This window comes from Streptomyces sp. SAS_270, from assembly GCF_052543295.1.
This window is the reverse complement of sequence record NZ_JBMNDS010000026.1, coordinates 1-107,979: the sequence shown is the minus strand read 5'-3', so window position 1 is coordinate 107,979 and position 107,979 is coordinate 1. Positions and strand designations below refer to the sequence as shown.

The following is a 107,979-nucleotide window of genomic DNA, read 5'->3' as shown; positions in this document are numbered from 1 at the left end:
GCACTCCGGCAAGTGCCGGAGTGCGAAACGCGGTTGTCGTAGGGCCCGTGGATCAACTGCTGCCGGGGGACTGGTAAGAAGGTTTCCTATTCGCTAGCATCCCCGGCGGTGGCTTGGCGCGGTGCCCGACGCACATGGGCATGACGCGCTCAGCGAGAGCTCTGACCCGGCCGCCGTGACGCCCCCCTGCCCGCACACCGGCCGGGGCGGGCGGTCACGCACCGGTGTCCAGCTCTCGCCACTCCAAGGCCAGGGAGTTTCAGGGATGCGCCTGAACGCCTCAGCTCCGCCCCTCACGCCCGCGCGGCGCCGTACGGTGGGCGTGATCGTCGCCGCCGTACTCCTCCTCGTCGGCGGCCTGTTGCTCGCTTATCCCGACCGGGCGGGCGCCGCCGCCGATCCCCTCATCTCACGCGGCAGCCCCACCAGCGCCTCCTCCGCCGAGAGCTCCGGCCTCGGTCCGCAGAACGCCGTCGACGGCGACCCGGCCAGCCGCTGGGCGAGCGCCGAGGGCAAGGACCCCCAGTGGATACGCGTCGACCTCGGCGCCACCGCCGACGTCACACGGGTGGCGCTGCGTTGGGAGGCCGCGTACGCCAAGGCCTACCGGATCGAGGTCTCCGCGGACGGCACCACCTGGACCCGCCTCGCGAGCGAGACGGCCGGCAACGGCGGCACCGACGACTGGTCCGGCCTCTCCGGCCAGGGCCGCTACCTGCGCGTGTACGGCACCGCACGTGGCACCTCGTACGGCTACTCGCTGTACGAGGTCGAGGTGTACGGCACCTTCGACGACGGGCCCCCGCCCACCGGGGCCTTCACCGTGGTCGCCGCCGGTGACATCGCCGCCCAGTGCACCGCCTCCGACAGCGGCTGCGCCCACCCCAAGACCGCGGCACTGGCGCAGCGGATCAACCCGAAGTTCTATCTGACGATGGGCGACAACCAGTACGACGACGCCCGGATCGCCGACTACCGCGCCTACTACGACAAGACCTGGGGCGCCTTCAAGGGCAAGACGCACCCGGTGCCGGGCAACCACGAGACGTACGACCCGGCAGGCTCGCTGGTCGGCTACAAGGCGTACTTCGGGGCGATCGCCTACCCTCAGGGCAAGAGCTACTACAGCTTCGACGAAGGCAACTGGCACTTCATCGCCCTCGACTCCAACTCCTTCGACCAGAGCGCCCAGATCGACTGGCTCAAGGCCGACCTCACCCACAACAGCAAGACGTGCATCGCCGCCTACTGGCACCACCCGCTGTACTCCTCGGGCGGACACGGCAACGACCCGGTCAGCAAGCCGGTCTGGAAGATCCTGTACGGCGCCCGGGCCGACCTCGTGCTCAACGGCCACGACCACCACTACGAGCGCTTCGCCCCGCAGGACCCCGACGGGCGGGCCACGGCCGACGGAATCACCGAGATCGTCGGTGGGATGGGCGGTGCCGAGCCCTACCCGATCGAGAACGTCCAGCCCAACAGCCAGAAGCGGATCAGCGGTCAATACGGCGTCCTGAAACTGGACTTCACCGACTCCGGCTACGGCTGGACCTACGTCGGCACCGACGGACAGACCAAGGACACGAGCCCGAAGTACACCTGCCACTGATGTACCTGGCGACCACAGGCCGCCGGGACGCGTCGGCCCCGCCCGCCACCGGCGGAACGGGCCGACGCGTCCCCGGCACCGTCCTGGCACTCGGCGCGGTCAGCCTCGTCACCGACATCTCCTCGGAGATGGTCACCGCGGTGCTACCGCTCTACCTCGTCCTCGGACTGGGTCTCTCACCCCTCCAATTCGGCTTCCTGGACGGCCTGTTCAACGGCGGCTCCGCGATCGTACGGCTGCTCGCCGGACACGCCGCCGACCGCGGCCACCGGCACAAACGGGTCGCCGGAATCGGCTACGCCCTCTCCGCCTGCTCCCGGCTCGGCCTGCTGCTCGCGGGCGGCGCCGCCACCGGCATCGCGGCTGCCCTGGCCACCGACCGGATCGGCAAAGGCATCCGCACCGCGCCCCGCGACGCCCTGATCACCCTCAACAGCCCGCCCGACGCACTCGGCCGCTCCTTCGGTGTGCACCGGGCCATGGACACCACGGGCGCCCTGCTCGGGCCGCTCGCAGCGTTCGCCCTGCTCGGCGCGACCGCCGACGCCTACGACGCGGTGTTCGTCGTCAGCTTCTGCGTCGGCCTGCTCGGCGTGCTGCTCCTCGTCCTGTACGTTCCCGGACACCGACCCGCATCACCGCTCCCGGCCCCGACTCCACGTAGGGCAAAGCCATTCGGTGCCCTGCGAGATCCGGCCTTCCGGCGCATACTGGGGGCCGCCGCACTGCTGGGCGCCGCCACGATCGGTGACGCCTTCGTCTACCTCCTGCTGCAGCACCGACTCCACCTCCCTGTCGGCTGGTTCCCGCTGCTGCCGCTCGGCGCGGCCGCGTGCTACCTGCTGCTCGCCGTACCGGCCGGCCGTGTCGCGGACCGGATCGGGCGACGCATCCCGTTCCTGTCCGGCCACCTCGCGCTGCTCGGCGTGTACGCCACGCTCCTCGCCCCCGTCGCCGGCCCACCTCTGCTCGTCCTCGCACCGGTCCTCGTACTGCTCGGCGTCTTCTACGCCACCACCGACGGGGTGCTGATGGCCCTCGCCGGATCCGTGCTGCCCACGGACGGCCGCGCGAGCGGGCTCGCCCTGCTCCAGACCGGTCAGGTGCTGTCGCGCATGCTCGCCGCGGCGGGCTTCGGCGCCGCGTGGACGGTGTGGGGGCCGAGCCCCGCCCTCTGGGCGGCGACAGCGATCCTGCTCGCCGCCCTCGCGGGCGGCTGGGCACTGCTGCCGCGCACCCCGGCCTCTGCAGGGCCACCAGTGGATCAGACACCTGAGAGGCGGACCGTATGACTGCCGGACTCCCCGGACCCCCGAGCCCCCTCGGACCCCGGGCACGTATCGCCGTCCTGGTGGCCGCGGTACTGCTCCTCGCGGCCGGTTCCGTGGGGTACGCACTGCACGCCGAGACCCGCGCGGGCGGCCAACAGGCCGGCGCCGACGCCTCGTTCACCCTCGGCGGGCCCGCACTGTACTTCCGGGACACGGCCACCGGACGCGTCGCGCACCAGCCTCGCGCCGCAACTCCCGGTGCCGGCACCACCGTTGCCCGCACCACCGGCGGCCCCGCCTGCGACCGGTTCCACGCGGCAGGGGGCACCGCGCTCTGCCTGCGTGCCAAGCCCGGGGTGCTGCCGAGGACGTACGCGATCGTGCTCGACCGGCGGCTGCGCGAGGTGCGGCGGATCACTGTGCCGGGCATTCCGACCCGGGCCCGTGTCTCCGCCTCCGGGCGGATGCTGGCCTGGACCGTGTTCGCCACCGGCGACTCCTACGCCACCACCGCCTTCTCCACCCGCACCGCCGTCCTCGACCTGCGCACCGGCTACCTCATCAAGTCCATGGAGGAGATCCCTCTCACCATCGACGGCGTCCGCTATCACGCCCCCGACCTCAACTACTGGGGGATGACCTTCGCCCGGGACGACAACCGCTTCTACGCGACGGTCTCCACCAAGGGCCGCACCTACCTCGTGGCGGGCGACATGAAGCACTGGTCGGCGAAGGCGCTGCGGCCGAACGCCGAGTGTCCGTCCCTGTCGCCCGACAACACCCGGATCGCCTTCAAGAAGAAGGTGTCCGACGACCCGTCCGCGCCGTGGCGGCTGTACGTCCTCGATCTGCGGACCATGCGGGAGACCGCGCTCGCCGAGACCCGCAGCGTCGACGACCAGGCGGCCTGGCTGGACGACAGCACCGTCGCGTACGCCCTGCCGGGTGCGGGCGGCGGTCGTAGGAGCGACATCTGGAGCGTCCCCGCGGACGGCACCGGCGCAGCCCGCAAGGTCGTGGCGGGCGGGTCGTCGCCGGTGGCGGTGGGCTGAGAGGAGGGTGTCCGTCCGCGGTGGGGCCGACCGGTCGGCCCTCTCTCCGCCTGTGATATCTCTGCCCCTAGGCAGGGTTTGCCACCTCATAAGCCGGCCTTATGGGGGCATAGATCGGACCCGGGTGCTAACTAAGGCTTGCCTTAGTCTACGGTTGCGGACGAGTCAGTTATCGCCGCTCGAAGGGAACCTGATCATGCCCCGCCCCCTGCGGGTAGCCATCGTCGGTGCCGGACCCGCTGGGATCTACGCCGCCGACGCGCTGCTGAAGTCCCCGATGGCCGCCACCGAGCCCGGTGTCTCCATCGACCTCTTCGAGCGCATGCCGGCCCCGTTCGGTCTGATCCGTTACGGTGTCGCCCCCGACCACCCGCGCATCAAGGGCATCATCACGGCCCTCCACCAGGTGCTCGACAAGCCGCAGATCCGCCTCTTCGGCAACGTCGACTACCCCGGCGACATCAGCCTGGACGACCTGCGTGCCTTCTACGACGCGGTGATCTTCTCGACGGGTGCCACCGCCGACCGGGCCCTGGACATACCCGGCCTCGGCCTCGACGGCTCCTACGGCGCCGCGGACTTCGTCTCCTGGTACGACGGCCACCCGGACGTACCGCGGACCTGGCCGCTGGAGGACGAGAAGGTCGCCGTCCTCGGTGTCGGCAACGTCGCCCTGGACGTGGCACGCATCCTGGCCAAGACGGCCGACGAACTGCTGCCCACCGAGATCCCGCCGAACGTCCACGAGGGGCTGCAGGCCAACAAGGCCCGCGAGATCCACGTCTTCGGCCGACGCGGCCCGGCCCAGGCGAAGTTCAGCCCGATGGAACTGCGCGAACTGGACCACTCGCCCAACATCGAGGTCATCGTCGACCCCGAGGACATCGACTACGACGAAGGCTCGATCGCGACCCGGCGCGGCAACAAGCAGGCCGACATGGTCGCCAAGACGCTGGAGAACTGGGCGATCCGCGACGTCGGCGAGCGGCCGCACAAGCTGTTCCTGCACTTCTTCGAGTCGCCGACCGAGATCCTCGGCGAGGACGGCAAGGTCGTCGGCCTGCGCACCGAACGTACGGCCCTGGACGGCACCGGCAACGTCAAGGGCACCGGTGAGTTCAAGGACTGGGACGTCACCGGGATCTACCGCGCCGTGGGCTATCTCTCCGACCCGCTGGCCAAGCTGCCCTGGGACGTCGAGTCGGGCACGGTGCCTGACAAGGGCGGCCGGGTGCTCGAGGACACCGGCGAGCACCTGCAGTCGACGTACGTCACCGGCTGGATCCGCCGTGGCCCGGTCGGCCTGATCGGCCACACCAAGGGTGACGCGAACGAGACGGTCGCCAGCCTGCTGGACGACCACGAGAACGGCCGTCTGCACGAGCCGACTTCGCCCGCACCGGAGGCCGTGGACGCGTTCCTCGCCGAGCGGAACGTGCGCTTCACGACATGGGAGGGCTGGTACCGGCTCGACGCCGCGGAGAAGGCGCTCGGCACGCCGCAGGGCCGCGAGCGCGTGAAGATCGTTGAGCGTAAGGACATGCTCAAGGCGAGCGAGGCGTAGGCGGATCGCCTTCAGGTACGACGGATCTGGCCCGGAGGCGTGCGTCGCCTCCGGGCCGGACCTGTCCCCGCGCCGGCGGCAAGGCGCTGACCGGGTGCGTCAGCCTTCCGGCCGGTCCGGGTGTATCCGTGCCGCCAGGATCGCGAAGTCGTCCTCCGCGGCGGGCGGGGCGACGTCGTCGAGCAGGCGGTCGAGGAGTTCTTCCGTCGACTCCCGACCGCTCAGCCGGAGGCTTGTGAGGCGGGCGAGGGAGGCGTCGATGTCCTCGGAGCGGCGCTCGACCAGACCGTCCGTGTAGAGCAGCAGGGTGTGGCCGGGGCGGCACGGGGCGGCCATGGTCGCGTAGCCGCCGAAGCCCATGCCGAGGGGCGGGCCGGGTGGCACCGGGACCAGAACGACCGTGCCGTCGGGAGCGACGGCGGCGGGCGGGAGATGCCCGGCACTGGCGTACAGACATGAACCTTCGGAAGGGTCGACGACGGCGATCACGCACGTCGCCGGGCGCTGCACTCCGACCTGAGCCAGCAGAACGTCCATCCGCTCCAGGATCCGGTCCGGCCGCAGGTCCTCGCTCGCCGCCACCCGCAGCATCGCCTGGTAGCGGCTCATCTCCACCGCCGCCTCCAGACCATGGCCCATCACGTCACCGACCGCCATCAGGGTCCGGCCGCCCGGCAGCGCGACGATCTCGAACCAGTCGCCGCCGACGAGCACGCGCCGCCCGGCGGGCCGGTACCGGTGCGCGATCTCCACGTCCGGATGCGGCAGACCCGGCTCGGCGAGCATCGCCCGCTGCAACTCGACGACCGCGTTGTGCTCGGCCGTGTAGCGCCGCGCGTTGTCCAGGCTGATCGCGGCCCGGCCCGCCAGGTCCAGCGCGACCACCGCGTCCTCTGCCCCGAACGCGGGTGAGTCGCCGGCCCGGATCAGGGTGACGGTGCCGACGTCGTGGTTGCGAGCCGTGAGCGGGACGACGAGCGCCGAGTGGATGCCCAGTTTCCGGTAGGCGGCGACCCGGTCGGGCTGCGGGGCGGAGCGGCCCAACTCCGCGTCCGCGAGCAGGTTCTCGATGATCGGCAGCCTCGCGTCCAGACAGCGCGGGATCGTCGACCCCGGCTGGTAGTCGACGTACGAACCCGGCGGGCCGAAGCGTCGTACCGCCTCGCGCAACTCCGGTACGGAAGCCATCGCGGCCCGGCGCAGCCGCAGTACTCCGCCGCCGGGCCTGCGGGCGGACCCCGTCTGCGGGAACACCTCCACCGTTGCCACGTCAGCGATACGGGACACCAGGAAGTCGGCCAGCTCGCCGCAGGTGGTGTCCATGTCGAGGGTGGTGCCGATCCGGGTGGCGGCCGCGTCCAGCAGGGCCAGCCGTTCGCGGGCCTGCTCCAGCGCGCGCTGCTGCTCCCGCGCCGCCGAGATCTCCAGGATGATCCCCACGACGCCGAGAACGGCGCCGTCCGGTGCCTCCAGACGGTGGTAGGCGCCATGCCAGTAGCGGCGCTCCAGCGGCGATTCGGCGCGGGTGTGCCCACTGGAGACGATCTCGCGCGGCCGGCCGTCCTTGAGGACCCGGCGCATCACGTCCTCGCCCGCATCGATGTCCGGGACGATCTCGGCGATGGAACGGCCGAGGTGCTCGGCGGCCGCGACACCGTTCATCCGGGCGAGCGTGGGATTGACGTACCGGTAGCGCAGCTCCGTGTCGAGGACGCCGACGGCGGCCTCGGTGTCATCGAGAATCCGGCGCAGCAGCATGGCGACGCGCGGCGACGAGGGTTCGTCGAACAACCCGGTCAGCCTCCTCGATGTGCTCGTGCCGGGAAGGCCGGATCGAAGGCGGGAAGCAGTTCGGCGAAGCCCCGCAGAGCTTGTCCGTCGCCTTCCAGTGTCGTCGCTTCTCGCCGCGTCGGCTGACCGGCAGCGAAACGAGTAGCCCAATCAGGTGACCGCTGCCGGGCCGTGGGTGGTGTCGGGACAGGGAGTGTGCGGGCCTTCTCCTTCTGCCCGGCTCTCAGTGGGCTGAGCGGCTCCGGGCTGCCCCGGCGGCGGCGCTGCGCCACTCGCCCGGTGACATTCCGTAGGCGCTGCGAAAGACGTGGCTGAAGTGGGCGGGGCTGGAGAATCCCCAGCGTGCGGCGACGGTGCCGATCACCCTGTCCGTTCCGTCGTGCCGGGCCAGCTCCTCCTTGCAGGCCTCCAGCCGGCGCTGTCGCACCCAGCGGCCCACGGTGGTGCCCTGTTCGTGGAACAGCTTGTGCAGGTAGCGCAGCGAGATGTTGTGCTCGTCGGCGAGCAGCCGAGGGGACAGCTCCGGCTCGCCGAGGCGGCGCTCGACGGATGCCTTCACCTGATCGAGCAGCGTCGGACCTGCCCCGGCCGGAGAGAAACCGGGCGTGGTCAAGTGGCCCGCGGCCAAGGTGGCGAGGAGATCCGCGATGGTACGGGCGAGCTTCTCCCGCAGGGGCGGCGCCGTCGCGGGGACCTCCGCCACCAGACCGGACAGCAGCGGCAGGAGGAGCGCGGCGGGCCCGCCGGGGGCGTCGCCGACGGGCGTGGCGGTGAGCTGTCGTACCTGCGTGTCGTCCAGCCGCAGCAACTGGCGGGGCATCATCAGGACACAGGAGCGGTAGCGCTCGGACATGACGAGTTTGAACGGGCGGCCGGCGTCGTAGAAGGCGAGGAGTCCAGGACGCAGTTCTGTCGAGCGGCCGTCCTGGAACAGTGCCACCGTGCCGTGCAGTTGGAGGCGGGCGAAGATGTACGCCTGGTTGTCCGAGGCTATCTCCTCGGGCGTGCGCATGAACTTGACCGGATCGGACTCCTCCGTCGCGATCTGCAGGGGACCGATCCGGTCGGCGTACACCGACGCCCGCCACGCCCCCGGATCGTCGACGAGCACCTCCAGGCTGACGAAAGCCCTGGACAGGGCCTGCTTCCAGGAGGTCATCCGGTCTGTGGGCGGGCTCGTTTCCGTGGAGAGGGACAAGTGCAGTGCCGGGCTCAGCGGCTGGGGACGGGGCACCGGTCCTCCTCACGGGAGCCTTGGGTACGTTCACGCAGCAGCCATTCCGTCGGAGGCATGCCGTACCGGCTCCGGAACACCCGGCTGAAGTGGGTCGCGCTGGTGAATCCCCAGCGACGGGCGACCGCGCCGATGCCCGCGCTCGCCACCCCAGGGCTCGCCAGCTCCCTGCGGCACTCCTCGAACCGGAGTTCCCGGATCCAACGGCAGACCGTGGTGCCCTCGTTCTCGAACAGGCGGTGCAGATAACGCACGGAGATCTGATGAGCTCGGGCAATGACCGCGGGCGTCAGGTCGGGATCGCTCAGATGCCAGCGGATGAACGTCTGTACGCGCAGGAGAAGAACCTGATCGGTTCCGGGGCCGTCGGCCGAGCTCTTGCCGAGTTGTTCCTGGGCGACGGCGGCCAGGAGGTTCACAGCGCTGCTGCCCAGCCCATGGGCGATCGCATCGGAGTAGGAGGCGCAGGTGTCGGCCAGCCGTGCCATGAACGGCGAGAGCACCGCCGCAAGCCCCGCCGTCGGGCGCAGGGCCCTGGCCGTGATCCGTTGCAGATCCGCCTCCGACTGGCCGAGCAGGCGCCGCGGCACGGCGAAGACCCGCATCCGGAAGCGCTGCGGATAGCGCGTGCGGAAGGGGCGGATGGTTTCGTAGAAGGAGACGTCCCCCGGATGCAGTTCTGTGGAGCGGCCGTCCTGCTCGACCTGGGCGATACCAGTGTCCTGCTGAGCGACGAATATCTGTTCGCCGTCGCCGCGGGCGATGAAGCGCGGCGCTCGGTAGACCTCTCCCGGATCGCAGTCGACCGTGATGATCTGCAAGTCTCCGAGCTGGTCCGTGCGCATCGTCGCGTTGTAGGTGCTGCCCTCGGCGAAGATGTCCATGCCGACGAGCGTCGCGAGGACCGCGTCGTGCCAGTAGGCCAGGCTCTCTCGGCGCGGCACCGAATGCGTGGACAGCACCTGGCTACGTTGCGTCGCAGTGACGTCGAGGCCGGTGCCGCCGCCCCATCGAGGGGAGACAGTGATCGCAGGCATGGGGCCAGCGTGCCGTCAGCAGGGGGCGAACGCATCAGTCGGCTGACTGGTCCGTGCGTCGGACTTCGCAGTCTCCCGGGCGTGCTCAGTCGAGCAGCCGGCGCAGGAACGCGCAGCCCTGGCCCACCGCGGCCTGCGTCGTGGGGCTCTCGCGCAACGAGGTCAGCGACACGAAGTCGTGCACCGTGCCCAGGAAGCGGACAGCGGTCACCTCGACACCCGCACGGCGCAGCTGGTCGGCGTACTGCTCGCCCTCGTCCCGGGCCACGTCGGCCTCCGCCGTGACGACGAGCGCCGGTGGCAGACCCGCGAGCTCGGCGGGACTCGCGCGCAGTGGGGAGGCGGTCGGCTCGGCCTGTTCCTCGGGATCGTCGGTGTACTGCTCCCAGTACCAGTGCAGCGCCTCCTGGGTCAGCAGGTACCCGCGGGCGAACTGCCGCTGCGAGGGGCTGTCGCAGCGTGCGTCCGTGATCGGGTAGTACAGGAGCTGGGCTTGGATGCGCGGGCCACCGCGCTGCTTCGCCATCATCGTGAGCGCTGTGGCGATCGTGGCGCCCGCGCAGTCCCCGGCAACCGCCAGCCGACTCGTGTCCAGGCCGAGCTCACCGGACTGCCCGACGGCCCAGATCAGCAGTGCATAGCACTCCTCGACAGCCACGGGATAGCGGGCCTCGGGCGTCCGGCTGTATTCCGGGACGAGGGCCGCCGCACCTGTGCCCAGCACGATTTCGCTGATCAGACGGGCGTGGGTCTGCGCGTCTCCCAGCATCCACCGGCCGCCGTGGACGTAGAACACGGTCGGCAGCGGTCCCTTCGCCCGGGCCGGCCGGAAGATCCAGAAGCCCACCAGGCCGGACGGTCCCACGGGCGCTGCCTGGAAGGTGACATCCACCTTGAAGTCGTCGATCTCATGACCCTGGGACTCCAGCAGTGCCTGTCGGCCGTCGACGGGTCCCAGCTCATGCAGGAAGGGCGGTGCGGACGACGCCTCGACGAGCCTTCGTGCCAACGGTTCGAGGGCGATGACGGACGGGCTGTTCGCGTCGGTGCCCCGCTCGGGGTCCGGCCGCATCCCACTCATCTCTCAACCGTCCCTTCAGTCACTTTCGAGTATGTCGCGCAGTTGATGACGGCTGCTGATGCCGAGCTTGGGATAGACGTTGTACAGGTGCGAACCCACGGTGCGCGGGGACAGCAGGAGCTGGGCCCCGATCTCACGGTTGGACAGTCCGTTCGCCGCGAGCCGGACGATCTGCCGTTGCTGGGCGGTCAGTTCCGCCAGTGGATCAGCGGATGCCGGAGCAGAGGCTACGCCGCTGGCGCGCAGTTCGCCATGGGCCTGCTCCGTCAGGGACTTGGCGCCGAGCCGGGTCGCGGCCTCCAGGACGCTCGCGAGTTGGGTGCGGGCTTCCAGCGGCCGTCTGCGTCTGCGCAGCCAGATCGCGTAGTTCAGGCGCGCCTGGGCACGTTCCATCGGCCACTGGTCCGCCACCGGGTTGACGACGGCCAGCCGGAAGTGGTGCTCGGTGTCGGCCTCCTCGTCGACGAGGGCCGCCGCATGGTGCATGAGCAGCTTCATCCTGGTCGTCGGCCGGGCTCCCTCGTGTGCGCGAACCGCCGCGAGGATGCGCGCCGCTTCCTCCTGCCGGCCGATCCGCTGAGCGGCGGCGGCGAGGACGGCGATGGACCGGCTGGAGAGGAAGTAGTGGAGGGGCGCACCGTCGTCGGCGAACAGGGAACGGAAGTGGCGGAAGGCGTTCTCACAGTCACCGAGGTCCATCGCGGTGACACCGCGGGCCCGCAGCATCCGGGCGTGCGTGGCCCGGTTCTCGTCGAGGCTGACGGAGTGCCAGTGGGAGCCGGTGAGTACGATCCCCGGTTCGCTCTCCCCGCGCAGAGCACGCAGGGTGACCCGCAGGGCTTCGAGATCCATTTCGACGTACGTCATCCTGCGGACCACGGCGAAGGCATGCGCCTCCTCGATCAGCTCCGCTGCCTCGGCCCATCGTCCGGTGCTCAGCAGGGAGTCCACCTGCAGAGCGAAGTAGCTCGTTGCCGGGCCCATGGCGCCGTGCGCCTGGAGAGGCGCGAACGTCTGCCGGAAGAGATCCACACACTGGTCCGACTCGTCGGCGAAGTAGGCGAGTGAGGCGATCTGGTTCAAGTAGGTCAACGTCGCCAGACCATGGGCAGCTGAGACGCGTGGTGAGGCGGTCAGACTGCTCAGCAGGCCACGGGCGTGCGCGGCAGGGTCGCTCAAGGTCAGAACGACCGCTTTGAGGGAGGTGACCACCTCGTCCGGAACGAGATAGTGGTGGTGGGGTTCCGCCTCGTCGAGCTCGTGCCGTTCGGTCTGCTCGATCCGTGCGATCTGTTCGAGCATCCCCGGCAGCACCTGCCGGTGTGCCATGAGTCCGGACTGATGGGCGATCCCGGCGGCGATCGCGGTCAGGGTGAGGGCCACCCTGCTGCCGCGCGGGGGATGGCGCTCCCACACGTCCAGCACGAGGTCGAAGGCCTCTCTTTGGAACGAGGAGAGCGACAGAGCCCAGCTCGTGGCGGAGGTGGCGATGCGCAGCAGGTCGGCGTCGCGATTGACCGCAGCGAAACGCGCGTACAGCTCGCGAACCCAGGCAGGGTCTCCGAAGTCGTTCGCGGCCGTCAGGGCCTTGGCGAGGCGGCGGGCACGGTCGTCGTCGGAGGGGCTGAAACGTGCGGCCAGCTCGAACGCCTTGGCGGTGGCGAAGAGGCCTCCCCTTCGTTGGGCGAGCAGGGCGGTGTTCTCCAGGGCCGTGGCCACCGACTCGTCCGGGCCGATGGCCGCTCCTGCCAGGTGCCAGGCCTGACGGGACGGGTGCTCGCCGAGGACGGCTGCCAGGTCCTGGTGGGCCTGCTGCCGCTGCTGAGCGTGCTCGCGCTGCAAGGCCGCGGTCCGGATCAGCGGGTGGCGGAAGGCGACACGTCCGTCGGTGACGCTGACCAGGCCCGCTTCCTCCGCCGGCTCCCACACCGCGAGGTCCTGGCCGGCCCCCAACGCGGCCATGACGGTCGTCAGCTCCTCCTGCTCCGAAGCGGCCGCCGCATACAGCACGGCGCGCTGCGTCGCCGCGGGCAGCCCCGTCAGCTGGGCGGCGAACATCTGCTGGATGCGCGAGGTCCGTGGCCTGCCGTCGCTGGACAGCGCGGAAGCGCCACCGGTGCGCAGGGCCTGGCACAGCTCGATGATCGCCAGCGGATTGCCCTCCGCCTGCCGGAGCAGGTCCAGCCTGGCGCCCCCGGTGGGCGCACCGGGCAGTGAATCCAGGAGCTGGGCCGCCGACTGATCCGACAGCGGGCCGAGCGAGAGCACCGTGAGACCAGGGGCCACACCCGGCGGGGGCACCTCGCCGCGTGCGGCGAGCAGTACGGCCACGGGCTCGGTCGTCAGGCGTCGCGTCACGAAGGAGAGGACTTCCAGCGAGTCCCGGTCGCAGTGCTGGATGTCGTCGACCACCAGCAGCACCGGGCCCGTCCGCGCGACCTGCCCCAGCAGCGTCAGGACCGCTACGCGAAACAGCAGGGGTTCCACCGGGCCGGTGGCCGGGGCGAGCCCGAAGGCCGTGCGCAGAGCGTCGCGAAGATGTTCCGGGAGCGGGTCGAGGTCGCCCAGCACCGGGAGGAGCAACTGGTGCAGCGAAGCGAACGAGTGCTGTGCCTCGGCTTCGCAGCCCTGGGCGGGCAGCACACGTGTGTGCCGCAGCCTCGCCTGCTCCGTCGCGAAACGGAGCAACTCGGTCTTGCCCGCACCGGCGTCGCCCAGCAGGAGAAGGGACTGAGGCCGGCTGCGACCCAGCTCCACACAGTCCAGAATCAGGCCGAGCTCCACCTCTCGACCGACCGGGAGCACACCGTCCGACCTCCGGCCGCCGGGCCTGGCATCGTCCCTGCCAACAGTGGTCCTGTCCATCGTGTGGATCCCAACTGTTGCGGTCCGAGAGGTCGGCGCACCCACCGCGGCACGGCATCCCACCTGACCGGGACCATGCTACGTGGCCGAGCCGTCCGGTCGGTGACGGACGAGGGCGACCCCGAAGGTGAGGCCTGACACCGGGGCGGAGGTCGGCATCGCCGCGACCGTTGTCCGACCCGCCTGGCAGAGTGTTCGCCATGGAGCAGCAGGAACAGCGCATGTCGGTTCGCCTCGTCGTCGTGGACCCGGACCTCTCCGCCCAATGCGACCGGGTGGAGAAGCACTTGCTGGCGCCGTTGGCCGGATCCCCCCGAGTGACGGATGATCATGGGCTGTTCGCGGACAGTCTCGACGCCTTCCTGCGCATCCGGGAAACGCTGGCCGCCGCGGTGGCGAGAGGACCGCGGGTGTGGACGCCGAACGGCCGCTGGGAACACGAGGGCCTGCGCATCCTCACCCTGCCCACCGCGGAGACGGACGTGCTGTACGCGCTGCTCCGCGAGCTGTCCGGTGCCCTGGTGGCGCCGCGGGACCTTCCCGACCCGTCAGGCCTCGCCGCCGCACTCCACGGCGGCGTCCTTTCGGCGGCGGAGCCCGCGGTGGGCCTCGTCGGGGCGTTGGCGCGCGTCCTGTCGATGGTTGACCTCACGCCCGACGCCGACGCCGACACCCTCTTCGCGGCAGTGGAAGCGGCCGACGGCGAGGACGTGAGGCTGACCTACGCACAGGAGGAGGCGTGGCAGCGTCTCGCCCACCGGGTCACCATGCTGCTGACCGAGTCCGCTCCGCTGCACCGCTTCCTGTAGTCGACGACCCGGGACGGGATCACGCCCTACCGGATTCAGGCGTACGACTCGGGGGCCGGCGGTGCTCGCCCAGGCGCACCTGCTCCTCGTGGCCGTCGGGAAAGCGCACCTCAACGGTGTTCCCGGCTGTCACCGCGGCGTGCGTGCCCGTGCGCAGAGCGTGCGGGTCGCGGTGGACGGACGGGTCGGCGGTGAGGACCACGAGGGTCACCAGCAGCAGGGTGCCGCCGGGATGCGTCGAGGTGAGCAGGGGAGTGGCGGCGTAGCGGCCGTAGGCGTTGTGGCCGCGGGTGTGCGCGACGGTGCCGTGGTGCGGAGCGTGCGCGGCCGGATCGCCGAGCAGGTTCACCAACGCGGTGGTCAGACCGTCCTGGCGACGGGCCAGCGCCCACCCCGGGCCCGTGTCGCCGGCGGGCGGGGCGGTGTCGCAGGCCACGGCCCAGCCGCCTTCGCGCACCGTGGTGCCGGCCGGCGCCTCGACCTGGTGCACGCGCACCTCCCACGCGCGGTGGACCACGCTCATTGTGGTGATGCGCGAAGGCGTCTCCCTCTTTGGCCCCAGCGGCGCATGCCACGACGCCGCCTGGCGGCCGTCGGCGTACAGCGGATGGATGCGCCCGCGACGGGAGGCACCCGAGGTGCCCAGCAGCGCGAGATGGTTGTCCGGGCCGGGCGGCTCCTCGGCGGGCGGCGTCTGCGGGGCGGTGGCGCTGGAGTAGGCGAACCGCGTGTAGTGCGCGTTGTCCTCGGACTCGGCCGGGTCCGGCGGCAGCCGGTCGCTGCCGTGATTGACCAGCCGTACGATCCCGTCGGCGGACGTGGAGTGCAGCAGCCACCCGGGAGCGGGCAGGGCCACCTGGCGGTCCGCCGTCTCGACGGGGCCCGGCTCCTCGGGGGCCGTCCACACCGGGTGGTCGGCGGGCAGCAGCAGTCCGAGGAACGCCTTGCTCGCCCAGTACGGGGAGGCGGGACCCGAGTAGCGCTGGGTGACGGGGCGGAAGGGCCGGTACCACCCCAGGCTCAACAGGCCCTGCTCGTCCGGGACTCCGCGCTCGGCGAAGTGCTTCAGGGCGCCGGAGGCCAGCCGGCGGGTGAGGCCCGGCGGAAGGGGCGTGGCGTCGGCGAGGGCGCCGGCCCACAGCGGTGCGGCGGTGGCGAAACGGTAGGTGAGAGACCGGCCCTGGTGCACGGGCGCGCCGTCGGAGCCGAAGAAGTACTGGTGCACGGCGAGGAACTCGCGCAGCCGCTCGCGGTGCCGGGCCACTGCGCCGGGGTCGGCGCGCGGCCCTGCGATGCGTGCCCACAGTGCTGGATACAGGTGCAGCGCCCAGGCGTTGTAGTAGTCGAACTTCCGCCCGTCGCCGTCGGTGTACCAGCCGCCGCCCCGGTACCAGTCCTCCAGGCGCCCGAGCCCCGCGTCGATCTCGGCACGGCTGTGCGGGGCGCCGACGGAGGCGAGGAACTCCTCCGTGATGACCTGGAACAGCCGCCAGTTGGAGTCGTTGACCCGCGCGCCGACGAACCCGCCGAGCCAGGCAACGACCCGCTGCCGTACGCCGTCGTCGAGCCGGTCCCAGAGCCACGGCCGCGTCTCGTGCAGGGCGATCGCGACGGACGCGGCCTCCACCATCGGCTGGGCTCGGTCGCGGATGGGCGGCCAGCGCTCGGCGCCGTACGGATCGGTGCCGGCGGCGAGCCCGGCCGCGTACCGCTCGATCAGGGCGGGGCCGGCCTGCCCGCCGGAGCCGGCGATACGGAAGGCGGCGAGCAGGAAGGAGCGGGCGAAGCCCTCCAGGCCGTCCGACCACGGGCCGGAGTGGCTCGCCGGGCCGGGCAGCCGGTACTGGGCCAACTCCGGTGAGGCGTACGGCAGAAGGCCGTCCAGGAGGCGGTCGGCCGTCGCCTCCCAGTGGAGGCGGGTCCAGCCGGTGAGCGGGGAAAGTGCGGGGTCGGAGGGCGGCAGGCGGCCGGCGTCGGCCGAGAGGTGCGGCGCGGTCATGCGGGGGTGGGTCCTCCGTCTGTCACAGGCCGCGCCCCGGCGGGGGTGCAGCGACGCTGTCGCGTACGACGATGTGGGTGCCGAGCAAGTGGTGGGCGCCCGCCGCCTGTTCGGGGTCGCGCAGGGCGAGGCGAACGGCGGCCCGGCCCAGTTCCTGGGACGGTGTGCGGACCGTGGTGAGCGGCGGGTTGAAGTCCTCCGCGAGCGGGATGTCGTTGTATCCGACGATCGAGATGTCGTCCGGCACCCGCAGGCCGGCCTCGCTGATGGCGCGGATGGCGCCGGCGGCGACCATGTCGTCACCGGCGACCACGGCGGTGAACTCCCGCTTGTCCTTGAGCAGTTCGGCCATCGCCCGGTGCCCGGCGCCGCGACCGAGGCCGCAGTCGACGACGTGCCCGGCCTCGGCCGGCAGGCCGTGTTCGGCGAGTGCGGCCCGGTAGCCGGCGACGCGGGCGTCCAGGGTGGTGTTGCCGGGCAGGCCGCCGAGGAAGACGATCCTGCGGTGTCCCGCCGACAGCAGGTGGCCGGTGACGGCGCGGGCCCCGGCCTCGTTGTCGAACTCGACGACCAGCGCGGGGATGTCGGCGTCCGGCGCGGGCCGCCCGCACAGCACAAGGCGGGCCCCGGCGGCGTCGAGGGCCTGCGCGTAGTGCGCGACCCGCTCCCGGTAGGCGTCGTCCTCGACGACACCGCCCACCAGGATCACCAGGCGGGCGCCCTCCTCCCGCATCAACTGGACGAACTCCAGCTCCCGTTGCGGATCCCCGCCGGTGGCGCCGACCAGGCAGAGCCAGCCGCGTTCGGCCGCCTCCGCCTCCACGCCCTCGGCGACCTGGGCGTAGAAAGGGCTGGTGACCTGCCGCAGGACGACGGCGACCATCTTGCGACCGCCGCCGACCAGGGCGCGGGCGTGGGCGTTGGCGACGTAGTCGAGCGCCTGTGCCGCCCGCAGCACCCTGGTGCGGGTGGCAGGGGGGACCGGGTAGTTGCCGCTGAGCACGCGCGAGACCGTGGCCACGGACACACCCGCCCGCTCCGCCACCTCGCGGATCGTGACCCGCCCCTTTGTCGCCATGTCGTTCCCCGTTCCTGTTCGCCGTGATCTGTCCGCCGGTGCCGCCTCACGCGTTGGCGGCGTACTCCTTGGCGTATTCCTGGGCCATTCTGTCGCCGCCGCGCGAACGCCATTTCTTGACGGCGGCGTCGTATTCGGACAGCGGGCTGCGTCCGGCGATCACGGCGGTGATCGTGTCCTCCATCAGGGCCTTGAGAGTGGTGCCCTGCGCGGTGTTGGCGCGGGACTGCAGCCCGTACGAAGCGTTGCGGATGGCGACCGGAACCACCTTCTGCTGCCAGGCGTGCAGGGCGCGGACCGCCTCGGGCCGCTCCGGAACGAACAGCACCTGCGGTCCCTCGGCGAGGTATTTGAAAGGCAGGTTGGTGATGTTCTCGACCTCGCCGAGCTTGGTGGGCTGCGGTGCGCCGTCCTTGCCCCGGGTGAAGTGGGGGCCCTCCAGGCCGTAGTGCGTGAGTTCCCACTCCTTCGTGCCGAACGGGGCGGCCAGGTAGTCGAGGATGCGCAGCAGGAGTTCGACGCGCTCCTTCTTCGCCTTCTTCAGCACGGTGTAGCCGAAGGAGCGGCGGGCGGCGACGACGCCGCCGGCCGTCCCGTCCACGCCGTACGGCAGCGCGGGCGCCGGCGTCAGCAGACCCTCGGAGTCGGGGTACAGCGCCTGGTATGCGCCGAAGCCGTTCTGCATGGAGCCGGCCGTCCCGTTGAGGAACAGCGTGCTCAGGTCGGCCGACGACAGCGAGGTGGCGTCGGGGTGGTAGGAGCCGTTCTTGCGCAGCTGTGCCTGGTAGACGACGGACGCCTTGAAGCGTTCGTCCTCGAAGCCGGAGTGGAAGACGCCCTTGGCGTCGACCGACCAGCCCTGCGGCGCGTTGTGGGCCGCCGAGTGGACGGCGTTGCCGAACAGCGAGCCGGTCGCGGCGCCCAGCGCGTATGTCTTCCCGTGCGTGGCCTTCTTGGCGACGGCGGCGAAGTCCGCCGAGGTCCAGCCCTCCTTCATGCCCGCGCCGGTGAACATGCCCTGGTTGACCCACAGGGTGGACCCGGGCAAGGGCCGTTCGAGCGGGATGCCGTAGATCTTGCCGCCGATGCGGCCCATGTCGCGCCAGGCATGGGTGGGGATGCCCGCCAGGTTGGGGTAGTCCTTTACGGACGCGCCGGACAGGAACGGGGTCAGGTCCTCGGCCCGCTTCTGCACGAACTGCGCCTCGCGGGGCAGGACGAAGCCCGAGAAGATGTTGATGATGTCGGGCAGGTCGTCGGCGTCACCGGCCATCACCGTGGCCATCTTCTTCTGGTAATCGGCCTGCGAGATGACGGTGAACTCGATCTTGACGCCCAGGGCCTTCTCGACGGCCCGCCAGTACTGGTTCTGCGCCCTTCCCTTCGGGGGTACGCCGAAGGTGACGGCCATGACCTTGACCGTGGAGCCGTCTCCCGGGGTGCGGGCGACCGAGGTGGTCAGGTCGGCGGGGTAGGAGGTGTAGCCGGGCTGGACGCCGGCGTCGGTGGGGGCGAGGTCGGGCTTGGGTCCGGTGGCAGCGGCGTAGGCGGGCCACGGGGCCAGCTTCTTGCCCGCGTTGGAGACGTCGCCGTCGTCGGATCCGGTGGAGCAGGCGGTCAGCAGACCGGGGACGGAGACTGCGGCGCCGCCCGCGGCCATGGAACGCAGCAGGGTGCGTCGGGACATTCTGGGCATGGGCGAATGACCTTTCTGGATGCGGCTCTTGAGGGCAGGACCAGATGTTTGATGTGGCGTCAGCTCTTGATGGCGCCGGTGAGCACGCCCTTGGTGAAGTACTTCTGCAGGAAGGGGTAGACCAGCAGGATCGGCACGGTGGCGATCACGAGGACGGCCATCTGGATGGTCTGCGGTGCGTTGACCGTGGCTTCGCCGGTGGTGGTGTCCGTGAGCCCGGAGCCGGCCACCACGTAGGTGCGCAGCACCTGTTGGAGCGGCCAGTGGTCGCTCTCCAGGTAGAGCGAGGCATAGAACCAGGAGTTCCAGTACGCCACCGCGTAGAAGAGGCCGACGACCGCGAGCGCCGCCTTCGACAGGGGGATCACGATCGTCCACAGCACACGCCAGTCCCCGGCGCCGTCCAGCCGCGCGGCCTCGTACAGCTCCTCGGGGATCCCCTGGAAGAAGCCGCGCAGAACAACGAGGTTGAAGACGTTGACCAGTACGGGCAGGACCAGGGAGGCGTAGCTGTCGAGCAGTCCGAGTTCCTTGACCACCAGGAAGCTCGGGATCATGCCGGGCGGGAAGAGGAAGGTGAACAGCACCAGCAGGAGCACCGGCTTGCCGCCGAAGACTCCGGGGCGGGACAGGGCGTAGGCGAGTGTCACGGTGCAGACGAGGCTGAGCAGCGTGCCGACGATCGTGACACCCGCGCTGACGCCGAGAGCGTGGGTGACGATGCCGCCGTCGAGGATGTCCCGGTACGCCTTCAGGGTCGGGTCCTTGGGCCACAGCACCCAGCCGCCGTTGGCCACCACCTCGCGCTGCGAGGCGAGCGAGGTCGACAGGATCACCAGGAATGGCACGCAGACCAGCAGGACGACCACAGTGAGGGCCACCGCCTTGGCGGCCTGGGTGGCGGGCCGCGGCTTCTCCATCCAGCCGGGCCGGGCATGAGCGCTCACTTGTAGACCCCCTGTTCGCCGAGGCGGTGGGCGACCTTGTTGGCCGCGTACACGAGGAGCGCGCCGACCAGGCCTTTGAACAGGCCCGCTGCCGCGGCGAATCCGTAGTCACCGCCGACGATGCCCTGGTAGTAGACGAAGGTGTCGATGATCTCGGCGGCCTGCGGGCCGACCGCGTCGCGCTGGAGCAGCATCTGCTCGAAGCCGACGGAGAGGATGTCACCGAGCCGCATGATGAGCAGCAGCACGACCACCGGACGGATGGCGGGCAGAGTGATGTGCCAGAAGCGCCGCCAGGGACCGGCCCCGTCGATCGCGGCGGCCTCGTACTGCTGCTCGTCGACCTGGGAGAGTGCGGCGAGGAAGATGATCGTGCCCCAGCCGGCGTCCTTCCAGATCACCTGCGCGACGACGAGCGGTTTGAAGGCGTCCGGGTTGCCGATGATATCGACGGTGTGCAGACCCGCGTCGCCGAGATAGCTGTTCACCATGCCCGTGTCACCCAGGACCTGCTGGAACAGCGCGACCACGATCACCCATGAGATGAAGTGCGGAAGATACGCCACCGACTGCACGAAGCGGCTCACCGAGCTCCAGGTCAGGCTGTGCAGCAGCACGGCGAGCGCGAGCGGGACCGGGAAGTAGAACACGATCTGGAGGAACGCGATCCAGAGGGTGTTGAGCACCGCGTCCCAGAACTCGGCGTCCTGGAACATCCGTTGGAAGTTGTCGAGGCCGACCCAGGGGCTGCCCCAGATGCCGTCGAAGGGGACGTAGTCCTTGAAGGCGATGACGTTGCCGGCGAGCGCTCCGTAGTGGAACACCAGGAAGTACGCGAGAGCGGGCACCATCAGCAGGGACAGCGTCCTGCTCCGGTGTTTGTGAAAACCTTTTCGCTTCATTGGAGCGCCTGTCGGGTGACGGGATGAGGGGCTCGCCGTCGATTTTCCAGGGCGCTCGCGCAGCAACGCTGCCACGGAGCCTCCTCGGCTGCGGGTAGGGAGTGAAGGGAAGTTAAAACGTTTTCAGAGGCGGGTCAACACCTCTGGCGCAGATCCGTGGCCGGCTTCCGGCCTTGGGGGGAGCGGATGTGCAGTTTCGGACGAGAGGACTTGATGTGGCGTCAACCGGTCGGCGGAGCAACGCACTTCCGCGAAGATTGGCGCGCGGGCGGCTGACCGGGGCGAGGCTGTCAGGCGGAGGCGGGCGGCGCCTGGGCGCACCGCTCGTCACGGGTGCCCTTCACGGGAGGGTCCACGTGGCGTGCCAGCTTGCGGCCAAGTGCCTGACTTGGCGCTTCGATACAACGGTGGGTCAGCACGCACAGTGGCAACAGCACGGCGAAGAACGCCACTTCGAGCACAACCTCGTCTCGGCGCCAACGGCCGAACAGGCCGTCGATCACGGCGAGCAGCACCGGATGCACCAGATACACCGAGTAGCTGATCGTTCCCAGCCCGGTCAGCCAACGCGGTATCCGCCGATGACGCCACGCCAGGCCGGCACCGAAGGTGAGCACGGCCAGCAGGAAGGCCACGATCCAGCCGCGTCGCGTGTACTCGGTGCCGCGACTGTGCGCGTACGCACTCCCCACGGCGCAGGAGACCACCACGGCGGCTGTCGACGCCGCACACCACCAGCTGCTCCGGCCCGTGTCGGCCCGGTAGACGACGGTGCCCAGGAACATCACGGCGAGGATCACCAGGCCCTCCCACATGGGGACGGTGCCATTGAAAAGCACGAGAACGAGCGCCAGCACGCCGCCCAGTACGCCCCCGAACACGCGCAGCGCGGGCGAGCCTGAGCTTGCGCAGCAGATGGCGACCACCAGGATGATCGAGGCGAACACGATCAACGGACCGGTACCGATCGCGCCGGAGAGGGCGGAGGACGCAACCATGCCCCCTGCCGTGCAGCTCACGGCGGCGAACACGCCCAACGTGACGGCGACGGCCGCCGACCGCTGGTGCAGACGGACCGTGAAGAGCGCAACGACCAGCAGGTAGAAGGCCATTTCGTAGGAGAGCGTCCACAGCACGAGAAGGAGATCGCGCGTCCCGAGCACCTCTTGGAGCAGGGTGACGTGGGCGAGGACCACGGTGGCTGCGCTCTGGCGGCCGAAGTCGTCGCGGATCTGGGCGACGCCCGCCAGGTGAAGTGCGAGGACCGCGGTGACGGCAGCCGCGCAGAGCGGGTAGATGCGGAAGATCCGTCCGATCCAGAAGGTCCGGATGCGGCCCCGGCGTTCGAGCGACGCAGGGATGATGTAGCCGCTGACGAGGAAGAACACCATGATGGCGTACCGACTGGTGTTGAACTGAGGCATCAGCTCCCGCCGGAACTCCGCCATGAAGGTGTACGACGAGTGGTCAAAGGCCACGACGAGTGCCGCGATGCCGCGCAGGGCATCCAGCCACGCCAACCGCGAGGGAGCGGTCGGCGTATCGGATACGGATAATCGGGGCGGCGCTGAGGGCAGCCGCTTCGGCGGCTGAGAGACGGAGAGTGGGGGTTCCATACCCATTGTCACGTGTCGGCTTGCGCCGATATTCAGCTCCACGCCGATCAATTTCCGGCATGTCGGTTCCCTCCCCGGACAAGGACGGTGCCGAAGCCTGCGCCGTGGCGATCAGTTGATCAACGAACCGACGGGCCCCGGCTCCAGGTCCGCAGGACGACCTCCCGCCCCTTCGAGATACGGATGACCGGCTCGTCGCCCGTCAACACGAACCCGGTCGCCCCGGCCACCGCCTCGCTCGCGGCGTTGCCCGCCTCGATGCGCAGCAAGGTGCGCCGCGCCCCGGTGGTGCGCTCGGCGTATCCGGCGAGGAGCCGCACCGCGTTGGAGGCCAGGCCGCGCCCTCGGTGTGCGGCCCCGACGCCGTAGGCCAGTTCGACGTCCCTCGGGTCGGAGGCGCTGAGGAACAGCAGGACCTCACCCAGTGGTCGGACGCCGTCCGTGGTGATGGCGAGTTGCACGGACTGCCCCTGGGCGCGCTTGTCGTGAGCCGCGGCGAGATACGCCCTTGCCGCTTCGACGTCGAACGGGGAGGCCACCGGCGTCCATCGGTCGATCTCGGAATCGTCGTACAAGGCGACCAGGTCCGCCACGTCGTCGTCGGACCACTCCCGCAGCCGTATGCCGAATCCTTCGAGTCGTAGTACGTCGGGCAGGATGAACGTCGGTCGGCTGTCCATGGGTTGATCCTCCCGCGAGTGTGTCGCCGCGGCCAAGGGGGCATCCCCGGTTCGCTGTGATCTCCTCGGCGACCGGGCCGTCGAGGGGGTCGCGGACGCAGTCGTGGTCAAGCGTGAGTGCGGGATGCGGCAGGTGACACGGTCGGGAGCGCGGCACTCTGCAGAGCGGTGATGCGCTGGATGACGCACAGCACGAGGCCCGCCGCGGCGAGGTTGAACGCTTCCGACACCACGAGGAGGGGCAGCGAGGTTCCCTTGCTGAACTGGGACCCCGCCGCGAGCAGCCCGTGTCCAACCCATGCGACCCACCAGGCGTTCACCAGGGCGTCCTTGCTTCCCTTCTCCGCCGCCTCGGTGCTGCTTGCCCGCTGCACATCAAGGAGGAGTCCTCGCGGGACCCACAGGTTGACCACGGGTATGAGCCAGGCGACGACGGCCCAGACCGCGGACCCGTCGCCGGCGACATGTGCGTTCCGTCGGCAGCGGCTGAACCACACCAGGAAGAGCACGACGGCCGCCGTCATGACGTACACGAACACCATCGACGCGAATCCCGACCTGCTCGGCGACGCGTCCGTGGGGTGCAGTCGGTGATCCCTGACAGCCACCACCCGGAACACATCCGCGACAGCTCCCACGCCTATCGCGGCCTGCGCGAAGCGTGCGAGGAGCCAAGGTGCCTTGTCGACAGAACCGGTCACGGTGGGAGACCTACTCTTCACGGGAGCCTGCGCTGTGGCCGCGCGGCGGGGGATATCGGCGCCTCGGATCATAGGCTTCCCCCATCCTGGGTTGACATGCAAGTAAATGCCTGCATAACTTTGAGTGTGCGATCAGAGGACGACCTTGCGATGGACCAGGTCTTCAAGGCGCTGGCCGACCAGACCCGGAGGCGGCTGCTGGACCGGCTGCACGAGCACGCCGGGCAGACGCTCGGTGAGCTGTGCGAGCACATCGACATGACGCGCCAGTCGGTGACCCAGCACCTGGGTGTCCTGGAGGCCGCCAACCTGGTCAGCACGGTGCGGCGGGGACGCGAAAAGCTGCACTACCTCAACCCGGTGCCGCTCCACGAGGTCCAGGAGCGGTGGATCGACAAGTTCGAGCGCCCGCGCCTGCGCGCGCTGAGCGCTCTGAGGCAACGAGCCGAGGAAGCCATGACGGACAAGCCGAACTTCGTCTACGTCATCTACATCCGGAGCACGCCCGAGAAGGTCTGGGACGCGCTCACCGACGCCGACCTCACCGCCGCCTACTGGGGCCACAGCAACGTGTCGGACTGGCGGCCCGGCTCCCGGTGGGAACACCGGCGCACCGACGGTTCGGGCATCGCCGACGTCATCGGCACCGTAGTGGAGAGCGACCGCCCCGCACGCCTCGTGACCACCTGGGCCGCACCCGAGGACGAGGGTCAGGAGGACAAGTGCACCCGGGTCACCTACGACATCCAGCCGCACGCCGACATCGTCCGGCTCACCGTGACCCACGAGGACCTGCCCGACGAGGCGGCGCTGAGCGACGCGGCCTCCGGCTGGTCGGCGGTGCTGTCCAACCTGAAGTCCCTCATCGAGACCGGTAGTCCGCTGCCGCAGGAGCCGTGGCTCATGCCGGGCCGCTGAGCCCGTACGGCGAGACCGGCCCGCTCGTGACAGGCCGGCCCGCGGTTTCCTTCCGTGCTGCCGGGGCTACGCCCGGGTGTTGCTGCCCCTCGCCGTGAGCGCGCACAGCATCCCCAGCACCACGGCCAGTGCGCCGATGATGATGCTGTTGAGCGCGACACCGGTGTCCGGGCTGTCGCCGACGACCCATGGAGAGATGATCATCCATGTGCCCATCGCGCAGATCGCCCAGCTCAGGCCGTACATCCTCTCCGGTGTGACGGTGAACCCGAGAGCCAGCAACGCGATCGCAATACCCATGATCAGGTTGTGGGTCACGAGGGCGGGCTGACTTGTCGTGTAGTGGAGTATCCACGGGGATACGGCGCAGTACAGACCGAGAAGGAACACCGGTCCGTCCACGAGCGCCACATCGCGACCACCGAGCATGCGGTCGTACCGAGCGCGCATTTCGGAGGCATCAGGGTGGCTGGTGATGTCACCTCTGGTGTGCGAGACGTTGGCCATGACTCGTCTCCTTCGATCTCTGCAGGCCTGACCGCGTCTGGTGAGCTGTGCGGTTAGCGCCGCTTATGCATATTCTGCACTTATTTTCTCTTTATGTGTAGAGGTGGGCGGGTCCAAGGGGGCGTGAGGGGCGAGATCCGCCGCCCTGCTCCAGGGTGCGATCGCCGCGGGAGTCGTCAGTGCTGCTCCGGCTTGTTCCGCCATCTCCAGCGCCACAGGCCGTCCGCCCGGTCGTCGTACTCGAAGCCGGGACCGAGTGGCCCCACACGTTCGTACGCCTCCTCGGTCCGCGGATCGTCCTGCCTGGCGAGACCGTAGGCGCCCGCCAGGCGCAGCAGTCGGTCGTCCTCGTCGAGCAGTGCCATGAACGCGTCGGCGACGGCCGGCGTGCGGTCGTCCGACCTGGACAGGGTGGCCGCGGCGCAGGCCCGTACGTCAGGGTCCGTGTCCCGGATCAGCGCCAGCAGCGCCTGCCGGGCTTCGGAGAAGGGAGCGATGGGATCGACGGCCGGGCCGATCGCCTCGCACACGGCGCAGCGCACCGCGGCATCGGGGTCACGCGCCAGGGTGAGCAGCGTGGTCGTGGCGGCGTCGGTGAGGACGGCGTCGTTCGTGATGAAGCAGTCGGGCACCTCGCGACGTACGCGGGGATCCGGGTGGTCGGCGTAGCGCAGGCCGAAAGCCTCCTGGTCCGGGTGTTCGTAGGTGTTGTACGTACTGAGGACCTGGGCGAGCACGGGGCTGTCCGTCTCCTCGGCTGCCCAGGCGGCCAGGAGTTGACTCTCCGCCTTCGCGTACGAGTGACGGTTGGAGCTCTCGAACAGCAGCCTGATCCGCAGGTAGGAGAGCACGAACAGCCGGTGGTCCGGCGACGGGTGGTGACGGAAGGCCACCACGGCCGACCAGGTCTCCTTGCTGCGACGAAGAGCGAGGACGAAGCGGGACGCGGACCAGTTCACGTGGTTCTCGTCGGGCGGGCGAACGGCGCGGGCCACCAGTTCGTCGACCGGGGCCAGGATGCGGAAGGCCCACTCCAACTCGGTGAGGACGGCGCCGTGCCCCGCCCGGACCGTGAGTCCGCCGAGGGACACCTGATCGACGTGGTTGTTCTCGTGGTCCTGAACCAGCAGGGTTTCCGCTGGGCCGAAGGCTCCGGTCCTGCGACGCAACTCCTCGGCCGCGCCCGTCTCGTACCAGTTCCGGGCGGCGGCGAGGAGCCCTTCCCGTTCCGCCGGCGAGAGCCGAAGCAGTGGCTGGGGGCCCAGGACCGCCGTGACCATCGCCGGAGAGCCGAGATCGACGGCCCGCAGCAGCGGCGTCGTACCGTCCGGCAGCGCTTGGTCGGGGTCCGCGCCGCCCTCCACCAGGGCCTCGGCGACCTCGGTGTCGTACGCCGCCACGGCCGAGCACAACACCGGCAGCCCGTCCCTACCCACGGCGTTGGGATCCGAGCCCTCTTCCAGTAGCGCACGCACCGCGTCCGCGTCCCCTGCCTGCGCCGCCGATACGAGTCTGTCGTCCAGGCTCTCCACGTGACTGCCGTGTCCCGGCGATTTCATCCGTCCCCCTGGTTGTGCGGCGAGTTGCTACGCGGTGAGCAGCCGGGCAATGGCGCGGCGCGCCCGCGCGGGTGTCCGCGGATCGCGATGAAGCTGGATGGACTGGTTGGCCGCCAACACCACGCCGTCGAGTTCGAAGGCCACCTGGTCCACGTCGGTGTCGGGCGGTAGTTCCCCGGCCTCGACTGCGGTGCGCAGCTCCGCCCTCACGTAGGCCGACCAGGCGGCGAGCGCTTCGAGGACCGCATCGCGGATCGGGCCGGGGCGACCGTCGAACTCGGTCGCGACGGAGGTGAGGAAGCAGCCTCCGTGGCCCTCGGCCTCGGCCATGTAGTCGACCCACTCGTCAAAGGCGCGCGTCAGCCGCCGGGTGCCCGGTTCCGCGCCGACGGCGCGCGCGGGCACGCGCAGCCGGAAGCGTTCGACCGCCGAGGCCAGCACGGCGAGTTGCAGTGCCTCCTTGCTGCCGAAGTGGCCGATCACTCCTGCCTTGCTCATCCCCAGGTCGGTCGCCAGGCGGCCGATGGTGAGACCTTCCAGTCCCTCGGAGGTGGCCAGGGCGAGGGCACTGGTGATGATCCGGTCGCGGGTGGCGGCGGTTTCGGCAACGGACTTGCGCGGGCTCATGAACTCACCTTAACCTAACGACCGTTCGCTATTAGCTCACGAACGTTCGTTATCTATATGGCGCCCGCCCTGCGGCACACCTGTCGGCGCGTGAAGGAGATTCACCATGAAGATCCACCACCTCAACTGCGGTTCTCTGCGGACGATCGACACAGCGGAGGGCAGCCTTCCCGCGATCTGCCACTGCCTCCTGGTCGAGACCGACCGCGACGGTCTCGTCCTGGTCGAAAGCGGTATCGGTACGGCCGATGTGGCACGGCCCGAGGAGAGCCTGGGGGCGGAATTCGTCGGGCGGGCCCAACCGGTTCTCGACCTGGAGGAGACCGCCGTGCACCAGGTCGTCCGCCTGGGCTTCAGCCCGCAGGACGTCCGGCACATCGTCCTGAGCCATCTCGACCTCGACCACGCCGGCGGACTGCCCGACTTCCCCTGGGCCAAGGTCCACCTGAGCGAGGCCGAGCACCGCGCGGCGATGGCGGCACCCGGGGCCCACCCCGAGGACCGCCTGCGCTACCGCCCCGCCCAGTGGGCCCACCGGCCGCACTGGGTGACCTACCCGGAACCCCGAGGAGACGCCTGGTTCGGCTTCGACGCGGTCCGCCCCTTGGAGGGAATGGACGCGGAGATCCTGCTCGTCCCCCTCGGCGGCCACACCCGGGGGCACAGCGCGATAGCCGTCGAGGACGCCGACCGGTGGCTGCTGCACTGCGGGGACGCCTACTACTTCCACCGCGAGATCGACCCCGACCGCCCGCAGGGGCACTCCGGCATGGACATACTCCAGCAGATCACCGAGGTGGACAGGCCGCTGCGGCTCGGCAACCATGCCCGTCTGCGGGAACTGGTGCGGCTGCACGGCGACGAAGTGGACGTCTTCAGCGCACACGACCCGTGGGAACTGGCGCGGTACACGGCGGACGGGGGACTGGGTGCGGACGTCGAGTGAGGAAGAGCCGACGGCGAGGCCGTCTCCGGAGACAACAGCACGGTCGTCTCCGGAGACGCGGTGGGAGCGATGGCCCCCGGAGGCGCTGATGTCGAGGCTGCCCCCGGAGCTCTGGGCAACGCCGTACGTCGGCAGGCGCTTTCCGGGGTCACCGGCCGTGGCCGAGAAGCCGGGCCTCACCGAAGGGGCCAACTGTCAGCTCTTCGCCTACGAAGTACTCCGCCACTTCGCTCTGCACGTCCCCGCATGGCGGTCGAGCGACCTGTGGGCGGACACAGGACGCACCGAGCGGGTGCGCGTCTCCCGGCCACTGGACCTGGCCCTCTTCAACGCCGGTGACGACGCCTGGGGCGCGCATGTGGGCGTGGTGGTGGGGGAGGACCAAGTCCTGCATCTCTGCGCCGAGTTGGGCCGGCCCGCCGTCTGGCGCCTGGAGGAGTTCACCCGGCGGGAACGCTACCGCACGCTGCTCGGTTTCAAGCGAGTGCTGCCCGAGGACGGGTCACGAAGCGGTGATGAGCGTACGGAGTCGTAGGCGCCGAGGTCAGCCGGGCGCTCGCTGCCCACGCACACTTCGCGAAGGCGTCGTTGGTCGGGGCCGACACGGTGATGTTCTGCGCGTTGTTCAGGGTGTCGACAAGACCGGCCTTCTTCACCGCCGTGACCGGCGTGGACAGGGCGGGGTTGTTCGAGGCCGCCGTGGCCACCGGGTCCTTGGGCATACCGACAAAGGAGCCCGCGCCACCCTTCGGCACGGAGGAACATGCCGGGCCGAAGGGCTCGTCCGTGGTCATCCGGTCGCTCTGTCGGACGACTGTTGGCGGACGGCATCGCGTCGGCCGCCTTGGTGTCCGTGCCCCGCCGTCCGAACACGCGGTCAGTGCCAGCAGTGCTGCGATGGCGAGCGCAAGAAGCGTCACCGGCGTTGGCCGGCGAGGGAGAGTGACGACCAGGTCCTGGCTGAGCCCAGGGGGCGGTTGCCAGGGCATCTCGTGGGACCGGGCGGCGCAGTGAGTCCATTGAAGGGAAGCCGACTCGGTGTGTGGCGCCTCCGGAACAGTCCTGTCCCCTGGGGACGGTGACTGCGCCTTATACCGTCACGAAAGTCGTCAGGCTCTGAGCGGGTAGCTGGCCGGTGAAAGAGCCGTTCGACACGGTGATCCTGCTCTGGGACGCGAGGTTCCTGCTTGCGTCCGTCAGCCAGGAGGACACGCCGGACGAGGCATTGTTCTGCAGGGTGAACTGCTGACTCACCTGAGAGGTCCCCTTGTTGACGGCGACGATGACCACCCGGGAACCGCTCCCCTTGTAAGCCGAGAGGTAGACGTTCGGCTGCGGGTTCGGGGTCACTGCGATCCGCACGTGCCCTGGGCGGACGTACTTGGAGAAGTGCGCCATGGCGGCACCGCGCTTGCTGATCCGCCCGTCCTCCCGCATCGGCCCGTAGCCGCGCCTGATGTACCACCACACGTACGCCTGGAACTCGGCATCCACCATCGCACGGTGGACGTGTTCTCCCACGTCCAGCGCTTGTGGCCACAGGTCGGCCGAATCGCTGCTGTTGGGGTAGTAGACCTCGGTCATCCATAGCTCCTTGCCTGCGCCCTTCTGCTTGAAGAGGGGGTAGGGGAAGTTCTGGAACGAGGTGCCGTAGAGGTGCGCCCCGAGTATGTCCAGGTTGGCGAGGGCTCCGGGGTCGTTGAGGATCGGGTCCGAGAAGCTCTTGACGTACTGGAAGGACTCCGGAGCGATGACCTTGGTACTGATCGACCCGGCGTTCTCCCGCAGGAACCTGGTCATCTCGGTCGGGGTCCACCAGGTCCAGTCGTGGGCGTAGTCGGGCTCGTTCTGCACGGAGATGGCATACAGGTTCACGCCGTTGGTCCGCATGAACGCGACGAAGTCGTTCAGGTGCTGCGCATAGGCGCCGTACATGGTGTACCGGAGCCGCTTCGCGTCGGTCTGTTGGCCGTGGACGAAGGTCTCGACCATCTGGGCGGGGGGATTCCAGGGCGATGCGAAGACCGTGGCCCCGAGCTCGATTGCCCGCTTGGCCGTAGCGACCTCACGGCTCCAGTTCGCCCTGTCCTCGGAGACGAAGATTCTCAGCACGGAGAATCCGAGCTGTCCTTCGCCGTTGCCAAACGCCGTGTCTCGCTGGGCAGACGTAAGGTCGCCGATCCAGAGCGGGTGGTTCATGCCGCCGAACCCCCGAATCGTCTGCCGGGTCGCCGACGGGTCGACCGTCACGGCGGCCGTCGCCAAGGATGGTGCTCGGGACGCTGCCACCGCTGGCGCCGCGGCCGCGAGGACCGGCAGGGCACTCATGGTCGCCAGTACGGCTCGACGACTTGGAAACTCCGTACCCGTGGTGCCGGTGACACTCCGGTGTAACGACATTGCTCCTCCTCTGGACGTGGCGCTGATGTGTGCTTCGCGTCCGCGACTCGCTGATTCGACGTCGTTCCCCTTGTGTGGCCACCTGCTTCGGCATCGCAGGCACGCGCCACCACCTGGTCATCTGCCGACCCACTGCGGCCCCGCAGGGGGGCGAAAGTTTCGTGACGTGGCCCTGGCAAGGCATCACGCGAGAGGACGGCGCACGGCTCTTCGCGCGGACGGGGACGATGCGGACAGTCCATGGAACCGACGTGCCGGATCGGGGGTGTGGGAGCGCTCCCTCCTCATCGAATGTTTCGGGGGCTGACCGATCGTGTGGCGGTGTAGGGACCGTAGGATCACCCCCCTCCGGCGTCAAGGGCTTGGGGAGTCCGCCTCCACCGGGGGCATACTCCGCCCGCCGCGTGCGGGACGCCGTCGCCGCTCTTGCGGACAGGTACGGCGCCGTCGTACCGGGAAGCCTGGAACTGAGCGTTGTACGGCCGCGGTTGCAGGGCCGACGTGGCCCTGCGCCCTCGGTGACCTCGGTGGCTTCCCCTCAGTCGCGACCGCGGGCCCGCCTGAAGCGGGCCAGCCCCTCGGACAGTTCGACGACGGGATCGGGATAGTCGAAGGCGGCACGGTCGAGACCGGCCAGCCGCCACGGCTCGTGCACGGCGGCTCCCGGGATGCCCGCGAGTTCGGGCACCCAGCGCCGCACATACGCTCCGTCCGGGTCGTGCCGCTTGGCCTGTGCAACGGGGTTGAGGACACGGTTGGGCCGGGTGTCCGTGCCGGTGCCCGCCATCCACTGCCAATTGAGTTGGTTGTCGGCCACGTCACCGTCCACCAGCAGCTCCAGGAAGTGCCGGGCTCCGACGCGCCAGTCCACGTACAGCGTCTTGGTGAGGAAGCTCGCGGTCAGCAGGCGTCCGCGGTTGTGCATCCAGCCCTCATGTCGCAGTTGGCGCATCGCGGCGTCGACGACGGGATAGCCGGTGCGGCCCTCCTTCCACGCGTCGACGTCCTCCCGGGCCGTGACCGGTGACCGCCATGTGTCGTGCTGTGTGCGGTAGTCCGCGGTGGCCGCGTCCGGGCGGGCGGCCAGCACCTGATGGTGGAAGTCACGCCAGGCGAGCTGCCGTACGAAGGCGTCGGCGCCGGGGCCGCCCACTGCGCGGGCGCGGTGCACGAGTTCCACGGGAGAGAGCGTTCCGAAGTGCAGATGCGGGGACAGCCGTGACGTGGCATCGCCGGGCAGGTCGTCGTGGTGCTCCTCGTACGATGCGATACCGCCCCGCAGCCAGTCCGTCAGCCGTCTGCGGCCCTCCGTCTCGCCCCCCTTGGCCAGCCCCGCCGACACGCCTGACACAGCCTCACGGGAGGGGATCTCCTGCGAACCGACACCCTCCGGCACCCGTACGCTCGCAGGGGCGCCGAGACCGGCCCGCAGTTGCCGCTGCGACCAGTGCCGGAAGTACGGCGTGAACACGGCGAAGTGGTCCGAGGACACCGGGGTGACGGCACCCGGAGCGAGCGCGGTGACCACCGTCTCGTGGACGAGCAGCCGGCAACCCGCAGCCTCCAGAGTGGTACGCAGCCGCTCCTCGCGGTGCTGGGCGTACATGCTCACCCCGGCCGCCATGTGCACCTCGTCGGCGTCCGCCTCGGCGACCACCTGGCCGACCTGGGTGACGAGGTCCCCGGAGCGCACCACCAGGCGTCCGCCGCGCTCGCGGAGTCCCCGGTCGAGATCGGCGAGGCAGTCGGCGAGGAACGCCAGCCGGTTCGGGGCGCCGAACCCGGACGCGGCGATGGCGTCGTCCCGTACGAAGAGGGGCACGACCTGCTCGGCACCGTCGAGAGCCGCACGCAGCGGTGGATGGTCGTGCAGGCGCAGGTCGGAGGTGAACAGGACGACGGAGGCGGTCATGGGTGACTCCGGGCGGCAGGGACGAACAGGGTGCGGCGACATGGTTGTTCGGGTCGTGGGGCGCCCGCGGATGCCGACGTCGGTGAGTCGGTTGCGGGTCACCTCGTCCGCCGCGACGCGGCCCGCGCGATATTACGGGCAATGCCGCCGAAAACCACGGCATGGAACGGTGCGACGCTCCGCCAGTACATGTGGCCCAGCAGCCCGTGCGGGTGGACAGGGCACGCTGCCGGTAACGGTTCTTGCCGCCGTCGCCGTGCTCCGCGTACATCTCCAGCCAGGCGAGTCCCGGCACCCGCATCTCCGCGCGCAACCGCAGCAGAAGACCGGGTTCGATCTCCTCGACCCGCCAGAAGTCGAGGGAGTCGCCCACCCGCAGCCGCGCGGCGTCCGCGCCGCAGGCCGACCCCGTCCGCCGGACGGTCCAGCCATCCGCGTACCCAGGCCGGCTGGAAGGAGTACCAACCGTTGTCGCCGCCGATTCCCTCGACGACCTGCCACAGCACCTCGGGTGATGCGTCAACGGTCAGTTCGCGGTTGTCGGTGCAGAGGCTGCCGCCCGCCCAGTCCGGGTCGGTGGGCAGCGGATCGCCGGGCGCATCGGGTACCGATGTATCCGGTCGCACCGGTGACCGGGCAGCGCAGCCGCGTTCCGGCGTCGTCACCGCTCATGAGCCCTTGGTGGGCGCTACGGATGCACCTGCCGCAAAGACATCGGGACGACTGATACATGTCCCGGCGGATGAGGGGCAGCCGCAAGGTATGGGCGTCGGCGATCGGAGTCGACGGAGAAGGCTGGAGGTGTCGGCCGCTATGGGCGCGAAGGTGTTGGAGCGGTTTCCTGCGGGAGCTCCGCGCGGATCGTGGCCGGCGGAGGAGTTCGCGGCGCGACGTCGCGCCGAGGGTGAGCCCGCGACGGTCGTGATGGATCTGAAGTCGGATGCGTTCCTCGTGGTGGTGCCGTCCCCCGACGAGGACTGAGAACGGGCACGGAACGGACGGAGGAGGGGGCCGAGGGGCCGAAGGAGAGGGTCAACGCGCCCCGGCCGGACGGAAGTTCGGCGCCCGACCCCGCACGGGACCGAATGCGCCCACGCACCCTAGGGGAGGGCGGCTGCTCCGACCGCCGTCCAAAGGCTTTCCTGTCGCGCCGCCGTGGAATCCGTGGTCCGCGATACGAGACCGGACGGGCTTTCCTTGACGCCTCGGACCGGCGGCTGCGACGATCTACATCATGAAGATGCGAATGGACCTCACGCGACGACGCCATGTCGATCTCGCGCGTGTCTCCAGCGCCTCCTGTTGCTTCGTGGCCTGACTCTCCGCAGCCGCCGCACCCCTTTTCCGCTCCACCGCTGCTCCCATCGGGCAGTCGTGCGTCGCGTTCTCCCACCCGAGTTCAGCGTTTGTCGCATCCGTGAATTCGGCGTACTCGCATGGCCGCAACAGGAGTTCCGCATGCCCGAGGACTCCGGGAAATGCGCCTAGTGGGTTCCCAATGCGAGTGACGGCTCACGTCTGACGCCGGAGTCGGTCCAGTCCCGCGCACGCCCGACACCTGCTCGCTCCGCCCCTCGCTCCCTTCCGCTCCGTTCGTGAAATCCGTTCCGAAAGAGGGCCCATGGCCACCGTCCTGTCCGTTTCCGGCAGCCCCTCCGTCTCCTCCCGCACCGCCAAACTGCTGCGCCACCTCGACGCTCGTCTGATAGCCCAGGGACACGAGGTGATCCCCCTCGACATCCGGACGATCCCGGCCGAGGCCCTGCTCGGCGCCGACTTCAGGCACCCCGCGATCGTCGAGGCCACCGAGCTCGTAGCCCGCGCCGACGGCGTGGTCATCGCCACGCCCGTCTACAAGGCCGCCTACTCCGGCGCGCTCAAAGCGCTGCTCGACCTTCTCCCGCAATACGCCCTCACCGGCAAGACCGTGCTGCCGCTGGCCACCGGCGGCTCGGTCGCCCATGTGCTGGCCATCGACTACGCGCTGCGCCCGGTGCTGTCCTCGATGGGCGCCGGCCACATCGTGCAGGGCTGGTTCACCCTCGACAAGGACATCACCGCGGAGGAGGACGGCAGCCTGACCGTCGCACCGGCCGCCGCCGAGGCCCTGACCCAGGTGGTCGACCATTTCTCGGCAGCCCTGGGCCGCAGGCCTGTGCTGGCCGCGGCGGTCTGACACCGTGACCGACACCGGGTTCGCCGGAATCGCCCGGTGTCCCTCGGCCTCCTGAGGGACCCATCAGCCCGTGCTCACCGCGACAGCGACCTGAGGTGCGCCGCGCGGACCTCGGCCGTCTGGCCCTGCACCAGCAGGAACATGCCCTCGCGGGACAGCCGTTGCGCCCGGCTGCCCAGATCCATGGACCGCCCGCCACCGGCCACCACGGCCGCCGTCGTCGCCGCGCGCATCACGTCGTAGGCCCGCGTCCTGCACGCCAGCCGCTCGGCGATGCGCTCGGACGGCACCGGATGGTCGGCCAGGGCGTACGCCTGCTGCCTGACCTCGTCCAGCCGTGCGCGCAGCGCGCGGGCGGTCTCCTCGGAGTCCGGGTCGCCGTCCAGCAGGTCGAGTGCCGCCGCGGCGACCCCGAACACCGCCGGTGAGGCATTGGTGCTCTTGGGCCGGTCCCCGGCCGCCCAGACGTCGTACGGGGCACGGAGGGCCACCGAGTCGTCGCTCAGCCGCAACCCGTCCAGCTCCAGCGAGACCGTCCGGGCGGCGGTCAGGGCCGCCAGCCGCATCGGCGGCGACGGGCGCAGACCGGGCTGCTGACGCGCCTCGGTGAAGGCGAACAGCACCTCGTCCGCGTCCGTCACTCCGGCGAGCAGCATCACGTCGTTCAGCCCCCAGCCGGTGTACCAGGGAACCGTCCCGTCGAAGCGCCAGCCATCGCGCTCCCGTGTGACCCGGACCGGGCGGCGCGGGTACGCCCGCAACTGCGCGTACGCCACCCCGGACAGCAACTCCCCGCGTGCCAGTGGCCCCAACAGCCGCTCCCGCACCGGCAGTTCACACGTGGCCAGAGTCGCCACCGGAGTATGGTGCTGGGTCTGCACGAACCAGGTGGAGCAGCACGCGCCGGCCAGGATCTCCGCGGTCTCCCGGGCCACCGCCGCGGGCGCCGCAGACCCGCCGTACTCCACCGGAGCGCTCACGCCCAGCAGCCCCGACCGCTTGACCGCCTCGATGCTGCTCGCGGGGATGCCCTCCTGGTCGACCTCCTCGGCGCGCGGCGCCAGCACCTCGTGCGCGAGCCTGCGCGCACGGACGACAAGAGGGTGGGGAGGGGGAAACGCGGTCCTCGCCGTGGTCATGGAAAAGAAACTCCCGGTGTCGTGGTGTCCGGTGTCGATCCGGCCGCCGCCCGTTCGTGTAGGGAATGAGAAGCGGTACGACTTCGAGGAGGACACGTCATGAAGCACTACTTGCTGAGCGTGATGCAGCCGGTCGGAGAGCCGCCTGCGCCCGAGGCCCTGGAAGAGATCATGCACAACCTCGACGTCTTCCACGCGGAGCTGCGTGCAGCGGATGCCTGGGTGTTCGCCGGAGGACTGCACGGGCCGGAGACGGCCACCGTGCTGCGCGCGCACGACGGCGACGTGCTGATCACCGACGGCCCGTACACCGAGAGCAAGGAGTACCTCGGCGGCATCTGCCTGATCAAGGCCCCCGACCTCGACGCCGCCCTCGCATGGGGCCGCAAGGCGACACTGGCGACCACGCTGCCGATCGAGGTGCGCCCGTTCATGGGCGAAGCCGAGGACGGATGACCGCGCACACCGGCAGCAGGGAAGGCATCGGCGACAACGGCGACGCTGCCATCGAGACGGCCTTCCGCGCGGAGTACGGCCGCGCGGTGGCTGTCCTCGTCCGCTTCCTCGGGGATATCGACCTCGCCGAGGAAGCGGTGCAGGACGCCTTCGCCACGGCGCTGCAGAAGTGGCCGGAGACCGGCGTGCCCCCGAGTCCGGCCGGCTGGATCATCACCACTGCACGCAACCGGGCCATCGACCGGTTGCGCCGTGAGTCCTCCCGCGAGGACCGGCACTCCGAGGCCGCCCTGCTGTACGCCCCCGATCCGTCCGCCGAGGAGGGACCCGTGCGCGACGACCGGCTCCGCCTGATCTTCACCTGCTGCCACCCCGCGCTCGCCCCTCAGGCCCAGGTCGCGCTCACCCTCCGCCTCCTCGGCGGGCTGACCACTGCGCAGATCGCGCGTGCCTTTCTGGTGCCCGAGCCCACCATGGCCCAGCGTCTGGTCAGAGCCAAGGCGAAGATCCGCGACGCCCGTATCCCCTACCGCATCCCACGCGACTCCGACCTCCCCGACCGCGTCAAAGGCGTGCTCGCCGTCGTCTACCTCATCTTCAACGAGGGCTACGGCGGCCGCGAGGACCTGTGCGCGGAGGCCGTACGCCTCGGTCGTGTCCTCGTCGAGCTCATGCCGGACGAGCCGGAGGCCCTCGGCCTGCTCGCCCTCATGCTCCTCATCGAGTCGCGACGCCCCGCCCGTGAGACCCCGGACGGTGCGCTGGTCCTCCTCACCGACCAGGACCGCGCCCGGTGGGACCGCGAACTGGTGGCCGAGGGCCAAGCCCTGGTACGGCGATGCCTGCGCCGCAACAGGCCCGGGCCCTACCAGATCCAGGCCGCGATCAACGCCGTCCACAGCGACGCACCCGACGCGGCAGCGACCGACTGGGGCCAGATCCTGACGCTCTACGACCAGCTGATGTACTGCGCCCCGAGCCCGGTGGTCGCCCTCAACCGAGCGGTGGCCGTTGCCGAGACCGACGGCCCGGAACCGGCCCTGTTGCTCGTCGAGGCGCTCGACCTGGACGGCTACCAGGCCTTTCACGCAGTACGGGCGGACCTGCTGCGGCGGCTGGGGCGCGGCACCGAAGCCGTACGGGCCTACGAATCAGCCCTCGCACTCACCGAGAGCGCGGCCGAGCGCGCGTATCTGGAGCGCCGCCGGGCGGAACTGGCCCCGGAGTGAGCCCCTCCCCGGTGCGGGAGGCCGGTGGAACCTGGGGGAGACTGCGGATCGATTCGCTGGGTACGAGCAGCAGTGCGACACCGTGCGCAGCGACGCGTACGACACACGACGCACAGCAAGCGCACGGATCGGCTTCCGAGAGAGACCCGCATGATCGAACCCTTGGACGGAGCGGTGATACCTACTGACTTCGACATGTCCGTGGAACCGCTGCGGCAGGCGGCCCACTACACCGGAGAGCCCGGGTCCATCGCCGAGGCCCGGGACTTCGCCGCGCTGTTCCTGGAGCGGCTGCGGTCCGAGTGGTGCGCGTCCGTCGACGCCCGCGCGGAAGGGGACCTGCTGTTGGTGGTGAGTGAACTGGTCACCAACGCCGACCGCCACAGCCACGGCCCCTACATCCTTGAACTGGAGGGTACCGACGCCGCGGTGGGCGTCACGGTCTGCGACAGCAGCGCCGCCCTGCCCAGACGCTATCCCCAGGATCCCGGACGCGTCGGCGGGCACGGACTGGAGATAGTCCACGTCCTGGCGACCACGGTGACCGCGTGGCGCGTGCCGGTCGGCAAGTGCGTCCGGGCCGTCGTCGACCTGCCGAAACAACGGGTGGATCCTTGAACGTGTGAATGCCGGGCACCAGGGAGAAGGACGGCACGGGTCCCGCCGACCGGGGGACCGGCGTCGATACGGAGGGGTGGGCGCGGTGACCGCGGAACACACGGCTTGGCTGCGACGAGGCGGGCACCCCGGCAGACGGGTCGCCGGTGCGCTGGGGGAGGGACGGGCCGGGGCGCCCGGATGGCGTCGGACCGTCACGGGCGGCCTCGTGTGGGGTGTCGCCGCAGCCCTGCTCGGCGCGACCGGGCAGCGGACCGCCCGCAGGGCGGCGCTGCGCGGCATCGGCGCCGTGGCCATCGCATCGGCGGTGACCCGCACCCTCACGAGCCCCACCGCGAGCCGGGCACAGCCCGTGCGCCCCGCCGGGTACGCCGCGTCGGCCGCCGCCTTCGCCGCCGGCGTCCTCCTGGAGGCGCCCCGGTACGGCCTTGCGGTGGCCCCGGCCGCCGCGGCACTGACTGCGGCCCGCATACGATCCGGTGTCCGTCCTCCCGGCGACGTGGCGGTCGGAACCGCGATCGGCATCGGCGCCGCCGCGCTGACCGCTCGGTGGTGGCCGGTCAAACCGGAGACGGCGGCCGCCGCGGCGCCGCCCCGACGGCCCGCGCCCGCACTGCCCGACGGCGACGGCCTCCATGTCGTCGTCAACCCGTCGTCCGGCGTCTCGTGGAGCGCCGACGCGGACGACCCCGCGGCCCGGTTGCGCGCCCTGCTCCCCAAAGCGGAGGTCGAGGTGCCGGACGAGGGCCAGGACCTGCCGGAACTGCTCGAACGGGCCGCGCGGCAGGCCAAGAAGGAGGGCGGCGCGCTCGGCGCGTGCGGCGGCGACGGCACGATCAACGCCGCGACGGACATGGCCGCACGGTACGGCGTGCCGCTCGCGGTGTTTCCCGGCGGCACCTTCAACCACTTCGCAGTGGACCTCGGAAACCAGACTCCGGAGGACGTCGCGCGAGCCGTCCGGGACGGAGACGCGATCGTCGCCGACGTCGGCCGGGCACGCTCTCCGGACGGCTCCGAGCAGCTGTTCCTCAACACGTTCAGCCTGGGCGTCTACTCCGAACTGGTCCGCGCCCGGGGACAGTTGGAGAAGCGGATCGGCAAGTGGCCCGCCCTCGTGGTCGGACTGGTGCGGGTGCTCGCAAAGGGCAGCCCCGTCAGCGTCCGAGTGAACGGCCGGTCCAGGCGCCTTTGGCTGCTGTTCGCGGGCAACGGCATCTACCACCCGGCCGGCTTCGCCCCCACGTACCGTACCCAGCTCGACGACGGTCTGCTCGACGTGCGTGCCGTCGACGGCGGCACCCCACTGGCCCGGACACGTCTGCTGCTCGCGGTGCTCACCGGCACGCTGCACAACTCGCGCGTTCTGACCACCGCACAGGTCCGCAGCCTCCGCCTCGACGTCCTGGACGGCGACCCACGGTTCGCCTACGACGGCGAGGTGACCGCGACGCCCGCACCCCGGCTCGTCCTCGACAAGCGGACCCGGGCGGTGACGCTGTACCGCCCCTCGGAGGAGGACCAGTGGCTGCGCTGAGGAGGCAGACCCGACCGAGGGGTGTGGATCTTACGAGGTTCTGAAGTTGCCCGGAATCACGTGCGCCTCGCACGCCTCTCAGGGCACTCTGGTTGCGTCGGCCGGTCGATGCGGCCGGCGGATGTTGCCACGGTGCAAGGGAAAGCGGCCGCCGCGGCCTGACGCCCCGGACGAGGAGTCCGGGGCGTCACGCGTGGCCGCGATCCGGAGGGCGCTCAGGCGCTTTCGACCCGTTGCATGTCGGCGAGCATGCCGTCACGAAGCTGTTCGATGATCCGCTTGATCAGCCGCGAGACATGCATCTGGGAGCACCCCAGCCGTTCACCGATGTCCGCCTGCGTGGCTTCCTCGACGAACCGCAGGTGGATGATCCGCCGGTCGCGTTCGCCCAGCTCCGCGACCAGGGGAGCGAGGGTGTGGAAGTCCTCGACCAGGCGCATGCCGTCGTCCTCCTCGCCGATGAAGTCCGCGAGTGCGGCCTCCCCCTCCTGGTCCGCGGACAGCGTGGCGTCCAGGGAGGCGGAGGTGTAGCCGTTGGCGGCGATCTGCGCCTCCGTCACCTCGTCCTCGGACAGGTTCATCAGGGTGGCGAGTTCGGCGGTGCTGGGCTCGCGGTCCAGACGGCTGGACAACTCCTCGCGGGCCTTGGCCAGTTCGACGCGGAGTTCCTGGAGGCGGCGCGGTACGTGGACCGCCCAGGTGGTGTCACGGAAGAAGCGCTTGATCTCGCCGACGATGTACGGCACCGCGAAGGAGGTGAACTCGACCTCGCGTGAGATCTCGAACCGGTCGATGGCCTTGATGAGGCCGATCATGCCGACCTGGACGATGTCCTCCATGTCGTCCCCGCGATTGCGGAAGCGGCCCGCGGCGAACCGCACCAGCGACATGTTCATCTCGATGAGGGTGTTGCGGGCGTACTGGAACTCCTCGGTTCCTTCTTCGAGTTCGCTCAGCCGCTGGAAGAACCGGCGGGACAGCTCCCGCGCGTCACGAGGTGCCACCGCTCGGGGATTCACTACATCGGGGAGCGGGTCCTTGCCTGTCACGGTCCGGGTCTCCTCGTCGTTGACCATTGACCAGCTCATGGCGGTGTCCACTCCCTTTCCGACGGAACTCTCAGTTCGGGTTGTTGGGCGTCGTGCAGGCATCGTGGTTCGGCGGATACCCGGAAATCGCTCACTCATGTGCATCCGCGCGCGGAACTCACGTACACGCGAGCTCTGTTGAGTGCGTCACGGCCAGGTCAGCACCTCCGCCGCCGCTCCGCAGATGTGGAAGCGGAGAAGGAGTCGAGCGATCGGTGGTCATACTGCGGGAGTCGGCGGGTAGCCGGAAGGTATAGCGATCTACGCAGAAAGCACCCAAATCTTCCGAGTTAGGCATATCGCGCCATGAGCATCCCACTCAGGCAGTACGGAGCCGATGACCGGGCGCCGGACGGGCGCACTCCGCGGCGTTGCCGCGTCCTGTGGGACCGCGGTGCCGCATCCCCGGCGGAGGGGCGCAGGGCGGCGTCGGGTTTCCTGTCCGAGCTCCAGAAGTCAGGCCACGCGGCCCTGCCGGACCGGGTCGTCGGCGACGTCCGGCTGGTGGTCAGCGAACTCGTCACCAACGCGCTGCGGCACGCACCGGGCGCCTGCGCCCTCCAGGTCGACCTGTCCCGGGACGGCCGGGCGGTGCGCGTCGCCGTCCAGGATCCGTCCTCCCGCGCGCCCAGGATCCAGCCGCCGGACGCGCGCCGGATCGGCGGCCACGGACTGGAGCTCGTCCGCGCCGTCAGCCGGTCCGTCACTGTGCGACCCTCTCCGTACGGCAAGCAGGTCACCGCCGAGATCGCCCTCTCGCAGCCCACCGACACCGATGCCGCGCCCGGCTAGGGACGGGTGTGCGGACGCCGATTCGGGATATGTGGGGGACAACCGCGAAGGAGTCCGCGGCGAAGGCACGTGACGGACGGGAGAGCACGTCGTGAGTATCGACAGACCATGGTCCTTCGCCCCGCAGAGCGGTCACACGGAGGGCCAGTCCCTCACCGGGTTCACGGTCGAGGCGACCGACGGGACGATCGGCCAGGTGGACCGGCACGCCGACGAGGCGGGAATGCGGCACCTGGTCGTCGACACGGGGATCTGGGTCTTCGGCAAGAGCGTGCTGATTCCGGCGGGCATCGTCACGGGGATCGACGCACAGGCGCGCAGGATCACCCTCTCGTGCACCAAAGAGGCAGTGAAGAAGGCTCCCCCTTTCCGGACGGACAGCGAGACGCGGGACCCCGCGTACCTGGGCCGAGTCGCCGCTTACTACCGAGGGCTGCCACGGGACCGGGCCGTGTGAGTCGCATGATCGCCGCGGCTCTTCTCGTGTCGCCCGCCTCACCAGGGCAGGAAGGCGTGTACGTCCTTGCCGTCCGGGCGGACGACCACGCTCACCTGGGTGCACAGCGCGTGGACGAGGTGCCAGCCGATGCCACCGCCGCCCTTGCCCGGGCGGAAGGGCCGCGGCGCGGGACGCGTCGTGCTGGTGTCGTGCAGCGTCACGTGGACGCCGTCGAAAGTGGGACGCATGTGCAGGGTGAAGGGGCCCGGGGCGTACTGGACGGCGTTGGCGGCCAGCTCGTTGACGACCAGCAGGACGTCGTACCAGGAATCCGGGCTCGTGGGCGGCGAGGCGCGCGCCATCGCACCCAGGAACCCCTCCGCGGCCAGGCGCGCCTGCGTCACGTGCCGTAGCGCGCCGTCGAAGGCTGCACTGAGGCTTCCTACTTCCTCCTCGGCCGACAACGCGTCCTCCGGACGCGGATCGGTGGTCATCTGGCCGTTCCTCCGCTCTCGTACGGATGGATCCTCGTCGCTTGCCCCGAGCGTGCTGCTTGGTCGTCGAGTGCCCGATGTGCCGCAGGCGATACACGGGAAGCCGGGAGAGAAGCGCGACGATTCCGTGAAAAGGCGGCCGTGGGTGGCGTGCGGTCCCCCTCTTCGGGTAGGGCGCGGACCAGATCCACCCCGCCTGCACGTTTCACAAGGAGGAGAGCTGTCTGTGAGCTGCCGCTGTGGCCCCGAGCCCGCGCCCGAGTCGGACCAGGCACCTGAGGGCGTGCGCACGGACCGGGGAAGCGCATGGTGAGCCGTGCGCGGTGAGGAGAACGGGAGCGGCGCGGCCGCTTCGGGGGTCTGCCCCGAGGAGGTGGCCCGGCAGGTGGCGGACGCGGTGGAACGTCTTGTGACGTTGTGGACCGCGGCGGCCGAGGCCGTAAGCCCACGCTTGTCCCCCCACCAGTTGAAGGCCCTCAAGGCCGTGTGGCACCGGTCGGAACTCAATCTCACGGCGCTGGCGGAGATCCTCGGGATCGCGCTGCCCGCGGCCAGCCGGCTGTGCGACCGGCTGGAGGCCGCGGGCCTGCTGCAACGGATGTCGCATCCCGGCAACCGGCGGGAACTGCAGTTGCGGGTCACACCGTGCGGACGGCGTGTGCTGCTGGAGGTCGCGGAGCGCAGATCGGTGAGCCTCGCGGACGTCCTCGCCGCGATGGCCCCGGCGCAGCGCACCTCGCTCGAGGACGGGCTGCACGCCTTCCACCGGGCCCACCGGACAGCGGAAGCCCAGGCCGGCACCGCTCAGTGAGCCGGCGGCTCCGCTGCGCTGTCGATGTGGCAGAGCAGCAGGCACACGTCGTCGTCGCGCTCCGAATCACGCAGCATCGGTTCGAGGATGCGGTCCGCGGAGCCGTTCAAATCCTCGTTGAGGTCCTTGGAGCGCAGGGCTGCGAGGGCCGAGCCGAGGCGTGAGATACCCGGGTCGATGCCGAGGGCGCGCCTTTCGACCAGTCCGTCCGTGTACAGAGCGAGCGTGGAGCCGGCCGGCATCCGCACGGTGTGGTCGCCGATGTCCTGTTGCAGCGGGATCCCGAGCATGGCACCCGGCTTGGCGTTCAGCGGGCGTACCCGCCCGTCGGGTGTGCGCAGCACCGGCGGGGGATGCCCGGCGGCGGCCCAGGTCACGGTCGGCTCGCCCGGCCGGAAGCGGGCGATCACCGCTGTCGCGTACAGGTCCGGGTGGAGTTGGTGGAGGAACAGGTGCAGCCGGGTCAGCAACTGGCCGGGGCTGCCGCCGTCGACGGCGTAGGCACGCAGTGCCGTGCGCAGCTGGCTCATCATCACGGCCGCGTGCAGACCGTGCCCCGTGACGTCGCCGATGACGGTGATCAGGCTTCCGTCGGGCTGGCGGAAGGCGTCGTACCAGTCTCCGCCGATGTTGAGACCGTGTGTGGCCGGGAGGTAGCGGGCCGCCAGCTGCAGCCCGGGTGTGGTCGGCAGTTCGGTGAGCAGGGCGCGCTGCAGCGTCTCGGCGATGTAGCTGCTGTGTTCGAAACGCTGGGCGTTGTCGATCGCGATACCGGCCCGGCGGGCCAGTTCGATCAGCATCACGGCGTCGTCGGGATCCCACCGCTCGCCCGGTGGCATGAGCGTCATCACGCCCACGGCAGGGCGGCCGACGGGCAGCGGGATGCAGAGCAGCGGCCGGGTCGGCTGCAGGGCCGAGGGCGGTGCGTCGTCCACGCCGGGCAGGCCGCCGGGGTGGTCGGCGGCGTACTGCGGGCGGCCCGTGCGGGCGGCGACAACAGCCGCGGCGGGCCGGGGCGTGGGCCGGGGATGGGTGTCCTCGTCGGTGAAAAGCCATACGTCGACGCTCCGGGCGTATCCCGGAGTGAGCAGTTGCGGCAGCCGGCGCAGGATCTCCGCGTGGTTGAGGGACGAGGTGAGGATCGCGCTGGCGTCGGCCAGGAAGGTCAGCCTGCGCCGCGCGTTCTCCGCCTCCCTGCGGGTCTCCCGCTCGGCGGCGTACAGCGCGCGCTGGGCCTCTCCGGCCGCATCCAGCTCCGCGTGCAGCGCGAGGACGCCCTGGTTCGTCTGGTGGAGTTCCTCGCGGTGGAAGGCGACGAGCGCCTCCTGTTCGGAGAGTTTCTCCATGACGCGGGCGGTGTCGTCGTCGGCGCCGAAGAGAGCCTCGGCCAGGGTCGGCGCGTCGGACGCCACCTGGGCGGCGGCGTCGCGGTCGCCGGGTTCGGTGAGGTCGACGGCGGCCCGCCAGGCCGGCTGGTCGGCGGGTGCGTTGTCGGGGCCCGGAAGCACGGTGATCTCCAGCCGGCCGTGTTCCGTCCCGCTCGGCGGGGCGCTGGTCTCCAGGGTCAGCTGCCAGGTGCCGCCCTTGGTCAGGCACTGCCGCAACTGCGTGGTCAGGGCGGTGACCAGGCGGGTGCGGTCGAGCACGGGCACGCCGTGGGCGGCGGCGATCCGCGCGACGGCGATCCGCACCCGAGCGGCGTCGGTGATGGTGCTCAGGCACCAGGTCCGGGTCATGGTCGTCGGTCCGGCAGGGTGGGGGACAGCACCACCACCGTGGTGTCGTCGCGTACGGGAAGGGCGGAACTGCTGGAGTCGCGCACGATGGCGGCGGCCGTCACCGCGGGGTCCGGCGAGCCGTGCGGCACGGCGTCAGGCGGGACCCAGCGACCGGGCAGGCCGTCGCTGTGCAGGACGAGGAGGCTGTCGGGTGCCCACGGCACCTGCAGGTGGGGCACCCGCGCCGGACGATGGGCGCCGACTATCCCCGGGTGGGACAGCAGTGCCCGCCAACTGTCGCCGGTGCGCAGCCGGGCACCGATGTTCCCGATGCCGCTGAAGGAGAGGCTCCGCTCGGCGAGGTCGAGTTGAGCTACGGCGACGGCGGCACCGCGGGTGTCCCGCAGCGCGGTGTGCAGCTGTGCGAGCAGCTCCGGAGGTGAAAGGTGCGCGGAGCGGTGCAGCTCGCGTACGGCGGCGTCCGAGGCGAGGGCGGCGGCGGGACCGTGGCCCAGACCGTCGGCGACGAGCAGGGTGAGGCGATCGGCGCCGGGTACCCACGCCCAGGCGTCGCCCGACACCTCGGCCCCGGCGAAGGGGATGTTGACGCCGCCGGCCCGGAGCGGGAGGCCGGTGTGCGCTTCGTGGCGGGGGGCCTTGATGCTGCGCGCCCCGTGGACGCGGGCCAGCGCGACGGTGCCCCGGCCGGGCGAGCTGTGCAGTTCGAACTCGTCGGCGATCCGCCGGCACGTGCCGAGTCCCGCCCCCAGCGAGGAGGCGGTCGAGTAGCCGTCCCCCAGCGCGGCCGCCGGATCGACGATCCCTGGACCGTGGTCGAGAGCCACGATCTGGACGACGGAAATCCGGCCGGACGGCGCCGGCCCGAGGTACGCGTCGACGACGTCGATGAGTATCTGGCCGCCGCCCGCGTGCTTGAGCAGGTTGGTGGCGAGCTCGGTGGCGACCAGCGCCGCGTCGGCCGTGCGCTCCTCGTCGAGTCCGATGTGCCCTGCGGCGGACTCCACGGCCACTCGCACGTCCCGTACGCGGGTCGAGTCGTGCACCGGTACGTCCCAGACGTGGGTCATCGCCTCTCCTCTCGTGCGTGCGGCAGGCCGCCGACCCAACAGATGACGGTGACCGACGTGCCCGCCCGTGGCCTGCTGTCGATGGAGAACTCGTGCACCAGCCGCCGCGCACCGCCCAGTCCCAGCCCGAGCCCACCGCCCGAGGTGTAGCCGTCGCGCAGCGCCTGCTCGATGTCGGCGATCCCCGGCCCTTCGTCGCTGAACGTGAGACGAAGCCCCCGGGAGCGACCGATTTCCAGGGGAGTGCACTCGACCTGACCTCCCCCGCCATGGACCAGGGTATTGCGCGCGAGCTCGCTGGCGGCGGTGACCAGTTTGGTCTGGTCCACCAGCCCGAAACCGAGCTCGGCGGCCGCCTGCCGCACGTGTTGCCATACCCATGCCAGATCCATGTCCGACCGGATCGGCAGGCATACGGCGACGCGCCCCGATGTCTCCGTCACAGGCTCTCCCGGCGTCCGGGAGCGTGCGGCCGGTGCGAGGTCGGCTCCGCCAGCAGCCCCAGGGCATGGTCGGTGTCGAGCGCCGTGCGCAGCCCCGGCAGGGTGAGACCCAGTTCGACCAGGGTGAGGGCTACAGCGGGCCGCATTCCGGCCACGACCGTCCGCGCGGCCAGCAGCCCGGCGGTCGCGGCGATCTCCGCGAAGACCCGGCCGAGGAAGGAGTCGACGATCGCCACGCCGGACACGTCGATGACGACGCCCGTGACATGGCTGCGCGTGATGGCCTCGCCGATGTCCTGCTGAAGCTGTTCGGCGGCATGGTCGTGCAGTTCGCCCTGAAGCGTGACGAGCAGGACGTCGCCGAGCTTGAGCACGGGCACATGCGCGCCGGACGGGCCGGGGACATCGCCGATCACCGCTGGATCCCGCCGGCGGTCTGATCGACGATCACGGCGCCCTGCCGGTGCAGGGCGTGGCCGAGCGCGTCGGCGAGACTCGCGCGGGTGACGACCGAGCCCAGGTCGATCCCGAGATGGACGATGGTCTGGGCGATCGCGGGACGTATCCCCGACACGATGCACTCGGCCCCCATGAGGCGCGCCGCCGCGACCGTCTTCATCAGATGCTGCGCCACCAGGGAGTCGACGGTCGGTACGCCGGTGATGTCCAGGATGACGAAACGGGCCTGCTGGGCGACCACGGCGTCCAGCAGGCTCTCCATCACCACCTGACTGCGGGCGCTGTCGAGCGTGCCGATCAGCGGGACGGCGACGATCCCCGTCCACAACTTGATGACGGGTGTGGTCACTTCGAGCAGTTGCAGCCGCTGCCGTTCGATGAGCTGCTCGTCGGAGCTGAGCGTTGTCTCCAGCACGACCAGCCGCAGCGTACCGAGGAGAACGGTGAGGGAGACCAGCGATGCGCACAGGTCCTCGCGCCGCGTGTCGGCGAGGTCGGCGCTCAGGAGTTCCGTGATCGAGGGCCGCAGCGCCGCCACTTCGTGGGCGATCCGCTCGGACGTGGCGCCCGCGCGACTCCGCGCGGCCGCCGTGCGCGCCAACTGCTCCCGTACCGTGGCGAAGCCGGGCGCGCCCGGATCCTCGACGCGGTCGGACATCGCCACCGCGGCGAGCGCCTCCACCACGGCGCGGGCCGCTTCCAGCGCCTCGTCGCGCGACACCGTGAAGACCGTGCGGAACAGCGCCTCGTCCGCCCATCGTTGGGCGATCTGCTCACAGCGGCGCCGCAGGAACGCGCCGACCGCCTGTGCGGACGTCCCGTGATGTGCCAAGGCCGCCTGATCCGTCACGTGCTCTTCTCCTTCGTGCATAGCCTTTTCGTCCGCAGCCTTCTCCGACTTCTCGTCGAGCCCGTCAGGAGCGCGCGTGTGCGTTGCGCCGGCATCGCGCCCTGCGGTTTCGTCGCCCTGCCCGACCTCGGCCCTGTCGAAGCGGTCGCCGAAGATCGTGCAGGCGGGCTCCAGTTGGGCGCTCAGCGGGTACGTGGGCCGGGATCAGGAGCGGCCCGTGCATCGGGCGTCCATCACTTTGTTGTCCCACGACCACAGTTGTCAAACGGCAAGTGTTCGCCCCCAGGAGACCCGTTCCCCGCGTGCAAAAAGCCGCCCCGGATCCCTACTGCCGGCCCGGCACCTTCTCCGTTGCGCCCTCCTGCGGCTCTCGCTCCGGCGCCTGACCGGTCGCGATGAGCGCGTCCTCGGAGGTCTCCGAGGACGGCACGGTGAGGGTTACTCCGGTGAGGTCGAGAATGCGCTGCACGGCCGGTGCGGGGCTGATCAGGCGGACGCTGCCGCCGACCCTGCGGGCCTCCTGGTAGGCCTTGAGGATGATGTTGATGCCGGACGAGTCCATGAAGGGGACCTCGGACAGATCCAGCAGAAGGTGGCGACGGCCGTGCACCATCTGGTTGGCGAGGTGGTGGTGGAGTTCCGTAGCCGTGTCGACGTCCAGGAATCCCTTGACACCGACCAATACGACGTCCTCCCGGGGAACCGTCACATCGATGGCCAGGGGAGCTTTTTCCGTCGACACAATGTCCTCCACTAAAGGCTGCTGATGAAGTTCGACTACCCGTCGGCAGGCGCCCGATGCCCGCGGACGTGCGTCCCGCGTGAGCAACCTCTCGCGGTCCCGGGGCGCCGACCGGCAGCGAGCACGGCCCGATTACCCGCCGAACGGCCGGTCACACGTAGGAAGAGCCGTCACGGCAGACGTCACACTCCGGTGGTCGAAGGACCGCGTCGAACCGGCCGGGCGAGCGAGAAGGGAAAAGGTCATCGAATATCGCGTTTGTGTGGGGCTTGGGAGGTCACCCGACGCAGGAGAACGCATAGTCGATGACAGCTGGGAGTGTGAATAGCTGTGGCTGGCGACCAGAAGGCCAAGGCAATGAAGGAACAGGCCGAGGGCAAGGCCAAGGAAGCAGCGGGCCGGACCGTGGGCAACGAGCGGATGACCGCCGAGGGTCACGCGAAGCAGAAGAAGGGCGACCTGCGTCAGGCGAAGGAGAAGGGCAAGGACGCCCTGCGCGACTGACCGACACCACTGACGATCCGAAGGGTGTGACCTGACCCGTCGCCGTCGGGACAGTCCGGTCAACGGATGTGGGGGCCGCGGTCCCCCGGACCGCGCCCCCCACCGCGTGCGTCGTCGGCCTCGCGTCCCGCGTCCTCGAACGCCCCCGCCTCACTCCGGACTCGGGGAAGCGGAGGGCCCGGCCGGACTCTCAGGGAAACAGGGCGATACCGACCAGGATCAGCAGAATGATGGCGGCGATGAGCGCGGCCATGGCCCACGGGCCGCGGTGCTTCATCGGGCTCTTGGCCTTCCCGCCGCGTGGCCGGTCCTCCGGCAGAGTGGGGTGGGCGGGGCGGTCTCGTGCGTAGAAGTCGTCGTCGCGCAGGTCGCTCATGGCTCTTCCTCCGTTCCGCTCCGGGGAACATGGGGCCGGGCCGTCCGATCACCCCGGGCGCCCGGGGCTCGTGCGCCGGTCGCCTCTTCACGTGTACGCGAGTTCCCGTCCTGAGCTGCGGCAATCACCCCCGGTCGACGGGCCGGACTCCGTAACCCGGCACGTCTGCCGTACGGCTCCACGGGTACCCGGGATACATCCGTCCGGGCCCGGCTTCTGCCCCCGGTACGCACGCAGGTGAAAGGAGCGGACCGCCATGAGGGCTGTGACCTGGCAGGGCAAACGGAACGTGAGCGTGGAGGCCGTCCCGGATCCGACGATCAAGGAGCCCACGGACGCCGTCGTCCGGATCACCTCCACCGGAGTGTGCGGCTCCGACCTCCACCTCTACGAGGTGTTCACGCCCTTCATGACGCCGGGCGACATCCTGGGTCACGAACCCATGGGCATCGTCGAGGAGACCGGCGCGGACGTCACCGGACTCAGGCCCGCAGACCGGGTCGTGGTGCCCTTCCAGATCGCCTGCGGACACTGCTGGATGTGCGACTCGGGTCTGCCGACCCAGTGCGAGACCACCCAGGTCGCCGACCAGGGCATGGGTGCAACACTCTTCGGCTACACCAAGCTGTACGGCGCGGTGCCCGGGGGACAGGCCGAGTATCTGCGGGTGCCGCAGGCCCAGTTCGGACCCGTCAAGGTCCCCGAAGGACCGGCCGACGACCGCTTCGTGTACCTCTCCGACGTCCTGCCCACCGCCTGGCAGGCCGTGCGCTACGCCGACATCCCGCCCGGCGGTTCCGTCGCCGTGCTCGGCCTCGGCCCGATCGGCGACATGTGCTGCCGGATCGCGCTGCACCAGGGCGCGGGCAAGGTCTTCGGCGTCGACCTCGTCCCCGAGCGCCTGCGCCGGGTACGTGAACGCGGCGTCGACACCTTCGACCTCTCGGAGTTCGACGGCGGCAGCGGCCTGGTCGAGGCCATCCGCGACCGTACGGACGGACGCGGGCCCGACTGCGTGATCGACGCCGTCGGCGCGGAGGCCCACGGCAGCCCGCTGGGCCGTATGGCGCAACAGGCCACCGGCGTACTGCCGCGCGCCTGGGCGTCCCGGCTCGCGGAGAAGGCGGGCACGGACCGGCTGGCCGCGCTGCGGACCGCCATCGACCTGGTGCGGCGCGGCGGGACCATCTCCCTGAGCGGCGTCTACGGCGGCGCGGCCGACCCGCTGCCGATGCTGACCATGTTCGACAAGCAGATCCAGCTGCGGATGGGCCAGGCCAACGTTCGCCGCTGGGTCGACGACCTGCTGCCGCTGCTCACCGACGACGACCCGCTCGGCGTGGACGACTTCGCCACCCACCATCTGCCGCTGAACGACGCGCCCCACGCGTACGAGATCTTCCAGCACAAGGAGGACGACGCCGTGAAGATCCTCACGCACCCGTGAGCGCGGAGCACCGGCTGGATCCCCTCGCTCGGCTTGCCGCGTCGCCGCCTCTCCGAAACCATTCAATAGCGGAAAGTAATGTTCGTGTAGCCGGAATTTATCCCGGCGGATGAAAGGTTGGCATTTACATCGAGCTACGGCTCCCTGTGACGAGACGAGCTCCGGCTCCCGACGACCGCAAGCGGATCACCAGGTCCGCGATCCAGCAGCGAGGCACCGTGAACCAGCACACCCCCGAGCAGCCCGCCGACACCGTCGCCCGACTGCGCGCCACCTTCCGCTCCGGCCGCACCAAGCCCGTCGAATGGCGCACGGCTCAGCTGCGCCGCCTGCGGGAGATGCTCACCACGGACGGCGCCGACCTCGCCGCCGCCCTCCACGCCGACCTGGGCAAGAGCTCCACCGAGGCCTTCCGCACGGAGATCGACTTCACCGTCCGGGAGATCGACCACACCCTGGAGCACCTCGAGGGCTGGCTGCATCCCGAGTCCGCCCCGGTTCCGACGCACCTCGGCGCCGACGCGACAGCCTGGACGCAGTACGACCCGCTCGGCGTCGTCCTCGTCATCGCGCCGTGGAACTATCCGGCGCAGCTGCTGCTCACCCCGCTGCTCGGCGCCCTGGCAGCGGGCAACGCGGTCGTCGTCAAGCCCAGCGAGATGGCCCCCGCCACCTCCACCGCCCTGGCCCGGATGCTGCCCCAGTACCTCGACACCGACGCGGTCGCCGTCGTCGAGGGCGGCATCCCCGAGACCACCGCCCTGCTGGCGGAGCGGTTCGACCACATCTTCTACACCGGTAACGGCGCGGTCGGCCGCATCGTGATGCGCGCCGCCGCCGAGCACCTCACCCCGGTCACCCTCGAACTGGGCGGCAAGTCCCCGGCGTTCGTCGACGGCGACGCCGACCTGAGCGTGGTCGCCGACCGCCTCGTCCGCGGCAAGTTCCTCAACGCCGGACAGACCTGCGTCGCCCCCGACTACGTCCTCACCGACCCGGCGACCGCCCGCGCCCTGGAGCCCCTGTTCGCCAAGGCCGTCGAGGCGCTCTACGGGTCCGAGCCGCAGACGTCCGCCGAGTACGGGCGCATCGTCAACGAGCGGCACTTCGACCGTCTCGTGGGCCTGCTCGACTCCGGGCGCGTCGTCACCGGCGGCGACAGCGACCGGGCCGCCAAGTACATCGCGCCGACCGTGCTGGCCGACGTCGACCCCAAGGCGCCCGTCATGCGGGAGGAGATCTTCGGCCCCGTCCTCCCCATCGTCACCGTCTCCGGCCTCGACGAAGCCATCGAGTTCATCAACGACCGCGACAAGCCCCTGGCTTTCTACGTCTTCACCGACTCGGACACCACCCGTCGGCGCCTGGCGGCCGAGACCTCCTCCGGCGGCCTCGGCTTCGGCCTGCCGCTCGCCCATCTCACCGTCTCCGACCTGCCGTTCGGCGGCGTCGGCGAGAGCGGCATGGGCAACTACCACGGCCGCTACTCCATCGAGACGTTCAGCCACCGCAAGGCGATCCTGGCCAAGCCGCTGGCGTGACGATCCACTGACGTGCCATGGCCTCCTCCTGAGACCGGGGGGAGGCCATGGCACCTTGGCCGATCCGTAGCCGAAATGGGCCGGGCCCGACCCCGGTTCACCCGAACGTGCGGCAGCCGCGACGGCACGACCTGGTGACCTGAATACCTGGATACCTTGTCGTGGTGCGGCGGATCGGCGAGTTCACCGTGGAACGGCGGCTCGGCGCCGGTGGCATGGGACTGGTGTACCTGGCGCGGAGTGCCGCCGGGCGGCAGGTGGCGGTAAAGGTGATCCGCCCCGAGTACGCCGACGACCCGCACTTCCGAGCCCGGTTCCGGTACGAGGTGGCGGCGGCGCGCAAGGTGAGCGGCGCCTTCACGGCCTCAGTGGTGGACGCAGACCCGGACGGCGACCCGCCCTGGCTTGCCACACAGTACGTACTCGGAGAATCGCTGGCCGCGCGCGTCCAGTCCGGTGGCCCGCTGCCCGTCACCGATATCGCCCGACTGGCGGGCCAGCTGGCGGAGGCGCTCCGCGACATCCACCGACAGGGCATCGTGCACCGGGACTTGAAGCCGGCCAACGTCCTGCTCGCCGACGACGGTGTGCGGGTGATCGACTTCGGCATCGCCCGATCCGTCGCGCAGAGCCGGGCGTTGACACGCAGCGGCTCCATGGTGGGCACCCCCGCCTTCATGGCACCCGAGCAGCTCAACGGGCCGCAGCGCATCGCCCCGGCCACGGACGTGTTCGCGCTGGGCTGCGTACTGGCCTTCGCGGCCCTTGGCCGCAGTCCCTTCGAGGACCCCGAGTCGGCGGGACTGGAGCCGATCGCGGTCGCCTTCGCCGTGGTGCACAAGGAACCGGACCTGGCCGGAGTACCCGGTCCGTTGCGCGCACTGGTGGCCCGCTGTCTGGCCAAGGACCCCGGCCGACGACCCGGCGTGGACGAAGTGCTGCACCTGGCGGCCCGGGTCGAAGAGGGCAGGAGCGACACCGAGACGCAGCGTCCGACACCGCGCCTCCGAGCGGGGCGAACCTTCACGGTCGCTTTGGCCGTGCTCGCGGCCCTGCTGCTCCCTGGCGACGCATCACGGTCGTCCTCCGGCGGCACGCCCTGCGCCGCCGGCCTGCGCGGCATCGGGGACGGCCGGATGCGCAGCTGCGTCGGGCTGCTGGATGACGCAGCCCCGCCGGCGGGACTCCTGCGGACCTCGAGCAGGCCCCTGACGCCCGCGCTGAAGCGCATCGCCGCGGAGAACCGTCGCGTGATGGCAGCCGCCGCCAAGCCGGGCGGACGGCCGTTCGTGTCCGTCGTGTACCTGACGCCGATCACAGCGGAGTACGACGGCACCGCCCTGATGGAGTCCGTCGAGCACGATCTGGAGGGCGCCTACCTCGCCCAGCGCAGCGCGAACCAGGAGTCCGGGGACGGCAGCGGCGCCCGCATCAGGGTGCTGTTCGCCCAGACCGGCGGCACCGCCGAGCAGCGGGAGTACACGGTCGGGCAGGTACTCGGCCACCGGCGCGCCCAGCGCATCGTGGCAGCGGTCGGCCTGGGCGGCAGCACCGCCTCCAGCCAGGACATGGTCGGAGAGCTGACGGCCGGCGGCCTGCCCGCCTTCGCGTCGGTGCTCACCGCGGACTCCTGGGCGGGCACGCCGGGCCTTGTCCGGGTCGCGCCCGCCAACGCCGACCAGGCGGCCGCCGCCGTACGGTTCCTGTCGACAGGCACCCGCGACCGCGCCCGGATCCTCATCGTCCAGGACGCCGCCACGGGCGACCAGTACACCAGCACCCTGGCCACGCAGTTCCGCAGCCGCGTGCCGGCCGGTCGGCTCGTCGACCCGGAACCGATCCTGTTCGACTCCTCGCGCTCCGGTCTGACCGACGACTTCCGCGTCCGGCTCCGTGAGGTGTGCAGAGCGCGCCCGGACGTCATCTACTTCGCGGGCCGCGGCACCTCGCTGCCACCCTTCCTGACCGCGCTCGCCGACCGCCCGTGCCACGGCGGCCGGCTGACCGTGTTCTCCGGCGACGACGCCATGATGGTCACGCACACCGAGGGCTTCGGCTCCCGCCAGTTGGCCGCGACCCTGGGCGCGAGCGGCATCGACCTCATCTACACCGGTCTCGCCCACCCCGGCGCCTGGGACGTGGCGCCCCGCGCGTTCGACGAAGGTGCCGTCGCCCCGTTCCGCGACGGCACCTTCGTCGCCGCGTTCGCGCACAGCAGCCTGGAGGACGGGCGGGCGATCATGATGTACGACGCCCTGCTGACCGCCGCCCGGGCCGTCCGGAAGGCTCCGGTGGTGCCCAACCCGACGGCAACGGACGTCTACCGGACACTGACCGAGCTGCGCAGGAAGCGGGACGCGCCCGGCGCGAGCGGCTGGATCACCATCGGCCGCGACGGCGGCCCCCTCGACAAGACCATCCCGATCCTCCGGATCGATCCCGCGGGCCGGACCACCACCATCGAGGTCACCTCGGCAGAGCCGGTCGGGCAGCCGTGATCAAAGGAAAGGCGTGGCTGCTTGCGGGCACGGTACGGTCCTGCCATGCCTCGAACAGCCGAGACCGGCCCTTCCCCGTCCGCCGTCACCGCAGACGACCTCGACCGCGCCGTACAGCTCGCTGTGGCAGTGCTTCGCAAGGCGCCGCCGGCCGCGTGGGACGCCAAGGCCGGTTCGCTGGAATGGTACTGCTGGGAGACCGTCGAGCACCTCAGTGACGACCTGTTCGCCTACGCCGCACAACTGGGCCCCAAGGCGCCACCCTTGGACGGCGAGGTGCCCTTCGTGTGGGAGAGCCGGCGGCCCGGTGGCCCGGCGAACGTCATTCACGCGGACCGTGGGTCCGGCCCCGCCGGCCTGTTGCAGGTGCTGGAGGCGAGCGGCGGGCTGCTGATCGCCATGGTGCGTACGACGCCGCCGCAGGTCCGCGCCCACCACGGCTTCGGCATCTCCGATCCCGAGGGCTTCGCCGCGATGGGAATCGTGGAGACCCTGGTGCACACATACGACCTGTGCCAAGGGCTCGGCCTCGCCTGGAGTCCACCCGCGGATCTGTGCGCGCGCGTGCTCGCCCGGCTGTTCCCGAACGCCCCCGAATCCACGGACCCCTGGCCCACCCTGCTCTGGGCCACCGGACGCGCTGAACTGCCCGGACACCCACGCCTGACGACATGGCGCTGGGACGGCACGGTCCGGGCGTAGGGCGCGCCGGGCCTCCCGCGATGATGCCGACAGCTGTAGGCAGGCGGCGAACGGCCCCCGAAAGCTAGTCGTAGAAGAAGAGCTGGAGATCCTCGACGGACCCGGGCCCGACGAGGAAGCCCTCGGCCCTGGCGATCTCACCCTCCGGCGGCGTCCCACCGCCGCTCAGAAACTGCTTCATCCACCGCTCGCCCTGCTCACCGACCGCGTAGATGCCGGACAGTAACTCGGCCATGCCCGCAGGGTGCGCGGGGCTGCGTCCGGCGACGGGCCGCAGCTCCCACCCGCCTGCCCGTGCCGCCAGCCGCAGCACCCCGGCCCAGTTGGCGATCCGGCCGATGCGCACGTGCCACGAGTCCTCGGTCAACGGGGCAGTTCTTCCACCGTGCAGGGCGTTGGTGGCGGCCGTAATGTCCGCCAACACCTGCCGTTCCAGGGCGTTTCGGACCCAGCGCCCTTCCTGGGCTTCCTCGACGGCGGCGGACCACCACTCCCATGCGCCGTCGAACCGGCCCGCGAACGTATCCATGCCGTCAGGTTCGCACGCGCTGTGCCGGCTGTCTTCGGCAGCCGGAGATCAGTGGGGGCCGACCCGCCGAGATCCTTCCCGCCAGGGCGTTGTCAGTGGTGGGAGGCAGGATGTCTGTCATGACGACACACGCAGCAGTGATCGTGGATGCCGCCGCCTACGCGCAGGCCGTTCAGGATGCCGTGAACGCGGCAGCGGCCTACTACGCGAGCGGCACCTCGCCGATGGACGACGACGCCTACGACCGGCTGGTGCGCGGGATCGCCGGGTGGGAGGCCGACCACCCCGATCAGATACTGCCCGATTCGCCGACGGGGAAGGTGGCCGGCGGCGCGATCGAGGGCGATGTCCCGCACACGGTGGCGATGCTCAGCCTGGACAACGTGTTCTCTCCTGAGGAGTTCACCGCATGGACGGTGTCCCTGGCCCGGCGCGTCGGCCATGACGTCACCGCGTTCAGCGTGGAGCCCAAGCTCGACGGACTGGCGATCGCCGCCCGCTACAGCCGTGGCCGCCTCACCCGGCTGATCACCCGCGGCGACGGGACAGCAGGCGAGGACGTGTCGCACGCGATCGGCACCATCGAGGGCCTGCCCGAGACGCTGGCCGAACCGGTCACCGTAGAGGTGCGGGGCGAAGTCCTCATGACGGCCGCCCAGTTCGAGAACGCCAACGAGGTGCGCACCGCACACGGCGGACAGCCGTTCGCCAACCCGCGCAACGCGGCCGCGGGCACACTGAGGGCGAGAGAACGCGCCTACACGGTGGAGATGACCTTCTTCGGCTACGGCCTGCTGCCCCTGCCGGACACGGACGCGGTACTCGCGGCGCGGCTGGGAGGACTCCCGCACAGTGACTTGATGGCCCAGGCCGCCAAGTACGGGGTGCACACCACCGCGTCGACCGCCGTCCCGGGCGTGGTCGCCGATACGGCGGAGGGGGTGCTGGCCAGGATGGAGGAGATCGCCGCGCTGCGGGCGGAGCTGCCCTTCGGCATCGACGGCATCGTCATCAAGGCCGACCTCGCCGCCGACCAGCAGGCGGCCGGATCCGGGTCCCGGGCGCCGCGCTGGGCGATCGCCTACAAGCTGCCCGCCGTGGAGAAGATCACCCGGCTGCTGGCGGTGGAGTGGAATGTCGGCCGAACCGGGATCATCGCCCCACGCGCGGTCCTCGAGCCGGTCCAGATCGACGGGTCCACCATCACGTACGCCACGCTGCACAACCCGGGCGACATCACCCGCCGCGATCTGCGCCTGGGCGACCATGTGATGGTCCACCGGGCAGGCGACGTCATCCCCCGTATCGAGGCCCCGGTCGCCCACCTGCGCACCGGCGACGAACAGCCCATCGTCTTCCCCGAGGTGTGCCCGCGCTGCGGGTCGGGCATCGACACCAGCGAACAGCGCTGGCGCTGCGTCAACGGCCGCAACTGCCACCTGGTCGCCTCCCTCGCCTACGCCGCCGGCCGAGACCAGCTCGACATCGAAGGCCTCGGCGGCACGCGTGTCGTCCAACTCGTCGAGGCGGGACTGGTCGCCGACCTCGCCGATCTGTTCACCCTCACCCGCGAGCAACTGCTCGGGCTGGAGCGGATGGGGGAGACCAGCACCGACAACCTGCTCGCCGCCATCGCCGCGGCCAAGGGCCAGCCCCTGTCCCGCGTGCTGTGCGCGCTCGGCGTCCGCGGCACGGGCCGGTCGATGTCGCGCCGCATCGCCCGCCACTTCGCCACGATGGAGCACCTCCGTGCCGCCGACGCCGGGGCCATCCAACAGGTCGAGGGCATCGGCACCGAGAAGGCCCCGTCCATCGTCGCCGAGCTCGCCGAGCTCGCCCCCCTCATCGACAAGCTCGCCGCGGCCGGGGTGAACATGACCGAGCCGGGAGCCACGCCACCCGCCGCCGAGGACAGCGACAGTGCCGAAGACGAAAAGGGGGAGGGCGGGCCGCTCGCCGGGATGACGGTCGTGGTCACCGGCGCGATGACGGGCCCTCTGGAAAAGCTCAGCCGCAACCAGATGAACGAGCTCATCGAGCGAGCAGGCGGGCGCTCCTCCTCCAGTGTCTCGAAGAAGACCAGCCTCGTGGTCGCCGGAGAGGGAGCCGGATCGAAGCGTGCCAAGGCCGAAACCCTCGGCATCCGACTGGCCACCCCCGACGAGTTCGCCACCCTCGTCACCGACCACCTCGAGTGACCCCGCCTGAACGCCACTTCCGGGTGTTGCTTGCCCACTCATCGGCTTGCACGTGAGTGTGCCGCTTCGGTGATGGCGTCAAGCGGCGGCGGTGTTCAGGGCGCCATGTTGCGGGCGACGCGGAATCCCACGTCGTCGATCCGGAGGGTCGGATGGCTCCGGCGCCGCACCGACGCCCGGCAGCTCCAGTGCTCGTCGAACCATCCGCCGCCGCGCAGCACCCGGTAACTGCCGTACACCTCGGCGTCGTAGACGTCCCAGCACCACTCCCACACGTTGCCGAGCATGTCGTGCAGCCCCCATGTGTTGGGCAGTTTGCCGCCCACGGTGTGCAGCCGTTCGTCCGAGTTGCCGCGATGCCAGGCGATGTCGTCGAGCTTCCCGTATCGGGCCTCGGTCGTGCCTGCGCGGCAGGCGTGTTCCCATTCGGCCTCGGTCGGCAGCCGGTAGCCGTCGGCGGACGCGTCCCACTCGATGCGTTCGTCGCCTGCACGGCCCTCGAAGCCGTCACGGGACTGGTAGACGGGGGTCAACCCCTCTTGTGCGGACAGGGCGTTGCAGAACCGGACCGCGTCCCACCAGGAAGCGCCCTCGACGGGCAGCAGATCGCCCTGCACACCGCTCGGGCGCTCGCCGGTGACCTGCATGTACTGCGACTGGGTGACCGGGTACGCCGCGAGGTGGTAAGCCGCCAGCTCGGTCGACCAACTGCGCTGGGTTCGCCGGTCCGAGAGGGTCGCCTGTCCCGCCGGGACGCTGATCATCATGCTGTCCGTGTTCACGTCCATGAGGATGAGATCGTACGGGAGCAACGGTCCCGAGGCCCTGGAACCGGCCGCCGGGTCAGGCGGTTCACAGTGGTCTCGTGCGGTCCGGGTGCACCGATCGGCAGTTCCACGGCCTCCCGCTGGGCCCGCACGCCGAAACGGCAATCTCTCCTGGTGACCCCCGTTCCCTTGATGTCAGGGCCATGCCATCATGACGCGCCATCCTGTGTTCGCCCGTTCGTCCCGCCGTTCACCGGCGCCCCACGGAAGGACCTCGTGATCCAGATGCCGACCTCTCGCCCCTTGCTCGTCGCCACCGCCGCGGGTGCGGCCCTGGCCGGCGTGCTCATCGCCCCGGCCCCGGCGCGGTCCGCCGACAGCCCACCGGCCGGCGCCTACTACGTGCAGAGCGCGACCACCGGTCTCAACGCCGCGGACAACGGGGGAGCGGTGGAACAGCACAGCCCCAAGGGCAACGAGGACCACCAGCAGTGGACGCTGCGCGCCAGTGGGTCCTCGTACGTCCTGGAGAGCACCGACACGGCGGGCAGTTGCCTCGGCCGCTCCGGTGACCAGGCCAGAACCGTGGCCTGCTCCGGAGGCGACGCGGCCTGGGAGCTGGCGCCGACCGCTCCCGACCAGTACACGCTCAAGGCCCCCGGCACGGACCGCTACTTGACGGTGGGAGCCAAACCGTCCGGCTCGAACTACCCCGCCCCACTCGCCATCGGGTCGGCCGGCAACCTGGCCTCCTGGTACCTCACCCCCGTCACCCCCGCGACCAACGCCATGCCCGCCCCGGACCAACGCACCCTGGACCAGGTCACGTTCCTCACCGCTCACAACGCCTACGCGAACGGAGTCGACGGCGGCTTCGCCCCGCCCTTCGTGAACCTGGTGCCGAACCAGACACGCGGCGTCAACCAGCAACTGGCCGACGGCGTACGAGGATTCATGCTGGACATCCACCAGACGCCGGACGGCGCCATCCTCTGCCACAACAGCTGCACCCTGGTCAGCAAGCCGGTCGCACTGTGGGTGGACCTCCAGCGCATGGTGGACTTCCTCAAGCAGCACCCGGACCAGTTCGTCACCGTCTTCCTGGAGGACTACGTCGATCCCGGCGTCCTGCGCGCGGAGCTCGCCCGAGTCAGCGGTCTGTCCGACGTGCTCTACCGCCCCGACAAGACGGGTGTACGGCAGAACGGCTGGCCCAAGCTGGCCGACCTGATCGCGGCCGACCACCGCCTGCTCCTCTTCACGGATCACAGTCGTTCCTCCGACGAGTCCGCCGGCCTCACCCGGGACAGCTTCGGCGTGATGTACCAACGCGAGTGGACGGTGGAGAACTACTGGTCCATGGGTTCGGGCCTCGGCTCCTCCGACTGGGCCTGCTACAGCCGCTGGTACGACGCCAACACCACCCTCCCGCTCACCCGCACCGAACCCGCCTTCCGCCCGCTGTTCGTCATGAACCACTTCCGCGACGTGACGATCAGCTCCACCGCCACGACGGACAACTCCAAACTCGCCGACCGGGCCCGCCGGTTCTGCCAGCCGGCCGCCCGCAAGAAGCCGAACTTCCTCGCGGTGGACCGCTACGACCTCGGTGACCCGGCAGCGGCCGTCAACACCTTGAACACCTACACCTATCCGTAGACCGGGGGCAGGGCTTGGCAAGAGTTCGGAAAGCGCCGGGGAAGTGAGGGCGTGAGGACGCCCGTGAGGTGCCTCCGGTCAGGCACGATAGGCGTGTGACTTATGCGGTGACCGTGGAAGTGGGCCTTCCCGTTGATGCCCCGGAACTCGACGCGCTTCAACGGGAAGGCGTGGTCCTTCTCCTGCGCAGGGGCCTTGATTCGATCGAAGGCATCGAGGGGCCCGACGGGATGGAAGTCGACCTGCTGGACGATGTGGTCGCCGTCCATCCCGGCGGTGCTCTGCTGAAGCTCTTCGTCGACGCTCCGGCACTGGAGTTCGCCGAGGACGCCGCTCGTGAGGTCATCGCGGTGCTCCTGGAGCGAACCGAACTGCTCGACGACTGGGAGATCACCCGGTGCGAGGTGGAACTGCACCCCGATCTCCTGCAGGAGAGCCTCGACGCGGCCGACGGCCCGGACGCGCCACCGGCTGATCCGGCGGAGCGCGCACGACGTCACGCGGACGCCAAGGCGTCCTCTGGGGCGAGCGGCCTCGATGACGGCGAAGTCGAGGACATGCGACGCCGGTTGAGATCCCTCGCGGCGCGCCTGGAAGCCTTCCCCCTGGAGTCCTTCGGCTACTCGGACGACGAGGAGAAGCGCGTCGTCGACAGGCAGACGGCGGAGGTCGCAGCCGGCGCCCTCGTCTACGCGATCGATCTCCTGGTGGACGAACTGTTCGGGGATCTGGCCGGCCTGGAGGAGGACGGACCGACTCTCGCCGAGAGCGACGGGGCGTTCATGGTCCTGGAGGACCTGCCCCCGCAGTTCGCCCTCCACTACACGGTGCTCTTCGTCCGACGCCTGATCGTCACAGCCGTAGCGCTGACCGGGCGCCTCACCCAGCCGCACTTCGGCCGGTTGAACTGCGTGGCCGAAGAGGTCCTGCTGCGTCTCCTTCTCACCGACGCGGAGGTGACGGCCGATACCTACGGGCTGTTGACCGATGAGCTCCGCACGGCCTGGGAGGTGTTCGCCGACGAGGTGTACGACGACATGGACCATGCGTGGCTGTACGAGGCCGCCGCCGAAGGCATCGACAACGACCCGGCCCTCGCGCAGTTGGGCATCGCCCCCATGGGAGTCGAGAACTGGTTCACTCCCTTCAGCGAGGAGCGACACGTCCATCCGTATGCCGCGAACGCCGACGAGGGGCCATGGGACGACCCCGAGTGAACCGACCGATCCAGGCGTTAATCGGTCGCGGCCGGGGCCAAGCGCTGTTAGCTTGCCGCAGTGGATCTCTTCTCGCACTCTTGGACGGCGCTGCGCACCACGGTCGCCGCACTCACGGACCAGGACTTCGAGCGGCCGTCCGGCTGCACCGGTTGGCTGGTGCGGGACCTGGTGTGCCACCTCGTCATCGACGCGCAGGACGTCCTGATCACCCTCGTGACCCCCGCGGACACGGAACCGACCAGGGACGCGGTGACCTACTGGGACATCGTCGACACCCCCACCGGCGACGACCCGCTCGACGCGCTGACCGTCCGGCTGGCCGCCGCCTACGGTGACCCGGCGCTGCTCAAGTTCCACCTCGACGACGTGGGGTCGGCCGCCGGACGCGCCGCTGAACTCGCGGATCCGGGCGCCCGGGTGAGCACCCGCGATCAGGTACTCACCGCGGGCGACTACCTCTCCGCGTACGTCATGGAGTGGACGCTGCACCATCTCGACCTGATCGCTCACCTTCCCGACGCGGCCGAGCCGCCCGCCGAGGGCCTGGTCGCAGCGCGCGCGATGCTGGAGAAGATCGCCGGCGCCGCGTTCCCCACGTCGTTCTCCGACAAGGACGCGCTGCTGATCGGCACCGGTCGCCGGGTTCCGACCGACGCGGAGAACAGCGAACTCGCTCGAGGTGAGTGGGCCGAGAGGCTGCCACTCGTCCTCGGCTGAGGTGGTCAGTGAGCTCTTTCGGCTTCGCGCAGGGCATATGGCGCACGCTGGTGCGACGGGAGCTTGCGCGGTCAGCGTTCGGTCGCCGTGCCCGGTTCGCCGATTGCGTGCGGTATCTGCCTGCGGGAAGTGATACCGAGCTTGCGGAACACCTTGTTCATATGGAACTCGACGGTTGAGGTGGTGATGAACAGCCGCGTCGCGATCTCGGCGTTGGTCAGCCCCGAGGCTGCCATGGAGGCCACCTGCCGTTCGCGCGGCGTGAGGTCGAACCTGGTCTCCTCCGACCGCCTGCGGGCCGTCTCGCCGGTGGCCAGCAGCTCGAGCCGGGCCCGCTCGGCGTACGGCACCGCACCGAAGGCGTCGAAGCTCTCGTACGCGGCGCGCAGCTGCGTCCTGGCCTCGGAACGCCGCTTGCGGCGGCGCAGCCACTCGCCGAACAGCAGCCGGGACCGGGCCTGCTCCAGGGCCATCGGAACCTGGCCCAGCAGTTCGACCGCCTCCTGGTAGAACTTCTCGGCTTCGTCGCCGTCGGCGACCAGCGCCCGGCCGAGGGCCAGGGTGCCCAGGGCCCAGGGTGTACCGGCGCGGGGGCCGCGTTCCTCCAGCCGGGCCAGGGCCTCGTCGGCGCCGGCTCGGTCGCCGGTGCGCACAGCGGCCTCCACGAGCAGCGGGAGAACGAGGTTGCCGCAGGCCAAGGGGTCGTCCTCGAAGACCGCCCGCGCGTGCTTTATCGCCTGCCGGTAGCGGCCCTGGCCCAGCTCGAACAGGGTCAGAGCGTGCTGTGCCAGTAGCTGGAGCAGGCCATGGCCGATGCCCTTCATCCCCGCGGTCCGGCGCACCGCCGCCCGCAACTCCGCCTCCCTGCCGGTCAGGGCGAAGAGGTGGAGCCGGTTGATGTCTCCGCCCCCGGGAAAGCCGGTGTCGGCCGCGATGTCGTCGAACTCGGCGTAGCGGACCTCCGCCTCCGTGAACCGGCCGTCCCAGAGTTCGCAGCGTGCCTGGACGAGCAGCGTCATGCTCAGCGAGTACAGCGCGCCGGCGTCACGGTCCGCCGCCGCGATGCGATCGGTGAGTTCGCGTGCGGCCCGGATGTCCCACAGATCGTCGCAGGCCATGGACAGCATCACCGCGAAAGGACTGTTCGCGTCCCCGATCTCGCCACCGTTCCGCAGCCGGTCAAGGGCAGTACGCAGTACGGGCGCGCCGTGCTCGTAGCCCTCGGCCACGCGCCGGGCCAACCCCTCCATCAGCAGGTCACGGCCGTACGCGGCGGCGTCCGAGTGGCGCCCGGCCGCGGCGACGGTCGCCGCGACCTCGGTCAACGACGTGCCCTGCGTACAGCCGTGGGCGACCAGTGCGGCGTGCAGTGCTTCGCAGAGCAGTTCCCAGGTAAGCCGTGGGTCCTGTGGACCGAGCCTGTTCGCGGCATCCATCAGCATCGCGGGAACGTCGGCGACGACAATCTTGAACATCTGCGCGGTCGCCCGTATCCGCAGTTCGCGCGTGCGCATGACCGGGCCACGCATGTCGGCGTCGGCGAGGTCCAGAGCGGTCTGTGCCGCCGACGCGTCGCCCGACATCAGATGGGCCTGCGCCGCGTCGAGCAGGCGTTCGGCCCGTTTGCCCGGGGCACCGGTGAAGTCGGCGGCACGGGACAGGAACAGCGCCTGCTGGGAGTAGCCGCCGCGGGAGCGGGCTCGCTCGGAAGCGGCCTCCAGGTCGTCGGCGACCTGGTCGTCCACGCCCTCGGAGGCGGCCTCGGCCCGGTGCCAGGCACGGCGGTCGGCGTCCCGCACGGCGTCGCAGGCGGCGGCCAGTGCCGCGTGCATCCGCCGCCGCTCACCGGGTTCGGCTCCGGCGTACACCGCGGAGCGGATCAGCGGATGACGGAAGGCCGTCGGCACGCCCCGGCCGACGATGCCCGCGGCGACCGCGGGCTCGACGGCGCGAGCCGACAGGCCCAACCTCCCGGCGGCCCGCCACATCGTCCCCATGTCTCCCGAGGGAGCCGCCGCGAGCAGCAGCAACAGGATCTCGGTCTCCGATGGCAGGGCTTGGACCAGGCGCTGGAAATGGCCTTCCAGCAGACGGCCCACCGGCAGTGGCTCGGGCAACGGGGCGATACCGGAGAGCTGCTCGGCGGTAAGGGCATCAGCCAGTTCCAGCAGCGCGAGCGGATTGCCGCCGGTGCCGGCGACGATCCGGTCGGCCACGGCCGGGTCCACCCGCCGGGTGCCGAAGGAGAGCAGAATCCTGGCCTCCGACTCCGGCAGACCGGTCACGGCGTGCGCACTGAGCGCGTCGAACAGGCCCGCCCCGCCGAGCACTTCGCGGACGGCGAAGATCAGGCCCAGGGAGTCGGCATGCAGCCGGCGGGCGGCGAACGCGAGCGCCTCGGCCGACTCCCGGTCCAGCCACTGCGCGTCGTCCACGAGGAAGAGCAATGGCTGATCGGCGGCGACCTCGGACAGTAGCGTCAGTGTCGCCAGGCCGACCAGGTAGCGGTCCGCGGGCAGCCCTTTCACCAGGCCCAGGGCCGCGTTCAGTGCGGCCTGCTGCGGCTCGGGCAGCCGGGCCACCCGGTTCAGGAACGGCCGCAGCAGCCGGTGCAGCGCGCCGAAGCCAAGACCGGTCTCCTGCTCGACCGCGGTCAGCCGGACCACCCTCAGTTCTGCGGCCTGGGCCGCGGCGTGGTCCAGCAGCCGGGTCTTGCCGATTCCGGGTTCGCCGGTCAGGACCAGGGCTCCGCTCAGACCGTCGCGCACCGTGTCGAGGAGCCGTCCTATGGCTTCCCGTTCGGTGTGACGACCGATCATGGTCAGGGGCCTCGCGGATGCCTGCTGGACGCCGTTCCACACCATGGGACCGCTCCCCGCAACTCGTCGAGACCCGTGCAGGGGAAGGCTAGGAGCGCTGCGCGGTCGGCAGCGAGCGTCATGTGACGGTGGTCAGCACAGTGCGCTGACCACCGTCCGCAGTTCGGCGCGCGAGACCACGCCCAGCTTGGGGAAGATCCGGTGGAGATGCGAGCTGACCGTGCGGTGCGACAGGTAGAGCCGCTGGCCGATCTCACGGTTGGTCAGTCCCTCGGCGGCGAGCTGGACGATCTGCAACTCATGGGCGGTCAGCTGGTCCCGGGCGTCCGGGGCCCGACGGCGGCTGGTCTCACCCGCAGCCCGCAGTTCCCGGCGGGCCTTGTCCCCCCAGGGGATCGCGCCGAGCGCATCGAACATGTCACGGGCCGCCCGGAGGTGGTCGCGGGACTCGACACTGCGCCGTCGACGTCGGAGCCATTCGCCGTAGGCCAGGTGGGTACGGGCCCTGATCAGCGGCCAGGCGCTCAGGTCGGCGCCCAACGCGGCCGCGAAGAGCGGGTCGGCGTCCTCATCGGCGGCCAGTAGGGCCCGGACCAGACGCAGGTCGGCGTGGAGCGCCGGCGCGGGGGTCACCGTGGCGACCTCTTCCAGCTCCGTCACGATCGGGCGTACGGCTCCCAGCCGCCCGCAGTGCGTCGCCGCGTCGACGAGGTCGCCCACGGCGGTCAGCCGCAGGGCCACCTGGAAGGCGGGATCCGCCGGATCGTGCAGCCGGCGGAAATGACCGAAAGCCTCCTCGAACCGCCCTGCCCCCAATGCGGCCAGACCTCGTGCCATCGACGCGGTGGCCAGCACCGGACGCGCCCCGGCCGGAAGCCCGATCTCCTCCGCCTCCTCGGCCAGCCGCAGGGCGGAATCCACCTCACCGCGCAACGCGGCGAGCTTGGCGGCCGTGGCGGTCATCAACGCGTACATCATCGTCTGGTCGGTCTCGCGCGCCAGCCTTCGTGACTCCTCGGCCGTGGCGATCGCCGCACCGAGATCGCCGACCACGAGGGCGCTCCACGCGTCCGCGCCGACCGTACGGGCCAACAGACCCAGGCGCCCCTGGGCACGCAGAGGTTCGCCGCCGGCCGCGGAGAACGCCCGGGCCAGGTCGAAGCCGCCGACGAGCAGCGAGGCGGTGCTGAGCATGCGGTAGGCGCGGCCGTCGTCGCCCTCCTTCAGCGTGACGTGCCGGGCACGGTCCAGGACGAAGGCGCCGCGATCGACGGGCGCGGCGTAGGCACAGATGGCCAGGCGCCACGGATCGAGCTCGTCCAGCTCCATCCGCTCCACGGCCTCCAGGACCCTGCTGCGTCCCTCCGCCCCCGGTTCGGACCAGAAGCACAACTGTGCGGCGCTCCACAGGATTCGCAGCGCCAGCGCACGGTCCTGCGAGGCCATCTCCTCGGCGAGTGCCGTCAGGGAGATGGCACCGGACGAGTGGCTGTGCAGTCCCTCGTCGAAGCGACCGCGAAGCCAGACGACCGTGGCGTGCTGCCGCCGTGACAGCGACTCGGTGAGCGCCTGGTCCAGCAGCCGGGTCACGGTCTCGGGCCGGCCGAGTTCGACGGCGAAGTCGGCCGCACGCAACAGCCGTTCCGCTCGGTGGCCGGAGTCCTCGCTGAGCGCGGCTGCTTGTTCGAGGGCCGCGACGGCCGCCGCGATGCCGCCCCGACGAACGGCTCGGCGAGCGGCGTCCTCCAGCGCGGCGGCGACCGATTCCTCGGGGGCGTCGGCTGCGGCGGCCCGGTGACGCACCTGCCGGTCCGGGTCTTCGTCCAGTACGGCCGCGAGCGCGGCGTGTGCGGCGCGGCGGACGCCGGTGGGCATGGTCTGCTGGATCGCCGACCGCATCAGCGGATGCCCGAAACGCAGTTCGGTGCCGACGACTTGGACGAGCCGGGCGTGCACGGCCGGGTCGAGATCCGCGGCTGTGGCCGCCGCGCCGGTGAACCGCCGGGTCGCGCGGTAGATCTCGGGAAGCGACGGGCTGTCGTCGATGGCCGCGATGCGCAGCAGACTGCGGGTGGTTTCGGGCAGGGTCTCCAGGCGGTCGGTGAAGGCACGCTCAAGCCGCTCGGTGAGGGGCAGTTGGGAGAGATGCGGATCGACTGACGTGCCGAGAGTGCGGGAGAGTTCGGTCAGAGCCAGGGGGTTGCCGGCCGCCTCGGCCAGCAGGCGGCGATGCGCGGTCGGGCGCAGATCCGGCGCTCGGTCCGCCAGGAGCTCCGTGGCCTGGCCGTCCGTGAGCGGGCCCAGGACCACGGAGCTGAGTTCATCGGAGTTCAGACGCGATCGGTAGCCGTCGCGTGCGGCTCCCACCATGATCACCGGCTCCGTGCCGACTCTGCGCGCCACGAAGGTGAGGACGCTGGCGGTGGCGTCGTCGAGCCACTGAGCGTCGTCGACCAGGACGAGCACCGGGGCGACCGCGGCAGCGTCGGCCAGGAGGTTGAGTACCGCCAGACCGACCAGGAAGACGTCGGGGACACCGGCCTCGGCGTGCCCGAGGGCGGTGTCCAGAGCCTGCCGGTGCGGCGCGGCGAGCTCGGCGGCTCCCGCGGACAACGGGCGCAGGACGAGCTGCAGACCGGCATAGGGGACGTCGCTCTCGGCCTCGACACCGCTGGTGCGCAGGACCCGGTAGCCGAGCCTCTCGGCGAGAGCGGCGGTCTCGGCGAGCAACGCCGTCTTCCCGATGCCGGGCGCCCCGTGGATCAGCACCGCGCTTGCGTGGCCCCGCGGATCGTCGAGCAGTCGGCGCAACAGATCCAGCTGATCGTTCCGACCGATGAGCTCCACGTTCCCCCCATCAGCCGGGTCCCCGGACTCGGTCTGTCTGGAAGGTCAGGGTACTGCGCCGCGGCCGACGATCTGAGAGGGAAACCGGGATGCGATGAACTGCCGCTGCACCTCAGCGCAGCCGGGGCCGCCGTCGACGACGTGCCACCCGCCGGGCGTCACCGGCACGAACTGCCCCAGTCGCAGGGCGAGTTCGATCGTGAGGTGGCCGCCCGGCGTCCGGGACCCGGTAACAGAAGGTGTCCGTCAGAGGGCGTCCCTCAGAGGGCGTCGATCATGCCACCGTCGATCATGAAGTCCGCGCCGGTGATGTTCCCCGAGCGCCGACTTGCCAGATAGAGCACGAGGTCGGCGACCTCGCCCGGGGTGCTGAACCGGCCGGTGGCCGCCGCCCCGGCAGCGTTGCGGGCCACCTCGCCCGGATCGACGCCCAGCGACTGCCCGACGGTGTCGGCGACACCGCCGGCGCCCTTCCACAGCGCGGTCTCGACCGGCCCGGGGCTCACCGTGTTGACGCGCACGCCCTCCGGCCCGACCTGCTTGGACAGGGCCTTGCAGAAGTTCGTCAGCGCTGCTTTGGCGGCGCTGTAGTCGAGGACCAGCGGATCGGGCAGACGGGCGTTGACGGAGGAGACGGTGACGATCCGTCCGTCGCCGCTTGCGATCAGATGGGGCAGTGCGGCGCGGGTGGCACGCACGGCGGCCATGAAGTTGATCGTGAAGGCCCAGTCCCAGTCCGCGTCGGACACGGCCTGGAAGCCGTCCACGCGCGGGCGCACCGCGCCGACGTTGTTCACCAGCACGTCGACGCCGCCGTACCCGGCGACCGCCTCTGCCACCAGCGCGGCCGGAGCGTCGGGATCGGTCAGGTCCAGCTCCACGACGGTGAGTTCGGCGCCGCCCTTGATCAGAGCGTCTAGGGCATCGGTACGTCGTCTCGAACCCGCGACGACGTGGGCACCGGCTCCGAGAAGTGCCTCGACGACCGCCAGGCCGATTCCGCGCCCGGCCCCGGTGACCACGGCGCTCTGCCCGGCCAGAGCGAGGTCGAAGGCGCTGGGCCCGGGGATGCTCGACGTCATCGCGAGGCCTCCGGGTTCTGTCGGCCCAGCCAGGTCAGGACCGTTTCGGCGACCTCGCGCCAGCCGCTGTCGATGGTCAGGGAGTGCCCACGATCGGGGAAGCCGATGATGTCGGTGACGGCGTCGGAGTGTCGGTACTGCTTGAGGGTGGCGCGGGTGACGGTCTCGGGAACGGTGTGGTCCTTGCCGCCCGAGATCAGCAGCAGCGGGCCCCGTCCGGAGTTGTCGGTGGCGACCTTCGCCGGCGAGTGCGGGTTGAAGTTGGCGGAAGCCGCCTCGTAAAGCGGCTTGCCGGGGGCGGGAATGGTCCAGCGTTCGTACAGCGCCGCCGACTCCTCCTCGGAGACCGCGTTGCCGAAGGCGAACCGGAACTGCTCGGCGGTCAGGGACACCGCACGGCGCTTGTTGGCGGGGTTGCGGAACACCGGCAGCGTGGCCTTGAGCGCCGACAGCGGCAGCGGCAGGACTCCCTTGATCTGCGCGGCGTCGATCGCGACGGCTGCGGCGGCGCGGTCCTGGCCGAGCAGCTTCTGGGCGATCATGCCGCCGAACGAGTGGCCGATGAGGATGGGCGGCACGGGCAGTTGGGCGATCAGTTTCGCGTAGTGCTCCACGACGTCGTCGATGCCGTGGTCGGCGATGCTCTCCGGGTTCGCGCGGGCCTCCACGACCGTGTCGGGGTCACCCGGCCAGCCCGGGGCGGACGGGTCGTAGCCCTGCTCGCGGAACAGGTCGATCCACGGCTGCCATGAGGCACTGTGCAGCCACAGCCCGTGGATGAAGTAGACGGGGATCGGTGTGGTCATGGCTCAGCCTCCTGCGTGGCGACATGCCGTTCCGGCAACGGCTGACACAACCCTGTTCCCGGCTCGCTCGAACCGTGGTGACACCCCAGTCCTTCACGACCGGACGCCGAACGGCCCCCAGGACCCCGGTGTACTCCGCGGTTGCCCGTGCCGCACCTCAGGACAGCGGAGCGGTCTCTGCCAGACTGGCCCCCGAGGGGCTTCGCTTCTCCCCTGAGCCGTTGCCGATCATCGCGGTGAAGGGGGATGCCCGCGGGCGAGTCAGCGGTTCAGGCGGGAGCAGGGTGTGGCTGACGCGGCGGTGATCGGGAACGGACTGCACGAGGTCGACGACACGTCGGTGACGTCCGGGTCGACCGGCGTCCTCGTGTCGGGCCAGGCCAGCTGCCCGTGCGTCGGCGCACGAGCGCTTCGAAGTGAGGTCGTGGCATGAAGGCGATCGTCGTGGGCGCGGGCATCGGGGGGCTGACCGCGACGTTGAGCCTGCGCCGCGCGGGCTGCGACGTCACGCTTGTCGAGCAGCTGCCGCGGTTCACGGAGATCGGGGCAGGGATCCAACTCGCGCCCAACGCCACGCGGGTGCTACGCCGACTGGACCTGCTCGACATGGTTGCCGCACAGTCCACCCGCCCCTCCCACCTGAGCTTCCGCACCTGGTCGGACGGGGCCGAGATCGTCCGCTACACACTGGGGCGCGAGGCCGAGGACGGGTTCGGGGCGCCCTACCTGCAAGTCCACCGAGCCGATCTGCAACAGGTCCTGGCCGCGGCGGTGCTGCCCCACTCGGTGCACCTGAACACCGCTGTCGTAGGGATCGACCAGGACGACGAGTGCGCCTACGTGACGACGGCGAGTGGAGAGCGCCTCGGGGCGGACCTGGTCGTGGCGGCGGACGGAGTGAGGTCCGCGGCCCGGCAGTGGCTCTTCGGCGCGGACGAAGCGGTCTTCTCGCACACCGCTGCCTACCGGGCGCTGCTGCCGGCCGACGAGGTGACCGATCTGGACCTGTCGGACTACGCACTCTGGCTCGGCCCGGACCGACACTTCGTCCACTACTGGGTGCGCCGCGGGGAGCTGCTCAACGTCGTGGCCGTGGTCCGGGCGGAGGCGGCGCAGGAGTCGTGGACCGCGCAGGCGGAGCCGGGGGAGCAGCTGCGCGAGTTCGACGGGTGGGACTCCCGGGTCCTCAGCGTCCTCGACCGTGCGGGGCAGGTGTTCCGCTACGGCATCCACACGCGCTCACCGCTCGCGCGGTGGAACATCGGGCGGATAACCCTGCTGGGCGACAGTGCCCATGCGATGGTGCCGTTCCAGGCCCAGGGTGCGGCGCAGGCGATCGTGGACGCGGCCGTGCTCGGCGACGCTCTCGCGGGTACGAAGCCGGCCGAGGTGCCGGCCGCGCTCGACCGGTACGCGCTCCGGCGGATCTCGGCTGCGACGAGTGTGCAGGCGAGTTCCGCGCGGGCGGGCCACGACTACCACCTTCCGGACGGGCCCGAGGCGCAGGCGCGCAATGCCCGACTGGTGGCATACGCGGCCGAGAACAGGTTCGGTCCCCACTCGGCCTCGTGGGCGGTCGACGCCGGCCTCTGAGGCTCAGTACCAGAGGTACAGCAGCCACTGGCCGAATGGACCGGCGCCGCACTGGTAGGTGTCGCCGGAAGCATCGCCGTCGGAAATACAGTTGGACTTGTTCCAGTAGGCGCCGTAGAAGTGCCAGCCGGCCGGATCCGCGTTCGTCTCGTGGGCCGAAGCCTTGATTGATCGGTTGGGTTCGGATGCCTGGGCCGTGGCAGCTGTCCCGCCGAGGGTGAGCGCACTCCCCACGACCAGGCCGACCAGTGCGCGTCGCATACGCATGATGTGCCCTCCTCTTGATCGAATTGGACCTCGAGCAGATCGAGCACACGTTACGTTCCCGCCAACGTGCGGGAATGGTGGGCGAGTTGAAGCGCGCTGGAGCGACGTCAAGATGGCGCTGCAGCCCCCCCGGCAGTGCGTGGCCGAATGTTCTCGGCGTCCTATCGAGCGGGCCGTTCGGGGATCGTCGGGAGAACCTTCTCAGTGATGTCGAGGAGGGCGGTGTCGTCCGGGAGGGCTCCGGACTTGCTCCATACGGTGATCTCGTAGTAGCCGCCCCGGTCCTTGCGGTCGAGGGCCACGGACAGCGTCCTGGCCAGGGGGCCCTGTTCGACCGGTCCGCCGGACCCGCTGCTCCCGAGATTGAGCTCGATCTGCATGGTGTGATCCGAGGAGTAGACCGCGGGCCGACCGAGAACCTTGAGGATCTTGACGTCCCTCTCGTTCCCGTACTTCATCAGCTTCACGTACTGGTCGATCGACAGGTCGTTGTAAGTGGCCGAGACATTCACGGTGTATGTGTCGAACGAGATCTCGGCCTCCGGCAGGGCGACCTTCCCGTCAGTCAGGGGAGCGGTGTTGTTGTTGCCGGAAGCAGTGGTCGCGGTCTCTGCGGGCGTTCCGAGGAGCTTGGCCAGGTCTGGCCGGTTGAGCGCCTTGCACAGCTCTTCACCGGTCACTGGCCGGGGCGTCTTCTTGTAGACCTTCGGCAGCGCCTCGTGTTCTCCGTCCGAACACGAGGCGGGCTGCGGGGTGCTGTCGTCGGACGGCATCATGCGGGGGACCACCCACACCGAAGCCGCGAGTGCCCCGAACACGGCCACGGCTGCGAAGGCCTGGCCCCAGGCGTTGTGCTCCTTCTCCGGAGCGGCTGGGCGGGGGCGCGGTCCAGCTCCGGCGTGGGCTGGGGCCTGGAGTTGGGCTTGGGCTTGGGCCTGGGCCTGGGCAGGGGCGGCAGCATCGACCGTCGCCTCGTCTGCGGAGGCCGCGGGACTCGGGTTCCGGCGGGCGCGCAGAGCCCGCACCACGGTGTGGACGCGTATCGCGGTGAACACGAGGAACACCACGCCGAGACCTGCCGCGACCCGATCGTGATCGCTAACGGCGAGATACGAGATGCGTACGCCGAGAACGGATCCGATCACGATGAGCAGGGGCTCGCGGACCCAGAAGGGCAGGAGACGGATGAGGAAACCGAGCATCCGGTGATCTCACCAGGTCAAGACCATATTTCGCTGTGATGGAAGCCACAGTTCCGGGTGCGGGTAGACCGTGAAGGAAAAGCCGCCGAGCCGACGGTCCCGAGATCGCCGGCTGGACGGCAGCGCGGGTGCGGGCGCCTGGGGCCGGGTCCTCGCCTGCGGCGCCCTCGTTGTCCTGCCCGCGCTGATCGTTTTTATGCCCTACCGGCGGGCGTTTCGTCCACGGCGTCCCAAGCTCCACCGTCGACACGCTCGGCAGCGGAGGGCCCGAGGCCCCCGTCAGTCGTGGGCAACGGACGTCGGTGAACCCTGCCCATGGCCTCGGTTCACTTCATCACCGCCGCCCGCCGAACTCCCAGTCATGGACCTCGATGTCGGCATACCGGTCCGGAGTCAGGACGGTGCGGGCCGCGTCCGGGTCCGGCGCCCTGACCAACGCCGCCGTGCCCAGCCAGGTCGTACCGTCATCGGACTGCAGCGGCCCGTACGCGACCAGGTCGTCACAGTCGGGTGGCAGATCGAGGTCGGCCGACTGCCCCGAACCGAGGCCGAGCACCAGGTATCGGTTGCCGTCGCTCCGGCCACCGGGGAAGTCCCACATCGAGCGCCCCAGCGTGTTGTGCCACCGGCGCAGCAGCACGTCCCGGTACACGCCGGCCTGGTAGTTGGGCTCGTCGAAGGCGAACGCGCGGGCGGCAGCGGCATCCGGCAGGTCGACGATGTGCACGCTGCCGGTGGGCGTGTCCCCGTCGGCGGCGAAGGTCGGGCCGCGGGCGATCAACTTCTTCTCGAACCGGTCCATGTAGGACCAGTGCTCTTCAATCAGCTTGCTGCGCAGTGCCATTGAGCCGGGCCGATCGCGGTGGTAGCAGAAGAACTCCATCCCTTGATCTTCGCAGGGAATCCCGGTCTTCAGGCCGGGCGGGAATGCGATCCTCGGCCCGCAGGCGCGCAGCGCCGGAGTTCACTGCGTTGTCAGTGGCCTCCGCTAGGTTGATCACACTGCGAACTCAGCTGGAGGGGGTGGGCCGGATGATCCGTGCGTACAAGTTCCTCCTGCGGCCCACGGTTCGCCAGCAGGCCGCGTTCGGCGAGATGCTGGCCGATCACTGCTCGCTCTACAACGGAGCCTTGCAGGAACGCCGCGACGCCTACCGGCACGCCTCGAAGACGAGCGTCACATACGGCCAGCAGTCCGCGCAGTTGAAGGAGATCCGGGCGTTCGATGTGGAACGTCAGGGCCGCTGGTCGTTCTCCAGCCAGCAGGCCACGCTGCGCCGTCTGGACAAGGCGTTTGCCGCGTTCTTCCGCCGGGTCAAATCCGGGGACAAGCCGGGGTATCCGCGCTTTCGGGGTGCGATGTGGTTCGACACGGTGGACTTTCCCAAGGACGGCGACGGCTGCCGGTGGGACTCCACCTCGCATGACCCCGTGACCCGTGTCCGTTTCCAGGGCGTCGGGCACGTCAAGGTCCACCAGCACCGGCCCGTGGCCGGCAGGGTCAAGACCGTGTCCGTCAAGCGTGAGGGCAAGCGCTGGTACGTCGTGCTGACCGTTGATCAGCAACAGCCGCAGCCGCTGCCGGCGACCGGCAGCATGGTCGGCATCGACCTGGGCATCGCCCACTTCCTCGCCGACTCCCACGGCGAGTTCGTGCCCAACCCGCGTCACGGGCGGAAGGCCGCCGCCAAGCTCGAAGCCGCGCAGCGGGCACTGTCCCGCTTTCCCCGGGTGCGCCGCGACCAGCGCACCAAGAACCATCAGCGGGCCGTCGAGAAGGTCGCCGGCCTGCACCGCAAGGTCCGCCGTCAGCGGCTCGACCACGCACACAAAACCGCCCTCGGCCTGGTCCGTGCGCACGACGTCATCGCGCACGAAGACCTCAAGATCCGCAACATGGTCAAGACCCCCGCCCCGAAGCCGGACCCCGACCAGCCGGGCGGCTTCCTGCCCAACGGGGCCGCCTCCAAGGCCGGACTCAACCGTTCGATCTCGGATGCCGGTTGGGGGGTGTTCCTGACGATCCTGCAGGCCAAGGCTGAGAGCGCCGGACGGGAAGTGATCGCCGTGGACCCCCGCAACACCTCCCGGACCTGCCCCCAATGCGGGCACGTCGCAGCGGAGAACCGGCCCACGCAGGAGAAGTTCCACTGCGTCTCGTGCGGCCACAGCGCGCACGCGGACATCGTGGGCGCCCTGAACGTGTTACGGGCCGGGCTGGTCCGTCGCGACGCCCAACCGGCACAGCGAGAAGCCCCGGCGTTCACGCCGGGGAGGAGTCACCTCGACAGTCTTCACCACCAGGCGTAGTACCGACTCACCCGCCTCGAAAGACGCGGATCAGCGGTGCGGTCGGACGAACCCTTGGCCGACCCGAAGCCACGGGCGCTGGAAGGTCGTCCGGAGCGCCTACAGCCCCCCGGCATACATGTGCGAAACTCCCCCGATGACCTCGGAGACCATCACCGCGGATGCCGCGGGCACCTGGAAACTCGGCGATCTGAACGTCAACCGGATCGGATTCGGGGCGATGCGGCTGACCGGCAGTGCCGCCTTCCATCTCGGTACACCCAGCGATCGTGAGCGGTCGATCACCGTGCTGCGACGTGCGGTTGAACTCGGTGTCAACCACATCGACACCGCCGCGTTCTACTTCTCGTCGCTGCGCTCCGCGAACGAGCTGATCAACAGGGCGCTGGCGCCGTACCGGGACGACCTGGTCATCGCCGCGAAGGTCGGCCCCTTCCGTGACTACTCGGGGGAGTGGGGCACAGCCGCGCGGCCCGAAGACCTGCGCGGCCATGTCGAGGAGAACCTGCGCCAACTCGGCCGCGACCACCTGGACGTCGTATACCTGCGCCGTATGGGCCAGGAGTCGATTGCCGAACACTTCGGAGCCCTGGCGGAGTTGCGTGAGGCCGGGCTGATCCGGCACCTCGGCATCTCCGACGTCAGGCCTGAGCACATTGCTGAGGCGCAGGCCATCGCTCCCGTGGTCTCCGTGCAGAACAAGTACGGCCTCGGCTCCACGAATTCCGACGGCGACGCAGTCCTGCGAACCTGCGGAGAACAGGACATCGCGTTTGTGCCGTTCTTCGCCATCGCGGGTGAGGGCGGCGCGCGGGGCCCGGCCGACCGGGACGACGAGGCGGTGTCCGACATCGCCCGGGCCCACGGCGTTACGCCCGCTCAGGTGCGACTGGCCTGGACGCTGCACCAGGGCCCTCATGTGCTCGCGATTCCGGGCACGGGCAATCCCGACCACCTCGTGGAGAACGTGGCGGCGGGGGCGCTGCGCCTCGCCGACGAGGACGTCGCCCGCCTCAACGCCCTTCACCGGCAGGGGAAGTGAGAGCAGAGGTGTGCCTGTGAAGGTCAGGCTGCCGGAAGCGGAAACAGCATGCACGTACTCGTGGCGTGGGCCAGAAGGCGATCGTCGGAGTCGAGGAGCTGAGCCTCGGCGAGGGCGGTACGGCGACCGCTGCTGACCACCCTGCCGACGGCGCGGACCCTGCCCGTGTCGAGGGTGATCCGGCGCAGGAACTTCACCGTCAGGTCGAGGGATGTGTACCCCATGCCCTGCGGGAGGGTGGACTGAACCGCGCACCCTGCGGCCGAGTCGAGCAGCGTCGCGTAGATACCGCCGTGCACGCTGCCGATGGGGTTGTAGTGCTCCTCGCCCGGGACCAGGGAGAACACCGCCCGACCGTGCTCCACCTCGTCGAGGGAGAAGTCCACGGTGGCGCCGATGGGCGGGCTGGGCAGGCGACCGGCGACCATCTCGCGCAGGAAGTCCAGCCCCGTGCCCTTTCCTACGGCGGCTGCCGAGAGCGCCGGATCTTCCCACTCGTACGTACGTGACCGGCCCATACGGCTCTGCCTCCAGATCTGGCTTCGTCCATCGAAGCTAGCCAGTGGTTCAGCTGACTGTCAATGATGAAGCCAGGCGCTACGATGACTGCCATGAAATGGCTCGAGGTGAGCACTGAGAACTGCACGGTCCAGCGCACCCTTGACCTGGTCGGTGAGAAGTGGACGCTTCTGGTCCTGCGGGACGCGTTCAACGGGGTGCGCCGCTTCGACGACTTCCACCGCCATGTCGGGCTTTCGGAAGCGGTGCTGGCGGGCAGGCTCCGCAAGCTGGTCGAGGCCGGAATCCTTGCGATGGTCCCGTATCAGGAGCGGGGCAGCCGGACCCGGCACGAGTATCGCCTGACCAGTAAGGGCCGCGATCTGTGGCCCGTTCTTGTGGCGCTCAGGCAGTGGGGCGAGGCCCATGTCGCCAATCCCGAGGGTCCCGTCCTGGATCTCCGACACACCGCCTGCGACGCGCCGGTGAACGTCGTGGTCGAGTGCTCCCGTGACCACGTCGCGCTCACCCCGTCCGAGGTCACGGCCAGGCCCGGCCCTGCCGCCCGGCCTCGTGCCTGAGCAAGGACTCGTTTCCGAGCAAGCGGAAGCAGGCGCGGGCGTGCACGGGCGCACGTGAACGTGCGGGGCCGTGACGCTGCCGATGGCCGCCCGCGACGGCACGATTCACCGTGACGGGAACGGCGCTCGGCGAGGCGCAAGCCTCCGCCGAGCCCCGAGCGCCGAGCAGCAGCCTGTCGGATCCCTCCGGGGCAACCGACCCAAAGGCCTTCAGCCCAGCTGTGCGTGCAGGAATGCCACCGTGCTCTGCCAGGCCTGCGCGGCCGACTCGGGGTCGTACACCTCGGGGCGGCCGTCGTTGAAGAAGGCGTGATGGGCGGGGTAGAGGCGCAGGTCCGCGGTGATGCCGGACTGCTGCTGGATCGCCTGGCTCAGCTTCTCCAGCTGCTCCACCGGAATGGTCGTGTCGAGTTCGCCGTAGTGGCCCTGGATCTGTGCCTTGAGGCCGGAGAAGTCGGGCAGCTCGCCCTGGATCACGCCGTAGAACGGCGCCGCGGCCGTCACGCGGGCGTCTGCGGCGGCCAGGTAGATCACGAAGCCGCCACCCATGCAGAAGCCGACGGAGCCCACCGTCTCGGAGGTGACCTCGGGCAGCCCGAGGAGGTGGTCGACCGCACCGGAGAGGAGTTCGACGCCGCGTGCGACCGGCAGCTCTCCCATCATGCGCAGGGCCTCGGCACTGTCGTGGGCGACGTTGCCGCCGTAGAGGTCCGGCGCCAACGCCACGAAGCCCTCCTGGGCCAGACGGTCGGCGACATCGGCGATGTGGTCGGTCAGGCCCCACCACTCCTGGATGACGATCACGCCGGGTCCCTGTCCGGAGGGCGGCAGCGCCAGATAGCCGTGCGCGGTGGCCCCGGCGCTGGGGAAGGTCACGTTCTGGTGCGCGGGGGCGCCCGTCGACTTCGGCTTCTCTGACATGGCACTCAACTCCTGTAGGGGAAGCGCGTGATGAGGTCTGCCGAAGCGGGGCCCCGGCATGATCCCCACGATGCCATGCGTGTGCGCGGCGCCTGCGGGCGGCTCGCAGGAGGCCGATGCGGGGCGCCCGCGGACCACGCATCCGGGGCGCCCGTGCGGTCGAGTACGCCCTCGGATCATGACCTGGTCCGAAGATGCCGTACCCTACGTGTTACGTATAACCCTCCGAGAGGCCCTGATGAGTCGCATCGCCCTGGTCACCCTCGTCGTCGACGACTACGACGAGGCGATCCGCTTCTACACCGAGGCCCTCGGTTTCCGGCTCGCCGAGGACGAACCCAGGCCGGACGGCTCCCGCTGGGTGGTCGTCGAACCCGGCGCGGCGGGCCACGGCACCGGCCTCCTGCTGGCCCGGGCGAAGAACGAGGCCCAGCGCGGCAGGGTCGGCGACCAGACCGGCGGCCGCGTGGGGTTCTTCCTGCACACCGACGACTTCGCCCGCGACCACGCCCGGATGCGCGACGCGGGCGTGGCGTTCCTGGAGGAGCCGCGCCACGAGCCGTACGGCTCGGTCGCCGTCTTCCAGGACCTGTACGGAAACCGCTGGGACCTGCTCCAGCCCGCCCAGTAACCAGACCTCCCCAAGACGACCTGCCGAGGAAAGACACGCATGACCGCGCCCCGCATCGACATCGACACCCTCCGCCGCCTCCCCAAGGCCGTACTGCACGACCACCTCGACGGCGGTCTGCGCCCGGCCACCCTGGTGGAACTCGCCGAGACGGTCGGCCACACGCTGCCCACCACCGACCCTCAGGAACTGGCCGCCTGGTTCTACGACGCCGCCAACTCCGGTGACCTGGTGCGCTACATAGCCACCTTCGAGCACACCCTCGCCGTGATGCAGACCCGCGAGGGCCTGCTGCGCACCGCCGAGGAGTACGTGCTCGACCTCGCCGAGGACGGTGTCGTCTACGGCGAGGTCCGCTACGCGCCCGAGCTGAACACCAACGGCGGGCTGACCCTCGCCGAGGTCGTCGAAACGGTCCAGGAGGGCCTCGCCGCCGGTATGGCGAAGGCCGCGGCCGCGGGCACCCCCGTCCGCGTCGGCACCCTGCTGTGCGGAATGCGGATGTTCGACCGTGTGCGTGAGGCCGCCGACCTGGCGGTGGCTTTCCGGGACGCGGGCGTCGTCGGCTTCGACATCGCCGGCGCCGAGGACGGCTTCCCGCCCGCCGACCACCTGGGCGCCTTCGAGCACCTGCGCCGGGAGAACGTCCCCTTCACCATCCACGCCGGTGAGGCCCACGGCCTGCCCAGCATCCACCAGGCACTCCAGGTCTGCGGTGCCCAGCGCATCGGCCACGGCGTCCGTATCACCGAGGACATCGTGGACGGCAAGCTCGGCCGCGTCGCGGGCTGGGTGCGCGACCGCCGGGTCGCCCTGGAGATGTGCCCCACCTCCAACCTGCAGACCGGCGCCGCCACCTCGATCGCCGAGCACCCCATCACCGCCCTGAAGGACCTGGGCTTCCGGGTCACCCTCAACACCGACAACCGTCTGGTGTCGGGCACGACGATGACCCGCGAGATGTCCCTGCTGGTCGAGGAGGCCGGCTGGGGCGTCGAGGACCTCCGTACGGTCACGGTGAACGCCCTCAAGAGCGCGTTCATCCCGTTCGACGAGCGCAACGCCCTGATCGAGGACGTCGTCCTGCCGGGCTACGCGGCCGCGCTCTGAACCAGCCCGCGTAGGTAGGCGGCCTGTCCGACGTGCTGCAGATCGTCGGACAGGACGCTCACCAGCCGGACGCCGAGGGTGACCGGCGGGTCCCAGCGCTCGTCCACGACACGCTCGAAGTCCTTGGCGGCGAGCCCGCGCACGAACTCTAGGGTCTGTTCGTGGACGGCGTCGTAGTAACCGGTCAGCAGGTCGCCCGACTCGACCCGCACCTTGGTGACCTGCGTGGAGCTGTGGCCGTAGCCCGTGTCCCTGCGTGGCAGGTCTAGCCCGAAGCGTTTCTCCCAGCCCTGAGACAGCCACACCTGGTCGAGTCCGGCGGCGTCGGCGACATGGTCGTCCTGGACGCGGGTGAGGTGCCAGACGAGCCAGGCAAGGGAGTTGGCGTCGACGGCCGGACGGCTGTGCAGCTCGTCCGTCGAGAGACCGTCGACCGCGGCGTGGACTTCTTCCTGGATGCGGCCGTACGCGTCGATGAGGATGTCCTTTGCATGCATGCTTCCACCATCGCGCATCACGGCGCGTCATGCGTCGGGAATCCAGCTCCCGTGGAATCCCAGCGGCACCCGGCCCGGCAGATGGATCCGGGCGACCGGTTCGCCAGTGAAGTCCTGTGCCGCGAGAATCACCAGGTCGGCGGCCCCGCGGTCGGGATTGTGCACATATGCGATCGCATAGCCGTCGTCCTCGGCAGCCTTCGGGTCGGTGGGGTCGCACGGCACGAACACGGCCTCGCCCGCCGCCGCGCCGCGCGGCAGCCGGTGCACCTGGGAAGTGCCGCGCAGCAGGTCGTGCTTGATCAGCGCGTTGCTGAAGGCGCGGTCGGGCGGATTGCCGTCGGGCGTCAGGTACGCCAGCGTCATCTCGGCGGATGCCGCCGAGTAGCCGTAGCGGTGGCGGCGGGAGACCAGCGCCTCGTTCACGCGCGGGAACTCCTGCGGGCGGTCGTCGATCGTCCTCTGCCGGACACGCCCGTGGCGCAGGTCGACCGTCCAGCGTTCGAGCTTCGCCGTGCCCACCGCGGTGGGGCCGTCCGAGCCGCGGCCGGCGGTGTAGAAGGGCGCCGGATAGGTCGTGAGGTCGATGACCACCGAGTCGCCGTCGTCGTATGCGTTGAGGGTGTGCGAGTAGAAGACCGGATCGACGGTGAACCAGCGGACGGTGCCGCCCGACCGGGGCATGACGCCGACACGGAAGGGGTGTTCGGTGTTCCAGATGTACGGCACCAGGTCGCCGCGTTCGGCCGCCGCGGGGTCGAAGGTGACCGGCATGTCGAAGACGACCACATGCTTCTCGGTGAGCGCGAAGTCGTGCATCATCGGCCCCTCGGTCACCGGGATCCGCGTGGTGCGCGAGATGCGGCCCGTCGGGCCCACGACCAGGTGTCGGATGTGGTCCCAGGTCGGGTAGTAGGTGATCGCGTGCAGTTCACCGGCCTGCGCGTCGAACTTGGTGTGCGCGGTGAACGCCCCCTCCAGAGTGCCGCGGAAGTCGTAGGTGCCCACCGTGTTGAGCTCGTGGTCGAGTTCGTAGGGCAGCGGACCGCTCTCCTGGAGCGCGAGGATCCGCCCCCGGTAGGGGATGACATGGGTGTTGCAGGGGAAGTCGTCCGGCGGCACGGGACCGGGGTAGGGCTCGCCGAGCTTCTTCGTCACCTGCGACGAGCGCACCCAGCGGTTGCGGTACCACTCGGCGCGGCCGTCGCGCAGCCGGACGCCGTGCACCATGCCGTCGCCGAGCATCCAGTGGTGGGCGCGCGGGTCCTCGAGGCCGAGGACGTTGGGGCCGTTGCGCAGATAGCGGCCGTTCAACTCGCGCGGGATGCGCCCGGTGACCGGCAGGTCGAACGCCGTCAGTTCCTCGGTGACCGGCTTGAACGCCCCTTCGAGGAAGGGGTAGTGGCGGCTCGCGGTCTCCTGGGGCACCGCGGACGCCGGCCGGGCGCTCGCGGCGACTCCCGTACCGGCCAGCCCGCCGGCCGCCGCGATCGCCGCCGCACCGCGCAGCACACCTCGTCGTGTGTGTTCCGTCATTTCCCTTGCTCCTGACCGATGTTGTCGTGAAGAACGCTCACGAGTCTGGGTCAGGAGAAGGGCCGGGTCAGGAGGGGTGGGCCCCGTCCGGGGGTGTTGCCAGGCCCCCTGTTTCGAGCAGATCCATCAGTGCCCGGGCGGCCGGACTGGTGGCCTCCGGCGGTGGCAGCAGCGCCACGGTCTCGTACACCGTCTCGCCGGTGCCTTTCAGGGGCAGCGCGGTCAGCGCCCGGCGCTTGTGCCGGAAATGCCGGGGTACGACGGCGATGCCGAGGTTCTCGTCGACCAGGTCGAGGAGGCTGTGCACATCGTTGACCTCCAGTGCGACCGTCCGCCGGACACCCGCGGCGGCGAATGCCGTGTCGGTGGTGCGGCGCGGCCCCCAGTCCGGATGGAAGTCGACGAACGCCTCGCCGCCCAGCTCCTCCGGTGTGAGCGCCGCGCCGGCGGCCGCGAGGCGGTGCGTGGGATGGCACAGCACGGTCATCGGCTCGCTGGTCAGCGACACCGACCGCAGTTGCTCGGTGTCCGCCTGCGTCCGCACCGCGAACGCCAGGTCCAGGCGCCCCGCCGCGACCTCCTCCGCCAGCGCACCGGAACCGGCCTGCCGCAGCCGGATCTCCACGTCCGGATGGCGCCGCCGGAACGCGGCGAGCAGCCCGGCCACATGCACCCCGGCGATGCACTGCTCGGTGCCCAGCGCGAGCGTGCCGCGCAGCACGCCCTGCACCGCGGCCACCGCCTCGTGCGCGGCCCGCACCTGTGCGAGGATCCGCTCGGCCTCACCCAGCAGCGCGCGCCCGGCCTCCGTGAGCGTCACCCGGCGGGTCGTCCGTACGAACAGCGCGCTGCCCAGCTCCCGTTCCAGCGCCCGGATCGACGCCGACAGGCCCGACTGGGACACCATCAGCCGCTCGGCGGCCCGGGTGAAGTGCTGGTCCTCGGCGACCGCGACGAAGTGCTGGAGATGGCGGAGTTCCATGATTGAGAAGCGTAGCCGCTGAATACCATCGGATTCTTCTGTTGGACCGCTGCCCGCACCTCGCGAAAGAGTGGATACCGGTTCTTCCGCACCGGTCCGTGCTTCCCCGGCGCCGGTGTTTCCGTGCCAACCCCTCTGGAGTCGCGTTGTACACCGCACACCCCGACCGTTACGCGGACATGCCCTACCGGCGCACCGGACGCAGCGGCCTGAAGCTCCCCGCGCTGTCGCTCGGGCTGTGGCACAACTTCGGCCCCGACCGGCCGGTCGACACCCAGCGCCAGATCCTGCGCCGCGCCTTCGACCTCGGCGTCACCCACTTCGACCTGGCGAACAACTACGGCCCGCCGCCCGGCGCCGCCGAGTCCGCCCTCGGCGCCGCGCTGAAGGCCGACTTCGGGTCCTACCGCGACGAGCTGATCATCTCCACCAAGGCCGGCTACCTGATGTGGCCGGGCCCGTACGGCGAATGGGGATCGCGGAAGTACCTGCTGTCCTCGCTCGACCAGAGCCTTGGCCGCATGGGCCTCGACCACGTCGACATCTTCTACTCCCACCGCCCCGACCCGGAGACTCCGCTGGAGGAGACGATGGGCGCCCTGCACTCGGCGGTGCAGCAGGGCAAGGCGCTGTACGTCGGTGTCTCCAACTACTCGCCGGAGCAGACCCGCGAGGCCGCCCGCATCCTGGGCGAGCTGGGCACCCCGCTGCTCATCCACCAGCCGCGCTACTCGATGCTCGACCGCCGCCCCGAAGAGGGCCTCCTGGACGCCCTCGACGAGCTCCAGGTCGGCTCGATCGCCTACTCGCCGCTGGAGCAGGGGCTGCTGACCAGCCGCTACCTCGACGGCATCCCGGAGGACTCGCGGGCGGCGAGCGACAGCCCCTTCCTGAACTCCGACGCGGTCACCGAGGACCTCGTCCAGCAGCTGCGCGCACTCGACGACCTCGCGAAGTCCCGCGGCCAGTCGCTGGCCCAGCTGGCGCTGGCCTGGGTGCTGCGCGGCGGCCGGGTGACCTCCGCGCTCATCGGCGCGAGCAGCGTCCAGCAGCTGGAGGACAGCGTGGCGGCCACGCACGCCCTGGACTTCGACTCGGACGAGCTGGCCCGGATCGACGCGATCGTGGGCGCCGCCGGATAGCGCTCGGCGCACACCCGGAGCGGCCCCCGTGCGACCCGCGTCGCACGGGGGCCGGCCGCCGTTGCCGACGCGTGCCTCCAGCCGGACCGTCACCGTGTCCCCCTCCTCCTTCCCGATCGCCTTGCGCAGGTCGGACTTCTCACGGGCAGTCGGTGCCCCCGGAGGGCTCTCAGGCGGCCGCAGCGGGCACCCGGTCCAGGAAACCGAGCACGGTCCGGATACGGCCGTCCTCGTCCAGGGTGATCACGTCGAATCCGGCGACGGGCGCGGATCCGTCGGCGTCGCTGACCAGCTCCCAGCCGAAGCGAGCCGTGTCGTGGTGGCCGTCGACAGTACCCGCGAGCTTGAAGGAGAAGCCCGGGAACTGCTCGTGCGCCGCCGTCATCACGGCAGCGATCTGCTTGTGCCCTCGGACGTCCACCAGCGGGTCGGTGTAGCTGCCGTCCGCGGTCCAGGCGGCAGCGACCGCCTTGGCGAGCGCCTCCGGCTCGCCCGCGTTCCAGGCCTCCAGGTAGCGGGCGGCGGCGGTCTCGTAGCGGTCGTGGTTTCCGGACATGGTCGATCATCCTCCGTCTAGGTCATACCTGCTGGTCAGGGGCCGGATTCCGACTCTTGGTGTCCCGTCGGGATCCGGTAGGAACACCATGCCGGGCTGCGCGGAGGGCGTCGATTACCCCTCGGGTAATGCGCCGGCAGGAGATGCGAAGAGATCAGCGAACTGACGGGTTCCGCGGATCCGCGTACGCGCGCCGGACGGGCGGGGTGGGGTCACGCGTGCCGTTTCGGCCAACGGTGGCCATGAATATGCCAGGAGACTGGCTGGAATGGCGTGGTGACAGAGTGTCAGGAGTGGCGATACTCGAAGACAAGGGAAATCCAGCCACACCCACGCAACACCATCGCGCACAACAGAGTCGCAGGAACAGCACGGAGCCGCAGGGAAAGCGAGGCCGGGCCGGCAGCGAACGACGCAATGGGGGTGCGATCGTGCACGACGAATTCCTGTGCCATGTCACCGCGTACGGCATATGCGACGGCAGGCGTGTCGGCGTACCGCTGGGAACCTATCGCGCGCCCACGCTGGCGCTCGCCCTGTGGTGGATGCGGGATCGCGCCGCCTGGATGGCCGACCGGCTGGACCCCCAGCCCGACGACCCGCACATCCCGCCCAACGCGATCGCGCCGATGGCCGACAGTGCTCCGGACGTGCCGGGTGTCCTGCGGTCGTGGTGCGGCGACACTGCTCAACAGCAGCTGGTGGCCGAGGAGTTGGCGGCCGGGAAACTCGTCCGGATCGCCACCAGCGACGACACCACCGAGTACGAGCTGATGGCGGAATCCGTGGACGCGCTGCGCATGCAGCGGACCCTCCCCGCGCTCGCCACGCCCGCGGCCTGATGCGCTGCTCTGGCCGGTGGTGCCGGGGTCGCGCACCACCGGCCAGGCACAAATAGGGCTGAATGGCTAGAATTCTGGCATGGCAGAGCGGCTGGGTACGCCGACTGCGCCCGAACTCGTCATCGAGACGGAGACGGGCTCCACGGTGATGAGTCCGAGCCACGACTATCACGTCGGGCGCGACCCGTTGAGCGACATCGTCCTGGACGACGTCCGGGTCTCGTGGCATCACGCGGTGCTGCGGCCCGAGGCCGACCACTGGACCCTTGAGGACGAGAACAGCACGAACGGTACCTACGCCGACGGCCGCCGCGTCCACGAGTGGGGCGTCGGAGCCGGCAGTGTCATCCGCTTCGGCAGCGCTGCCGACGGCCCGCGCGCCGTCCTCGTCGAACGCCCGCCACCGGCTCCCGAACGGCCCTCCGCCGTCTCCGTGCCCGCCGCCACGGGCACCTTCCGACAGCCGACCACCGTACGGCCGCTGCCCGCCCGCACGGTCCGCATCGGCCGCGGCGGCGACAACGACCTCGTGGTCGACGACCTGGTCGTCTCCCGCCACCACGCCGAGCTGCGGGCGCTGCCGGACGCGACGTACGAGATCGTCGACCTCGGCAGCCACAACGGCACCTTCCTCAACGGCCGGCCCGTGGCCCGGGCCCCGATCACGCCCGGTGACATCGTCGGCATCGGCCACTCCGCGTTCTGCCTGGTCGGCGACCAGCTTCAGGAGTACGTCGACACGGGCGAGGTGTCGCTCGACGTCCAGGGCCTCACGGTCGCCGTCGACCACGGCCGCAAAACCCTCCTCGACCAGGTGTCCTTCCCGGTGGGGGAGAAGTGCCTGCTCGCCGTCGTGGGGCCGAGCGGCGCGGGAAAGTCGACCCTGCTGAACGCCCTGACCGGGCAGCGCCCCGCCGACCGCGGCACCGTCCTGTACGACGGCCGCGACCTCTACCGCGACTACGCCGAGCTGCGCCAGCGCATCGGCCTCGTACCGCAGGACGACATCCTGCACGCCCAGCTCACCGTGCACAGGGCCCTGTCCTACGCCGCAGAACTGCGCTTCCCCCAGGACACCGCGAAAACGGAGCGCCAGGCGCGCGTCGAGGAGGTGGTCCGCGAGCTGGGCCTGGAACAGCGCGCGGGCCAGCCCATCCACAGCCTCTCCGGCGGCCAGCGCAAACGCGTGAGCGTGGCCCTGGAACTGTTGACCAAACCGTCACTGCTGTTCCTCGACGAACCGACCTCCGGCCTCGACCCGGGCATGGACCGCTCAGTGATGCACATGCTGCGCGGCCTCGCCGACGACGGCCGCACGGTCATAGTCGTCACCCACAGCGTGCTCAGCCTCGACGTCTGCGACCGCCTCCTGGTACTCGCACCCGGCGGCAAAGTCGCCTACTACGGACCGCCCGACGAGACGCTTGCCTACTTCGGTTACGAGCAGTGGCCGGAAGCCTTCGAAGCCTTCGAACGCGACCACGACCGCGACTGGGCGGGCCAGTACCGCAGCTCACCGCTGCACAAGCAGTACGTCGACAACTCGACGGCGCAGCCCCATCTGCCGCAGCCCGCCCGCGCCGCCGCCGTGGGGCCGCCCCACAAGGCGCAGAGCTGGGGCTCCCAGCTCGGCACGCTGGTCCGCCGGTACGCGGCAGCGCTCAGCGCCGACAGGACCTTCCTCGCCATCATGATCGCGCTGCCGTTCGTGATGGGCGCGATGGCCCGGGCCCTGGCAGGAAGCCGGCTGACCCAGGAAACGGCGATGAACGCGCTGCTCATCCTGTGCGTCGGCGGCGTCCTGACGGGAGCCGCGAACGCCGTACGCGAACTCGTGAAGGAACGGGTGATCTACCAGCGTGAACGGGCGGTGGGGCTGTCCAGATCGGCGTACCTGATGTCCAAGGTCGTCGTCCTCGGGAGCGTCACCGTGCTCCAGGCCGTCGTCCTGAGCCTCGTCGCCCTGCTCGGCGTCGACCTCAACGCGCCCGGCGGCAAAGGGGTGCTCTTGCCGCCGCTCGTGGAGATCACCGCGGCCGTCGCCCTGCTCGCCTTCACCGCGATGATGCTGGGCCTCCTCGTCTCCGCCCTGGTGCGCAAGGAGGAGGTCACGATGCCGCTGCTGGTGCTGCTCGCCATCGTCCAAGTGGTCTTCTGCGGCGCCCTGTTGAAACTGGACGGAGTGCCCGGCATCGAGCAGCTGTCCTGGCTGGTGCCCTCGCGCTGGGCGCTGGGCGCGATGGCGGGCACCATCGGGCTGGCCCGGATCGTGCCGGGAGACCTGACCGGCGACCCGCTGTTCCGGCACTCCGCGGGAGTCTGGCTGCTGAACATGGGCATGCTGGTCGTGCTCTGCGTCGTCTTCGGCTACGCGGTGGCACGCCTGCTGCGGCGGCACGAGCCCGCGGTCATGCGGAAGTAGGCGCGATGACGACTCCCGGCTTCCGCCCCACGCACGTCGTGCCCCAGGACGGCATGGCCGCCTGGGAGAGCCCGGACCCCTCGCGGCCCACGGTGCCGCTCGACGCGCTGCTGCCCGTGCGGCTGCTCGACCGGCTCGGCGACTGGGCCCGGATCGCCTGTGCCAACGGCTGGTCGGCCTGGGTCGACGGCCGCCTGCTGGTCGCCGTACCGCAGGCGCCGCCCGCCGCGGGCAGCCCGCTCGCCCGCACCGCGGACCCGCGCCCGCTGCTGGCCCGCGTGGAGCAGGCACTCACCGGCTACCGAGGCGCGGCCGAGGACCTCGCCGCCGGACGGCTCGACGGGGAGTCCTTCCGGGCCCGCACCCGCGGGCAGCGGGTCGGGGTGATCGTCGACGGGGAGTCGCTCTGGCTGTACGACGCCGACCACGAGCGCTGGGTGTACTGCGACGGCACCCGGCTGAGCACGTACGCCTCCACCGGGGACCCGGCGGCGGATACGCCGGAACCGGGCGGCGACGAGCCCGAGCCCCCACCCGAACGTCACGAACCCCAGCACTTCGCGGAGGAGCCCGCGCCGGGCGGTCACGACCCGACACGTGTCGTGCAGGAGGCGGAGGTCGCCCCCGGTGGTCATGGCCCGGAGCGCCTCGTGCAGGAAGCGGCTCCCGGTGATCATGAGGCGACGCAGCTCGTCCAAGAGGCCGACCCGGACGGTCAGGATCCGACGCGGCTCGTCCCGCGCGTGCCGGACGAGCCGGGAGACCGGTGATGGACGGCGGGGAGCGGCACGACACGAGCCTGTACTCGGGACGCCCCTCCGACCTCGTCGGCCGGCAGATCGCGAGTTACCGGATCGAGCGCGAGATCGGCCGCGGCGGGATGGCGGTCGTCTACCGGGCCAGGGACCTGCGTCTGGACCGGGCCGTCGCGCTCAAGCTGCTCGCCCCGGAACTCGCCCGCAACGACACCTTCCGCCGCCGCTTCACCCATGAGTCACGGGTGGCCGCGGCGATCGACCATCCGCACATCGTGCCGGTCTTCGAGGCGGGTGAGACCGACGGCGTCCTGTACATCGCCATGCGGTACGTCGCCGGGCTCGACCTGCGGCACCTTCTGGACCGCGAGGGTCCGATGCCGGTCAAGGTCGCCGCCCGTATCGCCCTCCAGGTCGCCTCCGCACTCGACGCTGCGCACGACCACGGCCTGGTGCACCGGGACGTGAAACCCGGCAACATCCTGGTGGCGGAGGGAACCGACAGCGACCACCCCGAGCACGTCTACCTCACGGACTTCGGTCTGACGAAGAAGTCGCTGTCGCTGACCGGGTTCACCAGCGTCGGCCAGTTCGTCGGCACGCTCGACTACGTGGCACCGGAACAGATCTCGGGCAAGCCGGTGGACGGCCGGTGCGACGTCTACAGTCTCGCGTGCGTCGTCTACGAGTCGATGGCCGGGAAGCCGCCCTTCCAGCGCGAGGACGACATGGCACTGCTGTGGGCCCACCAGTACGACGACCCACCGCCGCTGAGCGACAAGCGCCGCGACATCGCCGCCCCCGTCGACGCCGTACTGGCGAAGGCGCTGTCCAAGAGCCCCGACGACCGCTACGACTCGTGTCTCGCGTTCGTGACCGCACTGCGGGCCGCCGCGAGCGGCGCGAAGGACGCCGGGCACGAGCGGACCCAGGTGGATCCGGGGGCCGCCGGAACACCGGAGTACCCGGGGCCGCCACCCCAACCGCCCGGTTGGGCCCACCCGGTCTTCCCGCGTTAGACGGCGGCGGCCACCTCGCCCCGGCGGTGGACCCTGCTCGCCAGTGCGCCGCCGAGGAATCCGGTGACCAGTCCCCACAGCGCGGCGAGGCCGATCGCGGTCCACATCTCGGGTCGCAGGAGCAGCGATCCGGACAGGCCGCCGCCGAGGTCGCCGATGCCGAGCACGGACAGGCCGTAGTGCGCCGAGATCCGGCCGACGAGACAGATCATGAGCACCGTGAGCGCCAGCGCGATCGCCATGTGCAGGGCGTGCTGCCAGACACGCATCCGGGCGGGTGAACGGACCGCCATGAGGAACGCGGCGGCCAGCAGCAGGACCGCGTTGACGACCACCAGCCACCACACCCTGCCGTCGAAGTCGGCGAGGGTGCGCAGATTGAGCGTGGAGATGTCCGGGGTGCGCAGCACCTGGTCGAGGAGGTGCGGCATGGGCAGTCCGAAGGGTCCGTCCACGCGGCCGTTCCAGGTGGCGCCGAGTCCGAGCGTGAAGGTGAGCCAGACGAGGTTCGGCAGGCCGAGCAGGATCACGGCGAACGTCTCCGGGACGTGTCCGCGCGTCGCGGCCACCGTCAGCCCGGCGGCCAGCCCCAGCCCGACGTAGGTGAGCAGCAGCGCCACCATGGCGAAGGCGGCCGGTCGCACCGACTCCTGGAAGCGCAGCAGCCGGGCCGGCAGCGGCGCCCCGCGCGCGACCAGCAGGGCCAGGATCAGCACGCCCGCCAGCCACAGGACGCCGAAGGCCAGCGTCGGCGGCATGTCGGTCTCGAAGCCCACCTTCGGCGTGGCGCCGAGCAGGCCGCCGATGTCGCCGAGGGTTCCGTCGCCGAGCGACACCGTGAAGGTCTGGCGTGCCAGGAGTGCGACGGCGACGAGCGCCGCCAGCCACAACAGGGTGATCCGGGCGGCCCAGCCCGCCAGTTCGGCGGCGCCTGCCACGGCCCGGTGCCGCAGCGGGCGCAGGAACGCGGCGGCGATCACCAGGGATCCGACGAGCGTGACCGACAGCGGAATCACCGTCAGGCCCGCCTTGGTGCCGGCGATCGCCCCGGCATCGCCCGAGAGCTTCACGGTGCCGCCGACCGCCGTCACCACGGTGGCCGCGACGACGTGTGGGAAGGCGTTGTCGGGGAGATCCGCGGCTCCGGCGGCCCACAGCCCGAGCCCGGCGACCACCCCCATGGCGATCACCCCGGCCAGTACGGCCGCGAGGGCCTGGACCCAGCCGTGGCGGGCAACTCCCTGGTCGGACGCTGTCTGGAGGCTCACGCTGCCACGCTAAGCACCGGCGAGGCGGTCCGCGCGCCGGGAGGGCCGACCGCGTCGGCTTGCGGGCGGCATGGGACCGGAGCACACAATGGGTGCGTTGTGGAAGAAAGCGGCACAAAGCATCTGAAGTGCCGTGGGACCCTACACCGGGAAGAAGAACTCGTGAGCGTCGAACCGCCGTCATCAGGCCGCCCCACAGGACCGCCGTCGGGCCCCTTGTCAGGTCCGACCCAGCCCAGTCCCACACCGCCCAGCCCCACCCAGCCGAGCGGCCGAGCCCCGCTGGGCCCCCCGGACGGCGCGTCCGGCGCGGGCAACGACGGTGGCGCGGGCGGATCGGGCGGATCGGGCTCCGGACCCAGCGGTCCGCTCGGGCCGGGCGAACCGGGACAGGGCGCCGGCAAGGGGCCGGACCGCCCCTGGTGGAAATCGGCGCCGCGCGTCGCCCTGATCACCGCGGGCCTGGTCGCCGCGGTGACCCTCGGCATAGTCCTGACCCGCTCCGACGACAGCGGCACGAGCGCCAAGGGCGGCGAGGTGTTCCTGCAGTCCGCGAGCAAGTCGGGGCCCGACCCGTTCACGGAGTCGACGGCACGCGACAGTTCCACCGCCCCCCAGACCCCCACGGCCACCAACACCTCGGAGTCCGCCAACGTGACACGCGGCGTGGACGGTTCCGCGCCCGGCCTCTACGGCGGCACCCGCAAGGTCGCCAGCTGCGACGTCGAGAAGCAGATCAACGCGCTCAACGCGGACCCGGCGAAGAACAGGGCGTTCGCGTCGGTCGAGGGAATCCAGCCCTCCTCGGTGCCCGCCTATCTGCGCTCGCTGACCCCCGTCCAGCTGCGCATGGACACCCGCGTCACCAACCACGGCTACCGCAACGGCGCCCCCACCAGCTACCAGGCGGTCCTGCAGACAGGCACCGCCGTGCTCGTCGACGACCGCGGTGTGCCCCGAGTGCGCTGTGCCTGCGGCAACCCGCTGCTGCCGCCCGTCGCGCAGCAGAGCACCCCCAAGCGGACGGGTGACTCGTGGCCGTCGTACCGGCCGCAGAACGTCGTGGTCGTCTCGCCCGCGGTCACGGTCATCAACGTGTTCGTGATCTACGACCCCGACCACGACGACTGGTTCACCCGCCACCACGGCGACACCGGCAAACACGACCAGAAGACGGACCCCCCGGCGAAGCCGTCCCCGTCGGTGAGCGTCTCCTCCCCGACCCCGAGCTCTGCGACCCCCAGCTCTCCGTCGCCGAACTCCCCCTCGCCGTGCGTGTCCGCACCCACCGGTACGCCGTCGAAGGCACCGCCGAGCGGTTCCCCGAGCGGCGCGCCGAGCACGTGCCCACCGGCCCCGTCCTCCTCGTCGCCGACCCCGTCGCCGTCCCAGTCGACGTCGCAGCCCCCGACGACAGGACCGGCATACCCCCCGTCACCACCCGACAACGTCTCCTCCGGTACGACGGCGCAGTCGGCGTCGACCGACTCCGGGCCGGAGTCGTCCGGTACGAACCCTGGACTGTGACGACTGTGACAGCGGGACCGTGACGCAGAGTTCCACAGGATGCGGTTCGCGACCGTCGGTGCTTGCGGTCGCGGCCACTCGGCGGAGGGCCCAAACGTGGACGAGAGCCGACTCACCGAACAGGAATGCCTCGACGTACTGGCCTGCGCTTCGGCTGCACGGCTGGCGGTCACCCGGCGCGGCTACCCGTACATCGAACTCGTCGGCCTCGTCGACCTGGACGGCGAACCGGTCGTGCTGCTCCCCGAGACCAGTGTGATCAAGCACCTGCTGTCCGCCGTGGTCTCCCCACGGCGCCTCGTGGTGCTCCAGACCGACGACCTGGCCGACTCCCGCCAGTCGGTCCGCAGCGTCACCGCCCTCGCCCGCCCCCGCTGGGTCGTCGACCCCGGGGGCGTGAGCGCATGCCACCGTGCGGCCGCCATCCGGGGGATCGCCGTCACCGCCGACACATGGTTCCTCGCCCTCACCCACCCCACACTGGTCGGTCGCCGGGTTCCCCTGCGCGAGGCCCGGCTCAGGGGCGCTCCCGTGGCCGTGCGCCCGGTGGCAGGCCAAGCCCTCGGCGAGGGAGAGCAGTAGACCGGAAGCGGTGCAAACCTACGGTTGCCCGAAGGGGAGTTGTCCCGCCGGAGCGGAGTACGGTCGAGGCCTGGAGCGGGACGGCCGCCTGGTCCTGGTTGTCGGAGAGGCAGGGCCGTTCCGGCGCGCGAGGAGTGGTGCTCCCCTCCTCACTTCTCGCGCGGTTGTCCTCCTCGGTGGCGAGGAGCGGGAGTTCTCGCCACGCTCCCGGAGGGCGAGGTTGGAGCCGCGCGGTCGGCGGTGCGGCTCCAACTGCCTTCCGTACTTCACCGAGAGCGGAACGCCGATGCCTTCCGCTGCGGCCCGGTGCTTCTAGGCTGAGAGGGTGAGCAACCAAGCGCCGAACGAAGCCCGCGTCATTCCACTGCGCCCGGCGTCCGCGCCGAGTCCGGCCACCGCTCCGGCACGCGCGCCGCAGCGTCCCCGGCCGCTGCTCGCCCCTCAACAGGTGCCACCGGCGCCCGCGGAGAAGGAGCCCCTGTGGCGGGACCTCGTGGGTGACGTCCTGCGACGCGAGCGGCTGGCCCAGGAGCGCACGCTCAAGGACGTGGCCGAGGAGGCCCGGATCTCGATGCCCTACCTGTCGGAGCTGGAGCGCGGCCGCAAGGAGGCCTCCTCGGAAGTCCTCGCGGCCGCCGCGCGCGCTCTCGGCCTCGGGCTCCCCGACCTGCTGTCGCTGGCCCAGGACGAGCTCACGCGACTCGCCCGGCTGCGGCGTCCGGACCGTGGGCGCGCCGCGTCCACTCCGCGGTACGACGGGATGTGCCTGGCGGCCTGAGCGGCCCGCGGCCGGTCCCGCCCGGGCGCCGTCGGGCGCCTCGGGGGGATCAGGCCGTCACGAGCCGTCGGCTGACCACCTCGTCGGCCAGCCCGTAGGCCACGGCCTCCTGCGCGGTGAAGATCTTGTCGCGGTCCATGTCCGCGCGCAGGGTGCCCACGTCATGGTGCGTGTGCCGGGAGAGAACCTCCTCGACCTGCGTGCGGATCCGCAGCATCTCCTTGGCCTGGAGGGTGAGGTCCGAGACCGTGCCCTGCCGACCGCCGCTGGCCGGCTGGCCGAGCAGCACCCGCGCGTGCTCCAGCACGAACCGTCGCCCGGGATCGCCTCCGGCCAGCAGCACCGCCGCCGTGGAGGCAGCCTGTCCGACGCAGAACGTGGAGATCGGCGCTTGGACGTACGTCATCGTGTCGTAGATCGCCATGAGTGAAGTGAACGAGCCACCGGGCGAGTTGATGTAGATCGCGATCTCGCTCTCCGGACTCGACGACTCCAGATGGAGGAGTTGCGCGATGACGACATTGGCGACCCCGTCGTCGATCTCCGTGCCGAGGAAGATGATGCGCTCGGACAGCAGCCGGCTGAAGACGTCGTAGGACCGCTCGCCCTGGGGAGTCCGCTCGACGACGTTCGGAATCGTGTACGTACCCATGTCAGAGCCCCATCCGTCGTCGTGACGCGGCCGGGCGGACGTCGTCGAGCGACTCCACGACCCGGTCCACCATGCCGTACTCCCTGGCCTGTTCGGCCGTGAACCAGCGGTCGCGGTCGCCGTCCTGGGAGATCGTCTCCTCGCTCTGGCCGGTGTGTTCCGCGGTGATCCGCTCGATGGCCCTCTTGGTGAACTCCAGGTTCTCCGCCTGGATCTCGATGTCGGCGGTCGTCCCGCCGATCCCCGCCGACGGCTGGTGCATCATGATCCGCGCGTTCGGCAGCGCGAAGCGCTTGCCGTGCGTGCCCACACTCAGCAGGAACTGGCCCATGCTCGCCGCGAACCCCATGGCGAGCGTCGAGACGTCGTTGGGGATCAGCCGCATCGTGTCGTAGATCGCGAGACCCGCGGTCACCGATCCGCCCGGACTGTTGATGTACAGGCTGATGTCCGTCCGCGAGTCCTCCGCCGACAGCAGGAGCAGCTGGGCACAGACCCGGTTCGCGGAGACCTCGTCGACCTGGGTGCCGAGCAGGACGATCCGCTGTGCGAGCAGTTGCGCGGCCAGATGGTCGTCGAAGCGGGTCGCCGCGGTGTCGCCCTCTTCGGCCCGCGGGGCGCGGCCCGGATCCCAGCCTGTGATGAGTGGAGTCATCGGTCCTCCTCGTGGTGGTGCGGCCGGCTCGCCGCGTTCTCCACTCTCGACCCGAACGCGCCACTGCCCGGGCTTTCTCGGCCCGCAGCAGATTCGCCACGGGCAGACGCTTCCATGGCATGAAAACCCGGCTCCGGCGGGCATGGGACGAGGTGGCCCCCGTCGCCCGTTCTGCGCCGATCCGGGGTGATCGGTACTGTCGGAACTGATCGCCGCGTGCATCCCCCGGCCACGGAATCCGGGCGGCCGAGCGGAGGGAGGCAGGCTGCCATGACCGCGATCTCCCTGAAATCCGCGCTGGTGCGGGAAGGGCTCACCCTCCCGTACGCCGAAGCGGGCGACCCCGAGGGCACACCGGTCGTCTTCGTGCACGGACTCGCGGACTCCTGGTGGTCCTTCGAGCCCCTGCTGAGGCGACTCCCCGCGTCCCTGCACGGCTATGCGCCCACCCAGCGGGGCCACGGCGACGCCGACCGCCCTGCCGGCGGCTACACGCCCGACGACTTCGCCGCCGATCTCGTGGCCTTCCTCGACGCCGTCGGCATCCAACGCACGATCCTTGTCGGATCCTCCAGCGGCGGCGTCAGCGCCCGTATCGTCGCGGGCAGCCACCCGGACCGGATCTCCGGGCTGGTGCTGGTCGGGGTCCCCGCCACCCTCGCGGACAAGCCGGCGGTGACCGCTGTGCGCGAGAGCGTCGAAGGCCTCTCGGACCCCGTGCCGCGCGAGTTCGTCGAGGAGTTCCTCGCGGGCATGGTCGACCGGCCGATCGCCCGCGGATTCGTCGAGACGCTGGTCGAGGAAGGCCTCAAACTTCCCGCGTACGTCTGGCAGGAGACCGTCCGCGGACTGCTGGAAGCCGAACTCCGCGCCACCCTCGCGGGCATCCTGGTGCCGACCCTCGTCATCTGGGGCGCCCAGGACGGTTTCCTGCCCCGAGACGACCAGCAGACCATTCTGGACGCCGTCCACGGAGCGCGACTGCTCACCTACGAAGGCGTCGGGCACGTCGTCCACTGGGAACAGCCCGAACGCGTCCTCGCCGACATCGCCGCCTTCGCGGCCCGAGGCGCCGAGAACACATGACGCGCCACCGATGAGTTTCGGGTCGACGACCGGTCGACAGAGATGACGACGTACCCCACCCGAGGAGGAATCGATGCCCGCCGACGGATTCACCACATGCCTGTGGTTCGACGGACAGGCAGAGGAAGCCGCCCACTACTACGTGTCGATCTTCAAGAACTCCGAGCTCGGCCAGGTCGGCCGCTACACCGACGCCGGCCCCGGCCCGGCCGGTTCCGTGGTGGCCGTGGAGTTCGTGGCCAACGGGCAGAAGTTCGTGGCCCTGAACGGCGGCCCGCAGTTCACGTTCGACGAGGCCATCTCCTTCCAGATCTACTGCGCGGACCAGGAAGAAGTGGACTTCTACTGGAACAAGCTCACCGAGGACGGCGGCAGCGCCGGCCCCTGCGGCTGGCTCAAGGACAAGTTCGGCCTCTCCTGGCAGGTCATCCCGGCCAGGCTCCTGGAGATGATCGCCGACCCGGACCCGGAGAAGGCGACCCGCGCGAGCCGGGCGATGCTCCAGATGTCCAAGCTGGACATCGCTGCCCTGGAGAAGGCGTACGCAGGCGAATGACGTGCCGGCACGGCGGCCGGTCTTCCCCACCCCGACCGGGGTCAGGGCGGGCCGGCCGCTGTGCAGCGCGGTGCCGGCGCTGTGCGTGACGGCCGGCGAAGACAGCGAAGCCTGCCTTGCCGACGGCGTTCGTCGGCTGCGTACAGTGCCCGAATGATCGAGGTACCAGAGGCGTTCGCGCGGAGCACCGTCGAGCGCGAAGGGGAACCCGGAGCGCAGTGGCTCGCCGAACTGCCCGGGATCGTGGACGAGTTGCTGGGGCGCTGGGGGTGCGTGCCGGACGGCGTGGTCATGCACGGGGGAGTCGGGGTCATTGTCCCCGTGCGGCGGCGGGGCGAGGGTACCGCCGTGCTGAAGGTGTCGTTTCCGCATCCCGGCAACGTCCATGAGCCGGACGCGTTCGCGGCGTGGGGCGGGCGCGGAGCCGTACTCCTGCACGAGCGTGACGACAGTCGCTTCGCGATGCTCCTGGAGCGGGTCAGGACGTCGACCCTGGCGGAGGTCGACGACGGTGATGCGGTGGTGAGAGTCGCCGGGCGGATCAATCACCGACTGGCTGTACCGGCTCCGGCCGGCCTGCCGCGGTTGTGCAGGGAAGCCGATGTCTGGGAGGAGCAGCTGCGCCAGGATGCACAGGAGTTGACGCACACGTTCTCGCGTCGCGCGGTGGACGCCGCCGTCGCGACCGTCCGCGAACTGGGCCGCACCCAGCCGGACATCCTCATCCACGGCGACCTGCACGCCCGCAACATCCTGCGCGCCGACCGTGAGCCGTGGCTCGCCGTCGACCCCAAGGGATACGTGGGAGACCCCGCGTACGACGGCGGCACGCTGCTCAAGTCGCGTGCGCTGACGCTCCTTGAGGCGGACGACCTGAGCAAGGCGGTTCACCGCGTCATCGACGTCTTCGCCGAGGCGGCGGAGGTCGAGCGCGAACGTGTCCGGCGTTGGGCTCAGTTGCATGCCGTCCAGGCGGCGTTCTGGGGCCGCCGGCACGGATTCCGGGTGGCCCGCAGCGGATCACGGCTGGACTGGCTCATCACGTTCGTCGACCAACTGGCAGACCTGCTGACGGAGTGAACGCTCAGAGCCTCCGGCAGCCCGTGGCAAAAGAAAAAGGGCACAGAAGTAACTCCTCCGTTCCCTCTTCAACGTATAGCGCACCGGGGGGCTTGCGGCAAGACCCCCGGTGTGCCGCAGAATCATCGGCCGAGGCCAGAACCTGCGGGAATGAGGGGTTTGCGATATGCGTGTGGTGTTGTCGGTGTGGGGATCGCGCGGGGACGTCGAACCACTGGTGGGACTCGCGGTGCGATTGCGCGAACTCGGCGCGGAAGCGGTGGTGTGCGCTCCGCCGGACGAGGAGTTCGCGGCGCTGCTTGCCGGTGCCGGCGTGGAACTGGTGCCGCTCGGCCCGTCGGTGCACTCGATCGTCGCCGGCCCGAAGCCACCGACGGCTCAGGACGCGTTTCGCCTCGCGCCCGAGTTGGTCGCTGCGCGGTTCGAGACGCTCACCGCGGCGGCCGCGGGATGCGACATGCTGCTGGCGACCGGTCTGATGCCGGCCGGCGCGCGGGACGTGGCCGAGAAACTGGGCATCCCCTACGTGTTCGCGTGCTTCCACCCGATCGGACTGCCCTCGCGGAACTTCCCTCCCGGGGCGCGGCCGGGCACACCGTCCCCACAGGACGAGACGGACCTCAAGGTGCTGTGGGAGCAGGACGCCCAGCGCGTGAACGCGCTGTACGGGGAGGCGCTCAACCGTCATCGGGCGGCGATCGGGCTGCCACCGGTGGACAACGTCCGTGACCATGTCTTCACCGGCCGGGGGTTGCTGGCGGCGGACCCGGTCCTGGGCCCGTGGCAGGAGCTGACCGATCTCGAGCTCGTGCAGACCGGCGCGTGGATCCTGCCGGACGAGCGTCCGCTCCCGGCCGAGCTGGTGGAGTTCCTGGATGCCGGCGCCCCGCCGGTGTACGTGGGCTTCGGCAGCATGGCCTCGCACACCCCGAAGGACATCGCCCGGGTGGCCATCGAGGCGAGCCGTGCGCAGGGCCACCGCGTCCTCCTCGCCCGTGGCTGGGCCGGCCTGGCCCCGATCGACGACCGCGACGACTGCTTCGCCGTCGGCGAGGTCAACCAGCAGGCACTGTTCCGCCGGGTGGCCGCCGTCGTTCACCATGGCGGCGCGGGCACCACCACGACGGCTGCCCGCGCAGGCGCGCCCCAGGTGGTGGTGCCCCAGATCGCGGACCAGCCGCACTGGGCCGCGCGGGTGGCCGAGCTGGGCATCGGCGCGGCACACGACGGTCCGAGCCCGACCCTCGACTCCCTGTCCGCCGCGCTCACAACCGCGCTGGCCCCCGCGACCCGGACACGGGCGAAGGCGGTGGCCGGCACGATCCGTACGGATGGTGCGACGGTGGCCGCGAAACTGCTGCTCGACATGGCCGGCAAGTGGCGGGCGCCAGGGGCCGCGTGAACCATCCGCGATCGTCGCGCCGTGGGCGGGCGCCCTGCCCTCGGACGGCCCGTCAGCGGACGTGGTCGGCGATGGCCTTGGTGATCGCCCGGGTGATGCGCAGGATGCCGGGGGAGCGGACCGGGCACGGCCTGGGCGTCGAAATGGTGGGCGCCAGACAGAAGTGCAGGTAGTCGTCGTCGCGGTGCAGGGTGGTGCGGTCACGGTTCGGCTGGGTGCAGTACGCGGGATGATCGTGCTCGTACGCGGTGCACGGCAGGTACTGCGCCCAGGTGTAGCGAGCCGAGGTGGGGCTGACCGCCTTGCCCGCGTCGGCCAGCAGGTCTCCGGAGGCGCCGGCCTGCAGCTCGTAGAGCGCGTTCACTTCGCGTACGCGTTCGGGGGTGATCGGGTCCGGCCCCTGCAGCACCCACACGATCCGTGGCCGTTTCGCACCGCCCGCCTGCCCGATCTGCTCGGTCAGCTTCTTCATGTCGGCGGTGTACCGCGTGAAGTAGCGGTGCCGGTCGGCGTTGTACGTGATTCCGTCCATGCAGGGCGTGTAGCCCCAGGAGTTGCCCCAGAACTGCAGCACCACGAAGTCCGGCCGCAGCGAGCGCACCAGGGCGGCCGCCTTGTCCGCGGGCGGGACCAGTGACTTCGTCGCCGTGCCCTCCAGGTAGTCGCACAGGGTGGTGCCCGAGTACGGCGCACTGGTGTACCGAGCGTGGACCTTGTCCCGCAGCGACTTCCCGAGGACCTTCTGGTTCTCCATGGCGAGGGAGTCCCCGAGGTAGAGCACGGTGGGCGCGTTGGCGGAGACGTCCGTGGCGCCCGCGGAGGCGGCCGGTCGCTGGTGCGTGGTCGTCGACGGGGACCCCGAAGCCCCGGGTACCGCCGGAGCGGGCGGCGAGGCCTCGGGCCCCGACGCCGGGTCACCGCACGCGCCGAGCAGCAGCCCGGCCAACAACAACCCCACGATCCACGGCTTCCGCATGCCGCAACTCCCGCCCCGCCCGCCGAAAGAGCTCCCCAGGCAAGCACAGCGCGGTACAAGGGGGAAGACCTGTGTCGGCCACACACCCCCTAGGCAGGAGCAGGCCCTCGGCCGAGCTGCGCGCCGTCCCCCTCCAGCAACTCCAAGAGGTCCGCCAAGGGCAGCGGCTTCGCGAGATGGGCGTCGAAGCCGGCCGCGCGCGACTGGCCCTGGTCGCTGCCGCGGCTGAAGCCGGAGACCGCGATGAGGCGGAGCTCGGCGCCGTGCGGGCGGGACCGGATCTCGCGGGCGACCGCATAGCCGTCGAGGTCCGGCAGGCCGAGGTCGCACAGGACGACGTCGAAGAGGTGGGACTCGGTCGCGGTGAGGGCGTCGGCGCCGGTGTGGACGGCTGTGACGTGGTGGCCCTGTCGCTCCAGGAGGGTGCGGTAGGTGGTCGCCAGGTCCGTGTTGTCCTCGACGATGAGGATGGCGAGGCGGCGTGGGGCGCGGCGGGCGGCGCGCGGCAGCCGGGGAGGCGGTGAGTCGGCCGCGGCCAGGGGGAGCAGGACGGTGAACAAGGCGCCGGTTCCCGGACCGCGGCTGTGCGCGCTGATGCGCCCGCCGTGGAGTTCGACGACGGTCCGGACGACGGACAGGCCGAGACCCAGGCCCTCGGGGGTGCTGGGACCCGCCGGAGCCGCCCGCATGAAGACGCCGAACAGCTCGTCGGCCTGCCCCGGTTCGAAACCGATGCCGTCGTCCTCGACGGTGAGCCGGGCCTGTCCGCGGGCCGTCGAAAGACGGGCCGTCGCGTGGCCGCCCGGCAGCGTGTACTTGAGCGCGTTGGACAGCAGGTTCGTCAGCACCTGGGCCAGCCTGAGCCGGTCACCGTCCACGAGCACCGGCTCGGCGGGCAGTTCGACGACGAGCGTCCGGTCCTCCTGCCCGAACAGACGGCTCAGGTCGGTACAGGCACTGTCGACGACGGTCCGCAGGTCGGCCCGCTCCCGCACCAGCTCCAGGCGGCCGGTCAGGGCCCGGGTACCGTCCAGCAGGTCGTTGCTCATCCGCACCAGCGTGCCCAGCTGCCGTTCCAGGACGGACAGTGCCGGGTGCCCGTCCGGCAGGTCGAGGGCGAGCAGTTCGGTGGCCGCTGTGGCGGCGGCGAGCGGATTGCGCAGCTCGTGCGAGAGCGTGGCGATGAACCGGTCCTTGGCCTGCTGCTCCTCCCTCAACTGCCGCCCCGCCTCGTCGAGTTCCGTGTTGGCGCGACTGAGCTGCTCGTTGACCTCGCGGATCTCCCGGGCGCGCACGAAGAGATCGATCTCCATGCCGTCCGCGCGGGTCTGCGCCTCGGCGACCGCTCGCTCCTGCTCCCGCTCCGCCCGGTGCAGCCGTACGAAGTCGGTGACGTCCTCGACGCGGTGGATGATGTGCGACACCCGGCCGTCGCCGTCCAGCACCGGCGAGTTGACGGGACTCCAGTAGCGCTCGGCGAAGCCGCCCTCCTCGCCCGTGGGGATGTCGTAGCGCTGGAGCGCCATCGTGTCCGCGCGGCCGGTGGCGACCACGGTCTCCAGGGAGCGGCGCAGATTGCGTACTCCGTCGGCCGCGGGGTCGTCCGGGTTGTCGGGGAACACCTCGAAGATGCGGCGCCCGACGATGCCCCGCTGTGTGCGTGTGGCCGTGAGGTAGGCGCGGTTGACCTCCACGATGGTGAAGTCGGGTGCCAGGATCAGCAGCGGGGAGGCCGTCGAGTCGAACAGGCGCCGGAAGTCCGGGGTGGGGTGGTGGGTGTTCGCGGACATGGCGGCCCTCAGGGATCGAGTCGCTAGCCGTAGCCGCGCACCGTGGTGATGCGCGGTGCGGGTGTGGGCAGGCCGGTGAGTTTGCCGCGCAGCCGGTAGACGTGTTCGACGACGGTCGCCGGCTGCTGCCAGGACACGCCCCAGATCTGCTCCAGGAGCTGTTCGGAGGAGAAGACCCGGCCGGGGGCGCGGGCCAGCAGTTCCAGCAGCGCGTACTCCTTGGGGCGCAGGGTCAGCAGGGCGCCCGCGACATCGGCCCGGCGGGCCGCGGTGTCGACGCGCAGTGCGCCCACGGCGAGAATCTCCGTGCTCTCCGGCGGCTGGGAACGGCGCAGCACGGCACGGATCCGCGCCACGAGCTCCCGCTGCGAGAAGGGCTTGACGAGATAGTCGTCCGCGCCGATCTCCAGCCCCGCGACCCGGTCCGCCTCCTCGCCGCGCCCGGTGACGACGATCACCGGCAGTCGGCTGATCGAGCGCAGCGCCCGCAGCAGGTCCAGGCCGCTGCCGTCCGGCAGCCCCAGATCGAGTACGGCCAGATCGATGCCGCCCTCGTGCATCACGGCCTTCCCGGCGCGCGCGTCGATCGCCCAGGTGACGGTGAAGCCCGCACGCTCCAGATAGGAACGGCACATCAGTGCGAAGTCGGGGTCGTCCTCGATCAACGCGAGGTGAGTCCGCATCGCTCACCGCCCGGTCCCGGTGCCGCTCCCACGTTGTTGCGCTGGTGAGCGGGCGTTGATCTCCCGACCATGTGGCGAAGGTAGAACAGAAGCAGCCCACGGTTCAAGGGGGAGCCGCGCAGGGGGAGTTCCGGAGCGGGCTCGTGCGGTGCGGGGACACAGATCACCGCACGAGCCCGCTGCGGGACTGGCTGCCCGGCACTTCCGGGCCGACGGCGACCGCACCGCGTACGGCCGGCACGCCTGCGCGCCGCTCACGGACGGGACGGGACCACCAGTTTGAGCGAGCGAGCTTTGGCGCCGGTCACGGGGACGACCTGGCCTCCGCCCGGCGGCCGCGCCCGGCTGTACGCGGCGGACGCGGTGCTGGTCGTGGCGCTGCAGGGCGATGTCGACCTTGCGGCCACCCTCTCCGTACGCCCCTGGCTGGACTCGGTCGCCGCGCTGCGCGCGCCCGGCTACGTCGTAGACCTTCGGGCGGTCACCTTCATCGACAGCACCGGTCTGAGCATGGTGCTGGGCTTGCGCCGACGCGTCACCGAGGCACGCGTGCCGTTCGGCCTGGTGTGCGCGACGCGCATGCGCCGACTGCTGGTCGCGCACGGCACCTTGGAACTGCTCCGCCCTTCAACCACACTGGACGAAGCCTTGGCGGACGTCACCCGCACGGGGGAGAACCGCCACGCATGAGAGCGGCACCCCGTCCTCGTCCGGCCGAGGCGCAGGTCCCGCCGGGAGGAGCGCAAGGTGGACCCGACAGAACGAGCGCTCGACGCGGCCATGACGATCGACGGTGCGCTCGGCGCGGCCGTCGTGGACTATCTCAGCCGCGTGACCCTGGGTGTACGCGGCGGAATGAGCGGCTTCGACCTGCACAAGGCGGGAGAGGTGGATACCGATGTCGTACGGGCCAAACTGCACGCCCTGACCGTCCTCGGCTATCCCGTCGACAGCCTGGAGGACATCCTGGTGACGCTGACCGACGAGTACCACATCATCCGCCCCGTCTCCCTGCGCAAGCTGCAGGGCATCTACCTTTATCTGATCCTGGACCGCCACCGAGCATCGCCGGCCGAGGCGCAGCGCCGGCTGCGCCGGATCGAGTCCTTCTGGGAGCTGTGAGCCCCCGGGCCGCGCCTCACCCTTCGGGACGCGGGCGGATGCGGGCCGCGAGCACCGCGACGTCGTCCTCCGCACGGTGGGCGTCGAGCCGGACCAGGAGCCCGTCGAGCAGCTCGTCGACGCTCGCCCCCGGTGGCAGCCGCAGACCGGCCAGCCGCGCCAGCGAGACGTCGATGTCCTCGCCGCGCCGCTCCACGAGACCGTCGGTGAACATCACCAGCGTGTCGTCGGGTGCGAGCGTGAGGGCGGTGGAGGTGTAGCCGCCCACCCCGGTGCCCAGCGGGGGGCCGACCGGCATGTCCAGCAGTTCGCCGGTGCCGTCCCCGGCGAAGACGACCGGCGGCAGATGACTGGCGCCGGCGAGCAGGGCCGTGCCGCGCGCCGGGTCGACCTGAACCAGCAGACAGGTGGCCGGGCGACGGGTGCCGTCGTCGGAGACCGCGGCGTCCAGCCGCCGCAGTACCCGGTGCGGCGGCAGGTCCGTCGACGCCACGTAGCGCAGCATCGAGCGGTAGGCGTTCATGTCCACCGCCGCGTCCAGACCGTGCCCCATGACGTCCCCCACCACCAGCAACGTCCGCCCGAAGTGCAGTCGCACGGTCTCGAACCAGTCCCCGCCGACGAGCGTTCCGCCGCCGGCCGGCAGATAGCGGGTCGCGAGCGTGAGGTTCGGATGGGGCCGGCCCGGCTCGGCCAGCAGGGCTCGCTGAAGGTCCAGCACGGTGCCGCGCAGGGCGTTGTGGCGGCGCGCGTGGCCCAGGTGGACGGCGGCGAGCCGGGCCGCGCGGTGCACGGTGGACGTCTCCCGGTCCGTGAAGGCAGGACCGTGCCGGACGGCCACCAGCACCCCGTACAGCCTGCCGTGTGCCGACAGCGGGACCGTGATGATCTGGCGGGCGACACGGCCGGACAGGTCGAGGGTGGCGGCAATGGGACGCCCTTCGTCCAGCGCCCGTACGGTCAGCGGTCGCGCGCCCTGTGCGCTCCAGGACCTCAGCAGTTCACCGGGCCCGGCGGCGGCGATCCGCGACAGCGGCGGGCCGGGCGCGGGCGGTCCCGCCGGGATGTCCTCCGGCAGCAGATCCACCGCCGCGGCATCGCACCCGTGCCGGCACACGAACGCGGCCAGCTCCTCGCACGTGGTCCGCTCGTCCAGTCCGGTGCCGATCGACTCGATGGCATCCTCCACCGCGTCCAGCGGCGCCCGCGCACCCGGGGGCTCCTCACCGCCTCGGCCCGACATGCCACCTCCACCGCGTCACACGCCTGGATCCATCCACGCACGCGGGCGGCGGGCCCGCACCCGCGCGCCGGCTCGGTCAGTGCACCGGCGGCAGGTCGTTCACCAGCACGGCCGCACCGTCGAAGCGGCCGGCCTTGAGGTCCCGCAGCGCGTGCTGGGCTTGCGCCAGCGGGTAGACGTGCGTCGTGGCCCGTACGCCGTGCCGCGCGGCGAGTCGCAGGAACTCGCGCCCGTCCTCGCGGGTGTTGGAGGTGACGCTGCGCAGTTCCTTCTCGTAGAACAGCTCTCGCTCGTAGTGCAGCGGCGGAGTGTCGCTCAGGTGGATGCCCGCGACGGACAGGACGCCGCCCCGGTCGAGGGCCCGCAGCGCGACGGGAACCAGGTCCCCGACCGGAGCGAACAGGATCGCGCTGTCCAACGGCTCGGGAGGCGCGTCGTAGGCTCCGCGGGCCGAGGCGGCGCCGAGTTCCAGCGCGAGCCGCCGCGCGGCCGGGTCCCGCGTCAGGACGTGCACGGTGGCTCCCTGCGCGAGTGCCAGTTGCGCGCACAGATGGGCGCTGCCGCCGAAGCCGTACAGCCCGAGCCGGCCGCCCGGCGGCAGCGCGGCCCGGCGCAGTGCGCGGTAGCCGATGATGCCCGCGCACAGCAGCGGGGCCAGGGCCACCTCGTCGACGTCGTCCGGCAGCGGGTGGGCGAAATCCGCGGGCACGGTCGTGTACTGCGCGTATCCCCCGTCGGCGTCCCAGCCGGTGTACTCCGACGCGGGGCAGAGGTTCTCGGCCCCGCGCACGCAGTACGCGCAGGTCCCGCAGGTACGGCGCAGCCAGGCGACGCCCACCCGGTCGCCGATCGCGAAGCCGCTGACGGCCCCGCCCCTGGCCACCACCACGCCCACGACCTCGTGCCCGGGTGTCACTCCGGGCCGGTGCACAGGCAGGTCGCCCTCGCTGATGTGCAGGTCCGTGCGGCACACCCCGCAGGCGAGGACATGCACGAGAAGCTCGCCCCGCCGCGGCGTCGGCAGGGGCTTCTCGACGAACCGCAGCGGATCCCGCTCGACCGGTCCTGGCTCGGCCACGGCCCACGCGCGCATCATCCCGACACCGTCCTGTCGACGACCGTGAAGCTCCCGGAGTTCCAGTCTCGTGCAGGTTCACTGCTCGGCGCGCGGTACGGACGAAGGCTGGCTAGCGTGGCTCGCGCAACCAGTCCGTCGAAGCGGAGAGAGTCGAACGCCATGGCAGTACGACCTGAGGGAACGCCCTGTTGGGCCGACGCGATGTTCAGTGACGTCGAGGGCGCCAAGAGTTTCTACGGTGACGTGCTCGGCTGGACCTTCGGCGAGGCGTCGTCGGAGTACGGCAACTACACGCAGGCGTACGCGAACGGCAAGGCGGTCGCTGCCGTCGTCCCCCCGATGCCCGGGCAGGAGGGCCAGTCCGCCTGGTGCCTGTACCTCGCGTCGCCGGATGCCGGGGCCACCGCCGCGAAGATCCGGGACAACGGCGGCGAGGTGCTGATGGAACCGATGAAGGTCGGCGACTTCGGCTCCATGCTGCTGGCCCGTGACCCTGGCGGTGTCGTCTTCGGCGTATGGCAGGCCGGCGTCCACGAGGGCTTCGAGGCGCAGGCCGTGCCGGGCGCGTACTCCTGGGCCGAGGTGTACACCCGTGAGCCCGAGAAGGCGGACGCCTTCTTCCCCGCCGTCTTCGGATACGGCGAGAAGCAGATGGACGATGCCGCGATCGACTACCGTATGTACAACCTCGGCGAGGACACCGTCCTGGGGCGCATGAAACTCACCGACGACTTCCCGCCCGAGGTACCGCCGTACGTCAATGTGTACTTTGCCGTCGAGGACTGCGACGCGGCGGTGGCGAAGGCGACCGAACGCGGGGCCGTGGTGCGCTTCGGCCCCACGGACAGCCCGTTCGGCCGGTTCGCGGCGCTCAACGACCCGCAGGGCGCGGCGTTCTCCGTCATCGACATCACGACGACCCGGGGCGACATGCCAGGGTCCACCGACGTGTCCTGAACCCAGTCGGCGAAGTGGGGGGCACCCCAGGCGTGGGATGCGC

99 protein-coding genes and 2 pseudogenes are annotated in these 107,979 nt (G+C 70.6%); 48 read left to right on the top strand and 53 right to left on the bottom strand.

Going from position 1 to position 107,979, the window contains the following annotated elements:
* Positions 1-265 precede the first annotated feature (265 nt).
* The 4 genes from ACN6LB_RS19600 (at position 266) to ACN6LB_RS19585 (ending at position 5,499) form a co-directional block, all read left to right on the top strand.
* Complete coding sequence (locus ACN6LB_RS19600) at positions 266-1,612, top strand: discoidin domain-containing protein (protein ID WP_445027051.1); 1,347 nt, start codon at positions 266-268, stop codon at positions 1,610-1,612.
* Entirely contained in the window at positions 1,612-2,904 is a 1,293-nt protein-coding gene (locus ACN6LB_RS19595) for an MFS transporter (protein WP_445027050.1), read from the top strand. The genes ACN6LB_RS19600 and ACN6LB_RS19595 overlap by 1 nt, the downstream gene beginning before the upstream one ends.
* Positions 2,901-3,935, top strand: a complete 1,035-nt coding sequence (locus ACN6LB_RS19590; protein ID WP_445027049.1) for a hypothetical protein — start codon at positions 2,901-2,903, stop codon at positions 3,933-3,935. Before ACN6LB_RS19595 ends, ACN6LB_RS19590 begins: the two co-directional genes overlap by 4 nt.
* Before the next feature lie 196 nt (positions 3,936-4,131).
* On the top strand, positions 4,132-5,499 hold the full coding sequence (locus tag ACN6LB_RS19585) for an FAD-dependent oxidoreductase (RefSeq protein ID WP_445027048.1): 1,368 nt from the start codon (positions 4,132-4,134) through the stop codon (positions 5,497-5,499).
* Between the two features lie 99 nt (positions 5,500-5,598).
* Here ACN6LB_RS19585 and ACN6LB_RS19580 read toward each other — a convergent pair whose 3' ends face one another.
* The 5 genes from ACN6LB_RS19580 to ACN6LB_RS19560 form a co-directional block, all read right to left on the bottom strand.
* On the bottom strand, positions 5,599-7,257 hold the full coding sequence (locus ACN6LB_RS19580) for a SpoIIE family protein phosphatase (RefSeq protein ID WP_445027057.1): 1,659 nt from the start codon (positions 7,255-7,257) through the stop codon (positions 5,599-5,601).
* Between the two features lie 256 nt (positions 7,258-7,513).
* Positions 7,514-8,524 (bottom strand): AraC-like ligand-binding domain-containing protein, encoded by a 1,011-nt coding sequence (locus ACN6LB_RS19575; protein ID WP_445027047.1) that lies wholly within the window; start codon positions 8,522-8,524, stop codon positions 7,514-7,516.
* The gene (locus ACN6LB_RS19570; protein WP_445027046.1) at positions 8,503-9,561 is read right to left on the bottom strand and encodes a helix-turn-helix domain-containing protein; all 1,059 of its coding nucleotides are present in this window, start codon (positions 9,559-9,561) and stop codon (positions 8,503-8,505) included. The genes ACN6LB_RS19575 and ACN6LB_RS19570 overlap by 22 nt, the downstream gene beginning before the upstream one ends.
* 85 nt (positions 9,562-9,646) lie before the next feature.
* A complete protein-coding gene (locus ACN6LB_RS19565) occupies positions 9,647-10,633 on the bottom strand; it encodes an alpha/beta hydrolase (protein WP_445027056.1) in 987 nt (328 codons plus the stop codon).
* A 24-nt stretch (positions 10,634-10,657) separates the two neighbouring features.
* Positions 10,658-13,426 carry an AAA family ATPase gene (locus tag ACN6LB_RS19560; protein WP_445027045.1) on the bottom strand — a complete coding sequence of 923 codons (2,769 nt, stop codon included), beginning with the start codon at positions 13,424-13,426 and terminating at the stop codon, positions 10,658-10,660.
* 281 nt (positions 13,427-13,707) lie between these two features.
* Between ACN6LB_RS19560 and ACN6LB_RS19555 the strand changes: the two genes are divergently transcribed.
* Positions 13,708-14,316: a hypothetical protein gene (locus ACN6LB_RS19555; protein ID WP_445027044.1), complete on the top strand. Its 609-nt coding sequence runs from the start codon at positions 13,708-13,710 to the stop codon at positions 14,314-14,316.
* 19 nt (positions 14,317-14,335) lie between these two features.
* On the opposite strand, the gene ACN6LB_RS19550 is transcribed toward ACN6LB_RS19555, so the two are convergent.
* The 8 genes from ACN6LB_RS19550 to ACN6LB_RS19515 all read right to left on the bottom strand — a co-directional run bounded on the left by ACN6LB_RS19550 (position 14,336) and on the right by ACN6LB_RS19515 (position 23,935).
* A complete protein-coding gene (locus ACN6LB_RS19550; protein WP_445027043.1) occupies positions 14,336-16,315 on the bottom strand; it encodes a DUF2264 domain-containing protein in 1,980 nt (659 codons plus the stop codon).
* A 22-nt stretch (positions 16,316-16,337) separates the two neighbouring features.
* A complete protein-coding gene (locus ACN6LB_RS19545; RefSeq protein WP_445027042.1) occupies positions 16,338-17,393 on the bottom strand; it encodes a LacI family DNA-binding transcriptional regulator in 1,056 nt (351 codons plus the stop codon).
* 46 nt (positions 17,394-17,439) lie between these two features.
* On the bottom strand, positions 17,440-19,089 hold the full coding sequence (locus ACN6LB_RS19540) for an extracellular solute-binding protein (RefSeq protein ID WP_445027041.1): 1,650 nt from the start codon (positions 19,087-19,089) through the stop codon (positions 17,440-17,442).
* Positions 19,090-19,148: 59 nt separating this feature from the next.
* Positions 19,149-20,036, bottom strand: coding sequence for a carbohydrate ABC transporter permease (locus ACN6LB_RS19535; protein ID WP_445027040.1), 888 nt, complete (start codon positions 20,034-20,036; stop codon positions 19,149-19,151).
* Complete coding sequence (locus tag ACN6LB_RS19530; protein WP_445027039.1) at positions 20,033-20,887, bottom strand: ABC transporter permease; 855 nt, start codon at positions 20,885-20,887, stop codon at positions 20,033-20,035. The genes ACN6LB_RS19535 and ACN6LB_RS19530 overlap by 4 nt, the downstream gene beginning before the upstream one ends.
* A gap of 341 nt (positions 20,888-21,228) precedes the next feature.
* On the bottom strand, positions 21,229-22,605 hold the full coding sequence (locus tag ACN6LB_RS19525; protein ID WP_445027038.1) for an acyltransferase family protein: 1,377 nt from the start codon (positions 22,603-22,605) through the stop codon (positions 21,229-21,231).
* 68 nt (positions 22,606-22,673) lie between these two features.
* Entirely contained in the window at positions 22,674-23,234 is a 561-nt protein-coding gene (locus ACN6LB_RS19520; RefSeq protein ID WP_445027037.1) for a GNAT family N-acetyltransferase, read from the bottom strand.
* Positions 23,235-23,341: 107 nt separating this feature from the next.
* Positions 23,342-23,935, bottom strand: a complete 594-nt coding sequence (locus tag ACN6LB_RS19515; RefSeq protein WP_445027036.1) for a DUF4328 domain-containing protein — start codon at positions 23,933-23,935, stop codon at positions 23,342-23,344.
* Positions 23,936-24,085: 150 nt separating this feature from the next.
* Here ACN6LB_RS19515 and ACN6LB_RS19510 point away from each other — a divergent pair, with 150 nt between their 5' ends.
* A complete protein-coding gene (locus tag ACN6LB_RS19510; RefSeq protein WP_445027035.1) occupies positions 24,086-24,853 on the top strand; it encodes an ArsR/SmtB family transcription factor in 768 nt (255 codons plus the stop codon).
* Between the two features lie 66 nt (positions 24,854-24,919).
* On the opposite strand, the gene ACN6LB_RS19505 is transcribed toward ACN6LB_RS19510, so the two are convergent.
* From ACN6LB_RS19505 to ACN6LB_RS19495, 3 genes are all read right to left on the bottom strand, one after another.
* Positions 24,920-25,360, bottom strand: a complete 441-nt coding sequence (locus ACN6LB_RS19505; RefSeq protein WP_445027034.1) for an SPW repeat protein — start codon at positions 25,358-25,360, stop codon at positions 24,920-24,922.
* A gap of 176 nt (positions 25,361-25,536) precedes the next feature.
* The gene (locus tag ACN6LB_RS19500) at positions 25,537-26,919 is read right to left on the bottom strand and encodes a HEAT repeat domain-containing protein (RefSeq protein ID WP_445027033.1); all 1,383 of its coding nucleotides are present in this window, start codon (positions 26,917-26,919) and stop codon (positions 25,537-25,539) included.
* A gap of 27 nt (positions 26,920-26,946) precedes the next feature.
* Positions 26,947-27,546, bottom strand: a complete 600-nt coding sequence (locus tag ACN6LB_RS19495; RefSeq protein ID WP_445027032.1) for a TetR/AcrR family transcriptional regulator — start codon at positions 27,544-27,546, stop codon at positions 26,947-26,949.
* Between the two features lie 106 nt (positions 27,547-27,652).
* Between ACN6LB_RS19495 and ACN6LB_RS19490 the strand changes: the two genes are divergently transcribed.
* Both ACN6LB_RS19490 and ACN6LB_RS19485 read left to right on the top strand, forming a co-directional pair.
* The gene (locus ACN6LB_RS19490) at positions 27,653-28,492 is read left to right on the top strand and encodes an MBL fold metallo-hydrolase (protein ID WP_445027031.1); all 840 of its coding nucleotides are present in this window, start codon (positions 27,653-27,655) and stop codon (positions 28,490-28,492) included.
* 88 nt (positions 28,493-28,580) lie between these two features.
* Positions 28,581-29,027 (top strand): hydrolase, encoded by a 447-nt coding sequence (locus ACN6LB_RS19485; RefSeq protein WP_445027030.1) that lies wholly within the window; start codon positions 28,581-28,583, stop codon positions 29,025-29,027.
* Between the two features lie 4 nt (positions 29,028-29,031).
* On the opposite strand, the pseudogene ACN6LB_RS19480 reads toward ACN6LB_RS19485, so the two are convergent.
* The 4 genes and pseudogenes from ACN6LB_RS19480 to ACN6LB_RS19465 form a co-directional block, all read right to left on the bottom strand.
* Positions 29,032-29,412, bottom strand: a pseudogene (locus tag ACN6LB_RS19480) (fasciclin domain-containing protein); the annotation flags it as partial.
* Between the two features lie 169 nt (positions 29,413-29,581).
* Positions 29,582-30,892, bottom strand: a complete 1,311-nt coding sequence (locus ACN6LB_RS19475; protein ID WP_445027029.1) for a glucuronoxylanase — start codon at positions 30,890-30,892, stop codon at positions 29,582-29,584.
* Positions 30,893-31,430: 538 nt separating this feature from the next.
* Positions 31,431-32,804 (bottom strand): cryptochrome/photolyase family protein, encoded by a 1,374-nt coding sequence (locus tag ACN6LB_RS19470; protein WP_445027028.1) that lies wholly within the window; start codon positions 32,802-32,804, stop codon positions 31,431-31,433.
* A 98-nt stretch (positions 32,805-32,902) separates the two neighbouring features.
* Positions 32,903-33,415: pseudogene (locus tag ACN6LB_RS19465) on the bottom strand (DUF2867 domain-containing protein); the annotation flags it as partial.
* Positions 33,416-33,617: 202 nt separating this feature from the next.
* Here ACN6LB_RS19465 and ACN6LB_RS19460 point away from each other — a divergent pair.
* The 3 genes from ACN6LB_RS19460 to ssuE all read left to right on the top strand — a co-directional run bounded on the left by ACN6LB_RS19460 (position 33,618) and on the right by ssuE (position 34,980).
* Positions 33,618-33,785: a hypothetical protein gene (locus ACN6LB_RS19460; RefSeq protein WP_356144283.1), complete on the top strand. Its 168-nt coding sequence runs from the start codon at positions 33,618-33,620 to the stop codon at positions 33,783-33,785.
* A 253-nt stretch (positions 33,786-34,038) separates the two neighbouring features.
* Positions 34,039-34,122 (top strand): putative leader peptide, encoded by an 84-nt coding sequence (locus ACN6LB_RS19455; protein ID WP_356144315.1) that lies wholly within the window; start codon positions 34,039-34,041, stop codon positions 34,120-34,122.
* Between the two features lie 303 nt (positions 34,123-34,425).
* On the top strand, positions 34,426-34,980 hold the full coding sequence (gene ssuE, locus ACN6LB_RS19450) for an NADPH-dependent FMN reductase (protein WP_356144281.1): 555 nt from the start codon (positions 34,426-34,428) through the stop codon (positions 34,978-34,980).
* 74 nt (positions 34,981-35,054) lie between these two features.
* Here the strand turns inward: ssuE and ACN6LB_RS19445 are convergent, their stop codons facing one another.
* The gene (locus tag ACN6LB_RS19445; RefSeq protein WP_445027027.1) at positions 35,055-36,119 is read right to left on the bottom strand and encodes an acyl-CoA dehydrogenase family protein; all 1,065 of its coding nucleotides are present in this window, start codon (positions 36,117-36,119) and stop codon (positions 35,055-35,057) included.
* Between the two features lie 99 nt (positions 36,120-36,218).
* Here ACN6LB_RS19445 and ACN6LB_RS19440 point away from each other — a divergent pair, with 99 nt between their 5' ends.
* The 4 genes from ACN6LB_RS19440 (at position 36,219) to ACN6LB_RS19425 (ending at position 39,959) form a co-directional block, all read left to right on the top strand.
* Entirely contained in the window at positions 36,219-36,575 is a 357-nt protein-coding gene (locus ACN6LB_RS19440) for a YciI family protein (RefSeq protein WP_356144277.1), read from the top strand.
* The gene (locus ACN6LB_RS19435) at positions 36,572-37,804 is read left to right on the top strand and encodes an RNA polymerase sigma factor (RefSeq protein WP_445027026.1); all 1,233 of its coding nucleotides are present in this window, start codon (positions 36,572-36,574) and stop codon (positions 37,802-37,804) included. The genes ACN6LB_RS19440 and ACN6LB_RS19435 overlap by 4 nt, the downstream gene beginning before the upstream one ends.
* A gap of 150 nt (positions 37,805-37,954) precedes the next feature.
* A complete protein-coding gene (locus tag ACN6LB_RS19430) occupies positions 37,955-38,422 on the top strand; it encodes an ATP-binding protein (protein WP_356144273.1) in 468 nt (155 codons plus the stop codon).
* Between the two features lie 85 nt (positions 38,423-38,507).
* On the top strand, positions 38,508-39,959 hold the full coding sequence (locus ACN6LB_RS19425; protein ID WP_445027025.1) for a diacylglycerol/lipid kinase family protein: 1,452 nt from the start codon (positions 38,508-38,510) through the stop codon (positions 39,957-39,959).
* A 215-nt stretch (positions 39,960-40,174) separates the two neighbouring features.
* Here the strand turns inward: ACN6LB_RS19425 and ACN6LB_RS19420 are convergent, their stop codons facing one another.
* Positions 40,175-41,047, bottom strand: a complete 873-nt coding sequence (locus ACN6LB_RS19420) for an RNA polymerase sigma factor SigF (RefSeq protein WP_445027024.1) — start codon at positions 41,045-41,047, stop codon at positions 40,175-40,177.
* Between the two features lie 306 nt (positions 41,048-41,353).
* Between ACN6LB_RS19420 and ACN6LB_RS19415 the strand changes: the two genes are divergently transcribed.
* Positions 41,354-41,839 carry an ATP-binding protein gene (locus ACN6LB_RS19415; protein ID WP_445027023.1) on the top strand — a complete coding sequence of 162 codons (486 nt, stop codon included), beginning with the start codon at positions 41,354-41,356 and terminating at the stop codon, positions 41,837-41,839.
* 91 nt (positions 41,840-41,930) lie between these two features.
* Positions 41,931-42,296 carry a PRC-barrel domain containing protein gene (locus ACN6LB_RS19410; RefSeq protein WP_445027022.1) on the top strand — a complete coding sequence of 122 codons (366 nt, stop codon included), beginning with the start codon at positions 41,931-41,933 and terminating at the stop codon, positions 42,294-42,296.
* Positions 42,297-42,334: 38 nt separating this feature from the next.
* Here the strand turns inward: ACN6LB_RS19410 and ACN6LB_RS19405 are convergent, their stop codons facing one another.
* Positions 42,335-42,772 carry an ATP-binding protein gene (locus ACN6LB_RS19405; RefSeq protein WP_445027021.1) on the bottom strand — a complete coding sequence of 146 codons (438 nt, stop codon included), beginning with the start codon at positions 42,770-42,772 and terminating at the stop codon, positions 42,335-42,337.
* Positions 42,773-43,088: 316 nt separating this feature from the next.
* On the opposite strand from ACN6LB_RS19405, the gene ACN6LB_RS19400 reads away from it, so the two are divergent.
* Positions 43,089-43,583: a MarR family winged helix-turn-helix transcriptional regulator gene (locus tag ACN6LB_RS19400; RefSeq protein WP_445027020.1), complete on the top strand. Its 495-nt coding sequence runs from the start codon at positions 43,089-43,091 to the stop codon at positions 43,581-43,583.
* Here the strand turns inward: ACN6LB_RS19400 and ACN6LB_RS19395 are convergent.
* From ACN6LB_RS19395 to ACN6LB_RS19370, 6 genes are all read right to left on the bottom strand, one after another.
* Positions 43,577-45,319, bottom strand: coding sequence for a PP2C family protein-serine/threonine phosphatase (locus ACN6LB_RS19395; protein ID WP_445027019.1), 1,743 nt, complete (start codon positions 45,317-45,319; stop codon positions 43,577-43,579). The genes ACN6LB_RS19400 and ACN6LB_RS19395 overlap by 7 nt on opposite strands.
* A complete protein-coding gene (locus tag ACN6LB_RS19390; RefSeq protein ID WP_445027018.1) occupies positions 45,316-46,389 on the bottom strand; it encodes a SpoIIE family protein phosphatase in 1,074 nt (357 codons plus the stop codon). Before ACN6LB_RS19390 ends, ACN6LB_RS19395 begins: the two co-directional genes overlap by 4 nt.
* Entirely contained in the window at positions 46,386-46,781 is a 396-nt protein-coding gene (locus tag ACN6LB_RS19385) for an anti-sigma regulatory factor (protein ID WP_445027055.1), read from the bottom strand. The genes ACN6LB_RS19390 and ACN6LB_RS19385 overlap by 4 nt, the downstream gene beginning before the upstream one ends.
* 47 nt (positions 46,782-46,828) lie before the next feature.
* Positions 46,829-47,248, bottom strand: a complete 420-nt coding sequence (locus ACN6LB_RS19380) for an STAS domain-containing protein (protein ID WP_445027017.1) — start codon at positions 47,246-47,248, stop codon at positions 46,829-46,831.
* Complete coding sequence (locus tag ACN6LB_RS19375) at positions 47,245-48,141, bottom strand: STAS domain-containing protein (RefSeq protein WP_445027016.1); 897 nt, start codon at positions 48,139-48,141, stop codon at positions 47,245-47,247. Before ACN6LB_RS19375 ends, ACN6LB_RS19380 begins: the two co-directional genes overlap by 4 nt.
* Before the next feature lie 325 nt (positions 48,142-48,466).
* Positions 48,467-48,883, bottom strand: a complete 417-nt coding sequence (locus ACN6LB_RS19370) for an STAS domain-containing protein (protein WP_445027015.1) — start codon at positions 48,881-48,883, stop codon at positions 48,467-48,469.
* Positions 48,884-49,240: 357 nt separating this feature from the next.
* Here ACN6LB_RS19370 and ACN6LB_RS19365 point away from each other — a divergent pair, with 357 nt between their 5' ends.
* On the top strand, positions 49,241-49,387 hold the full coding sequence (locus ACN6LB_RS19365; RefSeq protein ID WP_445027054.1) for a CsbD family protein: 147 nt from the start codon (positions 49,241-49,243) through the stop codon (positions 49,385-49,387).
* Positions 49,388-49,577: 190 nt separating this feature from the next.
* Here ACN6LB_RS19365 and ACN6LB_RS19360 read toward each other — a convergent pair whose 3' ends face one another.
* The gene (locus ACN6LB_RS19360; protein WP_445027014.1) at positions 49,578-49,763 is read right to left on the bottom strand and encodes a hypothetical protein; all 186 of its coding nucleotides are present in this window, start codon (positions 49,761-49,763) and stop codon (positions 49,578-49,580) included.
* A gap of 256 nt (positions 49,764-50,019) precedes the next feature.
* Here ACN6LB_RS19360 and ACN6LB_RS19355 point away from each other — a divergent pair, with 256 nt between their 5' ends.
* The 4 genes from ACN6LB_RS19355 to ACN6LB_RS19340 all read left to right on the top strand — a co-directional run bounded on the left by ACN6LB_RS19355 (position 50,020) and on the right by ACN6LB_RS19340 (position 55,951).
* Positions 50,020-51,210, top strand: coding sequence for an alcohol dehydrogenase catalytic domain-containing protein (locus tag ACN6LB_RS19355; RefSeq protein WP_445027013.1), 1,191 nt, complete (start codon positions 50,020-50,022; stop codon positions 51,208-51,210).
* A gap of 218 nt (positions 51,211-51,428) precedes the next feature.
* Complete coding sequence (locus ACN6LB_RS19350) at positions 51,429-52,751, top strand: aldehyde dehydrogenase family protein (RefSeq protein WP_445027053.1); 1,323 nt, start codon at positions 51,429-51,431, stop codon at positions 52,749-52,751.
* A 164-nt stretch (positions 52,752-52,915) separates the two neighbouring features.
* Entirely contained in the window at positions 52,916-55,249 is a 2,334-nt protein-coding gene (locus tag ACN6LB_RS19345) for a bifunctional serine/threonine-protein kinase/ABC transporter substrate-binding protein (RefSeq protein WP_445027012.1), read from the top strand.
* Between the two features lie 45 nt (positions 55,250-55,294).
* Entirely contained in the window at positions 55,295-55,951 is a 657-nt protein-coding gene (locus ACN6LB_RS19340) for a hypothetical protein (RefSeq protein ID WP_445027011.1), read from the top strand.
* A gap of 64 nt (positions 55,952-56,015) precedes the next feature.
* On the opposite strand, the gene ACN6LB_RS19335 is transcribed toward ACN6LB_RS19340, so the two are convergent.
* On the bottom strand, positions 56,016-56,480 hold the full coding sequence (locus tag ACN6LB_RS19335; protein ID WP_445027010.1) for a hypothetical protein: 465 nt from the start codon (positions 56,478-56,480) through the stop codon (positions 56,016-56,018).
* A 119-nt stretch (positions 56,481-56,599) separates the two neighbouring features.
* Here ACN6LB_RS19335 and ligA point away from each other — a divergent pair, with 119 nt between their 5' ends.
* A complete protein-coding gene (ligA, locus tag ACN6LB_RS19330; RefSeq protein ID WP_445027009.1) occupies positions 56,600-58,678 on the top strand; it encodes an NAD-dependent DNA ligase LigA in 2,079 nt (692 codons plus the stop codon).
* A gap of 95 nt (positions 58,679-58,773) precedes the next feature.
* Here the strand turns inward: ligA and ACN6LB_RS19325 are convergent, their stop codons facing one another.
* The gene (locus ACN6LB_RS19325; RefSeq protein ID WP_445027008.1) at positions 58,774-59,466 is read right to left on the bottom strand and encodes a formylglycine-generating enzyme family protein; all 693 of its coding nucleotides are present in this window, start codon (positions 59,464-59,466) and stop codon (positions 58,774-58,776) included.
* 264 nt (positions 59,467-59,730) lie between these two features.
* Here ACN6LB_RS19325 and ACN6LB_RS19320 point away from each other — a divergent pair, with 264 nt between their 5' ends.
* The 3 genes from ACN6LB_RS19320 to ACN6LB_RS19310 all read left to right on the top strand — a co-directional run bounded on the left by ACN6LB_RS19320 (position 59,731) and on the right by ACN6LB_RS19310 (position 63,041).
* On the top strand, positions 59,731-61,104 hold the full coding sequence (locus tag ACN6LB_RS19320; protein WP_445027007.1) for a phospholipase: 1,374 nt from the start codon (positions 59,731-59,733) through the stop codon (positions 61,102-61,104).
* 95 nt (positions 61,105-61,199) lie between these two features.
* Entirely contained in the window at positions 61,200-62,321 is a 1,122-nt protein-coding gene (locus ACN6LB_RS19315; protein WP_445027006.1) for a hypothetical protein, read from the top strand.
* Positions 62,322-62,381: 60 nt separating this feature from the next.
* Complete coding sequence (locus tag ACN6LB_RS19310) at positions 62,382-63,041, top strand: maleylpyruvate isomerase N-terminal domain-containing protein (RefSeq protein WP_445027005.1); 660 nt, start codon at positions 62,382-62,384, stop codon at positions 63,039-63,041.
* Positions 63,042-63,112: 71 nt separating this feature from the next.
* Here the strand turns inward: ACN6LB_RS19310 and ACN6LB_RS19305 are convergent, their stop codons facing one another.
* From ACN6LB_RS19305 to ACN6LB_RS19290, 4 genes are all read right to left on the bottom strand, one after another.
* On the bottom strand, positions 63,113-65,905 hold the full coding sequence (locus tag ACN6LB_RS19305; protein WP_445027004.1) for a LuxR C-terminal-related transcriptional regulator: 2,793 nt from the start codon (positions 65,903-65,905) through the stop codon (positions 63,113-63,115).
* An 87-nt stretch (positions 65,906-65,992) separates the two neighbouring features.
* Positions 65,993-68,707, bottom strand: coding sequence for an ATP-binding protein (locus ACN6LB_RS19300; RefSeq protein ID WP_445027003.1), 2,715 nt, complete (start codon positions 68,705-68,707; stop codon positions 65,993-65,995).
* Positions 68,708-68,967: 260 nt separating this feature from the next.
* Complete coding sequence (locus ACN6LB_RS19295; protein WP_445027002.1) at positions 68,968-69,789, bottom strand: SDR family NAD(P)-dependent oxidoreductase; 822 nt, start codon at positions 69,787-69,789, stop codon at positions 68,968-68,970.
* A complete protein-coding gene (locus tag ACN6LB_RS19290) occupies positions 69,786-70,595 on the bottom strand; it encodes an alpha/beta hydrolase (RefSeq protein ID WP_445027001.1) in 810 nt (269 codons plus the stop codon). Before ACN6LB_RS19290 ends, ACN6LB_RS19295 begins: the two co-directional genes overlap by 4 nt.
* A 429-nt stretch (positions 70,596-71,024) precedes the next feature.
* Here ACN6LB_RS19290 and ACN6LB_RS19285 point away from each other — a divergent pair, with 429 nt between their 5' ends.
* Positions 71,025-72,188, top strand: coding sequence for an FAD-dependent monooxygenase (locus ACN6LB_RS19285; protein WP_445027000.1), 1,164 nt, complete (start codon positions 71,025-71,027; stop codon positions 72,186-72,188).
* A gap of 3 nt (positions 72,189-72,191) precedes the next feature.
* Here the strand turns inward: ACN6LB_RS19285 and ACN6LB_RS19280 are convergent, their stop codons facing one another.
* The 3 genes from ACN6LB_RS19280 to ACN6LB_RS19270 all read right to left on the bottom strand — a co-directional run bounded on the left by ACN6LB_RS19280 (position 72,192) and on the right by ACN6LB_RS19270 (position 74,540).
* The gene (locus tag ACN6LB_RS19280; RefSeq protein ID WP_445026999.1) at positions 72,192-72,455 is read right to left on the bottom strand and encodes a hypothetical protein; all 264 of its coding nucleotides are present in this window, start codon (positions 72,453-72,455) and stop codon (positions 72,192-72,194) included.
* A 161-nt stretch (positions 72,456-72,616) separates the two neighbouring features.
* On the bottom strand, positions 72,617-73,657 hold the full coding sequence (locus ACN6LB_RS19275; protein WP_445026998.1) for a DUF6215 domain-containing protein: 1,041 nt from the start codon (positions 73,655-73,657) through the stop codon (positions 72,617-72,619).
* A gap of 334 nt (positions 73,658-73,991) precedes the next feature.
* Positions 73,992-74,540 (bottom strand): YciI family protein, encoded by a 549-nt coding sequence (locus tag ACN6LB_RS19270; protein WP_445026997.1) that lies wholly within the window; start codon positions 74,538-74,540, stop codon positions 73,992-73,994.
* Positions 74,541-74,689: 149 nt separating this feature from the next.
* On the opposite strand from ACN6LB_RS19270, the gene ACN6LB_RS19265 reads away from it, so the two are divergent.
* Entirely contained in the window at positions 74,690-75,967 is a 1,278-nt protein-coding gene (locus tag ACN6LB_RS19265; RefSeq protein WP_445026996.1) for an RNA-guided endonuclease InsQ/TnpB family protein, read from the top strand.
* A 118-nt stretch (positions 75,968-76,085) separates the two neighbouring features.
* Positions 76,086-77,009 (top strand): aldo/keto reductase, encoded by a 924-nt coding sequence (locus ACN6LB_RS19260; protein ID WP_445026995.1) that lies wholly within the window; start codon positions 76,086-76,088, stop codon positions 77,007-77,009.
* Positions 77,010-77,032: 23 nt separating this feature from the next.
* Here the strand turns inward: ACN6LB_RS19260 and ACN6LB_RS19255 are convergent, their stop codons facing one another.
* Positions 77,033-77,527 carry a PaaI family thioesterase gene (locus tag ACN6LB_RS19255; protein WP_445026994.1) on the bottom strand — a complete coding sequence of 165 codons (495 nt, stop codon included), beginning with the start codon at positions 77,525-77,527 and terminating at the stop codon, positions 77,033-77,035.
* Between the two features lie 93 nt (positions 77,528-77,620).
* On the opposite strand from ACN6LB_RS19255, the gene ACN6LB_RS19250 reads away from it, so the two are divergent.
* Entirely contained in the window at positions 77,621-78,088 is a 468-nt protein-coding gene (locus ACN6LB_RS19250; protein WP_445026993.1) for a winged helix-turn-helix transcriptional regulator, read from the top strand.
* 210 nt (positions 78,089-78,298) lie between these two features.
* Here ACN6LB_RS19250 and ACN6LB_RS19245 read toward each other — a convergent pair whose 3' ends face one another.
* Positions 78,299-79,009 (bottom strand): dienelactone hydrolase family protein, encoded by a 711-nt coding sequence (locus ACN6LB_RS19245; protein WP_356135121.1) that lies wholly within the window; start codon positions 79,007-79,009, stop codon positions 78,299-78,301.
* A gap of 238 nt (positions 79,010-79,247) precedes the next feature.
* Between ACN6LB_RS19245 and ACN6LB_RS19240 the strand changes: the two genes are divergently transcribed.
* Together ACN6LB_RS19240 and ACN6LB_RS19235 are read left to right on the top strand one after the other, a co-directional pair.
* Complete coding sequence (locus tag ACN6LB_RS19240; protein ID WP_445026992.1) at positions 79,248-79,640, top strand: VOC family protein; 393 nt, start codon at positions 79,248-79,250, stop codon at positions 79,638-79,640.
* 39 nt (positions 79,641-79,679) lie between these two features.
* Positions 79,680-80,750, top strand: coding sequence for an adenosine deaminase (locus ACN6LB_RS19235; RefSeq protein ID WP_356135125.1), 1,071 nt, complete (start codon positions 79,680-79,682; stop codon positions 80,748-80,750).
* On the opposite strand, the gene ACN6LB_RS19230 is transcribed toward ACN6LB_RS19235, so the two are convergent.
* The 3 genes from ACN6LB_RS19230 to ACN6LB_RS19220 all read right to left on the bottom strand — a co-directional run bounded on the left by ACN6LB_RS19230 (position 80,732) and on the right by ACN6LB_RS19220 (position 83,765).
* On the bottom strand, positions 80,732-81,247 hold the full coding sequence (locus tag ACN6LB_RS19230; protein WP_356135127.1) for a mycothiol transferase: 516 nt from the start codon (positions 81,245-81,247) through the stop codon (positions 80,732-80,734). The genes ACN6LB_RS19235 and ACN6LB_RS19230 overlap by 19 nt on opposite strands.
* Before the next feature lie 27 nt (positions 81,248-81,274).
* Positions 81,275-82,783, bottom strand: a complete 1,509-nt coding sequence (locus ACN6LB_RS19225) for a carotenoid oxygenase family protein (protein WP_445026991.1) — start codon at positions 82,781-82,783, stop codon at positions 81,275-81,277.
* 67 nt (positions 82,784-82,850) lie between these two features.
* Positions 82,851-83,765 carry a LysR substrate-binding domain-containing protein gene (locus tag ACN6LB_RS19220; RefSeq protein WP_445026990.1) on the bottom strand — a complete coding sequence of 305 codons (915 nt, stop codon included), beginning with the start codon at positions 83,763-83,765 and terminating at the stop codon, positions 82,851-82,853.
* A gap of 146 nt (positions 83,766-83,911) precedes the next feature.
* Here ACN6LB_RS19220 and mgrA point away from each other — a divergent pair, with 146 nt between their 5' ends.
* On the top strand, positions 83,912-84,907 hold the full coding sequence (mgrA, locus tag ACN6LB_RS19215) for an L-glyceraldehyde 3-phosphate reductase (RefSeq protein WP_445026989.1): 996 nt from the start codon (positions 83,912-83,914) through the stop codon (positions 84,905-84,907).
* A gap of 169 nt (positions 84,908-85,076) precedes the next feature.
* Here the strand turns inward: mgrA and ACN6LB_RS19210 are convergent, their stop codons facing one another.
* Entirely contained in the window at positions 85,077-85,463 is a 387-nt protein-coding gene (locus ACN6LB_RS19210; protein ID WP_445026988.1) for a nuclear transport factor 2 family protein, read from the bottom strand.
* A gap of 431 nt (positions 85,464-85,894) precedes the next feature.
* Between ACN6LB_RS19210 and ACN6LB_RS19205 the strand changes: the two genes are divergently transcribed.
* From ACN6LB_RS19205 to ACN6LB_RS19190, 4 genes are all read left to right on the top strand, one after another.
* Positions 85,895-86,305: a hypothetical protein gene (locus ACN6LB_RS19205; RefSeq protein WP_356135137.1), complete on the top strand. Its 411-nt coding sequence runs from the start codon at positions 85,895-85,897 to the stop codon at positions 86,303-86,305.
* A gap of 79 nt (positions 86,306-86,384) precedes the next feature.
* Positions 86,385-88,727, top strand: coding sequence for an FHA domain-containing protein (locus ACN6LB_RS19200; protein WP_445026987.1), 2,343 nt, complete (start codon positions 86,385-86,387; stop codon positions 88,725-88,727).
* Between the two features lie 5 nt (positions 88,728-88,732).
* The gene (locus ACN6LB_RS19195) at positions 88,733-89,497 is read left to right on the top strand and encodes a hypothetical protein (protein WP_445026986.1); all 765 of its coding nucleotides are present in this window, start codon (positions 88,733-88,735) and stop codon (positions 89,495-89,497) included.
* Positions 89,497-90,501 (top strand): serine/threonine-protein kinase, encoded by a 1,005-nt coding sequence (locus ACN6LB_RS19190; protein ID WP_445026985.1) that lies wholly within the window; start codon positions 89,497-89,499, stop codon positions 90,499-90,501. The genes ACN6LB_RS19195 and ACN6LB_RS19190 overlap by 1 nt, the downstream gene beginning before the upstream one ends.
* On the opposite strand, the gene ACN6LB_RS19185 is transcribed toward ACN6LB_RS19190, so the two are convergent.
* A complete protein-coding gene (locus ACN6LB_RS19185; RefSeq protein ID WP_445026984.1) occupies positions 90,498-91,769 on the bottom strand; it encodes a streptophobe family protein in 1,272 nt (423 codons plus the stop codon). The two genes, ACN6LB_RS19190 and ACN6LB_RS19185, sit on opposite strands and share 4 nt — an antisense overlap.
* Positions 91,770-91,931: 162 nt before the next feature.
* Here ACN6LB_RS19185 and ACN6LB_RS19180 point away from each other — a divergent pair, with 162 nt between their 5' ends.
* The 3 genes from ACN6LB_RS19180 to ACN6LB_RS19170 all read left to right on the top strand — a co-directional run bounded on the left by ACN6LB_RS19180 (position 91,932) and on the right by ACN6LB_RS19170 (position 94,656).
* Positions 91,932-93,296, top strand: coding sequence for a DUF6777 domain-containing protein (locus tag ACN6LB_RS19180; protein WP_445026983.1), 1,365 nt, complete (start codon positions 91,932-91,934; stop codon positions 93,294-93,296).
* 96 nt (positions 93,297-93,392) lie between these two features.
* Positions 93,393-93,878, top strand: a complete 486-nt coding sequence (locus tag ACN6LB_RS19175) for a hypothetical protein (protein ID WP_445026982.1) — start codon at positions 93,393-93,395, stop codon at positions 93,876-93,878.
* 325 nt (positions 93,879-94,203) lie between these two features.
* Positions 94,204-94,656, top strand: coding sequence for a helix-turn-helix domain-containing protein (locus tag ACN6LB_RS19170; protein ID WP_445026981.1), 453 nt, complete (start codon positions 94,204-94,206; stop codon positions 94,654-94,656).
* Positions 94,657-94,705: 49 nt separating this feature from the next.
* Here ACN6LB_RS19170 and ACN6LB_RS19165 read toward each other — a convergent pair whose 3' ends face one another.
* Complete coding sequence (locus ACN6LB_RS19165) at positions 94,706-95,308, bottom strand: ClpP family protease (protein WP_356135153.1); 603 nt, start codon at positions 95,306-95,308, stop codon at positions 94,706-94,708.
* A gap of 1 nt (position 95,309) precedes the next feature.
* On the bottom strand, positions 95,310-95,963 hold the full coding sequence (locus ACN6LB_RS19160) for an ATP-dependent Clp protease proteolytic subunit (protein ID WP_445026980.1): 654 nt from the start codon (positions 95,961-95,963) through the stop codon (positions 95,310-95,312).
* A 270-nt stretch (positions 95,964-96,233) separates the two neighbouring features.
* Here ACN6LB_RS19160 and ACN6LB_RS19155 point away from each other — a divergent pair, with 270 nt between their 5' ends.
* The 4 genes from ACN6LB_RS19155 to ACN6LB_RS19140 all read left to right on the top strand — a co-directional run bounded on the left by ACN6LB_RS19155 (position 96,234) and on the right by ACN6LB_RS19140 (position 100,087).
* Entirely contained in the window at positions 96,234-97,049 is an 816-nt protein-coding gene (locus ACN6LB_RS19155; protein ID WP_445026979.1) for an alpha/beta fold hydrolase, read from the top strand.
* 73 nt (positions 97,050-97,122) lie between these two features.
* Positions 97,123-97,605, top strand: a complete 483-nt coding sequence (locus tag ACN6LB_RS19150) for a VOC family protein (RefSeq protein ID WP_445026978.1) — start codon at positions 97,123-97,125, stop codon at positions 97,603-97,605.
* Positions 97,606-97,758: 153 nt separating this feature from the next.
* The gene (locus tag ACN6LB_RS19145) at positions 97,759-98,685 is read left to right on the top strand and encodes an aminoglycoside phosphotransferase family protein (protein WP_445026977.1); all 927 of its coding nucleotides are present in this window, start codon (positions 97,759-97,761) and stop codon (positions 98,683-98,685) included.
* 166 nt (positions 98,686-98,851) lie between these two features.
* A complete protein-coding gene (locus ACN6LB_RS19140) occupies positions 98,852-100,087 on the top strand; it encodes a glycosyltransferase (protein ID WP_445026976.1) in 1,236 nt (411 codons plus the stop codon).
* Between the two features lie 52 nt (positions 100,088-100,139).
* On the opposite strand, the gene ACN6LB_RS19135 is transcribed toward ACN6LB_RS19140, so the two are convergent.
* From ACN6LB_RS19135 to ACN6LB_RS19125, 3 genes are all read right to left on the bottom strand, one after another.
* A complete protein-coding gene (locus ACN6LB_RS19135) occupies positions 100,140-101,063 on the bottom strand; it encodes an SGNH/GDSL hydrolase family protein (protein ID WP_445026975.1) in 924 nt (307 codons plus the stop codon).
* Positions 101,064-101,152: 89 nt separating this feature from the next.
* Positions 101,153-102,853, bottom strand: coding sequence for an ATP-binding protein (locus ACN6LB_RS19130; RefSeq protein ID WP_445026974.1), 1,701 nt, complete (start codon positions 102,851-102,853; stop codon positions 101,153-101,155).
* Positions 102,854-102,876: 23 nt separating this feature from the next.
* Complete coding sequence (locus ACN6LB_RS19125) at positions 102,877-103,536, bottom strand: response regulator transcription factor (protein WP_445026973.1); 660 nt, start codon at positions 103,534-103,536, stop codon at positions 102,877-102,879.
* Between the two features lie 279 nt (positions 103,537-103,815).
* On the opposite strand from ACN6LB_RS19125, the gene ACN6LB_RS19120 reads away from it, so the two are divergent.
* Both ACN6LB_RS19120 and ACN6LB_RS19115 read left to right on the top strand, forming a co-directional pair.
* Positions 103,816-104,226: an STAS domain-containing protein gene (locus ACN6LB_RS19120; protein ID WP_445026972.1), complete on the top strand. Its 411-nt coding sequence runs from the start codon at positions 103,816-103,818 to the stop codon at positions 104,224-104,226.
* Between the two features lie 57 nt (positions 104,227-104,283).
* On the top strand, positions 104,284-104,658 hold the full coding sequence (locus ACN6LB_RS19115) for a hypothetical protein (protein WP_356135173.1): 375 nt from the start codon (positions 104,284-104,286) through the stop codon (positions 104,656-104,658).
* Between the two features lie 16 nt (positions 104,659-104,674).
* On the opposite strand, the gene ACN6LB_RS19110 is transcribed toward ACN6LB_RS19115, so the two are convergent.
* Both ACN6LB_RS19110 and ACN6LB_RS19105 read right to left on the bottom strand, forming a co-directional pair.
* Positions 104,675-105,901, bottom strand: a complete 1,227-nt coding sequence (locus ACN6LB_RS19110) for a PP2C family protein-serine/threonine phosphatase (RefSeq protein WP_445026971.1) — start codon at positions 105,899-105,901, stop codon at positions 104,675-104,677.
* Between the two features lie 76 nt (positions 105,902-105,977).
* Positions 105,978-106,994, bottom strand: coding sequence for a zinc-binding alcohol dehydrogenase family protein (locus ACN6LB_RS19105; protein ID WP_445027052.1), 1,017 nt, complete (start codon positions 106,992-106,994; stop codon positions 105,978-105,980).
* Positions 106,995-107,138: 144 nt separating this feature from the next.
* On the opposite strand from ACN6LB_RS19105, the gene ACN6LB_RS19100 reads away from it, so the two are divergent.
* Positions 107,139-107,936: a VOC family protein gene (locus ACN6LB_RS19100; protein ID WP_356135177.1), complete on the top strand. Its 798-nt coding sequence runs from the start codon at positions 107,139-107,141 to the stop codon at positions 107,934-107,936.
* Positions 107,937-107,979 lie beyond the last annotated feature (43 nt).

Coding starts and splice junctions, on each gene's coding strand:
- ACN6LB_RS19600 (WP_445027051.1), top strand. CDS start 266: ATGCGCCTGAACGCCTCAGCTCCGCCCCTCACGCCCGCGCGGCGCCGT.
- ACN6LB_RS19595 (WP_445027050.1), top strand. CDS start 1,612: ATGTACCTGGCGACCACAGGCCGCCGGGACGCGTCGGCCCCGCCCGCC.
- ACN6LB_RS19590 (WP_445027049.1), top strand. CDS start 2,901: ATGACTGCCGGACTCCCCGGACCCCCGAGCCCCCTCGGACCCCGGGCA.
- ACN6LB_RS19585 (WP_445027048.1), top strand. CDS start 4,132: ATGCCCCGCCCCCTGCGGGTAGCCATCGTCGGTGCCGGACCCGCTGGG.
- ACN6LB_RS19580 (WP_445027057.1), bottom strand. CDS start 7,257: ATGCTGCTGCGCCGGATTCTCGATGACACCGAGGCCGCCGTCGGCGTC.
- ACN6LB_RS19570 (WP_445027046.1), bottom strand. CDS start 9,561: ATGCCTGCGATCACTGTCTCCCCTCGATGGGGCGGCGGCACCGGCCTC.
- ACN6LB_RS19565 (WP_445027056.1), bottom strand. CDS start 10,633: ATGCGGCCGGACCCCGAGCGGGGCACCGACGCGAACAGCCCGTCCGTC.
- ACN6LB_RS19555 (WP_445027044.1), top strand. CDS start 13,708: ATGGAGCAGCAGGAACAGCGCATGTCGGTTCGCCTCGTCGTCGTGGAC.
- ACN6LB_RS19550 (WP_445027043.1), bottom strand. CDS start 16,315: ATGACCGCGCCGCACCTCTCGGCCGACGCCGGCCGCCTGCCGCCCTCC.
- ACN6LB_RS19545 (WP_445027042.1), bottom strand. CDS start 17,393: ATGGCGACAAAGGGGCGGGTCACGATCCGCGAGGTGGCGGAGCGGGCG.
- ACN6LB_RS19540 (WP_445027041.1), bottom strand. CDS start 19,089: ATGCCCAGAATGTCCCGACGCACCCTGCTGCGTTCCATGGCCGCGGGC.
- ACN6LB_RS19530 (WP_445027039.1), bottom strand. CDS start 20,887: ATGGTGCCCGCTCTCGCGTACTTCCTGGTGTTCCACTACGGAGCGCTC.
- ACN6LB_RS19520 (WP_445027037.1), bottom strand. CDS start 23,234: ATGGACAGCCGACCGACGTTCATCCTGCCCGACGTACTACGACTCGAA.
- ACN6LB_RS19510 (WP_445027035.1), top strand. CDS start 24,086: ATGGACCAGGTCTTCAAGGCGCTGGCCGACCAGACCCGGAGGCGGCTG.
- ACN6LB_RS19505 (WP_445027034.1), bottom strand. CDS start 25,360: ATGGCCAACGTCTCGCACACCAGAGGTGACATCACCAGCCACCCTGAT.
- ACN6LB_RS19500 (WP_445027033.1), bottom strand. CDS start 26,919: ATGAAATCGCCGGGACACGGCAGTCACGTGGAGAGCCTGGACGACAGA.
- ACN6LB_RS19495 (WP_445027032.1), bottom strand. CDS start 27,546: ATGAGCCCGCGCAAGTCCGTTGCCGAAACCGCCGCCACCCGCGACCGG.
- ACN6LB_RS19490 (WP_445027031.1), top strand. CDS start 27,653: ATGAAGATCCACCACCTCAACTGCGGTTCTCTGCGGACGATCGACACA.
- ACN6LB_RS19485 (WP_445027030.1), top strand. CDS start 28,581: ATGTCGAGGCTGCCCCCGGAGCTCTGGGCAACGCCGTACGTCGGCAGG.
- ACN6LB_RS19475 (WP_445027029.1), bottom strand. CDS start 30,892: ATGTCGTTACACCGGAGTGTCACCGGCACCACGGGTACGGAGTTTCCA.
- ACN6LB_RS19470 (WP_445027028.1), bottom strand. CDS start 32,804: ATGACCGCCTCCGTCGTCCTGTTCACCTCCGACCTGCGCCTGCACGAC.
- ACN6LB_RS19460 (WP_356144283.1), top strand. CDS start 33,618: ATGGGCGCGAAGGTGTTGGAGCGGTTTCCTGCGGGAGCTCCGCGCGGA.
- ACN6LB_RS19455 (WP_356144315.1), top strand. CDS start 34,039: ATGAAGATGCGAATGGACCTCACGCGACGACGCCATGTCGATCTCGCG.
- ssuE (WP_356144281.1), top strand. CDS start 34,426: ATGGCCACCGTCCTGTCCGTTTCCGGCAGCCCCTCCGTCTCCTCCCGC.
- ACN6LB_RS19445 (WP_445027027.1), bottom strand. CDS start 36,119: ATGACCACGGCGAGGACCGCGTTTCCCCCTCCCCACCCTCTTGTCGTC.
- ACN6LB_RS19440 (WP_356144277.1), top strand. CDS start 36,219: ATGAAGCACTACTTGCTGAGCGTGATGCAGCCGGTCGGAGAGCCGCCT.
- ACN6LB_RS19435 (WP_445027026.1), top strand. CDS start 36,572: ATGACCGCGCACACCGGCAGCAGGGAAGGCATCGGCGACAACGGCGAC.
- ACN6LB_RS19430 (WP_356144273.1), top strand. CDS start 37,955: ATGATCGAACCCTTGGACGGAGCGGTGATACCTACTGACTTCGACATG.
- ACN6LB_RS19420 (WP_445027024.1), bottom strand. CDS start 41,047: ATGAGCTGGTCAATGGTCAACGACGAGGAGACCCGGACCGTGACAGGC.
- ACN6LB_RS19415 (WP_445027023.1), top strand. CDS start 41,354: ATGAGCATCCCACTCAGGCAGTACGGAGCCGATGACCGGGCGCCGGAC.
- ACN6LB_RS19405 (WP_445027021.1), bottom strand. CDS start 42,772: ATGACCACCGATCCGCGTCCGGAGGACGCGTTGTCGGCCGAGGAGGAA.
- ACN6LB_RS19395 (WP_445027019.1), bottom strand. CDS start 45,319: ATGACCCGGACCTGGTGCCTGAGCACCATCACCGACGCCGCTCGGGTG.
- ACN6LB_RS19390 (WP_445027018.1), bottom strand. CDS start 46,389: ATGACCCACGTCTGGGACGTACCGGTGCACGACTCGACCCGCGTACGG.
- ACN6LB_RS19385 (WP_445027055.1), bottom strand. CDS start 46,781: ATGGATCTGGCATGGGTATGGCAACACGTGCGGCAGGCGGCCGCCGAG.
- ACN6LB_RS19365 (WP_445027054.1), top strand. CDS start 49,241: ATGAAGGAACAGGCCGAGGGCAAGGCCAAGGAAGCAGCGGGCCGGACC.
- ACN6LB_RS19360 (WP_445027014.1), bottom strand. CDS start 49,763: ATGAGCGACCTGCGCGACGACGACTTCTACGCACGAGACCGCCCCGCC.
- ACN6LB_RS19355 (WP_445027013.1), top strand. CDS start 50,020: ATGAGGGCTGTGACCTGGCAGGGCAAACGGAACGTGAGCGTGGAGGCC.
- ACN6LB_RS19340 (WP_445027011.1), top strand. CDS start 55,295: ATGCCTCGAACAGCCGAGACCGGCCCTTCCCCGTCCGCCGTCACCGCA.
- ACN6LB_RS19335 (WP_445027010.1), bottom strand. CDS start 56,480: ATGGATACGTTCGCGGGCCGGTTCGACGGCGCATGGGAGTGGTGGTCC.
- ligA (WP_445027009.1), top strand. CDS start 56,600: ATGACGACACACGCAGCAGTGATCGTGGATGCCGCCGCCTACGCGCAG.
- ACN6LB_RS19325 (WP_445027008.1), bottom strand. CDS start 59,466: ATGGACGTGAACACGGACAGCATGATGATCAGCGTCCCGGCGGGACAG.
- ACN6LB_RS19320 (WP_445027007.1), top strand. CDS start 59,731: ATGCCGACCTCTCGCCCCTTGCTCGTCGCCACCGCCGCGGGTGCGGCC.
- ACN6LB_RS19305 (WP_445027004.1), bottom strand. CDS start 65,905: ATGGTGTGGAACGGCGTCCAGCAGGCATCCGCGAGGCCCCTGACCATG.
- ACN6LB_RS19295 (WP_445027002.1), bottom strand. CDS start 69,789: ATGACGTCGAGCATCCCCGGGCCCAGCGCCTTCGACCTCGCTCTGGCC.
- ACN6LB_RS19290 (WP_445027001.1), bottom strand. CDS start 70,595: ATGACCACACCGATCCCCGTCTACTTCATCCACGGGCTGTGGCTGCAC.
- ACN6LB_RS19285 (WP_445027000.1), top strand. CDS start 71,025: ATGAAGGCGATCGTCGTGGGCGCGGGCATCGGGGGGCTGACCGCGACG.
- ACN6LB_RS19280 (WP_445026999.1), bottom strand. CDS start 72,455: ATGCGTATGCGACGCGCACTGGTCGGCCTGGTCGTGGGGAGTGCGCTC.
- ACN6LB_RS19275 (WP_445026998.1), bottom strand. CDS start 73,657: ATGCTCGGTTTCCTCATCCGTCTCCTGCCCTTCTGGGTCCGCGAGCCC.
- ACN6LB_RS19270 (WP_445026997.1), bottom strand. CDS start 74,540: ATGGAGTTCTTCTGCTACCACCGCGATCGGCCCGGCTCAATGGCACTG.
- ACN6LB_RS19265 (WP_445026996.1), top strand. CDS start 74,690: ATGATCCGTGCGTACAAGTTCCTCCTGCGGCCCACGGTTCGCCAGCAG.
- ACN6LB_RS19260 (WP_445026995.1), top strand. CDS start 76,086: ATGTGCGAAACTCCCCCGATGACCTCGGAGACCATCACCGCGGATGCC.
- ACN6LB_RS19255 (WP_445026994.1), bottom strand. CDS start 77,527: ATGGGCCGGTCACGTACGTACGAGTGGGAAGATCCGGCGCTCTCGGCA.
- ACN6LB_RS19250 (WP_445026993.1), top strand. CDS start 77,621: ATGAAATGGCTCGAGGTGAGCACTGAGAACTGCACGGTCCAGCGCACC.
- ACN6LB_RS19245 (WP_356135121.1), bottom strand. CDS start 79,009: ATGTCAGAGAAGCCGAAGTCGACGGGCGCCCCCGCGCACCAGAACGTG.
- ACN6LB_RS19240 (WP_445026992.1), top strand. CDS start 79,248: ATGAGTCGCATCGCCCTGGTCACCCTCGTCGTCGACGACTACGACGAG.
- ACN6LB_RS19235 (WP_356135125.1), top strand. CDS start 79,680: ATGACCGCGCCCCGCATCGACATCGACACCCTCCGCCGCCTCCCCAAG.
- ACN6LB_RS19230 (WP_356135127.1), bottom strand. CDS start 81,247: ATGCATGCAAAGGACATCCTCATCGACGCGTACGGCCGCATCCAGGAA.
- ACN6LB_RS19225 (WP_445026991.1), bottom strand. CDS start 82,783: ATGACGGAACACACACGACGAGGTGTGCTGCGCGGTGCGGCGGCGATC.
- ACN6LB_RS19220 (WP_445026990.1), bottom strand. CDS start 83,765: ATGGAACTCCGCCATCTCCAGCACTTCGTCGCGGTCGCCGAGGACCAG.
- ACN6LB_RS19210 (WP_445026988.1), bottom strand. CDS start 85,463: ATGTCCGGAAACCACGACCGCTACGAGACCGCCGCCGCCCGCTACCTG.
- ACN6LB_RS19200 (WP_445026987.1), top strand. CDS start 86,385: ATGGCAGAGCGGCTGGGTACGCCGACTGCGCCCGAACTCGTCATCGAG.
- ACN6LB_RS19195 (WP_445026986.1), top strand. CDS start 88,733: ATGACGACTCCCGGCTTCCGCCCCACGCACGTCGTGCCCCAGGACGGC.
- ACN6LB_RS19190 (WP_445026985.1), top strand. CDS start 89,497: ATGGACGGCGGGGAGCGGCACGACACGAGCCTGTACTCGGGACGCCCC.
- ACN6LB_RS19165 (WP_356135153.1), bottom strand. CDS start 95,308: ATGGGTACGTACACGATTCCGAACGTCGTCGAGCGGACTCCCCAGGGC.
- ACN6LB_RS19160 (WP_445026980.1), bottom strand. CDS start 95,963: ATGACTCCACTCATCACAGGCTGGGATCCGGGCCGCGCCCCGCGGGCC.
- ACN6LB_RS19155 (WP_445026979.1), top strand. CDS start 96,234: ATGACCGCGATCTCCCTGAAATCCGCGCTGGTGCGGGAAGGGCTCACC.
- ACN6LB_RS19150 (WP_445026978.1), top strand. CDS start 97,123: ATGCCCGCCGACGGATTCACCACATGCCTGTGGTTCGACGGACAGGCA.
- ACN6LB_RS19145 (WP_445026977.1), top strand. CDS start 97,759: ATGATCGAGGTACCAGAGGCGTTCGCGCGGAGCACCGTCGAGCGCGAA.
- ACN6LB_RS19140 (WP_445026976.1), top strand. CDS start 98,852: ATGCGTGTGGTGTTGTCGGTGTGGGGATCGCGCGGGGACGTCGAACCA.
- ACN6LB_RS19135 (WP_445026975.1), bottom strand. CDS start 101,063: ATGCGGAAGCCGTGGATCGTGGGGTTGTTGTTGGCCGGGCTGCTGCTC.
- ACN6LB_RS19130 (WP_445026974.1), bottom strand. CDS start 102,853: ATGTCCGCGAACACCCACCACCCCACCCCGGACTTCCGGCGCCTGTTC.
- ACN6LB_RS19125 (WP_445026973.1), bottom strand. CDS start 103,536: ATGCGGACTCACCTCGCGTTGATCGAGGACGACCCCGACTTCGCACTG.
- ACN6LB_RS19110 (WP_445026971.1), bottom strand. CDS start 105,901: ATGTCGGGCCGAGGCGGTGAGGAGCCCCCGGGTGCGCGGGCGCCGCTG.
- ACN6LB_RS19105 (WP_445027052.1), bottom strand. CDS start 106,994: ATGCGCGCGTGGGCCGTGGCCGAGCCAGGACCGGTCGAGCGGGATCCG.
- ACN6LB_RS19100 (WP_356135177.1), top strand. CDS start 107,139: ATGGCAGTACGACCTGAGGGAACGCCCTGTTGGGCCGACGCGATGTTC.